This is a genomic window from Mesorhizobium sp. WSM4813 (assembly GCF_055811555.1).
In genome coordinates, this window is sequence record NZ_JBVVQU010000001.1 from 108,572 (window position 1) to 217,603 (window position 109,032).

Below are 109,032 nucleotides of genomic sequence, written 5' to 3' on the forward strand. Positions count from 1 at the left end.
TCATTCGCCAATCGGCGAAGTGAATACGTGTATTTTCGGACCGTGCTCTCGCTATATTTTTGCTGAACCGCAGCGTGAGTGATCGCCTTATCAATAACGTCCCGGTGTTCGTCGGACAGATGGGGATAGCGGGTAGCACGGGCGCCACTCGCGACAGGAGCCGGATCGGCTCGGCGCGGCTGGGCCACGTGCTGCTCAAAACTCACTTGCCGGGCCTGGCCCGCATCCGGCAAGGGGCCATGGCGGAAAGAGAGCATCGCCTCTGGGACGCGTTGAGTCCCATGGGAGAAGCCTTTGGGGACGGCGAATGAAACGTTTATAGAGTCCTCGATCGCAGCGGGGGGCTTCTCAGACCTTGCGGAGGGCGCGGCCTCCGCATGCGGCCTTCCGATGTGTTCGGACCTTGTCCCTTGAACGGGTACCCCCTCCAATGGCATCAGCGGCTGCTGAATGGCGGCGGCTTGCGGCGTATTTAGGGCCCTCTGCCTCTCCGCTGGCCGCAGCAGCGCTGTGGAATGTTCATTGTTGATGATGACCCGCTCGGGTGGCAGGTGGTTGCCCTGGTCAAGCGCATCCGGCGAGGGCCGGATCTGCTGTTGGCTGGCAGCTAACGTTGGCGGGGCGGCGGCCTCAATGTGCCCAGAGCCGGCCGCTGCGAAAGCGTCGGCCACGAAGCTGTTGTGGTCACCCGGTCCAGCGGGCATCCCTGGGTCGCTGAAAAAAGACGAGGCGGCTTGATCATCCTGCCGTCCCTGAAGCACTTCGCGGAATCCCTGTTCCAGTCGCAGCCGCTCCTCTCGACTGGTTGGCGACTCATCAGCTTGATCGAACAGCCTCCGGGTCTCGGCAAGGTACTGCTCAGCGCCCACTTGCCGGGCCTGGACCGCTGGCCCCTCTTCCAAGCCGGCGTCCTGCACCTGCGACAAAGCTGCTACCCGGGATGGGTTACTATTTCGCGGGTTCATACTAGCCTCACATCAAACTGTATCGTCAAAGTTCTGCGCCAATCCGCGCAGCTGCTCATCGGGTTGAGATTCTGCCAAAAGCCCCTCGTCTGCTTCCATCAAGGGTGCCGGCTCCGGGATGGCGCCTGTCTGGCTTTCGAAGATGCGTTTAAGGATGCGGTCCGAAAAATATCGCACCTTCCTCAATTGCAATGGTGGCAGGCCTTTGATGAGAACAATCTCGTAGTCTTCATCGAGCAGCCGAACCTGTTCGGGACGCAACAGCGGTGCACCTTGATGCGAAATCTGAATGTTCCAATCGAACGTTCGGAAATGGCAAGGCCGTGAACGGAATTCGGGGAGAAGGCGTCACTTACCATGGCCGAGACCTCAACGGCCGGAGCGATCTCTGCTCCTGGAGGCAGCCATTAGATCCTCGCGGGCGTGATTGTAGGCGTGGCTTATGGACTGCCCGACTTGACCACCCCGCCGCAGCTGTTCATAAGAGATTTGTGCACCTGTCGCACGGACTTCAGCCGCAAGACCTGCTATGTGGCCGTCCAGATTCACATTCCGTTCCTCTGCTGCATGCTGCGGCGGAGGCATGTGCGGCAAGATATCTTGCATGCCGGGAACTGCGTGAGCTTGGGCCTGTTGATTTGCGTCGAACTGGTGATACGCCGCCAATTCCGGCGGCTCGACAGGAGGCCGGGGCAGCGAGTCCAGTTGGTTGGCGGCCACCAGAACTGATCCCACTGCGTCTTGGTGCGTGCGCGAGGAAGGATCCATTCCGTAGGCTTCCTGAATCATCAGTGATGCGATTTCCCTTTGTTGGCCTTCAGGAATACGGGACAATGCGTTGCGTACACTATCGGCGAACTCGGGTGAGATCACCTGTACTTCTGCATATTTCTCCCACGATACGGGTGCGTTTTGCTTGCGGCGCAAATCGTTGGCAGTCTGTTCATTTGCGTCCGGATGCACGAACGGAATCAACCCCTCAACACGGTTTTTCAGGAATTCGGCGGTGCTTTTGTCCATCGACCAATGACCTTCCTTGACCGGCACTCCGCTCCATGCGCTGTCTTTCAACCGAACAGCGGGACCGTTGGCCCAGGCATCCATAACCACGGTCGACCTCGCGTCGCGGCTTCCGCGCCGCAGTTCGTTCCAAATGTGACCCGTCTTGACTGGGATCTCATCACCTTGGTCGGTTATCTCTTTCATTGACACGGAAGCACTAGAGGTCATACTCCGCTCGTCGGCCGCCATGTGTGGGGCGTGGACGATAGCGGAAAGGGGAGCGGTCTGATTGCAGCACGCCGCTCCCATGACGACGGCCACTGCAACCTTAATGTTGTCGTCTGCTCCCCTCATTGCAACCGACGATCCGATGCTGTTGTGGCCGTGAGAGGGAATGTCGTCCACCTTAACGTTTCCCCGGCCATGCTTGAGCAGCAGGCGAACGTCGTGAACTGTTTGCCCCGCTGTCGCGAGTCTTATCGGGCTGGTGACGTCGTCACCGACGACACACGCTCCCATATGATAGGCGGCCTGCTGGATCTGATGTGGCTCCAGAGGCGCATCTCCGCCCCGTCGCAACCTGTCGGCAGGCGTGCCCAGGGAGACCCTCAGCGCTGCCGTGGATTCTCGCGGCGACTCTTCCGCATGTCGAGTCGATCCGGAGGATTTGGAGATGCAAATTCCCATAGCCGTTCACCTGTAGTGGAGTTTCCGATCGCCGAGGGACGGGATACGCGAGACGGGCGCTTAACCGTCAGTGTCATCTGGATGAGCTTCCATCAAGGGTGGCGGCTCCGGGAGGGCGCCTGTCTGGCTTTCGAAGATGCGTTTAAGGATGCGGTCCGAAAAATATCGCACCTTCCTCAATTGCAATGGTGGCAGGCCTTTGATGAGAATAATCTCGTAGTCTTCATCGAGCAGCCGAACCTGTTCGGGACGCAACAGCGGTGCACCTTGATGCGAATTCTGAATGTTCCAATCGAACGTTCGCGCCTGGCTGTAGGAAATCGACTTGGCTTCAAACGTGTATTCACCGATGGCTTTGGAAATGTAGGTTGGGGTCTCGTCATCGGCAGTGGCCATGAACACTTGCAGGCCGGTATTGCTCAGAAAATTCTGCTTGCCAGCCTCTCCATAAGCCCCCGTCAGTGCCGAAAGGCTTTGGATGATGAGCATGAAACGCCCCTTGTAGCCCGCGATAGTCGTAATTGCGGTCTCGATCGCCTCCAGCTTACCCAAGTGCTTGAACTCGTCGAGCAGAAAGAGAACCTCGTTCTTTTCATCTTGGCGGGGCAGCGACCGCTGTAGAATTGAAACGATTTGCTGAAAGAACAGGCGTATCAAAGGCGCGATCACCTCAAGGTCGTTCGGACCGACGCACAGATAGATGCACGTTCTGCGACGGCGAAGATCATAGACCGAAAAGTCCGAGCGACTTGTAGCTGCCTTTACAGCCGGATCCGCCCACAGATTGAGCCCGCCATCGCCGAGGACGGACGTGTAGGAGGTCAGGATTTTTGTATCGTTCCCCGCCATGTCGTCGAAGATGCGTTGTGCCTCTTTGTTCCGGGTCTCCATGGCGAGTTGCGCGAAGAGCTTGAACTTCTCCCCCGGCTGGGCGAAGAGGTCATAGACGGCGCCGATTGTTGGCGTGCCCCGCTCGATGCAGGCAAGGATGCCCGCGACAAAGATATCTCGCGCGCCGCTGACGAAACCTTCCGCGCCCTCCCCCTTGGCCGTGATCAGGTTTGCGGCCAAGCGGCGGGCTTCGGTGAATTGCAGCTGTGGAGGCAGCGCTATAAGATCCAACAGCGGATTGTAGCAGTTGGTGCGCCGCTCCGAATCCAGCGGCGCGAATTTGAACACGTTGTCGCCTGCGGCTTTGCGCGCCCTCGAGGTAAGCTCAAAGAGCTCCCCCTTCACGTCGAGAGCTATCACCGAGCCTTTGAATGTAAGGAGCGTTGGAATGACTATGCCGACGCCCTTGCCAGCACGGGTTGGTGCAACGATGAGGCTGTGAGGCTGCTCGCCATTGGTCAGGTAGTAGCCAGGCCAGAAAGGGCCACTCGTCTTCCCAAAAATCGGACCTGTCACGCCACGGTATCGGCGTAGATAACCCGTGCGTCGCATTTCATCCACTCGCGCCCAGCGCGCCGTCCCGTGATGTTCAAGTTTACGCCGTAATACGATCTGCTGAATCAGCAAGACGAGCGCGGACGTTGCGAGCACGATAGCTACGCCCTGATAGAAGACGGGGGTCGCGAAACCCCGATAGAAGGGCGTCTCGAACCAAAAGGCACGGACGTCAAACGTCATCAAAGCCTCGCCGCTACCCCCATGGCGGAACGTTGCGTACAGACTTGCCGCGCAGAAGCCCAAGGTGAGTGAGCACGCGATGCTAATGGCTATGCTGGGGGGCGTCGTTTTTGTTGAAGGCATTGTTCCATTGCCGGATTAGCGTAGCTAATGCTGCGCTTGCTTCAGACGCCGGAGCGACGTCGCGCGATGTCGCCGCTCGACAGATCGATGCCGGAGCGGGTGGTGCGATGCTTGCACGCACCACCCGGCAGACGTGGTCTTTAAAAGTTACACCAAGCAGGTACATCAACGGCCAGCGAATTGGAGATGGCACGGCCGTGACGGAATTCGGGGAGAAAGCGTCACTGTACCATGGCCGAGACCTCAACGGCCGGAGCGATCTCTGCTTCTGGAGGCAGCCATTAGATCCTCGCGAGCGTGATTGTAGGCGTGGCTTATGGACTGCCCGACTTGACCACCCCGCCGCAGCTGTTCAAAGGAGGTTTGCGGGCCTACTGTATCACGGACTGAAGCCGCAATAGCTGCTATGTGGCCGTCCAAATTCGCACTCCGTTCCTCTGCTGCATGCTGCGGCGGAGGCATGTTCTGCAACAGGCCATGCAGGTCGGGAAGTGAGTAAGCTTGCGCTTGTTGATTTGCGTCTAACTGGTGATACGCGGTGACAATAGCATTTTGGGCGGTCGCCTTGACCATGTGGTGCTGATGAGGATCAGCAGCCAATTCAATGGCCTGCTCAAAAATACGAGATTTATTTTGGTCATTAAACTTACTGAAGTTTTGCGCCACAAACATAACCCCTATAGCTTGCTCCATTGGGTCCATGTTGCCAATGCGATTAACAAGAGCAGTCTGCTTCTGGGGCCCTAGAAAATGGCCTACATTACTAGCCGCTCTGACTTGGAGCAATGCTACATCATCCGAGTTGAACCCCAATCCGGCTGTCAATTTCTCGGCCAGATCGATGGCTGATCGTCCGAGCTGATTGGCCCGCCGTTCAAATGTCGCGAGGTCAGTTTCTGGCCCGGGTTGAGTGCCCCGAACGGCTGTTCGCTCGTGCGTCCCGAGGGCTTTGAAGCCCCCAAGATTTCGCGCTGTGTCGCGCGGGTTAGCGGTTACTAGCCGTTCTGCAACATCGCTCAATGGCCCCTCTGGAACGTCACGGAGGGTACTGCGTTTCCCCACGCCTTGGGATGAACTTGCAGCTGCGCGTGCCCGTTCATTATCGCGATCCATTCCTCGGCCTCCAAAGTCGTTTCTCTACCCCATGAGGTTACCACCGAAGCTTGATCTGCTAAACCAATATGGTGTTACAGTTGTAGTCTCGCAGAGGGTTCCCAGCTCTGTGGGTCTGCCAAGAGCCCGTCTGAGCCAAAGAAAATACGATGAGGCTGGCACCAAATGCGATGAGTGGGGTTCTGCCTGATGGCATGAATGGCACGCCGGACGCCGACTCTTTCGCCCACTCCTTCCGGTCCTTGCAAGAGCCCGACATGATGTCCCCCCGCAGCAGCTTCTCGTTTGAGCGCAGGTTTGCATGCTCGAGGGTTTCGATGACGACCATCGCCCACTGCAACTGATCAGCCGCGGCCGAGCTGTCCTGCTTCCTTGGCAAGGAAATCAGTCGCGACCTGATGGGCAATTTGCGCAGCGCCGCGCTAATAGCATCGCCGTGCATGATAGCACCAAGGCATTCCTGCTGCAGGTCGTGGCAATCTCCCGACCCAACCGGCGCCAGGCGAGGAGCAAAGGCCCGACCGGGAAAAATCGCTCGCGCGGGCGGGCAGCACGGCATCGCGCAATGCCGCCCGTCTCGCAGGCCTAATATCGTTAGAGGCCGATCCTACAAAGCGGCATTTCACCCCCTAGGCTACCCCGATGCGGGAGAGCAAGATAGACGGTAAGCGTGTTTTCACGTGGGAAAGCCTGAGACCCGGCTGTACACGGTTCCAACATTTAATTCGACCACGACCATGGGAACAGGGAGCCGATCTACAGCCAGACCCAAGGCACAGTGACCGAAATCTACCACGATCACTGCAACATCGAGGTGATCGTTGGATCATCAGGCACGGTTGAGGAAACCAACTAGATGGGAGCATCGAGAGCTGCGACGGGTATGCAAGGCTGCTTAGCTACTAGCATCAGTTTGCTACTTTGAAGGATCCTCTCACAACGAAGGCATCGTAGAGCCGGCCAGAGTTGCCTCTCGCCTGAAGCCGAGGCGCCTCAAACCATTGTTGCTGTGCAGGTCTTTGCCGCCCTGTGCAATTTGGGAGACGACGCATCGATTAATGAAGCGGATCAGCTTGCTTCTGCTGAGCACATTTCGGGGCTCGGACCTGGGTCCCTCAAGAAGAGAGTGGTTCGATCCGGCACTGACCCTAGGGCGGGGGGGCTTGTTTGAGCCGGTGCCGGACCGAACCGTCTCAGGCAACGCCGGCTATGTCGTGGGACATTGAGGCAACTCCGTGGCCAAACCGCGGCGGTAATGTGTCGCAGAATCACCGATTCCAACACGCGCTTCGCAAACGTGACTAGACATTTCGGCCGCGCAGCGCTGCTGGGTTTGGCGGGAGCTCTGCATGTGGGCGGCCAGTCTTGGCTGTGAGAATAATGCCGCCCCATAACGGTGGTCGGATGCATGAACGGAAAAACTCGCAATGTTGATTCCGCGGGGCGGAAGGACTCACAACAGAGGACATGTGTATCAGGAGATTTGGATCCGAAGCAGAAGTCATGCGCTTCAATCTTGCGGACTTCTACAAAACGCCCGGCGATTTTCATGATCTGGCAAGGCCGTTCCGTTTGTCATCGATGCCGGAATGGCGGAACGGCCCGAGTCGGGAATATCCAGGCGAGACGAGCCGGCCGGGTGTGGGGTCGGGCTATGGGCCGTTCGGGGAGACGGCATGAGCGGCAGCTTTTCGCGGCGCCAGTTCATCGCAGCGGCGGCTGGCGCGGGGATCGCGGTCAAGATCGGTTTTCTGGGTCGGCCCGCATCGGCTGCGCTCATTGCCAATTCGCCCGGCCGTTCGCCAAACTGGATCGGACCGGACGGTCGGCCGCGTTTTCGGATGGACGCCGTGGCCAAGGTCACCGGGGATGAGAGCTTTACCCGCGATTTTCGTGCGCGTGACATAGCGGGCTGGCCGCAGGAACAGAGCCACGCCTTCCTGATCCGCGTCACCCGGGCCGACGCCCCGTTCGACGGGCTGGACCTCTCAGTGCTGGGCGAAGATCTCAAGCCCAACCGCCGGCGAAGACCTTGTCCGCGATGGTCTTGCGCCGCCGGAAACGACGACTCCCGGCTTCTATGGCGACATGTTCCTGGTGCCGACGGGACGCATTCCGCGCCTGCTCGGTCAGCCGGTCGCGCTCTTGATCTACAACGATTTCGCGCGGTTCGACGCGGCCAAGCGGCTGGTCCGTTCCGCCAAGGGCATCGTGCGCTGGGGGACGGCCGCCGGCTACGACACGCCACCGCATTACGGCGCCAGCCGGTTCGTGCGCATCGGCGGCGCGGCATCGGATGAAACCGCTCCGCTCGAAGGCACCGCCATCTACGGAAGTTTCGAGCGCGATCGGGTCGTCTGGCCGAAGCCGGATCAGAGCGGCGATGCCGCGGCCCGCGCCCTGTGGGCGGCGGGCGAGATCGAGCGTGAGATCACGGCAACCGGCGACGACGCATTGGTCCTGAAGCGCAGCTATTTCTCGCAGTCGACCGATGCCTGCGCGATGGAAGCCGACAATGGTAATGCCTGGTTCGAGCCGGGCAGTTCGACCCTGCACGCACTCATCGCGACCCAATCGCCTTATGAGGTGGCGATCTCCACGTTGGAAGTGCTGAAATCGCGGTTCGCGGTGAAGGCGCTCGACCTTTCGATCGGTTACACGGTCGGATACGGTAGCAAGGATCATTCCATCTTCCCCTACTACGCTATCCTGGCAGGCCTCTATGGCGACGGGCGCCCGGTGCGTCTTGCCAGCGACCGCTTCGAGCAGTTCCAGATGGGGTTGAAGCGCCATGCCTTCTGGATGGAGAATACGCTTGTCGTGGATCGCTCCACGCACGCCTTCCGCATCATGAAAGGCACCTATCGGACGGATGCCGGAGGACGGCGCAATTTTTCGCCCGACGTTGGCAAATTCGGGGCCAGCGCGGCACAAAGCATCTATTATCTGCCGAAGAGCGATTTCTCGGTCGAGGTCCGCGCTTCGCGCGCTGTCGATGCTGGCTCGACGCGCGGGTACGGAACGCTGCAGACCATGGCCGCGACCGAGATGATGGTCGATGAAGCGGCCGAACTGCTCGGCATCGATCCGATCGAGCTTCGCCTCAAGAACGCGTTCAAGACCGGCATGAAGAACTCGCAGGGCGCCATTGCCGGCGAGGCGCTAAGGACCGAGGAGATCCTGGAGCGGGCCCGTGCCCATCCGTTGTGGAGGGATCGCGCTCCGAACAAAGCGGCGTTCGATACCGCCAATCCGGGTAAGTGCTATGGCATCGGTTTCGCGCAGGTGCAGAAGGATTACGGCACCGGAGCCGAGGCAGCGGTGACCACTCTGTCGCTCGATCCGTCCGGCCGGCTCACCATGCGCCAGAACGGCAATGATATCGGCACGGGCCTGACCACCTCGCAGGCGGTGATGGTCGCGGACATCATCGGCCGGGTGCCGGACGACTGCGCCTTCGGGATCGTCGACTGGCCCGAGATGCCTCTCGTCTCGACCGAGGAGCCCTAGACATGGACGCTGACCCCCGTGACCAGGCCGAGCCTGTGCGCCGCCGCCGCGAGTTGTTCCAGTGCGAGCGGCTCCATTCCTCCAGCCGACAATTTGCCATGTGCGATTCGCACGTCCGCCATGTCGATAGCGAGCGGCCCCGCCCGCCCGCCGCCCGGTCCACTCGACCAGAGCGCGACCGCAGCCGGCCAGAGCCACAGGCGCAGCAGCGCGCGCGCCGCCGTCCGCGTGGCGTGGCCGACGAAATAGGCACAGTTTGAGGCGCTCACCGGTGAAATAAACGAGGGCGTTCAACCGCTTGCAATGGACCGAGGCGGTGTTCGATGTGCCGAACGTCGGCGCCGTCCGCTTGCCGGTCGACGCGCTTTCGGTCTGCTATGGCCAGAGCGCGCCAGCTGGTTTGAAGGCGCTGATGACCTCCGGCGGCTTCCATTTTCTCGACCGGCGCCAGGTCTTCTATCCGCCGGTACGGCGCCTGAAGGCTGCCGGCACCTGTTATACGGGCATGGCCACGATCGCCGAGGTGGCCATGGACACCGCCTCAGGCGACGTGAAGCTCCTGTCGCATTATTCCATCCTCGAATGCGGCACTCAAATCGTGCCGGAACTCGTCTCGGGTCAGCTTAGGCGGCCTGGCGATGGGCGTCGGCCACGCTTTGCTCGAGGAATTGCCGCTCTATGAGGACGGTCCCGGCGACGGGACGTGGAACTGGAACCGGTATCGCCTGCCGCATGCCAGGGATTGTCGCGGTCTGGACGCAGACATCGGAGGTGTTGGCGCCGCTTTCCGATGTCGACCCACCAAAGGGAATGGCCGAGGTCGTGATGATCGCCATCGTTCCGGCGATCGTCAATGCCGTCAACCATGCCATCGGCAAGCGTTTTTATCAGACGCCGATCACGCCAGAGAAGATTTTGGAGGCGCTGCCGTGACCGTTGCCACGCGACCACTTTCGATGACCGTCAACAATCGGAAGGTCGGGCCGTTCGACGTACCTGACGATCTCATGATGATCGACTTCCTGCACGAATATCTCAACCTTACGGGCTCGCGGCTTGGCTGCGGCCAAGGCATCTGCCACGCCTGCGCGATCATTCTCGATGGGCGAGAAGGAAGTTCCCGCGAGATCCGCAGCTGCATCACCGGAGCGCATTTCTTCGAGGGCAAGTCCGTCCGCACCATCGAAGCGCATGCCGAACGCGACGCGAATGGCGATGTCGTTCGGCTCTCCGCGATTCAGCAGGCCTTCGTCGAACGTTTTTCGTTCCAGTGCGGCTATTGCACGCCAGGCTTTGTCAGCGGTGCAACCGTGCTGGTTGAGCGTCTCAAAGAGAAGCCGGTCCACAGGGCCGATGTCGAACGCACGATCGAGCAGGCGCTTGCGCCGCACATTTGTCGTTGCACTGGTTATGTCCGTTATTATGAGGCGGTCCGTCACGTGATCCTGAGCACGCCCGGCCTGGTACAGAGCTGAGGTCCGGCGATGAGGCGTTCCTGGATATTTGGCCTGCGGCACGCATCAGGTCGACGTGCAGCCAATACGGGCGGTCTGTTTTCGGAACCCGGGCCTGTCCCCTTTGCTTGCCGCGATACGGTCAAATAGTTCTCGTCCGTGCCTGCGCTTGCGCGGCACGCCTCGCAAGAATATGCGGCTTGCGTCCCAATGTTGCCGAAGCGGTCCAGAAGAGCGTCTCTTTCTTGGCCCCGTTTCAAATCGAAGAACGGTTCACCGCTCATTTTCTGCTTTCGAGATCGCCGCATGGACCCAAGCTGGCACTTTCGCCTTGAGGGCGACTACGCGAGTCCATTCCTCGGGTGTCAGTCTGTTCTTGAGCAACTTCGCGTAGTGGACACCGTTAGCTCGGCCAAGGTGCGCGATTGCCCGGATGGCTTCGCCCGACTGTTCTTTGGCAGGCTCGTGATCCAGGCGGGCGCGTGCTTGAGGCGTATTGTGCGGCGGCCAAGTTTCAGCTTCTTCGACTTTCCGGTCGTGAGAAAGACTGTTTGAACCGGAACTTGTGTCGTCAGGCCGAGCCGGTTCGCCGCCGTAGCACCGGTATTGACGACCTTCTCCCCTGACAAGGAAGCGTACGACTTCACGACGGCTTCCGCTTCCGGCAGCACATATCCATACGGCGTCTTCCTGGAGGGCGTGTACATTCCTCTGTAGACGCGCGCCAGTTCGCCCTTTTTGGCAAGTCTGCTGAGAGCTTGATCGGCTGCCGCACGGTTTCCAGAGCCAGCGAATTCCTTTGAAGTGAGCAAAGCACCTTCCTTTGCTCTTTTCGTACGCATTTGAATCGCCCGTGTGACCCCTTCCATGGCATTAGCTCCTGTCAGAGAGAAGATTCGAGTTCTGACCGAAATGTCTCTTATCGTATTGATCGGAAAGAACAGTTCAAGATCGGCTATGGCCAAATCTCGACGCTATATCCCATCCAAATTATGACGCGGCCTGCCTGTCCATAACCGGAAGTCTGCATTGAGCTTTTGGAACGGGATCAGGGCAGCTGCCGCAGGTCTTGGAGCCGTCCTGCGTGGACGAATGAGGCATCCCGGGTCAGGCGACTGCCGAAGATGGCTGGATCATTGCCGCCTTCGCCCGGAACTTCAGGCCCGACGAGGTTGCCGATGATCGGCAGCTCCATGTCGGGGCCGCGGCTCAAGGTTTTTTGGGGATCAAATCGCGATCATCTTACGGCCGCACCAAGTCGAAATCGGCCAATTCAGAATCCGAACTTCAGCGTCGGATCCACAGTTCCCCTTGTTTTCCTGAAGGTCTCGGGCGCAGTTGTCTTCCAGAGCCACATTGGCCAACGCAAATTCGACGAGCTCGGTATCAGACGTCAATCCGGTTCGAGCTTTGGCCTTCTTGACTAGATCAGCACTCACCCGCCCCGCAATCCTGCCGTCCTTCTCAGCGCGCAGGCCGGATTCTTCCGCCCTCTGCAGGACGGCGTTAATACTGCCAAGCGACGCATCTGCAATTTCTCAGCCAGTTTGGGAAGGGTCCTCGTCCGCTTGCCCTTGGATCCTTGGCGCGCGCCCGTACAGCTGTCTTCATCATCGGGGTTTCCGCAAATTCCGTTTAACAAAAATCGATTTTAGACACATAGCAGGCAAGGTGTTTTTTCAAAGACCCCAAAATAGAAGGCGGTTGTTGTCAGCCCGGAGTTGCGTTGCTGAAGCTCTCCAAAGGGAGGGATGCCACGGCTGCAACCGACCCGATGGCGGAGTCTGCGCGGAGCACCAGGTCGTAGGCGCTCCCGGGCCAAGCTCGCAGCGGTGAGTTTTCACCTCGTCCGAGCGGCCCGGCAGCGCCAAGTTGGCACGATTCGGGAGTTGCCAGCATCGGGCCAATTCGAAGGCCGGTGAGGCCTTGACCCTCGCCAGCACCCGACATACTTTCTATAAGCAATTTGCGTAGGGAACGCGTGTGCAGCCCGATGATATCGAACTCATTGTGGACGCTGAAATTTCGGAGGACCCATGCCTCCTCTTTGATGTCGTCACGCCCGATGGCGTGCTTCAGCTATTGGGGGACGTGGAGATGGGCAGCAACCATCTTGTTGTCCGTGACCTCCATATTGGGGGCGATGCCCAGGTCCAATGGGGTTGGTCAAAATTGCGCAAGCTCGGTCGAGTGATCGCGGAGAAGCTTAATGTCGACTACATCGAAGTTCATGGAGCGGTTCGGACAACGGGTGCGAACCCGGGACGTCGTCCAGGTATCGTCAGGCTCTCCCGTCCGGCTGAGCCTCAGCTTTTTACACGGCGCGAATACTCCTGAGGCTGCTCGGGTTCTCGTCAGGAGACAGCTGCCGCTGAGGACGGCCCATGCGGTCCTCACGGAGATGGTCGATCAGGGCAAGGCGTTCGTGACTGTTCCTTGCGTCGACGACCTGCGGGCACTGAAGGACGAACTCTCGTCCGCCGGAGTGATCGCGAAGGTTCATGCGCCGCGGCCGATAAGCGTTCGCGAAGTTCGGGATAGCACTAAGCTGTCCCAGGAGGCGTTCTCCGTGAGGTATGGCCTCGATCTGGCAACGCTTCGAAACTGGGAGCAAGGTCGCTCGGAACCGGATGCAGCGGCGAATACTCTGCTTTGGACCATCGCCCGGAATCCGGAGGCAGTCGAAAAATCGCTCGACATGGAGGACGAAGTGGCGGCGCCGTCTCCCTAGTAGTCTAAGTCTTGGGGAGAGGCCGTCGGAACGGCCACTCCATCGCGCGGCTACTCGGCATGCCAATGAACTCTAACCCGACCGCGCTTTGCTCCCATCGTGGGCATATCCCAATCAGATCCGCAAACTGCAGCACGACCTGTCGAGACGCACGGAGCACGCCCTGGAGGCGGGCCTGCGCCTTCGCGCGAAGACGGCCAAGCATCTCCAGTCCCTTAGCCAGCACCGGAATATCTCGTCACCGCTACGGCCCGGAACTGGCCGCCACCGCCTCCTAGATAAACCGGCTCACCGCCACCCTTGAAGAGATGGCGGCAAAGGTCACTGCATTGATCGCGCGGCCCGCGAGATTGCAGCAGGCAGATCCAGCTGCCTCTTGGGAGGTTCACGGCCGGGATTCAGCGGCCTCCTCGTCTGCTGCGACAGCTAGTCCGATGACATGATGCACCAGGAACACGTCGACGAGGTACGCAGCCTCGTCCCGGGAAATAGGCAACATGTCTGCCGTGATTTCATTATCGATAGGACTCGGCGTCCCATAGGGTGCGAGTCAGCTTCTCGTTGGCCGGCTCAATCCGCTCAATGACCCTTTCGAACGCGGCGTTGGCGGCCTCGATAAGCAAGTTACGGTCGGCCCCGGCGATTGGCAGGGACGCAATAACGGCATGGGAATCCATGACGAACGTTTCCTTCTGGAGTGGCGGTCTCTTGCCTCAGCATTTTCGGTCGCCATGCCGACGCTGATTCTTGCTGGGGTGGCTCGTCGAAGCGCCAGGCGCCACCTTGTGCTCACATGCGCAGCCGCAGGATACGCGAGAATTCGGCAGATGCAATCAAAGGTGACAAGCACGGCAGCGCCAGGGACAGAACAGGGTCGGCATAGTGGGCGAAAGGCGGTCTGCGGTTCCCGCACGAAGCGGTCTGGAACCAAGCCTGATCCCCGGAGCCGCCGTCGCGCGTCCCGTCAAGCGACAGGCGCGCGCACTCCGCAAGGGCTTGAGCGGAGCGTCCCTTGAGGACGAGCACGGCTGCGCGAGGGACAGAGCGCGTCGGAGGCGGACCGGGTTCCGGCGGCCTGATCCTAGGTGAGTCCAGAGCGTCTTCTTTGGTCGGCCGCTCGGGCGAAACGCCGTTCCGGGGGATGGCAACCTGGCCCCACCGATTTCGAAAGCAAGGAGCTAAGAGGATTAAGCCTTCCGATTTCGGCACGCGTTGTCTAGTCGGCGGATAGATGAGTGTTGTGAGGTCTGCTACAATCGAAAAGTAGAGTAGAGGGGGGCGACAATGGTTGAAGTGTTCCGCGGAAGGAGCGGTAAACTCGAACACGAAGGGGCCGCGCTCGGTAGAGTCCATGCGCAGGCAAATCACCGCAAGGCGTTGGGGTACTGGCTCGGGTTCTTGAAGGGCGTGATGGCCAGCGAGCGGGTCGAGCGGGCGGAGATGCCGCCACTCAGGGTCGAAGCAGAGCAGTTCCTGTCCCTTCTTCACGACGATGATGCTGCCGAGCTCATCCGCGATCTGGATATTTGGGGTAACGCGCCCGAAGAGATCTACGCGGTCCTTGAAACAATAATCGGCATACGCTCAGCGGAGTTTGTCGCCGCTGACGACAAGGACGAAGTCAACGAGTTCTACGGATTCTGTGCCGGTATCGCCTGCGACAACTCCATCACGCCAGCAGAGGTCGAAAAACTGCTGTCCAGGTTGGACTCGAGTGTGGTCCTGCGCAGAGAGAGCCGCGTGGCATCTCTCGGAGAAACTGCCAGAAGGTCTTTTGCTGACGGTCGCATAACCGCCGAGGAGGCAGAAGACATATGCGGGTGGATTGCCCGTCTTGTCGGCGACAGCGCGACAGACACGGGGCTGCCTACCTTCGGCAATGTGGGTGTCATCGACGGCGCCTTGGAGGATGCAAGCCAGTTCGTGATTCCGAGCCGGATGTTCGTCCTCACGGGAAAATTCGCCATCGGCCCGCGAAAGGTAATCGCTGCGATGATTTGCGAACGCGGCGGTGATTGGAAGGACACCGTCTGCGGCCAGACCGACTACCTCATCGTCGCGGCCGAAGCGTCTCGGGACTGGAAGCACAGCCACGAAGGCACGAAGATCATAAGGGCAATGGAGCTTCGCGAAAAGGGAGGTCGGCCGGATCTGGTTCTTGAACCGATGCTGGCCAAAGCGTTGGGTTTCTGACTGCCTCCATCCGGCAAAGGGAAACCCTATTGTCTTGGAGGTGCGGCTTCAGAGCCTAGTCGTCGGAAGCGCGGAGTCTGAACACCTGAGCCTTAGTGAATCCTGATACGGGTCGCTTTTCAAGGCGGGTAGCGGCGGCACCTGGCGCCATCAACCCGCAAAGGATCGGCTGCGAGCATGCCGCCGCTGCGGCTGCGCCTGCGCCGTGATTGCAGCGCTCAGCCCGACACGTCGGGCGGCTGTCAGCGGGGACAGTCCTCCGCTCGGAACAGGAGCCGGATCGATGCCCCTCAACGAAGGCCACGCGGTTGTTTAAACAACATATAACCCATTGAAGTTACTGCCGACTGTTTTCTGGCCACGACCCTGAGGCGTCAAAAAATTGCGCTTTCTATTTTAGGGAAAATCGCCGAAAAAATATGTTTGAGGTTTCGTCAACTATCGGGACCGGTGGACGATTTTGCACCTGGCGGCCGCCCGGCGGCCTGCTCGACGCTCGTCAAAAAATACCGTCGCACAACCATGCATCCTAGACCGATGCCATCCAACCGCAAGGGAGCACCGCCCGGACTGCTCGCGCCTTGATCAACCCCTGCGTTCTGGTTATATTACTGGAAATATGTCGGAGGCAACTATGGGCAGCTCGCAAAAACGCGCCATTCAAAACTATCGATCTCGCCTCAGCGAGCGCGGCTTGGCGCGCTTCGAAGTGCTTGGCCGCGATGCCGATCGCGACCTTATTCGATCTTTGGCTCGCCGCCTGGCCGAAGATGGGCCGGATGCCTCTAGCCTGCGCGCTGCTGTCAGCCGGACCATCGCGGGCGAGCCACCCAAGCCTGGCGGGATCCTCGCCGCATTGCGTCGTTCGCCGCTGGTGGGAGCCGACCTCGATCTTTCCCGCTCGCATGAAGAGGGACGGAAGATCGACCTGTGACACGGTACCTCCTCGATACCAACATCATCAGCAATGTCGTCAAATCGCAGCCGTCGGAATCGCTCCTGGCATGGATGTCGAGACAGCGTGACGAGGATTTGTTTATCGCTTCGCTGACCGTTGCGGAAATTCTTCGCGGGGTTCTGGAGAAGCCGCGCGGGAAAAAACGCGACGCACTCGACAGGTGGTTCTCTGGGCCTGAGGGGCCGCAGGCGCTGTTTGCAGGCCGCATCCTCTCGTTCGACGACAAGGCCGGGCTGATCTGGGCGCGGCTGATGGCAGGAGGAAAAGCGGCCGGCAAGCCGCGCAGCGGGCTCGATATGATCATCGCCGCTGTCGCCGGAGCGAACAAGTGCGTGCTGGTAACGGATAACGAAAAAGACTTTGCCGGGCTCGAGGTCGTCAATCCGATACGCGGAGCGGTCTGATGCGGCGGGTCAAGGAATGCTCGGGAGGGCAAGATGGCTGAAACTCAGATAGAGTGGACAGACTCCACTTGGAACCCGGTCGCAGGATGCTCGATCGTTACGGCAGGCTGCACCCATTGTTATGCAATGGAGATGGCCAAACGCCTTGAGACCATGGGCATCGCGAAATATGCGGGGCTTACCCGTAAAACGGGAAAGCGCACGGTGTGGAATGGCGTGGTGCGGGAAGACCGCGAGGCGCTGGCCTTTCCCTACGGATGGAAGAAACCGCGAAAAATCTTTGTAAATTCGATGAGCGACCTCTTTCACGAGGGTGTCAGCGACGAGTTCATCCTCAAGGTCTGGAAGGTCATGCGCGAGACCCCGCGCCACAACTATCAAATTCTTACTAAGCGTCCCGAGCGAATGGCAGCCCTTGTCGCCTCGGCGATGGGCGACATCCTGCCCAATGTCTGGCTGGGCACGAGCATTGAAAACGCGGACGTCGTGAGCCGAGTCGACTATCTCCGCCAGGCACCCGCGACCATTCGCTTCATCTCCTTTGAGCCTCTGATTGGATCGGTTGGCACCGTCGATCTCCGTGACATCCATTGGGCAATCGTAGGCGGTGAAAGCGGCAAATTCGCTCGACCGATCAGGGAAGAATGGATCGATGAAATTTACGGCCAATGCCTGACGGCCGGTACCGCCTTCTTCTTCAAGCAGTGGGGAACCTGGGGCAAGGACAATAAAAAGCGTTCAAAGAAAGCCAACGGGCGTGAGTATCGGGGCCAGACTTGGGACGAGATGCCGACTACCCCGCAGGACGCGGTAGCAATGTAGAATAACATCCGGCGGGGGGAAGTTTAGGTGGTCGAAAAACGATATGAATGGGTCGACGGAGCAAAGCTGGAGGAACACTCTCGCCGCAAACATAAAATATTGCGGGAATATGTCTTCGACTACCTGACGGTTCGCTGCAGGCTGCCTCAGCAGGAGCGATTTCGCCTTGCTATCGTCGACGGTTTCGCTGGCGGCGGGCGCTACCAGTGCGACTCACCTGGATCGCCGTTGATTTTCATCGAGGAACTGCAACGAGCCGTCGAGGCGGTGAACACGCAGCGCGTCGTCCAAGGGCTTGGGGCTGTCGAAGTCGAATGCCTCCTCGTATTCAACGACGCCAGCCGCGACGTCATCGAACTTTTGAAGACACACGTCGCACCCATGCAAGCGGGGGCAAGCCAAGCCTGCCCAAAATTGCATTTACGCGTCGAGTATCTGAACGAGTTCTTCGAAGTCGCCTATCCCAATATCAAGCGCCTACTGGAGCAAGGCCGGTATCGGAGCGTCATCTTCAATCTCGATCAGTGCGGGCATAGTCACGTCGAGCGAAACACCATTCTCGACATCATGCACTCCTATCCCGCGGCTGAGATCTTCTACACCTTCGTCATTAGCTCCCTGCTGGCCTTCCTTCAGAAGGACCAGCCGGAGCGACTTCGCGCCCAACTGGATCATCTCGGCTTGACGAGCAATGACATCCAAGCGCTGGATGCCCTGATGAGTCAGAAGGATTGGCTCGGCACGGCCGAGAAAATCGTCTTTGATGCTTTCCGGTTGTGTGCACCCTATGTCAGCCCATTCTCGATCAACAACCCCGGAGGATGGCGGTATTGGCTGATCCACTTCGCCAATGCTTATCGGGCTAGGCAGGTCTACAACAATGTCCTCCACGACAACGCCAGCTTACAGGCACATTTCGGTCGGTCTGGCCTTAACATGTTGTCCTATGATCCAAAGCATCATGAAGGCATGCTCTATCTCTTCGATATCAGCGGTCGAGCTTCGGCGAAGAATCAGCTTCTCGGGGATATTCCACGCCTGATCACGAAATCCGGGGACGCCATGTCCGTCATGGACTTCTATGAGAGCATCTACAACATCACACCTGCACATGCGGACGATGTGCACGCGGCGATCATAGAGAATCCGGACCTTGAGGTCATAACCCCCGCTGGAGGTGAGCGGAGGAAGGCCAATACAATTGGCGTCGATGACGTGATCAAGATCAAGAAGCAGATCAGCTTCTTCCCAATGTTCTTGAACGCCGGGACAAAGGGCGGTGCCAAAGGATGACCGCGCGGCGTCGGGACCCGGAATGGCGCGAGTTCGAATGCCTAGTCGCGCGGATTGAGGCCGACGCCGGACCTCAGGGCCTGGTCGTTACGTCGCCGGATCGTCTTCGCTGCAAACTCACCGGTCGGATGAGAGAAGTGGATGCAAGCATTCGTGCTCGGGTCGGCAGCACCGAAATGCTTGTTACAATCGAATGTCGACGCTGGCGAAAGACCCAGGACGTAACTTGGATCGAGCAGCTAGCCACAAAGAAGTCTTCGATTGGCGCGGATCGAACCATTGCCGTCAGTGTATCTGGCTTTTCCCCAGAGGCTCAGATTGTCGCGTCTCATGCGGGCATCTCGCTGCGGAAACTTTCGGAAATTACGGTTGCGGAAATCAACTCGATCTTGCGACTGGACTTTGTGCTCTTTTGGCATCGGGCCTGTGCCATTGCACAGGTCGGCATCCGGAGATTTCGTTCGCTCGATTGGAAAGTTCCCAGTCCCCAGGACGTCGATTTCATTTTACCGGAGGATACTGACCCGCTCGCACCGATCTTTCGCAACACTGAGTCCGATACAACTTGGTCTCTAAACGATCTGTGGCACCAAATTCAAGAGGCCGCAGATCCGTTTGACGGCATTCATAAGGCGCAACCGCCTGCGTTCCGGACGGGATGCTTTCCTTATCCTGGCTCAGTCACCCTCACAACCACCAACGGCCCCTGCGTGCTCGGTGACGTCCTCCTCACCGTCGCACTTTGGACAGAGGCCGAGCAGATCACTCTCGATGAGGGGCACAAGGTCGAATACGCATCCGACGAGATGGCCGCGATCCAGCGCGTCGAATTCGCCTCGCGCCGGCGAAAAACGAACGATTGGCGCATCTCCCTCCAGATCCCAAAAGACTCCGAGGACACCGCCGATCTGCGAATGGGAGGCGATCGGTCTGAAGCCGAGAAATAGCGACACACATTGCATTTTGAAAAACGTCTACCGGTTTGTGCCCCCGCCCGGCCCTACGTATGCGCAGCAATCGGACAATCTGCTGTGAGAATCCTGGCCAGGGGCGTGCATTCCAGGGAGGGATCTCAATGAGTATCGCCCAGACAGTTCGACCGGTTCATTTGCGACCGGCCCATCGTCTCGGGTCGTAGCGGCTCTCGCTACGGCCGCCGCGAGCGATACTGGCCTGAACGTTGGATCCGATACGCGCTCTGGAGCAGAGAAGTGAGCTCGATCGGACTTGGGACGTGCTGATGGGGCGTATATCCACTCAGCGCGACCGCCTTGTCCGCTCCCCACAATCCGACAGTGGAAATCAAGCTGCTCATTGGCCCAAGCTCGCTGCTGAGGCTGCCTGGGGCATAAGGAATGCAGCTACATCTCTAATGACGTTCCCAAGATCACCCGGATCGTGAGCGACTTCTCCAACAAACGCGCGCCACTGTCGCTGCTTTTGCGCATCCTCGGCAAAGGCCGACGTCAGCGCATCGGGCAGGTCTTGAAGTATCGCCGTTCCGCGCCGCGCGAAGGTGGCGGCGATCGCTCGTGGCAACCTGTCGTCGTCGAAGGTGAAGGACCGGCTAAGAATCCAGATGTCGTAGAAGTCCTTCATCCTGCTATTCGCCCGCCCCAGCGCCACCATCGCCTGAAATTTCTCGGCAATGACGGTTTCCCGCGCATAAGCCCGCAGCCGGGGCATGGGAAAGTCGAGCATGGAAGGATACTCCAGCTCTTCGGCACCAGGCTCCAGCGCATCGCCAAAGCCGATGTCGATCGTCAGGCTGACCCGGGCGCCGCTGATCGAGGCCGTCGTCCGCAGCCTGAGCCCACCATACTCCAGCTCCTCGCGAATGCGGTCGACCCGGAGTGCGTCAGCGTCGAACTCGACGCCATCGCTAGCGTCCTGCGCCAGGACCTCCCGAAACGTCGCCAGCATCGGCTCCGCGCTCGGATCGCCAAAACCCAGCAGGTCAAGGTCGCGGGTGCCGCGGTGCGGATCATCGAACCAGCTCATCATCAGCATCGCGCCCTTCAGCACGAAGCGGTCGGCGTGGGGTGACTGGCTAAGCCGGAAAAGCAGCCGCTCGAGGGCGAAGCGGGTCAGAACCAGATCGAGGGTCTGGCCACTTACCTTGGCGAGTTGCAGCAGACGTGCGCGCACCGAGGCGCCGATGTTCTTGATCTCTTTAGCCATTGGCCGTCAGCGCCTCGATATACGGCCGGATGACCGTGGCGACACCGCCACGCTCAGCCTGCCTGGCAATTTCGCCGGGCGTGGCCTTGCGCTGGCGAAGCGCTTCCTGGAGGCCCTCGATCGCCACCGACAGGCCGATCTTGTTGCGATATCGAAAACAGTCCGCGATTGTTTTGACAACCCCAAAGACTTTTACGGTCACGCCCTCGACAACATGAGTTTCGACGCTGTCGTTGAGCAGACTTTCGGTAAAACGCACGATGCGGATGGGTGTGCCGTTGGGTTTGGGAGCCCAGTCCTTCTGGCCGATGGCCAGCCATACCTGTCTCGGAAGCTGATCCGTCAGCTGGTGGAATGCCAGGGCTGACACAAGGCAGACAACGCCTTTGGGTACGCGCTTGGCAGCCTCGGCTAGGCTATGATTAGCGTCGAGCGGCGCATCGGAGAGCTGGTAGAGGCCGCGTGCGAGCCGGAGCACCTCCCCATCCCGTTCCATGCGACTCATCGTGGCCGCTGTTACGCCGGCGTTGCGCAGCTCCGCGAGACGCGCGATTCCGCGCACTGTCAGAAGTGCGTGGGCGATTTGGCGCTGGGGAGCTGGCTCTGGCATTGATACGAAATCTCGCAACTAAGGGGTTACAGTCCGAGGATTTGTATCACTTGTTGAGAATCAATGGAAGCCAATCGTCAGCCGCATTGAGCCTTGCGCCGCAGCCATACTTTGAGCTCGCCGTGGACGGCGGCGCCTTCGAGCAGGATATCGGTTTCCTTGGGATGTGGTCCATCGGGATAGAGATCGGAGCCATGGACAAGATGGATTTCATCCCCGTCGATGCTGAGCGTCCCATCGCGCGGCGACCGGCGCATGAAGGCCTCGGCCGTACGCCGCATCTTCGCAAGCCGGCATTACCGCGCAGCCGCCGTTGTGCTGGGGCGCATCCGGTATGCACGTGTCGCAACAGATCCTTCAAAGAAAATCGCGGACTTTTAGCACTCTAAACCGCTGAGAATATGTACGTTGAGCCTATCATTTGGGCTGCGGGTCGAGACCGTGACGTATCGGAAACGATCTGCGATGCGGTCGGGCGTATTGACCTCGTCGGACGGCAAGATTGCCTCTGAAAGAGTGGGAGGACGCCAAATGGAGGAAGTCAATACAAGGAGTGCCGGCCGATGATGACACTGGTCAGGCGCCTAAAGGCCGCGGCTCATCTTGATCGACTTCGAATCCTGGGACTTTGTGCGCATGCGGACCTGACCGTCTGCGAGCTAGCAGAAGTTCTGAGTCTGTCTCAGGAGCACGCGGTCGCACACGTGCGCCAGCTCGCCAGAGCCGGCTTTCTTCTCGGCAACGAACATCGCCCCTGGCCTTCGTACCACCTCGAAGCAGGAGGCTCGGACGGCGGCTTGGTTCAATTGTTGGTTGATCTCCTGCCCCACGGCGATGGCCATCACAGACAAGACCTACAGCGCCTGGAGGCGATACAGGGCGCGCGGTCCAAGGTGGCCGCCTGCTTGTCCTGAAACTTAGTCCCAATGGAGCGCGAAGCTGATATGAACAATTCGACTGGCGGCGCCATCGCGGAGCTTGACACTTGCGAGTGGCCTCACCTGGCTGTCGCAGATTCTCGCGTTCACGAGCTGCTTTTAAGACAGGAGCGCCAGGAGCGGACGACCCTCAAACTTATCGCCTCCGAGAACTTCGCGTCCTCGGCGGTGCTGGAAGCGACCGGGTCTATTTTCACCAACAAGTATGCCGAGGGATATCCCGGCGCGCGCTACTACGCCGGAAACGAGATTGTCGATGAGCTTGAGAACCTCGCCATCGAGCGATTGAAGGCGCTATTCGGCTGTGAACACGCCAACGTGCAGCCTTATTCCGGCTCGCCGGCCAATCAGGCTGTCTGTCGAGCGCTGTTGTGTCCGGGAGACAAGATGATGGGCTTGACCCTCCCCGGCGGCGGGCATCTGACGCACGGTTGGGCCGTCAACTTCTCTGGCACTGACTATCAGCGAGTTCCGTACGGGCTGCACGAAAAGACGCAGCAGATTGACCATGACCGCTTGCGCGAGACGGCCAAGCGGGAAGGACCGAAGCTCATTTGGGTCGGCGGAACTGCTTATCCGCGTATCTTTGATTATGAGACAATGGCCGAAATTGCTTCGGAGGTGAACTCCTATCTGGTGGCCGACATCGCCCACATCAGCGGCCTCGTTGTCGCAGGAGTGCATCCGAATCCTGTTGGCCATTGCGATGTGGTCACCAGCACCTCTCACAAATCGATCCGCGGCCCCCGCGGTGGCTTCATCTTGTCAAGGAATGAAGACCGCTATCAGGCGCTCTATCATTCCAAGAGCAAACACAATCTGGCCAAACGGATAGACCGTGCCGTGTTCCCTCTCCTCCAGGGCGGACCGCATATGAATACGATTGCCGCGCTAGCTGTCGCTCTGCACGAAGCAGGGAATCCGTCCTTCCGCGTGTACGGTCAGCAAATCGTCAACAACGCCAAGGCTCTGGCCCAGGCGCTTCTGGAGCGAGGCTATGAACTCGTCACCGGGGGCACTGACAATCACATGCTGATCCTTGATCTTCGGCACCGGCCGCTGTCCGGGAAAGCCTATGCCGAGCGCTTGTCGCAAGCAGGGATCATTACGAATTTCAACATGGTGCCGGGGGACCCGCGCCATCCCGCGCTCACCAGCGGCATTCGGTTAGGCACGCCAGCAGTGACGTCTGTGGGCATGCGCGAGGCGGAAATGCTGCAGATTGCCGCTTTCATCGACCTGGTTTGCCGCCAGCCCGATGATTCGGACGTGCATGCCCGCGTCCGCAGAGACGTTGCCGACTTCTGCGCTGCGTTCGACGTGCCTGGCATCTCCGACAGGTAAGACAGCCAGATCAAGTGTCACACCTAATTCCAACGTTTGAAGCGAGGACATTCCATGACCAGAAAATTCGTGTTCTCTTCCGAATCCGTCGGCGCGGGACATCCCGACAAGATGGCCGACAATATCTCAGATGGCGTCCTCGATGCGATCCTTCGCAAGGATCCCAAGGCTCGCGTTGCTTGTGAAGCGTTGGTGAAATCAGGGATGGTCGTTCTGGCTGGCGAGATCACCAGCCACGCGCAGATCGACTACAGCCAAGTTGCCCGCGATATCATTTTGGACATTGGATATGACGACGATGCGATCGGCTTTGACGGCCGGCGTTGCGCCGTGATCTTGGCCTTGACCGAGCAGTCGCCCGACATCAGCCAGGGCGTCGACGAGGGACGAGGGCAAGATCTCGAGCATGGAGCGGGGGATCAGGGCCTCATGTTCGGGTACGCGTGCAACGAGACCGAAACATTGATGCCGTTGCCAATCCAACTTGCTCACGATTTGACAAGAAAACAGGCAGAGGTGCGCCAAACCGGACGCCTTGGCTGGCTTCGCCCGGACGTTAAATCTCAAGTATCCGTCCGTTATGAGGGTTTGCGCCCGGTAGCACTTGATACCATAGTCCTGTCAACGCAGCACGACGAAGAGGTCTCACAAGCCACGGTCCGCGAAGGCGTCATTGAGGAGATCATAAGGCCGGTCTTGCCCCACGACTTGGATACGACCGGGATAAGGTTCCTGGTCAATCCAACAGGCCGGTTCGTGGTCGGTGGGCCGCGCGGCGATTGCGGGCTTACCGGCCGCAAGATCATCGTCGATTCCTACGGCGGTATGGGGCGTCACGGCGGCGGTGCCTTTTCGGGCAAGGACCCGTCCAAGGTTGATCGGTCGGCCGCCTATGCGGCGCGGTACGTTGCAAAAAACGTCGTTGCCAGCGGACTGGCGCAGGTGTGCGAGGTTCAGCTTGCTTACGCGATTGGTGTGGCCGCGCCGGTCTCTATCCTCGTCAATACATTCGGAACCGCAAAGATTGATGAAAAAAGGATCGAGCGCGCCGTCCTTGAGCTTTTCGATCTCCGGCCGAAAGGCATCATCAAGGCGCTTGATCTCTTACGGCCGATTTACCGCAAGACCGCGACATACGGACACTTCGGCCGCGAAGAGCCGGAGTTCACCTGGGAAAAGACGGACAGAGCTGACGACCTGTTGCGTGAGGCAGGACCGGCAGCTGCGTGATGCGCGGGTATTGGATGCGTCGGCATGGGGCGACCCATTCCACACTCGCCAAAAACACGCCGGCCCCGGCGTGGCGAGAAGCCGGCTCGGGTTTTTGGCGGAGACATTGATGCCGACCTATGACGTGCTTTGTATCGGTAATGCCATTGTCGACATCATCGCCCAGTGCGACGAGGCATTTTTGGAGAGGAACGGCATCATCAAGGGCGCGATGAACCTGATCGACACGAGGCGCGCCGAGCTGCTCTACAGCCGCATGGGTCCGGCGATCGAAGCTTCCGGCGGCAGCGCCGGCAACACGGCGGCGGGCGTCGCCAGTTTCGGCGGCCGCGCCGCCTTCTTCGGCAAGGTCTCGAACGACACGCTCGGCGAAATCTACGCCCATGACATGCACGCGCAAGGCGTCGCCTTCGACACCAGGCCGCTCAATGGCGAACCGCCGACGGCGCGCTCGATGATCTTCGTCACGCCGGACGGCGAGCGCTCGATGAACACCTATCTCGGCGCTTGCGTCGAACTCGGTCCGGAGGATGTCGAGGCGGACAAGGCGTCAGGCGCCGCCGTCACCTATTTCGAGGGCTATCTGTGGGACCCGCCGCGCGCCAAGGAAGCAATTCGGCAGACGGCGAAGCTGGCGCACGCGGCAGGCCGCGAGGTCTCGATGACGCTGTCGGATTCGTTCTCCGTCGACCGCTACCGTGACGAATTCCTTGAGCTGATGCGCTCGGGAACGGTCGACATCGTCTTTGCCAACAGCCACGAGATCAAGTCGCTCTACGAGACGTCGTTGTTCGACGAGGCACTGGCGCAGATCCGCACGGATTGCAGGATCGCCGCCGTGACCTGTTCTGAAAAAGGCTCCGTTATCGTGCGCGGCGACGAGACCGTCACCATCAATGCGACCAAAATCCGCGAGCTGGTCGACACCACCGGCGCCGGCGACCTCTATGCCGCCGGCTTCCTCTACGGCTACACGCAAGGGCGCAGCCTGAAGCATTGCGGCGACCTCGGCTCGCTGGCGGCCGGGCTGGTCATCCAGCAGATCGGGCCAAGGCCGCGGCAGAATTTGCGCCGCGAGGCTGAGCAGGCGGGGCTGTTGTAAGGCAGCATTTCGGCCACGTATTGCCCACCTTCCGTTGTGCAGGCTGTCCAGACAAGCGCGTGTAAATCGAACGTACCAGTCCGAGAAGGAAGCCGGTTTTCTCCAAATTTCAATTTTGCAGGCTTAGGAACGTTGTCGCACTTCGGGCCAGTACTGCCGCCCGATCATCAATGGCCAACACGCGCCATTTTTGACGAAGGTCGTTTTGAGCCGGGATCGTACAATTGACAGATGCCCGAGCGACCAGGCACAGCCTGCGCAAACCGGAGAGTGGCGCAAATGGCTCAGCTCTACCCGCGACCTGCGACTTGGGAACACGGCAGGTGAACGGTTCACATAAGCACATAAATATGTCTTTATACGGCGACAACAAAGGGAGCTACTGCGATTGTCGGCGCGGAGCGTATTTGCCAAGCGCTCGAGAATCCAGGCTGACACGCTCGGCCTGCCGCCGTTCCCGACGACGACGATCGGGTCCTTCCCGCAGACGCCCGAGGTGCGCAGGGCGCGCTCCGCTCATGCGAAGGGCCGGCTGAGCTATGTCGATTACCAGGCCTTCTTGAAGAAAGAGACCGAGGCGGCGGTCCGCTGGCAGGAAGAGATCGGGCTGGACGTGCTGGTACATGGCGATTTCGAACGAAACGACATGGTCCAGCATTTCGGCGAGCAGCTGTCCGGCCTCGCCTTCACCCAGCATGGCTGGGTGCAAAGTTTCGGCTCCCGGCTGGTGCGCCCTCCCCTCATCTTCGGCGACGTATCGCGGCCCAATCCGATGACGGTTCTCTGGTGGCAATTTGCCCAGTCGCTGACGAAAAAGCCGGTGAAGGGCATGCTCACAGGCCCAGTGACGATTCTTAACTGGCTTTTGTTCGCGACGACGTACCCCGCGCCGCCTGCCGCCAGATCGCACTCGCCATCCGCGATGAAGTGGCCGACCTGGAAAGAGCTGGCGCAAGGGTGATCCAGATCGATGAGGCCGCGTTTCGCGAAGGCTTGCCCCTGCGGAAGTCCGATTGGAAACATTATCTCGGCTGGGCAGTCGAAAGCTTCCGTCTCGCTTCAACGGGGGTAGAGGACGCGACCCAAATTCACACCCACATGTGCTATTCGGAGTTCAATGAGATCATCGACTCGATCGCTGAACTGGACGCGGACGTAATCTCGATAGAGACGTCGCGCTCCAAAATGGAACTGCTAGACGCCTTCACCAAGTCCAAATATCCGAACGAAATCGGTCCTGGCGTCTACGACATTCACTCACCACGTTTCCCGGAGATCGGCGAGATATTGCATCTCGCCCAACTTGCCCGCGAGCGTCTGTCGGACGGCCAATTGTGGGTGAATCCGGACTGCGGCCTCAAAACAAGGAAATGGGAGGAGGTCCGCGCTGCCCTCATCAACATGGTCGCTGCAGCACGCGCGCTGCGGGAGAAAGTGCAGGCGCAGGCCGCTGGGCCACTGTGACCGGCAAACATGTGACCAGCGGGCTTCGCGGATTGAATTCAAAGCAGAAGGAACGCCATCGAAAAGCCGCGCACTGCTCGAAGACGCGTGCGAGGCCCCACCCTTGTCGTCCAGCCGAAGGTCCGCTCGACGACTCAGCGGCGGGCAGGATCTGGAAGCGCTTCTGGTCGTCCGAAGGACGGATGATTTCGCCACGAAATGAAAGGAAGACGGCTTTGTCCATGAGCTGCAGCTCTCACAGGCGCCAGCGGCCAACAGACATTTCACCGAGGGGCAACGCTTGAGGATGCCGCCTGAGCACCGGCACCATCGAGATAGCGGCCGATCCAGTCGAGTCCGTTACAGCCGGACTCGTCGCTTCGATGACGTAGCTTCGGTTGCACAATGGATGTCCCGGTCGCGGCCCGACGTACGAACCCGGGCCTCAGCGCCAACCTAAGGAGACCGACGCACCTTGGGTTGGCCCCTACTGTCGGGTTTGTCGAGTTAGCGACACGGCGATGTTCGGCCCGGCGTGTCGCCGCGCTTTCAGTGAAGCCATTGATAACGTGCAGAACAGTTTTTCTGAGGCGCTTCCTACCCAGTTGGCACGACTCTTGATGTTCTAGTGGTGGCGGCATACGCGTCCGACCGGCATCGCTGATTCATGCTCTTATTCAGCACTAGAAGGGGCCAACAATGACGACCGATATCTCGGCCTATGGTGTTACCGAATTAACTCCTGAAGAAACAACTTTAACGTCTGGGGGATTTGTACTCCCATTGATAATTGCGCCAATTGCAAGTATACTCCTTTTGGCAGGAGGAATCGCGGCGTCAATATGCATCATTATACGTGGTATAAAGAACGGTTGGCATCCCGCTCAGTGATGTTTTCAGCTTAATACGAATTAACACAGACATCGCACACAGGTCGACACCGAGCCTCCTCTCAGCGTTTTATACTCTTCAAACAGCCTGCTACACCGCCGGGCGCATCCTCTCCCGACGATCAGGATGATCGTTGGTCATTATTGGCTGTTGGCAGGTTTGCCGCGTCTGCGACGCGGTGAGTCCGGCCCGGCGTGCCGCCGCGCTCTCAATTAAGCCGCCGAAACAAAAAAGCATAAGCGCTGTTCCTGAGCTTCCTGTGCAGTTGGCACGACTCTTGATCTTGTCGTTGTACGGCGGCACACGCCGCCGAGCGTGCATTACTGATTCATCGTATTATTTTGAGCTCTGGGAAAGGAGAAAACAAATGAAGGCGGAAATGTCAGCTTATGGTGTGACCGAATTGGCTCCCGAAGAAGCATCTGCAATTTCGGGAGGGATGTTTTGGGCAATAGCTTTCGCGATTTTGGGGACGTTCGGCCTTGCAGCTGTAAGCATAGGGGCAAAAGTCGCCGACCCAAATCACTGATTCACCCTTACATTTCAAGCTCTAAGAGAGGAGAAAAAATGAAGACCAATATGCAAGCCTATGGTGTGACCGAGTTAACGCGCGAAGAAGCATGTGCAACGTCCGGAGGGTGGTTCTGGCTGGCGTCGGCAGTATTTGGCGGAGTTGCTGCGATAGCACTGGGTATAGCAGCCGTGATAACATATATTAAGCACCATTAAGAAGATCCATAATATTCGCGCCGCCTGGGGTTGACCTCGGTCACCTCGAGGCAGATGTCGCCTGGTTTGTCGTATGCGTGATGTACGGCCGACGCACTCTCAGTTGGGTTTGGAATACGCTACAGAACGCCTTTTTGGCCTCTATTCTCGTAGTCGGCATGGGTATTGCCGTCTTTAGGCGCGGGGGGAGTGCTGCCGATCGGCAGAAGATCGCCGACATTCATCATTGAATGTTTTTGAAAAGGAAAACAATGGATATCGACATATCAGTATACGGCTTGACCGAGTTAACCCGAGAAGCGGGATCATCAACTTCCGGTGGTTTTTGGTTCATAGCCTCAGTTTCTGCTGTAGGATTCGTTGGTGTAGTACGCGCCGAAGACATGGTGGATAATTGGCAACATCATAGATCAACATCATTGTGACCAGCGAGACCGTGATCAACATCTCACTCATTTCTGAATTCGCCAACTGCACTTCAGAGAGCATCCTTTCTCGAGGATCAGGTAGATCTTTGATCATCTACAATATTATTTTGCTCTCTGTGGCTGCGGCGCTGGTCTCTCTGCCTTTCATCACAGTAACGGTATCATTCCTAAGTGCCGGTATTATTCGACCCACCGTCGAGAAGACGCCCCTGGTGGCGCCGGTCTCCGGACGCATCTCCCGCATCCTTGCCGCCGAAAACGATCTGGTTGCTCAGGGGCAAGAGATCCTCGCCCTCGATGATGGGGTGGTTGAGGAAAAGCTCAGGGCGCTTAAAGGCGATATTCGCGCGAAGAGCGATTTTGCCAGTGACCTAGAAACCCTGATCTCCTCCGGCACGCAAGCCAAGGACCCGATCCACCTCTTGACCGAGTCAGCCACGGCCGAGCGCGCCCATTTCCTCAACCTGCTGCGGGAGAACCAGTATGCTCGCGGTAATGCGGCTGCGGAACTCGAGCGTGCTAAACGACTGCTCTCCGCTGCTGTAGCACCGGCAAAGGCCGTTGAAGAAAAAGCCTTCGCACTTCAGAACGTTGAGATCCAGGGCGAGATCCTCGCCCGGCGCAAATTCGCCGAATGGAACCAGCAGCTATTCGACGTTAACCTGCGCCTTGAGGAACTCACGGCCGCCTTGCATCAGCTTGAGAGCGAACGGGACCTGACCCGCATTCGAGCACCCGTATCGGGCGCTCTCGAGCAATTCTCGGGCCTCAATTCCAGCAGCTACGTCCAGGCCGGGCAAACCGTCGCTTGGGTTTCGCCGGATGGTGAACTGGTGGCGGAAATCTTCGTTTCCCCCAATGACATCGGCTTTGTGCGCCCCGGCCAGTCGGTGCGTCTCCAAGTGGATGCCTTCAACTACAATCAATGGGGTGTCATTGACGCGACGGTGCTCGACGTGGCGCACGACTTCACCCTGCACGACGGGACCCCGGCCTTCAAGGTCCGCTGCGCGCTCTCTCGCCGCCATCTCGCCCTCAAGCACGGGGTCATCGGTAACCTGAAGAAGGGCATGACCGTCCGGGCTCGCTTCCTCCTGGGCGACCGCACTGTCCTGGAACTCCTGTACAGCGAGGTCGACGATTGGCTCAATCCGCTCCTGGCGAGCCACTGATCCTTCATTTTCCAAACAATCAGCGAGCTGCCATGTCGAGCAAGGTCATCAAGTTCAAGCAGCGCGACATCACGGATTGCGGGGCCGCCAGCCTTGCATCTGTCGCGGCCTTCTATGGCTACAAGCTGCCATTGTCGCGTATCCGCCAGTATGCCTCGACCGGCCGCTCCGGCACGACTGTGCTGGGCCTCATAGAAGCGGCTCGGAAGCTGGGCTTCGTTGCCAAGGGGGTAAAGGGTGGCTTCGACAGCCTATACAAGATCCCCAAGCCCGCCATCGCGCACGTAATCGTCAACGAGGTCCTGCATCACTTCGTCGTAATCCAGGCGATCAATGCCAGGTGGGTCATCGTCATGGACCCAGCCTATGGTGAAATCCGCAAGCTGGCGCACGAGGAATTCAAAAAGCAATGGACTGGCGCCCTGGTGCTCCTGGTTCCGGCAGACACCTTCAAGCGCCGCGACGAGACCAGCTCACCCCTAGGTCGTTTCGTACGTCTGCTTGCGCCACACAAGGCGGCGATGGCGCAGGCTCTCGCGGGGGCCCTGGTGACGACGATCCTCGGCCTCTCGACGGCCATTTACGTCCAGAAGATCGTCGATCATGTGATTACAGCGGGCAACCGAAATCTGCTCAACCTGATGAGCGTCGCCATGCTGCTGATCTTGGTTGTACAGGTCGTAATCAATCTCCTCAGAAACCTGCTCGTCCTGCAAACGGGACAGAAAATCGACGTTCACCTAATCCTTGGCTATTACAATCACATCCTAAGCCTGCCTCAGAAGTTCTTCGACACGATGCGCATGGGCGAAATCATTTCCCGCATGAACGACGCGGTGAAGATCAGGAGCTTCCTGAACGACGTCTCGATCAACATGTTCGTCGACGTGCTAATGATACTGTTCTCGTTAGGGCTGATGTTCATCTACTCGTGGAAGATCGCGTTGGTCGTGGCGGCCTCCATCCCGTTGTACCTCTCCGTCTATTGGACCATCAACCGGCTGCACAGGAATCGACAGCGCGCCATGATGGAGAACGCTGCCGAACTTGAAACGCAACTGGTGGAGTCACTCGGAGCTGTCTCCACGATCAAGATCTCCGGCATGGAGAGCTTCGCGAACTTTAAGGTGGAGACCCGCTTCATCAAGATGCTGCATTCCGTCTACAGCTCCGGCCTGATCTCGATCTTTGGAGACAGTAGCTCGACTTTCCTCGCAACTCTATTCACCATCGTGCTGCTGTGGTTCGGAACGACGCTTGCCCTCGATCAAACCATCACGCCCGGCGAATTACTGTCCTGCTACACCTTGCTGGGCTATGTCACCCGGCCGGTTGCCAGTCTGATCCAGACCAACCGGATCGTTCAGGATGCTTTTATCGCGGCGGATCGCCTGTTCGAGATCTTCGACCTGGAGCCGGAAAGCGGTGGCGGCATCAATGCCAACAAATCCGACATTGGCGACATCCACCTGGAGAAGGTCACGTTCCGCCATGGTAGCCAGCTCGAGCTTTTCCAGGATCTTAGCGTCACCTTCCGTCGGGGGGAAATGACAGCGGTGGTGGGGGAAAGCGGCTCGGGCAAGAGCACCCTTGCAGCGCTGCTGCAGAATGTCTACCCGCTTGAGGGTGGACACATACGGATAGGCCGCTATGCCCTCCAGGACCTGTCGACCGTATCCCTGCGCAAGGTTGTGGCTGCGGTGCCGCAATCGGTCGACGTGTTCTCGGGCTCGGTGATCGACAACATCGCCCTTGGCGAGTTCGAGCCAGACGTCGAAAAGATCCTCCAAATCTGCGATCAAACAGGGCTGCGGGAGGTGATCGAGCGCTGGCCCGGTGGCTTCCAGGCCTATCTAGGCGAAAGCGGCGTACGCCTCTCCGGGGGCGAGAAGCAGCGCCTTGCGTTGGCTCGGGCTCTGTATCGGGATCCGGAGATCCTGATCCTCGACGAAGCAACCTCCTCTCTCGACTCGGTCGCCGAGGCGTTTGTCCTGCGAGTGGTTGAGGATCTGCGTCGGGCCGGCAAAACCATCGTCATCATCTCTCATCGACTCAGCACCATCCGTTGCGCCGACAAAATAGTGGTCTTGGACAAGGGGCGGGTTGTTGCGGAGGGAAGGCATGCTGATTTGGTGGCAACTGAAGGCGCTTACGCTCGCTTGTGGCGAGTGCAAACCGAAACCAGCTAACAGCTTCAGGTGAGGACATTGCAGAATCCCACGACCAAGCATGGCTTCGCGCTGGTGGGCTCATCAGAACGCCATCGGAGCCGTCGGGAGCGCTGAACCGCCCGTCGGTCGAGCGGTCAAAGAAGATCGGCTCCCGCTAGGCTGTGTAGAAGCGGTGAACCTCCTGCCCTGCCGGTAGCTTCACCAGCTGGGGAAGGCGCCTGCCAGGTCTGCGGGAGGAAGTGGCCCGCTCACGCTCCCTGCTCAGGATGCCGGCAAGCACGGTGGCGATATGGCGGTCCGTGCGGTCGAGCGGTTGGTCGCACCACCCTACGTGTAAGGAGATTCTGATGTCGAACATGATGAAGGCGCTGGTCAAGGCCAAGGCGGAACCCGGCATCTGGATGGAAGAAGTGCCGGTGCCGGAAATCGGCCCGAACGACGTTCTGATCAAGATCAAGAAGACCGCGATCTGCGGTACCGACGTCCATATCTACAATTGGGACCAGTGGGCGCAGAAGACCGTGCCGGTGCCGATGGTGACCGGCCACGAATTCGTCGGCACTGTCGCCGACTTCGGCGCGGCGGTCACCGAGTACAAGATCGGCCAGCGTGTTTCGGGCGAAGGCCACATCGTCTGCGGCCACTGCCGCAATTGCCGGGCGGGCAGGGGGCATCTGTGCCGCAACACGCTCGGCGTCGGCGTCAACCGGCCGGGCGCCTTCGGTGAATATCTGGCGATCCCGCAGCACAACGTCGTGCCGATCCCCGACGATGTGCCCGACGAGATCGCCGCAATCTTCGATCCGCTGGGCAATGCGGTCCACACCGCACTGTCCTTTGATCTGGTCGGCGAGGACGTGCTGGTCACCGGCGCCGGGCCGATCGGCATCATGGCTGCGCTCGTCGCTCAATGCGTCGGCGCGCGAAAGGTGGTCATCACCGACATCAATCCAGTGCGGCTGGCGCTGGCGAAAAAACTCGGCGTCCAGCATGTGGTCGACGCGTCGAAGGAAAAGCTGCGCGATATCATGCCGGCGCTCGGCATGACCGAAGGTTTTGACGTCGGCCTCGAAATGTCGGGTGCGGCACCCGCCTTCCGCGACATGATCGACACCATGAACAATGGCGGCAAGATCGCCATTCTGGGCATCGCGCCGACCGGCTTCGAGATCGACTGGAACAAGGTCATCTTCAAGATGCTGCATCTCAAGGGCATCTATGGCCGCGAAATGTTCGAGACCTGGTACAAGATGATCGCCCTGGTGCAGGGTCCCCTCGATGTCAGTGGGTTGATCATGCACCGGATCGGAATTGATGATTTTCAAGTAGGCTTCGACGCGATGCGCAGCGGCAGCTCGGGCAAGGTGGTGATGGACTGGCAGGGCGACTGGTCGATGTGACTTTGCGGAGGTGCTGACGGGAACGCCACCCTGGCTGCCGTCGATCTCCCCGCGAGGGGCATCGCTGGTGCAAGGCAGTGGCTCCTGCAACCAACGTGCGACGCTCATTCGTGCCGCGACGTATCACGGCCCAATCGGACGGCTGCGCTTGTGGCCATTCTCCCAGATCGGTCAAGGAATGCTCATTGGCCCCCGACGCGACCGCCTTGTTTTCCCAATGCCTAGGATCGAGGTCGAGGTGTTGTGGGCGTTTCAGTTGGCAAGATGGGATATGTGATCTCCGGTCGCTTTCCGGTCAGCGAATGAAGGAAGGCAACCAGCTGATCGATTTCGATTTGCGTTAGCTGTTCGCCAAGCTGGGTGGTACCCATGATAGCGACGGCCTCTCTCAGGTCCCAGACCTTGCCCGAATGAAAGTATGGCGCGGTGATTGCTACGTTGCGCAGCGACGGCACGCGGAAAACATAGGAATCCTCGGGTACATTGGTGACGGCAAATCGTCCCTTGTCGTTCTCCGGCAGAATGTCGGCGCTAGGCCTCTCAACGACGCCGAATGGATAATAGCCTTCCCCACCAATATTGACACCGGAATGGCAGGACGAGCAGCCCTTTTCGATAAAAAGGGCCAGGCCCTGTTTCTCTTTGGGACCGAGGGCGGTCTCATCGCCATTGAGGAAGGCGTCGAAGGGGGCCGGCGTGACCAGTGTCGCCTCGTAGTCTGCGAGTGCATTGACTAGGTTGTCGAGGGTGATGGGATTGGCCTCATCCGGGAAAGCTGAATGGAACAACTCCACATATTGCGGCATCGATTTGAACGTCTCGACCACTCGATGCGGTGTGTTGGCCATTTCGACACCGGCCTGTATCGGCCCTTTGGCCTGAGCTTTCAGGTCTTCGGCGCGACCGTCCCAAAACTGTGATTTGTTGAAGACAGAGTTAAACACCGTCGGCGCGTTGCGCTGCCCCTTCTGCCAACCATGGCCAATCGAAGTTTCACGATTGTCGTCGCCCCCAGTGGCCAGGTTGTGGCACGAGTTGCAGGAGAAAACGCCTGAGGACGAGAGGCGTGGATCGAAGAACAGTGCATTGCCGAGGGCAATCTTCTCGGGCGTGCTCGGGTTGTTGGCGAGCGCCGGCGTGAATGGCAAGGGCTTGAAGGTGGCCAGTGCCGTTTCTCTGAGGTCTGGCGGAATGGACTGCGCAGCAAAAGCTGTGGCTGCCACAAGCGCGACAGCCACCGCAGGGAATAGAATTTTCATAAATGGAGTCCTTACGATGTGCACGGAAACCATTCTCCACATGCGGCTTGCGAACGCCCTGCGCTAGATCAGCGGATCGAGGGAATCGTGCCTGCCGACCAAGCCAATCGAGCGGCGGCAACAGTAACTGCGGTGTATCCATCGCCCGACGGCGGATTCCATTGGTGGGCGCGCGCAACCGCTGTTTGTTCGCCTGAGGTTTGGTCGGTTCCGTGGCCTGTCGCCACATGCTGCCGCAACGCCAACCTGTTTCATACGCGCAGGGTTTTCTGCCCCCAGCGAGTGCACGGCTCATGGTGCTTTACAAGCTTTCTGCGTCTTCCTTTTGCAATTCAAACGGACGAGATCGGAACGGAAAGGCGGATACTGGCGCAGTTAGGGGACAGCGACTACCAGGCAGATCAGTGTCACGACCGCGTGATGTGGTGCTATAGACCTCAATCTTGGACGAGCAACGAACAATCCTGTCGTGACATTTGTTGCTTTCACCGGAAATCACCACTAGAAGCGACGCTCCGCAGACCAATCCACCGGAGAGTTTTATGCCAGAAGAAGACTTCAAAAACATCGACAACCTCATCCAGCTTACCGCCGATGTTGTCTCAGCCTATGTTTCCAACAATCCCGTTCCGGTGGGGGACCTATCTGCCCTGATCGGCCAAGTGCACGAAGCTTTGAAGGGCACGGCGGCCGGTCGCGTCCCGGCACAAGAGCCGACGGTGTTGACGCCGGCGGTCCCGATCAGAAAATCGGTGACGCCGGACTATATTATCTCCCTTGAGGACGGCAAGAAATTCAAATCGCTAAAGCGTCATCTGTCGACCCATTACGGGCTGAGCCCTAATGAATATCGCGCCAAATGGGGTCTGCCGGCGGACTATCCCATGGTCGCGCCGAACTACGCGGCTGCGCGCTCTGCCCTGGCCAAGACAATGGGACTCGGCCGCAAACCGAAAGAGCCTGAAGTCTCGGCGCCGGAGAAGCGGTCCAGAAAGAAGGTACCAGCGTGACTTCCTCATCCAGACCCGCTGTGGGGCTGGCGACTCGATCGGCATGATGTGAGCGAAACATCGAAAGGCGGGATCAAATCCCGCCTTTTCCTTGCACGGTGTGATTACACGGCGCGAAGCGGAATGGAACTGACATAGCGCAGAGACACAGGATACCGCAGCGGTAAAAGGACCAACTTTTCAGCTTGGGACGGAAACCGTTGCAGACCTCTATCGTGAAAGAATATCGCGAGGCTCTCCTGCCTTGGTACACCATCTATCCGACTGTAGCGGAGTTCACCGCCAGCGTCGGGGCCGAAAGCTATGAGGTATGGCTAAGAGGTCTGCCAGCTGACGATTCGGTGTCGCTCTATCTCCACATTCCGTTCTGCCAATCGATCTGCTGGTTTTGCGGCTTCCCGACCACGATTGCCCGCAATCAGGGGCCGATCCTCAACTATCTGGACGTTCTGCGCAACGAGATCCGTTTGGTTTCGGAGAAAGTGCAGCAGGGGCTCGTCGTGAATGACGTGCATTTCGGCGGTGGAACCCCGACCCTGATCGGGGCAGCCGAGTTCCTGGACACCATAGAATTCCTGCGCCGCCGCTTCGCGTTCAGGGAGCCCGCTACGATCGCCGTCGAAATTGATCCGCGCACCTTCACGGCCGAGATCGCCGAAGCGTTGGGAGCAGCGAACGTGAGCCGCGCGAGCCTCGGGGTGCAGAGCTTTGACCCGATCGTCCAAAAAGCGATCAACCGGGTCCAGAGCGAGGCGCAGACGGCCGCTGCCGTCGAAGAGCTGCGCCGCCATGGCGTAAGCGGCATCAACTTCGATCTCATTTTCGGTCTCCCGAACCAGACGGTAGAGTCCTGCGTCCAGACTGCGGCGGCGACTGTCGCCATGCGTCCCAACCGGCTCGCGATGTTCGGCTACTCCCACATTCCATCGGTGATAAGGAATCAGCGCCTGATCGAGAAGACTGCGCTGCCGGACAGCGTCGCCCGCGCCGAACAGGCTGCCGCCGTGGCAGAGACACTGGTTGCGGCCGGCTACCGTGCGATCGGCCTCGATCATTTCGCCTTGCCGGACGACGAACTTACGCTGGCGCAGACCAGCGGTCGGCTACGGCGTAACTCGCTGGGTTACTCGGCCGACACCTGCAAAACTGTGATTGGTTTCGGCGCGTCGGCTATAGGGCGGGTCGGCGAGGGTTACGTCCAGAACGAGGTGACACGTGAGTCCTACAGCCGGCACATAGCAGCTGGCTGTCTGGCGACTTCAAAAGGCTACCGGCTGACAGACGAAGACCGCGTGCGAGCCGCAATCATCGAGCGGCTGATGTGCGATTTGCAGGCCGATGTGCCGGCAATTGGTGCGGCCTATGGATTCGATCCAACTCGCCTTCTCGATTCGGCTGCTGATCGCTTGGTGAAGCTGGCCGAGGATGGGATCGTGGACATCGAAACCGGTTTCATCCGGGTGCGGCATGAGCATCGTTTCGTAATTCGCGCTGTTGCTGCCGCATTCGATGCTTTTGTCGACCGGGTTGTCCCATAAGCATAGCCAAGCAGCGTGAGGGGAGCCAACGCGATAAGCTCGTGCCAAACGGCACGCTCGTAAAACTGCCGCAGGCCCCGGTCACGGCACCCCTTGGCGGATTGAAGTGTTTGACCTTCCGAATGGAGGAGTGTGCGGCCGATAACGCATTACAACCTTACAACGGTGACTGGTTTTGCGAGATGTCCGGCCGATCGACATCTGTGCCCATGAGTACCACCGTTTCGCAGGCAAGAAACTGGGCGGGAACGACAAGTCGTCGGCGCGATGATCTCGTCCATGGCGCGCGGTATTACGTGTACATCGCATCAGGTTCGATGCGGCAGCCCCTTGTTCGTCAGTGATGAGGATCAACAGTTTGGGTTATGGACGGAAACTAGTTGGCCATAGCTAATAGCGACGTGGGTACGATCCGAGAATTCTCAGGCCACCAATCTCCGCCAACGCGGCCAGCGCCGGGTGCGTCAAAACGTGGCCTGCGACATCGATGACATAGTGATGGGTGTCCAGCCGCTCGCACGTCGGACGCTGATAGACATTGAGAACGGCTAAATCGTCCTTCGAGAACCTGTTCAGGACACAACTGAAATTTTGTTCTGAAGCGCGGAGGTGAAGTGTCGTCCGGTGAAATCCTGAAGGCGCTGGGGTCCTGCGCCCGAGCACCCACCACCGCGTAACGTTATGCAGCCCTTCTTCAATTCCTGTTCGCAATATCTGCAGATCGTACAGCTTGGCACCAAGCGCAGGACCGAATGCCGCTACTGAGGGAGACTTTTGCTCAGCCACGAATGATGTCGCTCCCCTACGGCTCTCTCGCTCGACGTTGGGCATGTTCTCGTCGAGCCACCCGGCCACCTCCTGCAGGGCCACGGGGTGGCCCACCACCTTAGTGATCATCGAGAAACTCGCATCCTTACTGGCCATGAGACTGTAGCTCAGGACTTTCGGGTACTCAGCGATGATCCTGGGAGATGTCAGGCGCATGACTTGGTCGAGGTAGGGAGTGGTTCCGACCAGAGAGGTCGTGGCTGGGACGCATGCAACGTCTGGCTTGATGGGTCCAGGTCCCCTCAGGGCCAATGTAGCCTGCCCTCTTGATTCCGGAGGTGTCGATGGCTGGAGGCTGGCTGAATTGCTCGTTCATTCCCCGGCACGCTCGATCGAGAATGCGATAAGCATCTGCTGCAGAAAGTAAGAGGGCTGTGACCCGCCCCTCTTCGCTTGCAACATCTTGTGGCAGTAGAACTTAGCAGCTTGGTACAATCCGCTGCCCCAGTCGGCGGGGATCCGTGTTCTTGCCCGCTCCTAGGCGCGGTCAGTGGCACTTCTGCCCGGCTCTTGCCGGGCAGAAGCAGAAAAAGGTCAGCCAGCTTTGCTGAGACTGCCAGCGGATGATTTGCCAGTACGGCGGTCCTGTTCGACCTCGTAGTTGATCTTCTGGCCCTCATTAAGGGTCGAGAGGCCCGCTCGTTCGACAGCGGAAATGTGGACGAAAACGTCCTGACCTCCGTTGTCAGGCTGGATAAAACCGAATCCCTTGGTGCTGTTGAACCACTTCACCGTTCCAGTCGCCATAGCGTATTCCTTTGTAACAATTCAATGTAGGCAGGCCATAAGCCAGGTCCGCTTCATATCCGAGACTTTAGGGCAGCAAAAGCTAAAATAGCAAAAGCCCGGTCAAATCGCTAAAGCGGCTCGCAAGCTCCATCATGACCGCCTGTCGCGGACAGCGTCTCCCGCGCTGGCGCTCCGAATGGCAAACACAAGTTCTGAAACGCTCCGGTAAATTCCAGAACCGCGTCTATCGCTGGTTTGGAGTCCTGTTAGGGACCTGCGATCGGCCGATGTGAGCAAGAGTACGCGGACGACCAGCAACTACGGGCGCGCTGACGCCACCATCTTCGCCGCTGTCCTAAGGGTAGTTCACGTAGCCACCTCTTTAAGCGGCAAGCGCCCCCCATTCGGCGGTGTCAGACGTCGGACAATGTCGGAAGGTACGCAACAGAGAGTCCGTTGAATCGCATCGCCGAAACGGCTTTCTCATCTGGCACGGTTCCTGCGGGGTCATGCAAAACACGCAGGAGAGTCGTCCCATGATCCCCACCCAGAAAAATGCCGCCCCACCTTTCGCCGACCTACTCAAAACTGACATCCAAGCCGGGCCTGGCAGCATTGTGAGGGCTCGTCTGGACCGGCGCTGCCCACCGATCCACCTTCTCCCAGTGGGGGCGACAGGGACGCAGCACCTTCAAATTGAGGGACAACTCACTTCCGTGCGAACTTTGTCCATCGCCCGGTCACCACAACCGAAGCCACCGTCTGCTTGGCTGCGGGGCGCACTTTTTGCGACCGCGCTGGCATTTCTGACGACCGCGCCGTCTCCGGCGGCCGCCTATGACATAGCAAATTTCCTGCTCGACAACGGCATGGAGGTGGTCGTCATACCCGATCACCGCGCGCCCATCGTCACCCATATGCTGTGGTACAAGGTCGGCAGTGCCGACGAGCCTCCGGGCAAATCCGGCATCGCGCATTTCTTCGAGCATCTGATGTTCAAAGGGACGGCCAATCACGGCGCCGGCGAGCTGGACCGCGCGGTGGCGGAGATCGGGGGCTCGCTAAACGCCTTCACCTCTTACGATTATACTGCCTTCTACGAAAGAGTGGCGCCCTCGGCAGTGGAGCAGATGATGAGCTTCGAGGCTGATCGCATGCGCAATCTCACCCTCACGGATGACGTCATCAACACCGAGCGTGACGTGGTCCGCGAGGAGCGTCGCTTGAGGGTCGACAACAGTCCGGAGGCGCTTCTCGATGAGGAGGTCGTCACGACCCTCTGGCAGAGCCAACCCTACCGGATCCCGGTGATCGGCTGGATGCACGAGATCGAGAAGCTGGACCGCAACGACGCCGTGGCTTTTTATGACAAGCACTGGCCGAACAACACCGTGCTGGTGGTGGCAGGCGACGTCGAGCCCGAGGCCGTGAAGGCGCTGGCCGAGAAGACCTATGGCAAGGTCCCGCGTGGACCAGATCTGCCGCCACGCGAACGCCCGTCTGAGCCGGTGCAGAACACCAGGCGCACATTGACGCTAAGGGATGGCCGCGTTTCGGTCCCCATCTTTTCCAGATATTGGGTGGTGCCGTCCTATCGCACCGCCGAGCCCGGCGAAGCCGAGGCGCTGGACCTGCTGGCACAGATTCTCGCCGGGGGCAACCGCAGCCGGCTGTACCAGGAGCTCGTTGTGAAGCAAGGCATAGCCGCAGCGGCCGACGCTGATTTCGAGGGCACCATGCTGGATGCTGGCAAGTTCAGCATCCGCGGCTGGCCGCGCGGCAAGGCGAAGCTTGCGGATGTCGAGGCCGCAGTCGACGCCGAGATAGCGCGCATCGCCAGGAACGGCATCACCAGCGACGAACTGGAGAAGACGAAAAACCGCTATATCCGCTCGTTCATCTTCGCCCATGACGAGCAGGCCTCCGTCGCTGGCATGTATGGCGCCACGCTTGCCACAGGCGGCAATGTGAAAGACGTCGAGGAATGGCCGGACCGCATCCGCAAGGTCACGGCCGATCAGGTTAAGGCCGTTGCCGCCCGCTACCTCGTGTCCGACCATTCGACCACCGGCTATCTCCTACCCAAGGAAAATTGATATGATGACGAACCAATTCCGCAGGGCCATTCCAGAGGCATTGCCCTCTCCTTTTGGACAAGGCTGGCGCCTCGCCTCCTGGCTGGCTGTCCTTTGCCTTGCTATTTTCTTCCTCACCCTGCCAGCGTGTACCGCCCGTGCTGCGGCGAACATCCAGGAGGTGAAATCTGAAAAGGGGATCACCGCCTGGCTGGTGGAAGACCATAAGCTGCCGATCGTCACGCTCCAGTTCGTGTTTGACGGCGGCACCAGCCAGGACCCGGCCGGTAAGGAGGGGCTTGCCAATTTGATGACCGGCTTGTTCGACGAGGGCGCAGGCGATCACGGCGGCGACACCTTTCAGGTGCGGCTCGATGATGCCGGCGCTGAGATGAGCTTCCACGCGCGGCCTGACGGCATCTATGGCTCGGTGCGCATGCTTTCCCAGCGCCAGGACGCCGCTTTCGATCTCATCAGGCTAGCGTTGAACAGGCCCCGCTTCGATCAGGAACCCTTTGACCGAATCCGCGCTCAGCTTCTCTCCGGCATTATTGCCAACGAGCGCGAACCTCACGCGATCGGCAGGGATGCATGGCGGCGCAGGCTCTACGGCGCGCATCCGTATTCGAGGCCGCCCGAGGGCACCAAGGAAAGCCTGGCCCGCATAACGCCCGCCGATCTAAGCGCCTTCCACAAGGCCGCTTTCGCCCGCGAGGGGCTGCACGTGGCGGTTGTCGGCGACATCGATGCCAAAACTCTGAGTGCAAGGCTCGACCAGTTGTTCGGCGATTTGCCTCAGAAGCAGGCGCTCGCCCAGGTACCTGATGTCACCCCGAAGCTCGGCCAGTGTACGTTGGTCGCATACGCCCTGCCCCAGACTTCGCTCCAGCTGGCTTTTCCCGGCGTCGGACGCAGCGACCCGGAATTCTATGCCGCGCAGCTGATAAACGATATACTCGGAGGCTCGCCATTCACCTCACGTCTGTTCCAGGAAGTGCGGGAAAAGCGTGGCCTGGCCTACGGTGTGTCCTCTAGTTTGCAAGGCCACCAGCATTCCAACACGCTTGTCGTGACCACGTCGACGCGCGCCGACAGGGCGGCGGAGACGCTCGACCTGATTAGACAAGTAATCAAGGAGCTGGTGGACACCGGGCCAACAGCGGCCGAGCTCGAAGCGAGCAAAAAGCATCTGATCGGGGCCTATGCTATGAGCAATCTTGGTTCCTCCAGGGCGATTTCAGCCACGCTTCTCAGGCTGCAGCTCGACAAGCGCGGCATAGACTACATCCAGCACCGCCCTGCCCTCATCGAGCAGGTGACGCTCGAAGAAGTCAGGGCGGCGGCGAAGAAACTGCTTTCGGTCGAGCCCGCCATTATGGGCGTTGGCCCGCGGCTAGCTGGTGTCCCGTGACAGCGAATAATCTCGCGCTCTAGGAATAGTTGCTGAAGGACTCCGCCCACATACGTTTGGCTGATTCGACTATGGTGCGGCAGAATGCACGCCTTGATTTCTGCCTGCTCGCCCTCGTAGACCAGGTTCTCGCCCGGCGGTCCGATTGCCGAGCCGGAGAACGCCCGACCTTCCGAGAAAGCATTCTAACTTTCACGTATATGAAACACGCGAAAGTTAGATTCTCTTGAATTTTGGAGCTCACTATGCTACTTTCCCGTATTTCAGATACGAGAAAGTTAGAAATGGCCCTTCACCTCGTCGGGGAAAACATCGATAAAACCCGCAGCCACTATCAGGCTGAAACGGGCAAGCTCGTCCAGCTAATGCGCGGCATCTATGTCGATGCCGGGGAGGATATCGAGGCCACGATACTCAAACACGCCGTCCGCATCGCCAAATACCTGTATCCCAACGCTTACCTCTCGGCGGCGAGCGCTGTCCTTCTCGGCCCGACCCGCGATGGCCGTCTGTTCCTGAGCGGGCGACGAATACAGCGCACGCGCTTGCGCTCGCTGGAAATCATTCAGAACGCAGCTCCCGACCACCCATCAGTCGCTCAAGCGAATGTCGATGATGGCATGGGAGAATTCCGGATCGACGTCTCCTCGATGCGCCAGCGCTTCCTCGAAGCTTTCCGCCTGCGCAGCGAACACGCGGCATCCATCGATGAGACGATGCGCGAGACAATCGCGAACCGCCTCATAGAAGAATACGGCAGCGCCCAGGGCGCTGCCGACGCGACATGGGCGCTTGCCCGCGAAAACCAGTGGTATCGCGAAGGCGAGCACGCCGAGCGCTTCCTCCTGCGCCGTCCAGTGACCGCAGAGCCTGCGCGCAATGAAGCCGCGTTCGATCTGATCGTAGCGTGGCACGGCGCTCCGCTCGGCAATCTCACACATGATGGTTTTGAGTGGCGCTGGACTCCAGACGATCAGGATGGCCCGCCACTTGTTCGCCAGACCACGCCGGGCAAGCTCCCTCCTTTCATCCTCTCGCTGCTGCCTGAAGGCTGGCTTGAGTCGGTGTTGAATGACCGCGACGAGCGCGCGACGCTGCGCTCGGGCAAACGCTACATGTCCAACATCACCATCGTCGAGCGTGCGAGCGATCTCTCCGCCCTGCCGCCCGACGTCCTGCTAACCCGGCTCAATGGCTTCACTAGAAATTCTATCTTCACTGGCCAGTATGCAGGGCCGGGTCGTGGCGATCTGGAGCAGAGCTTCGAGCGCAATCTGGCGGAGATTTTCGAGCGTACCGATACGCCGCGTTTATCAGGCGTTCAGATCAAAGCGCCGATGTTCCTCGATAACGACGGTACTCTCTCCCCCAGTACCGGCAAACCATTCACCCATATCCTCAAGCCTGCCGGTACAGGTGGATTTGAACCCCTGCCGGTTATCGAATGGCAGTCGCTCGCTTTGGGCAGCGCGGCCGGTTTCAAGACGCCCGCGACGGCGCTCGTCCCCATGCCTGACGGGATGCCTCCGGCGCTCCTCGTCGAGCGGTTCGACATCAGAACGAGCCTTGACGACAAGCACCTTTTGGCGCTTGAGGATTTTTGCTCAGTGCTCGGTGTGCCCACGGAAGCAAAATACGACGGCACAATGGAGCGAATCGCGCGGGCACTAAGACCGCTATCGACCTCCCCCGAAGACGACGTCCTGCTTGTCCTCAAGCGATCCTTATTCGCCTGGCTGATCGCCGATGGCGACATGCACCTGAAGAACATATCACTGCTGAAAATCGCAGAGCCCGGCAGCGCGCAGTTCAGCTCAGTCCGCATGGCTCCGCTCTACGACGCGGTCACGACTCGCGTGTTTCCACATCTCGAAAAAGACCGGATGGCCCTCAAGCTGAACGGCAAAGACGATCGTCTGCGGCGCGCCGACTTCAAGGCTTTCGCGAGCACGGCTGGCATCAAGGCAGCCGATGCGGATAGCAGCATCGACGATCTCGTTGCAGCCCTCTCACGCGCTCTCAACCACCTCGAATTGCCGCCGCCTCTATCAGACGGCTCTCAAGGCGCGAAGATGGCGGAGCAAATGCGCGCGATTGTCCACGAACGCATCGATGGGTTTGCGTAGATGATTGATCTAACTGATATGCCCGTTTCCACGGACCGCACTTCCCAGCCGTGAGGCGAGACCGCCCGGACAAAGCTTGGCAAGGCTCAAGTTCAGGCTAATGATAGATGCCCAGTGGTGGGGGCCCTACCCGCCGCCCCCCTCATTGCGGCGGTGAGTGGGTGGAAGACATGGCTCTGCTTTCAAACACGAACGCGAAAGCGCTAAGCCATGGTGCCGGCGACTTTCGCAAAAGACAGGGAAAGACGACTAAATTAGTGCCTTAACAATCGGAAAAGCACGATCCCAAGGTTGGCCAGTATCGCGCCCAAACCACACCCGGGAGCCGATGCTTACTGACGCTGACCCATAAAAACACTTAGGATGCCACATCAAGGTCAAGCCTTTTTCATCTTGTATCCGCCCGGTTATTCCGGGTAACTCTGTCACTGTTCCGTAGCCATAAGGCGTTGTCCCATAGCAAAGCGCCTCGCATAACTGAACCAGTTGCTCAGCCGTCGGACGTTTGGTTACGTCCTTATGCAAGCACTGCAAAACAATATCGTATAGCTGACCACCAAGGGTCTTGAACTGCGGGGCATTGAGGAGGCTAGGTTTTTTCGGAGGACTCGCTTCTACAATTTTTGGAATCGACTTCAGGCCTGTGCCGAAAGGGAGCTCGCCGGACATGAGCTCATAGATTATGGCAGCGATCGCCCACACATCTGAGGACTTCTTCGCAACCCTAAAATCGTTGATAGCCTCCGGCGACATATAAGGTATCGCGCCCAGGACGGTCTTAGATGACGTTGCACCGCCGACTTCCGCCCACTGCCCGATTTCGTCTTCTGCCATTTTGGCAATACCAAAATCGGTAATCTTCACGTCGTGAAACAGCGTCCCACCGACAACCATAATGTTACTCGGCTTCAAATCTCGATGGACAACATCAGCCGCATGCGAAGCTGCCAGACCTTTAGCAAGTTGATGAAAAATTCGGGCACAGGTTGAGGGAGGTAAATATGGTAGCTTGCCAGCCATTACAGCGAACAAGTCTGTATCAGGTACTAATTCCTCAACGAGGTAGGGCCTTTCGTCCTCTTCAAAATAATCAAGTGTCTTGGCCACGTTCTGATGATTGACCCGCGCACTTACGACCGCCGACTGCTTAAATCTCTTGGCTCCTGCATCATCCTTGGGGGTCTTCAACGCCACATTGCGTTCAAACAAAACGTCGAAAGCAACATATACGTGCTGCATACCTCCTGCGCCAATCCAGTCCTTGGGAATATAGCGTCCCGCAAGTGGAGGCATGCCTGTTGAAATTGGGCCTTTCAATTCATAACCTCCGGGTGAGATATATCCGCAGTAATCGACGTGCGTCCGCGTGATGCCGGATCGCCAAGAACGATAACTGACGAGCCTTGAAATATGTAACCCGCGATTACCTGCCTATTATTATGTCTAACATGACCTGACACATTCGTAACAACAAAGTCCAATCCATTGTAGCTAATTGTAACAGCGTCCGAACCAGAACTTAGTTTGACCTGCTTCTTATTGGTGTCCACTACGTGATCGGTGCCGGCATATGTTAGAAGCATGCGGTGTTTGCCAAAAAGCAGCTGTTTTCCTATTGCTAATTTCAGCGCTGCGGCTGAGGGCCTAGCAGACGGGTCGCAACTTAGACAACGGTTAAGCAACGCGGTTATCCCGGCAGATAATTTTAGAGGAATTGCGTCGAAATTTGTTGGCAAGGCCGGAACTGACGGCGGTATCTGACCAAGCTCCAGCGGAAGAGTACCTCCGTTTAGCATCCAAAGCGCCGTTGCGCCAAATGCGAAAACGTCGACTGCGGTCGTAAAATTGTGATTTCCATCCTTATCGGGAGTAAATATCTCCGGGGCAGTGTAAAATTGAGTGTAATATAACTGCTTCGTTTTGGCATTCTTCTGAATTTTAGCCAAACCAAAATCGAATATCTTAAGCACTCCAGACTTATCAATCTTCATATTGTCTGGCTTTATGTCACGACGCACTCGCCCTGCAACATGGATGTCTTGAATCCCGGCAACAACTGAATACAGACACCCCAGAGATTTTGCCTCATCTGACGATGTGGGCAGGGGTTTTAATTCAGTGCCTTCGACGAATTCCTCTACGAATCCTACAATCTCTAACCCGTCTCTTAAAACGTCCAATACCTGCACAACGTACTTGGACCTTATGTCCGCCAGCGCTGATAGCTCATCCATTAAGCGGTGCTTTTCGATTCCGGCCTTGAGCGACTTAACTACTACCTTGCGTTGAAGATTTTCATCGCGACAGACCAGCGTGTCTGACATCCCGCCACCTGACAAAATCTGCAAAACCACGGCGTACCGGCTTGGAAGCTTAATCATGATTCTTCGTTATCCTGGCTTCCGAACTCAATATGCAGTTGTGGTTTAGCTACTACTTCCTCCACGTTCTCTTTAACAGGGTTCCTACCAGTTTTTTTGTTTGTCCTCTGACGGACACGCGCCGGCTTCTTCGGCTTTGCGGTTGTAACGTCTGGCTTAGGTTCCTTGGGCGATTCTGGCGCCGCCGGCTGAGGCGCTTGAGGGCCGTCTAACCACATTTCAAGTTTGTCACTGAGCCCCCATAATGTAAGCTCAACCCCTTCGTTGAACTTGGGGGTCCAGCTCACATCAGAACCCATTATCGAAACTGCTGTCGAGTTGTCTTCTACGCCAATAGCTTCTGCTACATAGACGACCTTGCGGACCAGTTCCGCCGGACTGCGGGACCGCTTGGCTATTCCGTCAAGCGTCTTCCTTCCGATGCTATGTGCGCCGTCGGAAGTCAGGAGATAAGTCGGTTCCATGCCCTTCGCCAGACGGAAAATATGTGGCTCGATGGTTGGCCCAATGCCGACAAATTGGAGCAATCGATTATCAAGTATGTCTTCGTCAGCGCCTCTAGGGGGGCTCAACTGCCCCCCAATTGTATCATCTCGGGTGATCAAACTGAGCCCTTCAAAAGTGCTGCATTCATAGAGGCGGCTATCCCCCACATGAACTGCCCATGCTTCTTTCATACCAGTCGCAACGATGGCTGTGAGAGTAGTTCCGCCACTGCCCCGGAAGCGACGATAAACCTCCTCGTTTGCAGCGGAGACCGCCTCATATAACATTTCTCCGATAGGGAGCCTTGAGCTGGTAGTGAATTGGCCGATGAAGCTACTAGCGGCACAGGAGGCCGCCTCCCCTCCCGCAGCCATCCCGCCCATTCCATCGCAAACAAGTGCGATAAGAAATTTTTTACCAGATGGCAGAGCGAGGGCAGCTACCGCTGCGCGATCTTGATTGTCTTCGCGCACCGGTCCTTTCAGGGTACCTAGCGCCAATCCGGCACTCGCTTGAGTGCTTCGTCCGGGAAGCTCTCGAGAAAGGAAGAACTCTATGCGCTTAATAAGTTCTGTTCTCACAAGTGCTCCAATTGGCGCGGGATGCTGTTCCTAGTAGCCCACAATTACGGGTTTCTACAACTGTTGGCATGCGCGGCTCGACTCAGTCGTCTTCGAGGCAAGGGATATCCTACCGGAGTGCATCATCAAGTCCCTCACTTTCTCGGTCCAATCTCCGGCTATCATTTATAGTCCAACAGACTCTTGGCAGCTGGAGCGAGCCGCCGTATCGTCCATTCGCGTGACCTGCCACTGAAGTGTCGTCGAGTGGCGATTAAAGCCTTGGCCGTTTCTGTTACGCCTCTTGGCGCGGGTTGAGCAACCGTCGAGGCGCGGAGCCTTCCATCAGCACAGCGTCGGAGCCGGTTGCGGTGATGAACTCGGCATAGGCTGTCGGGTCTGGTAGCCGGGAGAGGAATGGGGCCTTGCGGTGTTGAACAACACGACGAGAGAACGCCCACGGGACCGAGGAACGCCAGTTTCTTTATCCATGGCGTCCCTGGGCCGGGCGTTGTGTTCACGTTTATGAGGTGATCGAGAAGGCTGACCGGGAGGTTTTCCGCTGCAGTCTCTCTGGCCACGCCTCCGATCGGTGGCTGGAGGTGCCGGCCTGGATGTTGATCGCGCGGTCTGCGCCGCGTAGCGGTTGGCGTCTTGGTGACACTGCTGCAGGACGCGCCGGCCAATCTGTCAGGAATTCTGTGCGCGAGGCCGATTTCGTCATTGGCTGACGAACCTCTCGCCGAAGACGACGGCGAACTGGGTCTTGGCCTCGAACCACTCGCGCGGCGGTCGTTTCCATTCCTCGGCCGCATGGTTCAGCACCAGATATAGCAGCTTCATGGCCGCATCGTCATTCGGGAAGTGTCCCCGGGTGCGGACGGCGCGGCGCAGTTTGGAGTTCAGCGCCTCGATCGCGTTCGTAACCGTATGATCATGACGGTGCCATCCGATCCCCGCTGGAGATGAGCGATTTTCGGCGTATGGTGCGACCATCCGGGACAGGGGCACCGGGAGCACGCCAAGTGCGGGCAGGCCGATGTATTCGATGAGCTGCGAGCTCGCGTTAGTAGCTGGCCGCCCCTGCGACCTGCCCGGTTGCGCCGAGAGCGCGGATCCGTAGGTGTCGCGTCGCCCGCCAGCTCCCGACTGTTTGAGGAGAGGGAGCCGATGAGACGTGTGATTGGAATGGATATCCACCGCACCTTTGCGGAGGTGGTGGTTTGGGAAGACGGCCGGCTGCGCCATCACGGACGGGTCGACATGACCCGCTCGGGACTGGAAGGGTTTGGCCGCAGTTTGCGACGGACGGATGAGGTTGTCGTCGAGGCTACGGGCAACGCGGTGGTGCGGGTTCTGTCGCCCTATGTCGGCCGGGTGATTGTCGCCAACCCGATGCAGGTGAAGGCGATCGCCCATGCCAGGATCAAGACCGACAAGATCGATGCCGGGGTTCTGGCGCAGCTCCATGCCAGCGGTTTTCTGCCGGAGGTCTGGGTTCCCGATGAGCGGACTGACATCGCACGCGAGTGAAGAACGAGGTGCATGGCATCCTGCAGGCGCACCTCGTGCCGAAGTGCCCGCATGCCGATCTGTTCAACCGTCGGGGTCGCGCCTGGCTCGAGCGGCAGGTGCTTCCCGACGACGAGCGGACCGCTATCGCCCGCCACATCCGCGAGATCGATCGCCTGGCCGAGGATCTGGCTGACCTCGATCGCGACATCGCCCGGGAAGCGGTTGATGATGTGCAAGTCCGGCGGCTTCAGATGATCACCGGCGTCAATGCCATCGTCGCGAGCGGTATCATCGCCGCTGTCGCGACATCCGGCGGTTCCGCGAGCCGCAGAGGCTGGTGAGCTACTTCGGCCTCAATCCGCGTGTGCGCCAATCCGGTCTTGGCTTGGCGCAATATGGCCGGATCAGCAAACATGGGCGTTCCCATGCCGCGCCTGGTGACATCAACCATTTGTGACAGTGTAGCCTCGGGCCTAAACCTCTAGTGACATAGCATGAGCCGGATTGGCAATGCCCGCGTCATTGCGCCACCTAATTTGAAGTTCTGAACGCGAATACATCTGCGATGGGATGCCCGGCAGGAGACTGAGCTCGCTGCCGGGCCGGGTACGCCTTGGGAGGTGGCGTAACTCAGCGACTTCGTGGCGGTGGGAACCACTCAGTCCGCGTGTTTTGCTGAATAGCGTGCATGTACCGTGCCAGGTCAAAAAGCGCTTAAAAACACCCGAGAGTCAGGTTCCTGTACCTTGCGTACCCGACATTGTCGGCTATCGGACAATACGAACGTGCCTCTTGGCATCGACGATGCCTCAACCAGAGCGCCCTCGAAGGCCGTTCGCTGCCATGTCGAGCGGCCAATCGGTGGTGACGGGTTTTAGCTCCGAACTGTTCGCCGGCTGACGCACAGGGCGGACTGTCACTTTTTAAAGAAGGAAATCTCTGTACCCTCCATTCATGAGGGCGCGGCCACGCGAGACGGCGCGGCGAATGCGGTCGCGCAGATGATCGCGAGGATCCCTCCAATCGGCATGGACGCGCCGTTGACCAACCAGCGCTTCGGCGAGCTCACGATGTGACGCCCCAGCAAGTGAGCCGTCGAGCGCACGAAGAACGAAGGTCAAGCGCGGACCGCGTCTTTCCGGCGGAAACAAGCGGGCGGGCAGGTGTTGACCCAGACTTAGAGAACTGAGGCACTCGAGCGCCCTCAGACGGGGCTTCGAAAGCATCGCTGGCCAGATCGCCTCGGTGCGGAGGCAAACAGGGCGCAAGATATCCGCGCCAGAGACGGCGAGCTGGAGCGTATGTTCCGCATTGCGAAGAAGAACATGCTGGCCCTTCTCGGGCGCCAGCAGGACCGTCGCACGACATGGCAACGCCGAGAGCTCGAACGGCAATGTCGCCGAGGATGCGGACAGCTGTTCTGCAATGACCGGCAGCACATGGACGCACCAGAGCGGAGACCAGAATACGAGCGAATTTCGCCCATAAGACTCGGCGAAACAGAACACCCCAGCGCGACAGGTCACCGGCCGACGCGACCACGTCGAGAAAGGGTTGGTGAGACAAAGTATTGGCCTGCTGACGCGTTGCGACCAGATCACGCTGGAATGCTGGATTGCGGCGTAAGAACTCCCAAGCCCATTCCCGTGGCGTCAGACCAGTGGTGTAATCGTATGATCTTTCATCGCGCCAATCAGCCTCATCCACGCCTGTCACGAGAACTGTAGGCACGACTGTGCTCCCCTGCCCGCCCCCACGGACGTCGAAACATCGTGCCACTTGGCAAAGCACAGGCCCCGAAGGCACCGGACCTCCATGGCGCCATTTCGTAGAAGCGTGTGCCATTGGCGCTGTCGAGGGCAGAAGTCGCGCGCAAGTAGCCACCAGGCCGTTGAACCCGCGCAGCGACAGCCAGCGCGCCCTGAGCACGCCAAGGTAATCGACGTGATAGCGGTGATCGGCTCCTGCGTCGCGTTCCAGACGTTCCTTGCAGGCGCATTAGCGTGGCGGTGGATTGCACACTGATTGTGGGTAGGTTGTCGTAGCGCGAGCGCTATAAGCTCAGTCATCGTCGATCTCCTGGGGGAATTTTCCGCCATTGGAGGCCAAGTTTCAGGGTATGGCAGCCTGTATAGGTGTACAGGTTGAGCCGACTGTGCAGTGGGCCCGCAAAACGAACCGGCAAGGCGCGCAATTGCTTTGGGGTGGTGCTCACGCCGGGGTTTTGCGAGCGGCATGGAGATGGAGCGGCCGGGGGCCACTTGCGCCTGCTGCAGCCGTTTTCCAGGCAGACTTGTCCCACGCTGCCTTTGGTGCGGGCGCACAACTCGCAGCGTCAGCCAAAGACCGCCGATCGTTGGCCGTCTCACCGAGATAGGATGCCGAGCCGGAGCTTCCCTGTTCCTGACCCTCTACCTTGCATATTGAACGACGATCGCCCCAGCTGAATGTAGCTCGCGACCCATGTGTTCGTTCGAACGCAGCTTGCTGGCGCGATCGGCAGACTTAAAAAATGCAATCAAGGGGACGGTTCAGGCCAAGTTTGCTGGCAATGTTGGATAACCATCAGCTCGGCCAAGCGGCGCCCCATCCCTTCCTCGGATCGCCGATTTTTGACTGGTGGCGGTGTCTAGATCCCTAGGCACAGGGCGCTTGGTCGCTCACGGCGTCCGTTGCCTCATGATGTCTGCCATTGAATCCCTGTGCGAGAAGCGTTCCGGAGCGAAGATGTCGGGGGCCGGCCAACCAAGTTCATTGTGAGCTTCCCTGCTTGAGTCCTGCGCGGCGTCACCGAACTCCCGCAGGAGGTCGATCGGGTGATTGCGCGGTGCACTCGTTGTCGGATTCTCGACGATGTCGGACATCTGACACAGCGCTGTCAGAGCTGTCACATTGTTCCGAAACGATTTTCCCAGTTGGCACGACGGTTGCAGTCCTATGCGCAAAAGCACTGCGACGCCGCACCGACTGAAAAGAACCAACCTGATGATCACAGTTTTCCCACATGCGGGCGCCCCCGCAAGCACTCAGCGTACCCGAGCAGATGGAAGCCATTGCGCTTTCATTCCTCTGGTTGTCCGGGCATGACCGAATTCGATTTCCGTCCAACGCTGGATGCACCCGACGATGACCCCCATCTTTGGCTCGAAGATGTAGAAGGCGAACGGGCACTTGCGTGGACCGCCAGCCAGTCGGCAAAGACCCTGAAGCACTTCGCGGGAATGCAGTTCGAGCGCGACCGGGCGGCGCTGCCAGCCATTTTCGACCGTCCCGACAGAATTCCCCTGGTCACGCGCCGCGGTCAGTACCTCTACAATTTCTGGCGAGATGCCGGAAATCCGCGCGGACTGTGGCGCCGGATCACCCTTGCCGTCTACATGCAGGCGGATCCCCAATGGGAGCTACTGCTCGATCTGGATGCCCTCGCGGCTAGCGACGGAGAGGACTGGATCTGGGGCGGCGCGTCGATCGAGCCGGAGACGCGCGAAAGAGCCGTCTTGCGCCTGTCGCGCGGCGGCAGCGACGCGGTCGTGCATCGCGAATTCGACCTGAGCTCTCTGAGCTTTGTCGCCGACGGTTTCAATCTCCCCGAGGCCAAGGGTGACATTGATTGGCTCGACCCCAACACGCTTCTGCTTTCCAGTGCGCTTGGTCATGGCATGGCCACCCGCTCCGGTTACGCGCGCACCGTGCGACTGTGGAAGCGTGGCGCGGATCCCCTCACCGCGCCGGTAATCTTCGAGACCGGTTCCGAAACCCTGGGTGTGTCTGGCCATCTGGACCGTACCGCCGAGAGCGAGCGCGTGTGGTTCATCGAGCAGCTGGCCTGCTTCGAGAAGATAGTCCGCATTGGCGATGAAAGCGGGCCGAAGATTGAGATCGACCTTCCTAAGGACGCCTGGTGGGGTAACTTCGGCGATTGGCTGGCGGTAAAGCCGCGCACAGCATGGACGGTTGCCGGGACGACTTATCACGCCGACGCGCTGATCGGCATCTCGCTTTCCTCTTTCCTGGCCGGCGAACGCCGTTTCAGTACCCTGTTTGAACCGGACGAGAGGCGCTGTCTGCAGTCATTCTTCTGGAATGACGGGAAGCTCATTATCGCCTACCTGGCGAACCTCGTTCCGAGATTCGAGGTGTTCACGCCGGGCCCGCAAGAATGGACGCGCCGAGCCCTGGACACCGTTCCCGTGCAAGGGACTGTTCACCTCTGGTCACTCGATGCCGCAGACCACGAGACCAATGGGGAGGTTCTGGTCGGGGCTCATGATCCAATCACCCCGCCGCAGCTTTTCCTATTCGATCTCAATGCCGCGCCGCCTGTCAGCGCTTCAGTAATCCTGAAGCGCAGCCCGGAGAATTTCGACGCATCCGGCCTGGTGGTCACGCGCCACGAGGCAGTATCGATCGATGGTGAGATGATTCCCTATACACAGGTCGGTCCGGCGGATGGGAACGGGGATGCCCCGGTTCATCTCAGCGCCTATGGCGGGTTCGGCATATCGCTCCTGCCCTCCTACAACTCCTCGCTCGGCAAGCTGTGGCTCGAGCGCGGCGGCACGTGTGTGGTGGCGAACATCCGCGGGGGCGGCGAGTTCGGCACCCGGTGGCACGATGCCGGGCGGAGGGAGGGCAAGCGTCTCGCCCATGACGATTTCGCCGCCGTTGCCGCCGACCTCGTGCGAAGGGGCATTACGCTGCCGAGGCGGATTGCCGCCGAGGGCGGCTCAAATGGCGGCCTGCTGATCGCCAACATGCTTACCCGCTATCCTGAGCATTTCGGCGCGCTGTTCTGCACGGTTCCGCTTATCGATATGCGCCGCTACACCAAGCTCCTGGCGGGCGCGAGCTGGATCGACGAATATGGCGATCCCGACAAGGCTGACGATTGGGCTTTCCTGAAGGAAGTCTCCGCCTATCACGCCGCGACGCCCGGACAGCCCTATCCGCCTATCCTGCTCGCGACCACGAAGCGGGACGACCGCGTCCATCCGGGCCACGCGCGCAAGATGGCGGCAAAGCTGCAGGCCCTTGGCTATCCCGCGTACTTCTACGAGCCCGGCGCGGGCGGCCACGGCTACGGCAAGGACAATCGGGAGCGCGCTGCATTCATCAGTCTTGGCATCCACTTCCTTCGCAGCGCGATCGGCTGGCACGCCGATAGCTTTCATAGACGACCGGGAGCTCGAGAAAGGCGGGCGTCGAATGAGTGAGTAGAGGTCGAGGACTGCGACAAGGTGCAAATAATGCGAGCACGGTTTGCGCAAATGCGCGCCCCGCACGCTGTCGATATCAATCAATACTGCAGGACTATTGCAGTCTACCATTTCTGAAGAGCAAGGAGAAATATCATGGCAACAAATCGAGTGAAGGTGGCGCGGGGAGTAACAGCGGCCGTCGTCTTGATGCTGCTGGCACAGCCGGCTATCGCGACTCCAAAAGCCCCCTGCGCCTCTCCGCCTCCCCCTCCGCCTCCCCCTTACCCGTGCCCGTCTACGACACCAATCTAAGAGCCAAGCTCTGGGCAGTTCCGCCTGCGCCGCCTCGGGGACATATTCGGGCTACGTTAATACGATGCCTATCCCGCTTACTTCTACGGACCAGCTCAGGCGGGCACAGCTACGCCAAGGACAATCCGAGCGGGCCGCATTCATTGCCTTGGGCGACAATTTCCTTGGCAGCGCGATCGGCTCGCACGCCGATAGCGTTCATTGGCGACCGGCAGGTCAACAAGGGCGAACTTCGACGAAGTGAGTACAGGCCTAACAATGGGCGCAGAATTTGCAAATAATGCGCGCCAGTATTCTGTAGATAGCAATCAACACAGCAGGACTATTCACAGTGAAGTCTAACGAGCAAGGAAACAACATTATGGCAACAAAGCGAATGAACGTGTTGCGGGGACTCACAGCGGCCGTCGTCCTGTTGCTGGTAGGACAGCAGGCGGCCGCGGCAGACCTTGCAGAACCGTGCGACCCGGATGAGGGTGCCTTGTTCAGGGAATGGCCAAGCCCTTGGCAGATCCGCCTGCGCGCGTTGGGGGTTATCACTGAGGATTCGGGCTACGTTAGCGCGGTGCCCGGCTCCGGTCTTTCCTATTCGAACACCGTAACGCCGGAACTCGATATTTCGTATTTCTTCACGGACAATGTCGCAGCCGAGCTTATCCTCGGCACCACCTATGCCAACATCACAGGCCAAGGCTCGATCGGCGGGCTGGGGAATATCGGCAAGGTTTGGCTGCTGCCGCCCACGCTGACATTGCAGTACCACTTTACCGATTTCGGCGCCTTCAAGCCCTATGTCGGCGCCGGCGTGAACTATACGATCTTCTATCATCAGCAAGCCGGCAGCGCCGATGATCTCAAGGTCAAGAACACGTTCGGCACCGCGCTGCAGGTCGGGTTCGACTACATGGTCGACCAGCACTGGGGCGTCAACTTCGACGTGAAGAAGCTTTTCCTGAAGCCAGACTTCGACGTCACCGTGGCCGGCAACAAGCAGACGGGGAAGGCGGAGCTCGACCCCTGGCTGATTGGCGCAGGCGTCACGTACCATTTCTGACGCCGGCGAAGTCGGCTTACGCGCAGCCCGAGTCGAATGAAGGGCGCCTCGTGCGCCCTTTGCCGTCGGCCCGACGGTCCACTTTTGTCAACCGACATACACCCAAGGTCATGTGACTTGGGGTTGTCCGAGCTGTCGGATATGCGACGTTAATGTCGTTCACCCGACACAGCCAGTCCGATCGATTGCCGTGATCTAAAAGGATCTCCTTTGGCGCGCATATTGCATCGTTCATCCGGACACGGATCAACGGACTGACGACAGCCATGCAGAGAATGTCCATAGCCAACGCTTTGTGCCGGGCCCAATTCCGGCCCTTCCAGGTGCAGAAAAAGGAAGGGAGTGTGATTGCAAGCGTCATCGGGCTTTGAATTTCCATCATTGTGGACATGGAAAATACCCTGCTGGCTCGGCGCCAACTCTTCAGTCTGCTTCACCCGGCCAGTTCCTGGACATCCGCGTAGGGCGCACGGGTCATGGTGACTGCCGTCTCGGCTGCACCCCGCGTGCTGACTCCTTCGAGCAACGCTCAACGCTGCTGCACACCGGCGATGAAAAGCCAGATCCAACAATGCGTCTCCCGAAAACCGAAGAGGTGAACAGATATGGTCAAGATCGGCGCTTCGGCTCTCTCGTCATTAGTTCAAGGGGCATCGGGATCGGCAACCGCTGGGGCGCTGGCCAACGGTTCAAACGGTGCACATCCACCGCTGGTGCTGAGCGATTGGGAGCGGGCACTTACGATCAACGATCGCTTTAGCGGACTCATTGCCAATGTCCCCGAAATGCCTTTTTGGCTGACTGGGGGTGAAGCCTTCGTCTACCGCCGGACTAGCCACGGCGAGCGCCAGTTCATGCGGGTCGATGCTGCCACGGGTTTGAAACGGGCCGCCTTCGACCAGGCCCGTCTGGCGGCGGCGCTAAATGAAGCGAGCCATAAGAGCTATCAGGCCGGCGATCTTCCCTTCGAGCGTTTCGAACTGACCGAGGATGGTCGCAGGCTCGACTTCCTGATTAAGCAGGTCCGGTGGAGCTGCGACGTTGCAAGCTATGTTTGCACCAGCACAAACTTGGATGTGGACGCGCCGGACTTTCAGCTCCGCCACGACTACACCCCCCCGGCTAAGAATAACCCCGACAAGAGGAGCGTCTCGCCCGACGGCAAATGGATCGTCTATATAAGGAACCACAATGTCTTGCTGCGCAGCAAGGATGGATTGCAGAATGTTGCGCTGAGCCGGGATGGATCCGAAAACAATGGCTACGTCTTTTCGACACTGAGCTGGTCGCCGGACTCGCGCCATCTCGCGGCCTACCGCGTTCGCCCCGGCTACAAGCGGGAGGTCCCCTACCTCAATTCGTCGACGGACCGGTTGCAGCGCGAATATTCGGCAAGGGTCTATCCCAAGCCGGGCGATGTCCTTCCGCTGCCCCAGCCGGTCCTGTTCGACATTGCCAGCCAGCGCCAGATCGCGATCGACGACGCCCTGTTCTCCAACCCCTTCGAACTTTCCCCTCTCCGGTGGTGGGCGGACGGTCGCGGCTTCACTTTCGAATATAACCAGCGCGGGCATCAGCTCTATCGGCTGGTCGAGGTAAACGCCGCCACGGGCCGCGCACGCTCGCTGATCGATGAGACCAGCACGACCTTCGTTGATTACCGGCCGCTGGTGATGAACCAGCGCCGTACCGGCAAAATCTTTCGTTACGATGTCGACGACGGGAAGGAGATCATCTGGGCGTCCGAGCGCGATGGGCACGAGCACCTGTATCTGTTCGACGGCCGGACCGGCGCGCTCAAGAACCAGATTACCAGCGGTGAGTGGGTCGTGCGGGGGGTCAACCATGTCGATCCGGTCAAGCGCCAGATCTGGTTCGAGGCGAGCGGGATGCACCCGGGGGAAGACCCTTATTTCGTCCATGCGTACCGCATCGGCTTCGACGGTGAGGGGCTGACTGAGCTCACGCCCGAGCCGGCCAACCACCATGTCGAGTTCTCTCCCGACGGCCGCTACTATGTCGATCTCTGGTCACGCATCGATCTGCCGCCCCGCATGATGCTCTACCGCGCCAGCGACGATGTCAAACTCATGCAGGTGGAGACCGCCGACATGTCCGAGCTCGTCGCCGCAGGCTGGCAGCCGCCACTCAGTTTCCACGCCAAGGGGCGCGACGGCACGACTGATATCTGGGGCGTGATCCACCTGCCCGCCAATTTCGATCCGAAGAAGAAGTACCCGGTGGTGGAGAATATCTATGCCGGGCCCCAGGGCTCGTTCGTCCCAAAATCCTTCTCAGGGCGGACAGAGCCGCTCACGCAGCTGGGCTTCGTCGTTGTGCAGATCGATGGCATGGGTACCAACAAGCGCTCGCGCGCCTTTCATGACGTTGCCTGGAAAAATCTGAAGGACGCAGGCTTTCCCGATCGCATTCTATGGCACAAGGCGGCCGCCGCGAGGTATCCGTGGTACGATATCTCCAATGTCGGCATTTTCGGCTGGTCCGCAGGCGGCCAGAACGCGGTGAGCGCGCTGCTCTTCCATCCCGAATTCTATAAGGTCGCGGTCGCCAACAGCGGCTGCTACGACAACCGGATAGACAAGATCTGGTGGAACGAACAGTGGATGGGGTGGCCAGTCGGCATTGAATATTCCCAATCCTCCGCCATCGACAATGCTTACAGGCTGCGGGGCAAGCTGATGATCGTCGTCGGCGAAATGGACCGCAATGTCGACCCGTCCTCCTCGCTGCAGCTTGCCGACCGACTCATCAAGGCGGGAAAAGATTTCGACATGGTCTATGTGCCTGGTGCCGATCACAACGCGCCAGGCATCTACACTGAGCGCAAACTCCTGGACTTCTTCGTTCGCAACATTCTCGATCAGACCCCACCCGACTGGAACGCTGAACGAACCGAGCTGCAAAAGAGCAAATCGTCACGATGATGGCTTCGGCTGCTTCTGCCTGTGGCAATCCTCGCGCCCGTTTTGTTGGCTGTAATCGAGGCGGCGAGCGAGCGGAGAACCGCTCCCACGAGGGCCTGCGCCGATTCCTGCGCCACGGGCCTTCGCAAGACGGAAACAGGAACGATTCCGACGCTCGACGGCCGCAAAGCGGGAATTAAGGACATGGCGCCCCGCCTCTGCCTGCCTCTTCGATGACGGCACGCTTCTATCTTGCATGCTTCGTTTTGCCTCCGCTCGCCAATCGCGGCTTTCCCCGGAAGCGGGACGGAAGCGGGGCGGGCGGCGAGTTGCGACCGGAAGGGCCGCCGTCCAGGCGGACCGCATCCGAAGGACCGGAATGAAGAGAAGGACCCGAAGCGAGAGCGAAGGGTTGCGGTTCGACTCAGAGCCTCGTGGGTGGCGATGATATCTTTCACGCTTGGGCCGAGCGGGACGCTCCGGCCGACCTTGGGGATGGCTCGTATCTCTTGAATCATCTTTTCAGCGAGTCAGAATGTGGATGCGTCTTCGGTCAGTCCGCTGGCCGGCGGTCAGCGCATCATTTCGGTGACTAACCTCGACGAGGCGACGAGGCGGGCCGCCGGACGCACATCACCTCAAGTCAGCGACCCACACGCGACGCATGGCCAAAACCCAACCTCGCCCTGATCCGGAATGCTTGCCGCCGGGGCCTTGGCGATCTGCCGAGCCCTAGATGACCGGCACGAGTATAGGCGAGCCCTTGCCTATCGGGGGCGCTCGGCTTGATGCTCTCAGCCGAGCCGAACCCTACCGCGGCGCAGATACTCGGTAGTCGGCCCTGAACAACGGCTAAGGCGTTGATGTTGTTGATATTGCGAACCCGGGAAGACGAGTGGAAGCATCCGATTTCGCCGTTTTCGGCTGGAGTGCTTGCAGGCACCAGGCAAGCCAAAGCGCGAGAACCGTGAGGATCAGGCGCAGATTTTGGCCGCGGCGACGAGCAGCGCATTGATCGCATCGCCAGCATGACCGAGGAGAGCGTACCGTCGATCGACTACCGGGCTCGCACTGGTGATTGCCCATTCGTCCCGATTGAACAACCGGCGGATTTTCAGCTCTTCCTTGTTCTTTTGTAGGTCCCGGGCGAGCACCTCCAGACGCTGCTGATAACGACGAACGTTGCCGCGAATGGCCGCTATCGCGTTGCCCCGCAAGACCGCTTAGGAGACAGGCCGCGCGATCGGTTGACACGATGCCCAAGCGGCGTCGCGGATATCGGGCTTGCGCAGGTTCAGACACCGTCGACCAGGGGCGGACGTGGCTATATCCGCGTTGCGCCTCGGCAAGCATCCCGGCGCGGCGCAGGGCTGGCGAAGGCGATGAGTTGGCGTCGGGATTTCGCGTGCGGTGCGCGCCGGAAAAGCCGCAAAGGTGCAGCCGGCATCGCCCGAGAGAGGTGCCAGGCGGCGGCACTCGAATTGCCTCCGCCTGGCTTGGCTGGTTCATTCGGCCATGAACAGCGGCTGAACTCTGGCCCATTGATCGGCGGTGCGGAAGCCGCCTTGGGTCGTGTAGCTTCCGGCGGGGAATTTCATCCAGCGCGGCAGCCATGCGTCGACTCCCTGCTGTTCTCGCCGAACAGGTAGTCGCGGATGGTTGTCTTTTGCGTCTTCACCTTCTCGAAACATTGCCGTGGGCGACTTACTTGCCGCCGACATCGGCGAGTATCGGATTGGCGATTTCCTTGTCGCACAACAGGTCGAAGAGGGCGTCGTCGGCTTGCCAGCAAGCGGCCATATCGACATTCAGGTGATTGCCAGGCGCCTCGATGACGGCGCTGCCGGCTTCGACCGTCTCGGCGATGACGATGGCGAGAACGCGCAGGACATCGTCGTCGGACAGCGTCAACAGCCGGGCGAAGACGCGCGCTGTGGCAAAGGCATCACCGTTGCCGCCGGCGACCGCGCCATCCTCCTCCGGTTGCCCCAGCAGCGCCAAAACCTCGCGCCGCCTTCGCAGAATACGGCTTCGGCCTTGCAGGCTGCGAGGCTTGCCGCCACCGCTTCATTGGCGGTGCGCTACGGCATCGCGGCGAACCTGCCACAGGCCCGAACCTGTGATGGCATGCGCCACCATCAGGCGCAGCGCGACACCCGGATGGTCAAGCATGGCGGTACGCACGGCACCGTGGCGATGCAGATCGACATAGTTCTGTATCGGCCCGGTGAGTTCCGGTCGCGACGGCTTTGGGGGGGGTTCTTCGTGCTCGCCGCCCTCGCCTTGCGCGCGGGCGGGGCGGGCATCCTTGCGCACAGCCAGCCCTCGTGGCACTCGACGCGCCGCGATGCGAGACTGATATGAAGACCTTGCCGCCCTTTTTCTTCGGCGTCTTTTCGTGGTCCCAAGACTGGAAAAACTGCCACGATTCCAGCACGGCCACGTGAGCCAGCCGGCTTCCAGATAGGCGTCGCGCTTGGCAGCGATCGCCTCGTTCTGCTTTTGCCAGAACAGGTCGGCGTCGGCGAAATAGCTGTCCTCGCCGAACAGGTCGCAGACGATCAGGCCCGGATAATCCTCGACGGCAAACAGCGCCGCCTTGGTGGAAATCGACTGGCCGCCGAACAGCCATTGTTTCAACTGGTCGCCGCGCGGCGCGTATTGCTTCGGATCGGCATAAAGCGCCAGCCAATCCTTCTGCTGCGCCTTGGAGGCCATGGTCAGATTGCGCGCCGGCTCGGCGTCGATTTCCTCGCGCCGATAGGCCCCGCGGATTTTCGGCAAGAGGTCGCCGAGCGCCAGAATGCGTTTGATCAAAAGCTCGGTGATGCCGAAAGTGGCGGCGATGTCGGCAACGCTGCAGCCCTCCTTGATCGGCCGCGAAAACGTCTCCCGCTGCGACACCTCGTCGAGATCGAGCCGGGCGAAGTTTTCGATCACCAGGCCTCGAGCGCATCGGCGTCGTCGCCGTCTTCCATGATGGCGCAGGGCAAGGCATCGCCCTCGCCGGCGCTCGTCGGCGAGCGACTTCGCGGCGAGATAGCGCGCCGTCCGGCGACGATCTCGACGCTTTCCGGCGAGCCGTTGGGCCGCGCCAGGAGCGGCACGAGGACGCCGCGCGCGCGGACGGACGGCAGAATGTCGGACAGGTCGGGCGCGCGTTTTCCGTGGCGCATGTTGAGGCCGGAAATATTCAGTCGGTCGAGCGGAATATGGGCAAGCTTCCTGTCTTTCTCCTTCGTTTGGGGTGCGATTGTCCCCGCCGGGGAGACCGAAGGCCGATGCGGCGGGGACGGGTTTGCGCCTAGCGGCGCTCTGGCTCCGCCGCGTCTGGCGGAAGCTCGGAATGGGATTTGGCAAGTGCTTCCGCTGCCTGCCGCAGAAGCCGCTCGACTTCGGTGATCTGGCCGGCGCTGCGCGCGGCCTCCGCATAAACGGACAGCGGAAAACGCGCTATGAAATAAAGGTCGCGCTCGATGCCCAGTCCGAGCGGACCCTTGATGGATTCGAGTTCGGCAAGGCTGACGCTGCCGAGTTCAGGGAAGCCGAAGCCGAGGTCGCAAAGGCCGAACATTGTGTCGCCGTCGGCGTCGAGTTCGGTGAGAAGCCAGGTTGCTGGCCCGGTCGGATCGAACAGTTTTACCACCGGGACATGGTCGGTCTCGATGGCAGTTGCGCCATTGGCGAGCAGCTGGGCGCGCAGTTCGTCGGTGATCAGGATGGTGGGAAAACTCCTCTCAAATCAGGTCGAGTTGATTTCTGTCGGCTTTCATTGAGCAGCCCGGTATCGAGCGGCTTCTGCGCCGCGCGCGGGCGCGTCGGCCAAGAGGGCAAGGCGGTCGCGCGTGGTGAACCGGCCGGATACGGGACTGAGCGTCTGCTCGCCTTGCGGCGTCGGTTCGGTCTGCAGGGTGTCGGGATCGCGCGCGCTCATGCCGCGATCTCGCCTTGTTGCGCGCCTTCGGCCTCGGCGTTAAAGCCGAGCAGGAAATCGGCGGCTTTGGAGGCAAGGCTGGCGGCGCGGAAGATGGCGCGATTGTCCTCGCGCAGAACCGTCAGCCATGAGCCGATGTAATCGGAATGGCGCACGGTCGGCTCGATACCGAGACTGCTGCAGATGAAGGCTGCGGCCATCTCGGCGACCAATTCCTCGCGCGCATAGGTTCTGGAGCCGAATGAGCCTGACAGGTCGCGCGCGAGTCGCGTCAGGTGGCCGGTCCAGTGGCCAAGCTCGTGAAAGCAGGTCCGGTAGTAGTCGATCTGGTGGAAGAAAGCCGGCTGGGGCGGCACCTGGATGGTGTCGCTGCCGGGCATCTAGAAAGCGCGATCGCCACCGATACGGAAATCCGCACCGCTTCTGCGAATGAGTTGCTCGGCCTGCGGGACGATTTCGCGCGCCGGCAACGGCTCGGCGGCGGCATGGAGATCGTCGGGAAGATTGTCGCACTGCGCGACATTGAAGACGGTAAAGCGCTTCAAGAAAGGCACGGCCTGCGGTTCGTCGCCATCGGCCTTGGCGCGTTCCTTTTCGTCCTTGGGAATAAAGCGGTCAGCGTGAACGATGGTCGTGCCGCGCTCGCCCTTCCTGACATTGCCGCCAAGGGCAAGCGCCTGCCGGATTGAGCCAGTTCTGGCTCGGGTATGAGCGCTCGATGACGGCGCCCCACAGGATCAGGATATTGATGCCGGAATAGCGGCGCTGGGTGGCTGCGTTCCTGGGCAGGCCAAGGGCTGCCTTTGCCCTGCCCCAAGGCTTGACCCATGGCACGGTGCCGCGCTCCAGTTCGGCAACGATGCGGTCTGTGATCTCCTAATAGAGGTTGGCGCCTGAGCGCCCGCCCTTTCCCGCGCCAGCCTCGCGGCTGCCGGAACGCTTGTCGTTTGCACGCATTCCTTTCGTCCTCCGCTAACCACTCGCCGCGCCTTTCCCCGGAAGCGGGGTGGGCGGCGAGACGCGACCGGAAAGGCCTGCCGTCGGAGGCGGACCGCATCCGAAGGACCGGAACGCAAGAGGAGGACCCGAAGCGAAGCGAAGGGTTGCGGGATGCCGCGGCGGGCCTAGAGGGGAGTGCCGCCCACCCCGCGCCGCCGGGAAAGGCCAACAGACAAACCGCGCCGGCCGACAGGCCGGCGGCCATCAGCAGCCGACAGGCTGCCCGCGCCAGGGGGCGAAGCCGGATGGCCGAGACCGCCTGAGCCTGCCGAAGAAAAAGCGGCTCGGTTCACGAGCACCCGGCACGCGCCGTCAGGCGCGCGGGCGCGTCAAGCTTAGGCCAAATTGGGTTCTTCCGCATATTTGGGGCAGGGACTACTTTTTTCGGGTGTCCCTTTGTCCGGTTGGGTCAAGCGGCTGCCAGAAGTAGCCTCCGGAGGAGTGGATAGGCGGCGCGCCAGTAATCTGGCGCTTGGTCGTCTTGAGGTGGTTGATCTCGCCTTCGACCGGGCTCGTGCTCCAGGACTGGTGATTGGCGCCCGGACAGCCTCAATGTCACGGCTGAGACCTGCCGCAAGGGTAGCCAGTTCGCTGTTCATGGCATCGTCTACCCATTGACCCAGGCCTGCATCGTCATCGCCACGTATTATCGCGGCAAAGCGGCGGGCCAGGTCAGCCGCGATTGAAAGTTCCGGAGCATGTTCATGCAGATGGTGGAGGAACTGCTCGATCTGCTCAGCCGACGTTGCGTGCTTCGCTGCTTGATCACATCGAAAGAATCGGGCCATTTCCTCGCTGCCGTGAATGTTCGGTGGGTACCGATCGTCCGATAAAAGTTGAACGCGGGTTCTGAGTGCGGCTCGACGTTGTTCTGGAAGCCGACGATTGAAGGCTATCAGCTCACAGCTGTCGCAATGGGCCTATTCGATGGCCCATCCGGTTTGCAGCTCTAATACCATTTGCCGGGGACAAGGGTGACTGCTGCAGATCAGAGACGATGTACCGCGGAACGACAGCTCGGCGAAAGAACTCCGTTCATATCGCGCCCACAGATTTCTGCGCCGTTGCGGACATCGATTCGGCGTTCCGGTCGAGTTCGTTCGATCAGAACCGGGTCTTGATGCCGACCATCACCGTCGCCGCGGCAAAATCGCCGCCAACCCAGTCGTCGTCGCCGCCAGTCTCTGCGCCGGTCGGAATGTCATAGTAGTTGGAGTCGCCGCGAGCGGTGAACACCTTTTCGTAGGAACCGGAGACGAAGAAGCTGGTCCGCTCGTTGTACTGGTAGCCGACGCTGCCGCCGACCATCAGAACCGGCGCCGATTCGAAATCATCCTCGAAGCGCAGGTCACGCATCCAGTGATGATCGGTATCGCCGGCCGAGAAGGTCATGCCGCCCTTCAGCGCAAAGCCGAAGTTCCAGCGATCCTGGACATAGGTCGCATCGATGCCGGCGAAGGCGACCGGCAATTTCTGCTGGTAGCTGATGACCTTTGCGCCTCCTGGGTAGTCGCCAACCGAATCCCGGAAGCCGGCATCGCTGGAGACGTAGGAGCCGCCATAGGCAGTCCACTTGACCGAGGTGTACTTGAAGCCACCGTTGACGTTGATCAGCAGCTGGTCGCTGACCTGGAAGTCGTGGCCGAGCGCGACGGTCGCCGAATAGAAGTGATCAAGATCGGTCTCGGAAAAGCGCGAACGGTCGCTCCACTCGTTCCAGCCATCATTGGTCGAGAATCCCCACTTCCAGTCATAGTCTTCCATGTAGCTGTCGCCGCTGAAGGCGATCTGGCCGGAAAGCTTGGCGGTCCAGCCGGCCTCGCTGCGCGCCGTCATCTCGGCTGAAATGACCGGAGAGGTGCTTTCCCAGATAAGGTGGCTCCGCTTGGAGCCGCGGCCGGGAGCCCGATAGACTAGCTCGTTGGCCTCGATGTCGATGACGCCGACGCCGCCGATGAAAGAGAAATTGGGATTGTAGGGCGCCGGTTCGCTCACCACCGCGGCACTGGCCATCGCCGGCCAGGCAGCGAGCAACGCTGCCGCTCCACCAAAGACTTTCGCATACATTTTCATAAAACTACCCTCATAGGAATGATCCGGCATTCGGCTATACGTAGCGTAACCGGGTGCAAGTCAGGTGCGGTCGTCTATGCAGCGCCCCTGTGGGTTGGCAAAATTGCCGCCCTCGGCTCTGTTCCTCAACACTCAAGGAAACGCCGTTAGCGTGACCCGATTGACGGCGGTTTTTGCCGATGCGTTCCGGGCGGCCGGCGTGACGGGAACCTTGCATTATCTGAGGCACACATTTGCGATGACGATGCTGGTACGATTGCAGCGGCAGGCAGCGACCACGCCGGACCTCAATCCGCTGAGATCGTGCAGGTTGCTTTGAGCAGTCCACAGCAGACACTCTGAGTCTAGATTATCCGACAGAGCCGAGGGCCGACTTCCTCGAACCCGTTCCGCAGATAGAAATCGAGCGTGCGCTTCCATTTTGGTTGCCCGGGCGCTCCAACCTCAAGTCGCTTCCAGCCACGAGCACGGCTTTCCTGCGAGGCGACCTCAAGCAGATGAGGGGCAATCCCTTTGGAGCGCATGTCGGGTCGAACATACAGCTCCGAAATGTAGCCGAACTTGCCTCCTGCATAGATCGCCGTGCATTCATTCAGCACCATGATGCCGACCGGCTCGTCATCTGCACTTGCGATCACAGCGACCCCGCCAGCGTCGGCAAGCACCGTCTCCGCGCTTTGTCTGACGACGTCGGGCGTGGGCGCTTTCCCGCCAGTGAGTTCATCGAGTAGCGCGTGAATGAAACGGGCGACCGTCTCTGCGTCCGTTGCGTTGGCGCTGCGAGTAGATATGGAAGGCATATTCTCTCCTGGTAGTGGTCAAAATTCCGATTCCTGCTGCCATCCGCGCAGGTCCGACTCACTTTTAGATGTAATGTTTGGCTAATGAACAGCATTTTTTCATTAAATTATGCTAAAAGACTGCAAAACAAATATTACAAGTATGCAGGATTCCGGATGACTTGAGACATTTTCACATCAAAGGAACCGGGTTACTTCGTTGTCGATGAGAATTTGAGAGCAGTGGCCGTCGACTTGACTCGTGAGTCCAATCGTCTCCTTGGGTCGGCTTGGCCACCAAGGTGGGCATCATCGGACAAATGAACTCCAGCCGGCCAGCACCGGAACTCACTCGTTTATGCACAGAATCGAGTCTAGGCCCGTCCCATCTGGTGGCTAGTGGAACGGATTGTGATCGTTTACTAAATTAGCAATTCTGCACGAAACGGCTTATTGTTGGTCCCAGCCGGCGGACACGACCACACCCCGCCGGTTAGGCCCGCCGGTCGGTTGCCTACCCCGCAGCGGCTGTCGGGCCGTCCCCATCACAGTTCGGACAATCAACGTGAGCCGAGATAGAACCAACAACCCCGCAACCGGGATCAAGGGCAAGCGCCACGGGCCGCCTGTGAACGACGAAGCAGAGCATTTCGAGTCTGCCCTGTCTGTGGCCTCACGTTCGACAAGCGAAACCGTGGCGAGGTGCTGCATCATTATCTCCCCGAACATGAGCCGTTGAAGCTCGATGGATAAATGGCCCGTCTTTCCCATATAGGGCCATGACACCTCCTACTCGGGCGAGAGATACATCTCCGCCTCCTTAGCGGCAGCCACGAAAGCCTAGCGACGACATGAGGGTCAATCCGATCGCCCTCCATCGCTAACAGGCAAAGCGTCCACGCCTTGTGCCAGCGAGGTCCTCTCCGGGTCCACCTCTTGAGCTGCTCAAGGGCTGCCCTCGCATTGTTGCAGCCATGCCTGCCGCCGTCCGATCAATCTTCACGAACACCCGAGGGACAAACCAAAGGGTTGTCATGAAGGGTAACTAGAGTGGGTCGGAATATTTGGTAGAAATTTCTGAGCGGGCCGCGATCGGGTAGGGCTGCGCGGGCATCCAGGAGACCTAACCAAAGTGGCGTAATACCTCCTCCTCCTCGGCAGCAGCCAGGAATGCCTTACGGGCCTCCTCAGCTTCCATCTTGTCGGCAATCACGGCAATGCAAACGCGCAGCGCGAGGTTCCTCTTGGGGCCACGCTTAGTGCAGTTCAGGAGTTCCTCAACTGCTGCCTCAGCAGTGTCGACGCTGCGCGTCTGATCGGGAGGCTCAGTTCTCACGCTGACCGAGGGGCTGAAAAAATGCGGCACGTTGCTGGGAACTAGGGCAGCCGCGGTCTCCTCAGCCCATTCTTGCTCTCGCCGCTCAAGCTCCTCCTGAAGCTCCACCGCTAAAGCAGCAAGCTTCGGCGGCAAAGGTCGGTCGTCCAACAGGCTTAGCTGCTTGCGCAACTTCCGACGATTATCTTCCGAACTGATCAATTCTCGGAAGGAACGATTATCCCTATCTCGGGTGGCCATAACGGTTCGCCTTAAGCTTTTTACGCAACTCATTTGGTTGCTGAAGGTTCCCGGAGGCGGCCGGATGAGTTGTCACAGCATTATTCGTTAAGGTCGAAGGCTACTGCGCGTCCAAACGCCGGAGCGGTCGCCACGATAACGTCGACCAGGGCCGTGTTACTGATTTCGAGGTCAGGGCCATCTTGGCGAACCGCAGCTATAACGGCCTTGACGGAGACTGCGCCACCGTGCGGGACCTTCTGGATGGCCTCGTGCACAAGCTCCACGGCTATGCGCTCGCAGTCCGTCTCGATGTCCACCTGAGGCCTCCCTGGACATAAACCCAAGCACCCATTTGTTGGCACGCCGCTTGTAAAAATCAACAACCAATTTCGTACAATGGGACCGCGAACAACTGTGGCAAGGACAACCGGCTCGCGCTAGATTGAACGGCTACTACCCGCCCTTATCGGATGCCACCGACAGGCCGAGGGCAGTAGCTGCTTCTATAGGCGCAGCGTGCCGAATATGGTCGATGTCGCCTTGATCGAAATGCTGTCCCCACGGTCAGCCCTGTTGAGGATTGCGATTATTGCGTGCTCTTCAATTGGACCAATCCCTTTGCACACTCATCCAACTCTCCGAACAGCTCTTGTGGCATTTCTGCACAAGAGATGCCGAAGGGACGAACTTCCCCTCCAACCAACTGTTTCATCCGGAAACAAAAAAACCCGCCGCACAGGAGAGCGACGGGTCGACCAAGCGACCACCGAGCGCGGGGTGGGTCGGGATTTGCCCGGTGCGCGGATCGTGAAAAAATCATACGCGGCCGGGTGCGTCGCGTCTACCAACCGGCAGTTGGCCTTTTCGGCACGGCGGACTTAATGTGGCGCTTTGCCCCTATAGGGTTTCGCGGTCGCCCATACCTTCCGGGAATTGAGCGCTTGAGAGCGAGCAACGTGCTTCCGCCTAATCCGCCTCTGGGCACCATCACCTTGCTGAGGTGTTGATGCAGCTGAAAAACCAGCAAAATTAAATGCTTAGGCTACCCGAGTGCTACGCACAGGTGTTACACATGGTCCTAGCTATGAGCCGTCCAACAAAGCATCGCAAGACCGGCGTTTGCTGGTTCCGAAAGCGGGTTCCAGCCGACATTGCCGTGTTGACCGGCCGCTGAGAAGTCAACAAGACGCTGGGAACTAAGGAAATACGCAGAGGTGCTTGCGGAGTTTGAACGCGAGTGGGCGCAGCTTCGGCTCGGAAATCGCTCGGTCAATGGAACCAGCTTGGGTCGCCCTGCTGCTGCCGGTGTAGATGCGCTCACACCGCGCCTCATCACGGACCGGGAGGCGCACCGTTTTGCCAAGGCCGTGCACGACGAATGGCTTGCAAAATTCTACGACAATCCGAGTGAACAGCTCCACTGGCACACCGAGCTGTACGAGGGCATGTGGAAAAATATCCGTTGCCATCAACCGATCCAGTTGCTGGAGTGGAAGGCATCGCTGATCCCATCCCGGGGACAATGCCAATCGAGAATGTCTTTTGGAAATCGATGAGGGATTGATGCATCGGCAGGGCTAAGGGTATCCTAGCCGACAACGGCTACAGTGACGATCCGTGGAGCATCCACAAAACTGCACTTGCAGTGAGGTCCGCTCTGCAGCGAGCTAGTCTAACGCTGCAAAGGCTTGAACGCGGGGAGTTTGAGCCAAGCGCGGAGCCCAGGTGGCTTCATGGTTCGGCAACTACTCAGCCAGCCGTCAGTCGCTCGCCGAAGACCGCGGCTTACGGCGAAATCAATCGCCCATGATGACAACCAGGCACCCGAGGACCACCGCCGCCAAACTGTCCGGGACTTAGCGAAACGCCTGTCCGCGACTTAGCGGAATCCCTGTCCGGCTTTTACGAATACGCATACCGGTCACCTTCCGCCCTTCCATCGCTTAGAGGGTGCGGCATTCACCCCGGATTCGGTGATCCTCGGTTCGCCGGGGTGGCTGGTCTCGCACGAAGGGGGCGAGCATGCCCGGTTACGCACGATCGTGGCGCCGGTCTTCAAAAACCGCAGGGTGAAGCTGCTCGCAGCAGGTCGAGGCGATCGCCGCGCAGTTGTTCGAGACGCTGGCGACCCAGCCCCAGCCCGCCGACCTGCGGCGCCACCTCTCCTTTCCGCTTCCGGCCATGGTCATCAGCGCGCTGATGAGCGAAGGCGCAAGCACGCTGAGCGAAGCCGAGCGGGAACAACTACCGGGATTCCCGGCGGACCGTGACGACCTGGCCCGACTTTACACCTTTGAGCCCGGCGACCTCGATCTGATCCGGCGTTGCCGAGAGGACCGCAATCGCCTCGGCCGGCACTCCTCCGACTTGAACGTGACAGTCGATGCGTCGGATTGTCCCATCGCAATTTCTGACATCCCAGCGTCCCTCGCGAGCGCTCGCAATTCGGCTGGAGGTGCCAGACAGAAAGTTCGAAAAGCTTCCAAGAACCCCAGTTAAGCTTCTTTTCTTATCATTTCTACAACACTTAGCAGACATGAGAAACTTCCAAGTTTTGCACGTAGGCGGATGATCCACGTGGCACTCAGCCTGTAGATTATCCGCACTCTATCTAACGAGTGGGACCCTGGGCTCAAAACTCCCGGTCGGTGTATACCCAAGGGCCTGCTTCCTCGATCCGAAGCGCCGCATTGGCGACGGTCTCGTCGTCGGCATCGGGATAGTTCTCGCGAATCCATTCCTCCGCATCGATGTTCCAAGCCTCCACGAGATCGCCGGCATAGTGCTGGTGGTCCAGCGCTAGCCCGAGGTTCTCTTGGCTGCGGAAATCAGCGACGATTCCGTTTGCTAATGGAATGTCCATATCAGGCCTCTTGGTGAGTCGGGATCGATGATCCTACGGGCGGGAGTGCCAACCACGCAAGCAAATCTCATCGAGTCATGAATATGTGTTCTCGCGTGTGTAGTTTCAGAAAGGGAGCGGCAGGGCTTGAACCCAGTGCATTGCCGCAGCAGCTGCACCTTGAAGTAGCTCATACAGCTGGCCAGCGTATGCAATAACGACAGCACCGACCGCACCCGGTATCAGACCTTGAATCCCAGCATCGACGGTTGCATTAACACGGTCCACTAACCAGCCTCCAATGGTCCCTGCTACGCGCCGGAGCACGGTGCTGCTTGCGTGAACAGCTTCAATTGCAGGCTCAGGTGCCTGAGCTTGATGGCGAAGTTCCCCGATAGCGCGCTGAATTTCATCCAAGTCGCCTCTGGTAACAGGAAGGTCATCGATCGGACTTGGCGGATTGTTGTGGCCGATCATCCCCCGATCGCGTTGGCCGGCTCTGATCAGGTCTTCAAGTCTATCTAGGCGCTGAAGCATTTCCTGTCGAAGTTGTTCGACCGTCAGCGCGTCATCGTCCTCTACATCTTCAGGTGGGATGATGTCCGGCAGGGGATCGTTGATGCTATAGATTCCGTCGTTCTCTTCGTATGGCGCGTCATTCCCGATGTCGGTCGGAGCCCAGTCATACAAGCCGTCCTTTTCAATTTCCTCTACGGCTTTCTGCATCGTGTCGAAGTCGACAACCTCGGAAAACGTGTCCTGAATCTCTTCATCCGCGTTGTAAGGGCCACCCCAAATCCATTGGTAACCGCCCTCTGCACTTTCGTAGGGAGTCTTCTCGGCCGGATCTTCGAAGTGCTCCTGAAACCACGTAACCATAAGCTCGACCTTGGCAGCCCGAGAGAGCCTACGAAATCTAGACTTCGTGAACTCTTCCTCGCCGATTGAAATGAACGGTTTACGTGCCATGCCTCTCCTCGCCCTTGGCCTATATGCCAGTTTCTAGCCGCAAATGAACAGCCGCCGGGGTGGAGACGGCTCACAGCCAGCCAGTTTCGGATATGATTCAGTATCACTATCATCTTTCCGATCTTGATCGCCGAAACCCGCTCCCGACCATCGGGAGAAGCATCGGCGGTCACACGCCACCGATCCGCGGAGCGCGTTCCGGGAGATCGGATGTAGGGCCAAGCTGGGGAAGGATTCGAACGGCACTTCTGGAGACCGTTGTGGCGGCATCGACGCTGTGCCATTTGCAGCGGGCCAATTCTCGCCCTATGGCTCCGTTTACCTCTGGCTGCAATCACGATCACCGCGACGGCGAAGCCGAGCGGCCGCAGCTGGCTGGCATCCTCTTGTGTTTTGATGGTGGAAGGTCCGGCGCCAGACCGGGAAAGCCACCGCGGAAAGAGCGGGGTTGGCTTGCTCCTGGCGGATGCCGGCAGGGGTGTTCTGCCCAATAGCGATGCGCAGATGGCCGAAATTCATGACCGGCGCCCTAGATCTCAATCGCTGCGCAGAATGCGTGCTTCGAGCGCGGCTGCCACGAAAGCTCGTCGAGCGGCTGGTGGATGGGTCTTACCGCGTAACACCTGCAGACAGGTGTCCATCGCTATTCTGCGTTTATTGGTCTCATGATGCAGATCCCGGAGCAAGATAGCGGCTGCGTCGTTGACGTCCAACACGATCCGCTCCGAGCTCCGGCGGCTAACCTGAACAATGACTGGCCTCTCAAATCTGATCTAGCCGGTCATCTCTCCCCTCCTCCACAGCCACTATGAGGCAAACAGCCCCGGGTCGCATTTATTTACTCAGCCGAACCCGACCACTGCATCTGCACCGCCGAACCTGGCCATTGGCGACCAAGCGATCGCCATGAGCTGCGTCTGGCCATGGTCAGGGTTGCGTGCGATCTGCGGTTTTGTAGTCGGTGGTGAGGAACTGCTTCTCATTCGCGTGCTCTAGCTGAAACCTGGACATACTGCACTCTTTGACGCGCCTCGCGCCAGTCTCAAACACGTCGTCGAAGTCTACACCTGCACTTTTCCACTGCCCGATCTGCAGGCGGCGATCCACTGCATCGCGGAGGTTGGATCTTCCAATATGGCGACCCGCTTCGCAAAGCCGAAAAAGGCATTGCGCGCCGTGCTTACCGGCTTGCGCCCATCGTATGCATCGTAGCATGCCCTGAGGGCGGCTTCGTGGATCAGGTCTCTGCGATCTTCCGGCCATTCATTGAGAAAATCGATTGCATCCGCAAGGCCGGCAATCTCTTGGATGATGTGCGTAGCGCGCTTCACGAAAAGGGGGCTGCTGAAAGCCTCAGCGTTCATTCGTTCCTCCAACCTTCCAAATAGCCGATTTGCGGGAAGAGGCGCCGCACCGACGCGGCGACCATGGCACAGTGTGTTGTCAGGGCGATGACGGTTCAAGAAGAAGATCCGCGGCTGCGGCCGGGTGTGTAGCGATCCGCCAGCAGATCGTGCAATGGCTTGGTTGCTATCAAACGCGGTCGTCACTATTAAGCTATGAATTGATTCTGCACCGCCTAATCTAAGCCCGCAGGAGCGTTTTCATGACCGAAGAAGCTGAGACGAAAGCTGACAACCTCATCGAACTCCGCCCATGTCGTCTCAGCCTATGTTTCGAATAATCCGGTTCCCGTCGGTGATCTGCCTGGGCTTATCGGCCAGATCCACATCGCATTGAAAGGCACTACTGGTGGTACCGCACCAGAAAAGTCGGAAGCTCTCAAGCCTGCCGTACCGATCAGAAAATCGGTTACACCCGATTACATTGTCAGCCTTGACGACGGCAAGAAGTTCAAGTCGCTCAAGCGTCACCTGGCTACCCACTATGGCCTTACGCCCGACGAATATCGCGCGAAATGGGGGCTGCCGGCGGACTATCCCATGGTGGCGCCGAACTACGGTGCGGCGCGCTCGGCATTGGCCAAGACCATGGGTCTGGGCCGCAAGCCGAAGGAACCGGGAGCGCCGGCACTGCCAAGCGTGCCCGCAAGAAAGCCGCAGCCTGACCGCACTTTGTCCGGATCGATCGAGCGGATCCGGCATCATTTCGCACTTGCGATATAAAATTTGTGCATTGCAATATCCGCAGCTATCGGTATGATCATGTTGTCGGCCATCTACTCCTCCCAGATGTGGTGCCGACGCTGAATGGGGCGCACCTCCTCCCGCGTCTCATTCGAAATAGAGCCCGCTGCCACCTCCTCCCGGCAGCGGGCTTTTTCTTTGTCTGAGGCGCGATTTCGGTCCCAGGACCATCGCATTTAAGCGAGGCGAATTCCCCGAACTTCCAGGCCTTTCTTGCCCTGCCCGCATTGAACAAACACCTTCTGACCCTCCACATTGTCATCGATTTGCCCGAACCATCTGCCGCGAGGGCAGCAAATCCAGGGATGCGATTTCGATGACGTTGTTCGCTCAAGCCAAGCACAGCACGAGCGATCGGTCACGCAAGCGACGCACACGTGCGAGAACCCCGCAAGGGTCGATTTCGAGCGCTTCGGCTACGTCAAGGAACTCAATGAAGTCCATGCGACGTTCACCGCCCTCATACTTGGCCACGAAAGACTGCGGGCAGCGAAGCGCTTCGGCAACCTTGGCCTGGGTTAAGCCCTTGTTCTTGCGCGCCGCTATCAGCTGTTCCAGCAGCCGGCGTTGGCGGGCGATCGAAGGATCTCGGCATCAGACGATGCATTAAGTCTATTCCGATCGCGGATCGAGCATCCTTGCCGGCTCAACCTCCAGCACCGTAGCGAGCTTCTCGACCATGTCGATGGTAGCAGCATATACACTGCGCTCAAGAGCGCTGATGTAGGTTCGATCAACACCAGCTTCATGTGCCAGCGCCTCCTGCGAGAGCTTCTTTTTCTCGCGAAGCCTACGCAGATTGCGGGCAAAGACCTCTCGGATTCCCATACGCGAGAGGCCACCCTCTTGTTGAGGATTTCACCACGGAGTATACTCTACAAACTAGGAGCAACTGGCACGAGCATCGACTTTGCCCGAACTACCTGCTGTTAGAGTTCTCGACTTCCCGGATGCGATCTGACGATGACTATCGCTCAAGGTCAGCGCTGTAGGTCACGCAAGCTGCGCCAGGGAGCGAAGCCGAATGGTCTAGACCCATGTCGAAGAAAGCGGGCTCAGTTCACTGGCGCGCCATCAAAATCCATTTCGGCAATCCGGGATGGGCCGGATCGCCTTTGTTACTGCGGCGGCCGAATCAACTCACAAGGATCAACGTCAAGCGCTTTTGCGAGCCGGCCAAGCACACTGACGCTTGCGGAAACCCGAGCACGCTCGATCGAACCAACATAGCGCATGCTGAGCTCTGTGCGGGCAGCCAATTCTTCCTGCGTCAGGTCCTGATCATGGCGCAAACGACGCATGTTGATCGCCATGACCTCCTTGAGGTCCATGGCAAGATAGGGACCAGAACCGGAACTATCGTTCTAGGAACGATCGTTCCTATTCGATATGATTAGCCCAACGAGGAGATGTCTTGCCCTATCCGATGACGACAAACCCGAACCGCAGGAGGTCGCGATGAAACCTAAAGTTCAAGACGAAGTCCCGTGGTCGGACCGTCTGACCGCTTACGACAACGAGCACTTCACGATCTATATGAGGCTCCTGGACGCGTCCGCCGACGATGCCAGCGAAGACGAGATGGCGCAGCTCGTCCTCGGCATCGATCCGATGCGAGAACCTGAGCGCGCCCGAATGGCGGTTCGCAGCCATCTCGATCGGGCAAACTGGATGGTTACGACTGGATACAAAGAACTGTTCGCGCGCTGACCGGCCCCAGGTGAGCTATTCCAATTACTTTCAGGCGAGGAACTCCAGATAGCCACGATCCATGAGCATGTGACCGCGCCGGACAGCACGGGGAATGCGATCGCGAAGGTGGTTGCGCGGATCCGTCCAGTCGTCGACCTGGACGCGTTGCCGGCCCAACAGGGCCCTTGCGATTTGACGGTGCGATGCACCGCCTAGCGAGCCGTCAAGCGCCTGGATGACAAAGCGCAGACGGCTGGCGCGGGCCTCGGGCGGAAACAGCCTGTCGGGAAGTTGTCCGGTCGCGTGAAGAGCATTGAGGCATTCGAAGCATTCAACTGCTGTTCAACCGATCGGCGGGCCAGATCGCGTCGACGGAAAGCCGAACGGGGCGCAAAACGTCCGCGCCCTGCACAACCAGTTGTAAATCCGGTGAGCATTTCGCAGCATGATATGCCGGCGACCGTCCGCCGTGATCACGAGTGCCGCCCGACATGGCAAGGCAACGAGATCAAACGAAAGCGTTTCGGGCGACAGTGCCTTTTCCGCAATGACCGGCAGAACATGAGGGCATTGGCGGAAGCACCAGAACACAAACGCATCATGCCTCAACGAGCTTGCGAACAGGAGCCCCCACCGCGTCAGATCGGCCGACGATCTCACCACTTCTATGCCGAAGCGCCTTTCTGCAAATTCTGCGTGCTCAAGCGCGTGCCTCAAGTCACGCTGGAAGGCCGGATTGCGCCGCACGAATTCCCAGGCCCAGCCGCGTTGCGTCAGGTGCCGCGTATAGCGATAGGATTTCTCATCCTGCCAGTCCGGCCCGTCGGCGTCATTATCTATCATAACCATGTCAGGCGCCCGTGCAGAGTACAGGCGCCCACAGCACGGGACCGCCAAGATCGCCATTGTGGCGGACCGCAGCAAGGCTCGCCTCTGAGACATCCAAAAAGCCGGCAACGGCGCGCGTGGTGCCGATTGTCTGGGGCTTACCTATCCGGACCAGCGGCCATCCGGCGCGACGCAGGATTCGCTCCTTGCCCAAATCCGTAACCGTGACGAAATGGGTGAGTTGCCGTGACAAACCGAACTCGATCATGCCAGCGAGAAGTTCATACAACAGCTATACTCCCACTGCCCTTCGGTGCAGACGGTGGGAGATCAAGGGCGAAACGGCTGCTTCCCAGACACTCGGTTCCTCGGGTGCCGCTCTCCCTTCCAATAGCCTCGAAAAGACATCTCGCAGCATCGTCGGCCCCGTCGAGGGCAGAAGGCGTACGCCGCCCCCGACGCGACCGGCGGAATCGCGCAACACGAGATAGTGCGGTTCCAGGGAATCGAATGAATCGATCTCGAAGCCGCCGGTGGTGCGCACGTTCCAGTCGAGCCGTTCCTTGAAGACGCGGTAGCGCACGCGGTGCATTTCGTGAACTTCGTCGGCAAAGGCGCCGTACCAGCCGGGCGCAATAAGTTCAATCATGATGGTCTCCTCGCAGGTATGACCCTGCCATTGGAGGCGAACCTTCATGCCGCGATTGCCTGTGCAATTGCACAGGTGGATCAAAGAGGGATTCTGTTCCTCAGAAAATTGATGATCGAGAGGAGGCCAGCAGCATCACCGCCTGATTTTTGGTGCGCACGCCGAGCTTCTTCTTGACATTGTCCAGATGGAAAGCGGCCGTGCGCTCCTTGATCCCCAAGATGCAGCCGATCTCCCAGGCGGACTTGCCCTTCGCCGTCCATTGCAGGCATTCGTACTCACGGGGCGTCAGCAAAACGCCGTCCACCGCCAGACCACCCGAAAGCTTGCGGCGAACGCCAATGTGAAAGCACGTCGCCATAATCTCGAGCGTCTGTTCATATTGCTCGGCGATGCGCAGGAAAGTCGGATCAAGCCTGTCTGCCGCGAAGGTCATCGCAGCGACACCACCGCGGCGATCGAGAAGTGGAATCGTCAGTCCGCAGCAGATGCCGAATTCGGCAGCCTCATCGAAAAGCTGTTGCTGTCGCTTTGAAATGCCGGCATAGCCGAAATCCGGTCCCCACCGGAAGGGAAATCCGCTGTATCTTGCCCATCCTATGACCGGGTCGATCCTTTCATATTGGTGGCGCAAGTAGTGCGACGTCCAGCTGGAATGATAGTTCGATATCAGCCTCGGCTTTGTGACGCCATCAGGCACCAGAGACAGGTAGGCGAATGCGCGAATGTCGAAGGCGCCGACCGCGTTAGCCAGTGCGTCACGCAAATCGACCTGATCGACGCTCAAAGACAATTGTTCCAGCAAAGTTTTGAAGACGAGCTGCATTTTCTCCTGCGGCTGTTTTCAATTAAACCTGGGACTTTCTGCTTCTTGGCAGCTACGGCGAGAAGACTCGCCTCCGAGATAAGACGCTGGAGAAATTCACCGCGATGATTGCTCCCCCGACTTTCGATCATGTGAAGGGAGATGTGTGCGACCTCGACGCCGGCTGCCGTAAGCCGCGCGTCGGAAGCTGCGATGGTGGGCGGTTGGCATGGCGTAATAAAAATATCGAAGCTCGATGTGCTATCCGGATATGCAGATCTCGGACTCTCGATTGCGGGCGCGCCACAATCACCCTGATCCAGCGGGTCAAAAAAGGCGCCCTGCCGGCGGGGAGGTACACCGGCAGGGCGCGCCGCACAAACGCCCTGGTCGTTGGGCAACAGGACAGCGGCGGCAGAACTGATTTGGTTATCGCTTGCGATCGAAGTTATCCGAAGCATGCTTAGAATCTGACGGCTTGTAGTTTAGCAGTTTCGGTCGGCTCGGCGCGAAATGCGCTGTCAACCCGTCTTCAACATCGGGACACCAATGAGCGACGAGCCCTAACGACAGCCTGACGTCAAAGCGTCTGGCCTGAGGGAAAGTTCATCCAAGGGACCACTACATTGGTTACCCGGGACGGCGTCGACCTCCGGCTCGTTCCCGTCGGCGTTCGCATGTTCATATCGCACCCTCGGCCTTCAACGCGCGATAGGTTGTCTCGACAGATTTAGCAGTTGCGTCGACGATTATGTCGATCTCCTTTCGGGTGATGATCAAAGGCGGGGCAAAGCCGAGGATATCGCCATGCGGCATGGCGCGGCCGATGACACCGTTCTCGAACAGAGCAGCGGCGGCGCGAACGCCGACCTGCAGATCGGATTCAAACGGTATCCTCTGTTTTGGATCTCGCATCAGCTCTACGGCGGAAAGGATTCCGACACCACGAACCTCGCCGACGATGGGATGTCCCGCCAGTTCGGCATTCATGCGGGCATGCCAATACGGTCCGACGTCGCGGACATGCTCCAGGATATTTTTTTCCTTTAGGAGTCGAATATTGGCGAGTGCGGCCGCAGCGCAAAGTGTGTGACCCGAGTATGTCCAGCCATGGCCGAGGGCGCCGTGCTTCTCTGTTCCTTGTTCCAAGACCGACCAGACGCGGTCGCCAATGATTGACCCGGAGATGGGCAGGTAGGCGGAACTCAAACCTTTGGCGATGGTCACGAAGTCCGGCCGCATGCCATAGAGGTGGGAACCGAATTTCTCACCGGTTCGTCCAAACCCGCAGACCACTTCGTCGGCGATGAGGAGGATATCGTACTTGTCGAGCACGCCTTGGATAGCGGTCCAGTATCCTTTTGGGGGTGGAACGATACCGCCTGTCCCAAGCACCGGCTCTCCGATAAAAGCTGCGACGGTCTCCGGGCTTTCAGCGAGGATAAGGGCTTCAAGTTCATCCGCGCAGCGTTTCGAGAACGCTTGCTCACTTTCGCCGTCATGCGCCTGGCGATAGTGGTGCGGCGTGGTGGTATGGCGTACCAAGTCCAGCGGCAGGTCGAAGAAATTATGGAAGAAGGCAAGGCCTGTCAGGCTCCCGGTGACCAGCCCAGACCCATGATAGCCGCGATGACGCGAGATGATCTTCTTCTTTTCAGGGCGGCCGAGGATGTTGTTGTAGTACCAGACCAGTTTGATATTGGTCTCGTTGGCATCGGAACCGGACAGGCCGAAAAAGACCCTTCGCATGTTTTGACCAAAATATTCGACGACGGCCTCTGCCAAGAGGGCGACTGGCTCCGTACCCTGACTTGCATAGACATGGGCAAACGGCAATTCGTGCGCCTGCCTGGCAATGGCCTCGGCAATTTCCGTGCAGCCATACCCCATATTGACGCAGTAGAGCCCACCGAAACCGTCGAGGCTCTTTCGGCCTTCGGTATCCCAGATGTACACGCCTTCCGCACCGGCCATAATCCGGTTTGGCGTCTCGCCTCGGCTGTGCTTGGCCAGATGCGTTGACGGATGAAAGACGAAGCTTCGATCCTTTTCTCTGAGTTGCTCGGTTCCCAGATTGCTCAAGCGCATGGTCCCTCTCCTCGCCATAGTTGGCGGAGGCACTTGGCCAGCCGCCTGTTTAGCAAATAGCATACTTGAAACGTCTCTCGAGTTTCTCGGGAATGCAGGTTATTCGCCGCGGAATTCGCGGGATCGACCCCCGATTGCCGTGAAAACTAAGGCGCTACCTTCGCCTTTGCCGATAGGGTTGAATTGGTCTCACTGATTCTGCGACGACAGGGCGAGTCCTGGAAACATGAACAGCTTACGACGCGCATGCGCCCAGCATAGCGCCGATTTTAGCGGTCGCGGTCCCCTGGAGGAGCGGGTTGTTGCCGCTATATGCAACGGTTTGCAGGATGCCGTTAAAGGAAGAATTGCGCTCGGGACGCTGTTCCCGCCGGTCGCGCGAGGTACGATAGAGCGCCGCCGGCGATGTTCCGCCGAACGGCCGGTTATCCCTGACATGGGTTCTGATGGTCCGGATCGGTTTTGCTCTTCGCCCAGGTGGTGGCGCAGGTGATCAGGGGCAAGCACATTCGCCTCGATTAGCGCATGCACCGGGTTCTGTGCCGCGGCACAGGCTTCAACCCGGTCGGCCGGCGCCGAGAGGCTGAGGTCGTGCCCCCGCGCATTGCGATCGCTTTGCAGCGGCTGGTGCTCGGCAAACTTCTTAAAAGGATAATAGCCAGCAGCTTCGGCCCGGCAAAGACGCGGTGAGAGCGCCTCGCTATCGACATCTTGATTCGCAGCCGACCAGCGCCGCCAAGTTCGGTCGTCACTGTGTTGCTCTTCTTGCGATCGCATTTTCGTGGTTGCTGCGCAGGGCGGGTTGCGCAGTCCGAGCGGCGGCTCGCGCGACGCGGGCGAACCGACAGAACTCTTTGCGCCGCCCGGAAAAGCTACCTCCATCAATGCTGGCCGATCGTGCAGTCTTGAAACGCTGGCTCCAGCCTCAAACGTCACTGCGACCAGCCGCTCCTTTTCTCTCGAAACCAGCGCCCTCGTCCGACCTGATCACTCGATCTGATGTTTCGAGCAGGGATCCTCCTAGTGGCCTAGTGGTTGGAGTCATGACCTGCAGCCTTCAGCCAAACTCAGCAAATCGGACGTTCTCCGTGGATTATTATCAGCGGCTCGGCAAACTCGGAACACGCCGGCAGACGCTGCTAAGGTTAGTCGCGCCAGCGGATTGCGAGGATCTTCAGGTTAAGGACCTTAGGTAGGGCGATCATAATCCAAGATCCCGGTAGGTGCTTTCGCCATAGCTCCTGGCGCCATCGGCACGCTGAGCGTTTGAAAGCCGATGAAATTCGTTAGGCCAATGGGCAAGCGCGTGCTTGATAGCCTTCATCTTGAACGGCACGTGCACAACGCATTTGTCCCTGATGATGGGCGGACAGATCGCATCTTGTTGTCGCGAACCGTTGAGGTTTGCTGCGATTATCGGAAGAGCTAGATCAAGTGCCAATTCCATTTCCCAGCGCACGAAGCGATAAAGGTTTTTCGTTTTCTCACCGATCAAGACAAGTACCTGGCTCGATCCATTCATTCTGTTGCGAAGATTGCGTTTAACATAGTCTTCGTCCTGTGCTCGGCTCGTCATATTGTCCAGATCGTGAGCGTTCGCGAATTCAAAACTCACATTCTCGCTGGCATTCCACCCTTTCATAAAGCGGTATGCCCAAGCGTCTTCATCGCCATCAAATATTACATAGGTCGGATCGCTGTATGCCATTGTTGTCTCTTAGTTGTTTTGACGAGCAACCCACTGGGTATGCTCCCTTGAGAAAGCCAGTTCGGCCTCGTTCACCGCCGCGGAGAATGCCTCATCAGAGTTGGCGTCCGTAATAAGGTCGGCAGTCAATCCGATCTCGTGAGCTGTCAACGTGTAAGCCGATGCCAATTCGTTAAATTTCTTGATCTGGGTCCACCCGATAAGCGAGGCGGCGATAACGATTAGCGGCTCTGTCGGCCAGCCTGGCACCGCTGGGTCAGCGATGCGTACTACGATGAACGAGAACCCCAGAGCGTAAGCAATGACACCAAGGCCCATCCAAATTTTCGCGGATCTCTTGTTCGAGCGCGCTTTCTTCTCGTACCACTTACGTTGATCGCAAATTCGTTTCTGCAGATATAGCTCTTTTCGTGCTTTTAGCTGCGAGTCCCTTATCGACATCATCTCGTCTGTTGTTTGTGGGGATGCTGAATCCTTGCCGCTCAACGCGCTGCCAAGGTGACGATTGCTGTCAAGGATACCTTCCATGAGCTTGCGAAAATCAGCTCTAGCGTCGGCCGCACGCACGTCATCGAACGGCTGTGCTCGCATAGCAAAGCGCCAGGTCAATGTCTTTACTGACTCGGCCAAAGCTCTAGCTTGATACCAGACCTGCTCGGGCTTTGTGACCGACCGGAAGATGAGGATTCCCATTGAGCAAAGAAACACCGCCGCATACACACCGAAATAGGCTTTTGATGGCGAGAAATCCAAAGAGAGAACAGACGCGAAAAAAAGAAGAATGTACTCTGCCCGGATCAGGCGAAGAAATGTCGCCTGCTGCTCGTTAGATGCCACGTCAGCGCTATTATAAAGTCCAGGATATTTCATTTTTTAGAGCACGCCATTCTATTTTATGGCAGCAAATTCTTTAAGCCAGGATTTGGCAAACGTAACGTTTGCAGTCGAGCTTATAGAGCCTAGTCTTGAGCTAGACGCGGTCCCTCTGTTTATAAACAGGACTGCAGGTCCGGTCCCATCGATGTAGGGGTATAAGCCCAAAAATTCTTGCCCAGAGAAAATTTCCGAAGAATTTTTTGCCACGGGGAGAACTGCTACCGCGGTCCGAAAGCCATCGAAAAAGCCAAGCTCCCAAGGCATCCATCTGGATCCTGGAGAATTGTTCGAATGCACATAGATTAGCGTCTTGACTGCCTCATACGGGTCCGCAGCAACTCGGCAGTGGCCGAGGAGACCTTTGTGCGGTCCAGTTGTGAATCTTCGATCCAATCTACGTAAGCAGTGAACCCAAGCTCCTCAAAAATTCGCTTAACACCAAGAATGATCTCTGCGTCCTTGAAAGAATGTGACAGAAAAACGTCGAATGACGATCTGGCTGTAGCTGCGGCCATCTCTTCCTTTAGAACGATCGATGCGGCTCTATGTCCTCGAGTGGCATTCGCAACTTTTTTCAGCTCTGCCTCGGTCAGTAGCACTATTCAAATCCCCCATGTTCTGTTCGCAACCTATGAACTAGACGCCCATTCGATTAAGCGACCCATTGTCTCGTGAAAACTGGCCTTCGGGAAACCGCAATGCTCTCCAGCCGGTAGCGCAACCTCCACCTTCTCGAAGACCACGTCCCCTGGCAGCGTGACCGGGCTTGTCACCCACCTACGCGACCGCGGCTCAGCGATGCTCCTCGCTCAGAAGGCTGCGGAGACCAGCAATGTCAAACAGGACAGACGATCTCCTAATCTTGATCAGCAACGAACTTAGGACTTAAAAAGGCGATGGAGCGATCTCCGACGAGGGCCGGTTTGCTCGCCAAGGCCGAGCGGGCCAGCTTGCAATCCCGCTACCCGTCGGCTTGCCAACGCTGCCCCCCTACACGGGCGCTGACCGCGACTAAGCTCAATCGTCACTGACCGCCATTCCAGGGCAAAGGTTCCCCCCTTGAGGTAGCTGTAGAGGCACTTTTCGGCACTCCGCATCTCAGATATGGACGCCTCCTCCACCAGGCACGATCCGGTTGGCTTCTCGCCGCAACCGTGCTTGGCCAAGTGCGTCCGATGGCTGCTTCGATCCGTCTCCTGGAATCGATCGGTTCCAGATTGCTCAAGCGCATAGTCCTTCCTCGCCATCAACTTGCGGATAGCGCTCGGCCACCTTTCCAGCAATTAGTATACCGCAAATGTCCCTTGGGTTTCGTCGGAATGGACGCTTTTTGCCGACGAATCTACGGGAGCCGAGCCAAACGCCGTGGAAACTAAAGCTTTTCGGGTTTTACCGTTGCCTCAGGGCGGACAAGGGTATTGGTGAATTGGACTTCACTGGTTTCGTAACGACAAGGCTATAGTATTGATCGATCCCTAAGCCTGCCTGCAGCAGTCCCTCCATGAAATCCTGATAGGCGGCCATAGAACGAGACGCGACCCGCATCAGATAATCGACGCGGCCCCCAATTGCCCAGCAGTCCAGGATTTCCGGAATCTCTTGGATTGCAGTTTCGAAGTGTCGTTGGTCCTCAAGACGATGGCGATCCAGCACAACCTCCACCAATACAAAGATCATGCCACCGATGAGAGCAGGACTCAGTCGCGCGTAGAATCCCTCAATAATCCCTGCGGCCTTGAGTGCTCGGAGCCGCTCCGAACAGGCCGACGCCGAAAGATGAACTCGTTTTGCAAGCTCACTTTTTGAAATCCGACCGTCTGCCTGAATTTCGGAGAGAATCCGGACGTCCCAACTGTCGAGTTGCACGGGATCCGGTTTCGACTTCATAACCTGTTGCTCTCAAGCAGCGATCGACACCGCGTTGTGTGCCGATCAATTCTATCACCAATTGAAACGACCGATGTAGTAGTAGAAGGCCGTTCTCGGCCCGAGATGTGCCAGAATCGGGTACGAAAATCAGCTGAGCGAGAGCGATCCGCTGAGAAAAGATGCAGAAGTGTTTTGGCTATCGGCCCAACGCCTAACGGAGCAATGGTGCAGCTGGAGTGGATAGTCGGCGGCGTCGGGGATGTCCTGATAAATAGATAACCCATTTCTTGAATCTCCGCTGCCGTACTTAATAGAGTGCCGCGACAGCAATTCGAGCCTCGATCGCGTGGACGACACACTCTATGCAGTATTCACTGGCACATTCAGCTTCGGGGTGAATTGAAGACCTTGCTCGTCCGGCTCGCCGAGGCGCAGGGCACCGCAAATGCCGCTCGTCCTACGACTCGCCCAACAATTTTGCGCTGGAGTCTGGCCGAAATCATCCAACCGGGAAGACTCAAACGCCGATGTTGCGTGCGATGCTGTCGGCCGCCATACGCTTACGCCACTCAACAGGCCCGGAATTGTGAATGGAGTTTCCCTCAACATCGACGGCCATGATAACAGGCATGTCCTGCACATCGAATTCATAGATGGCTTCCATGCCCAGCTCTTGAAAGGCAACGACCCGCGCCGCCTTAATCGATTTTGAAATCAGGTACGCAGCGCCACCCACTGCAGCAAGATATGGAGTTTTGTGTCTTACGATCGACGCGATGGCGGCCGGTCCCCTCTCCGCTTTGCCCACCATCGCGAAAAGGCCGGTTTCGGCGAGCACCTTGTCCGTAAAGTCGTCCAAGCGGCTGGAGGTTGTTGGACCAGCGGGTCCAACAACCTCATTCCTCACTGCCCTGACAGGACCGACGTAGTAGATCACGCGTCCCCCCAGATCGACTGGAAGCGGCTTGCCGGCATCGATCAGTTCGACCATTCGCTTGTGGGCTGCGTCACGGCCCGTCAGCATCTTTCCGGATAAAAGGAGGGTCTGCCCGCAGCGCCACGATGCTGTCTCTTCCTTCGTCAGCGTATCAAGATTAATCCTTCGTACGCCGGCTGGCCTCAATTCTTCCGTTCCAACCTCGGGCCATTCGCTCAGATCGGGAGGATCAAGCCTAATGGGTCCAGAGCCATCCAAGGTAAACTTCAGGTGCCGGTTGGCGGCGCATTGCGGGATGAGCGCCACAGGCTTGGACGCCGCATGAGTAGGATAGGTCGCAACCTTGACGTCAACGACCGTCGTCAGACCACCAAGGCCTTGGGCGCCGATACCAAGCGCGTTGATCCGCTCATAAAGGTCAATCCGCAGTCCCTCCTCTGCGCTTGACGCCCCCCTGGCGATCAGTTCCGCCATATCGATGGGGTCGTTCATGGCTTCCTTGGCCAGCAGCATCGCCTTTTCAGCGCTACCACCGATGCCAACGGAGATCAGGCCGGGCGGACACCACCCACTGCCGAGGGTCGAAACGGTATCGACTACCCAGTCGGAAACAGACCCGCTGGGGTTCAAGGTGGTAAAGCGTGCCTTGTTCTCCGATCCGCCGCCTTTTGCGGCAATGGTAATCTCAATCTGGTTACCCTGCACAAGGTCAACGTGGACGACTGCCGGCGTGTTATCGCGGGTGTTGACCCGTCCGGCGAGAGGATCGGCAACGATCGACGCCCGAAGCGGATTGTCCGGATCGAGATATGCCCGACGGACGCCCTCATTCACGAGGTCTGCGAAACTGCCCGCTGAGTTGATGCGGACGTCCATGCCGACCTTGGCGAAGACCACCACTAGGCCGGTGTCCTGGCACATCGGCCGCCGCCCGAAGGCCGCCATGCGGGAGTTCAGCAGAATTTGGCCGATTGCGTTCTTTGCCGACGGACTCTGTTCGCGCGCGTAGGCCTGCGTAAGAGACCGGATGTAATCTGGAGGATGGTAGTACGAGATGTACTGAAGTGCGTCGGCAACGCTCCTTGTGATGTCCTTGCCGGCGATGGTCCGTCTTCTATTTCCCACCGGATTCATCCAAATGAGCTGAGGCCGTTGACCATTTTGAGGATTTGGAAGCTTCGGACCCCCTGCTCGCCGCCTTCATATCCGTAACCACTCTGCTTGACACCCCCATAAGGGGCGTCCGCGGAAACCCCTTTCAGGTAATTCACACTGACAGCGCCCGCCGAAAGACTGTTGGTCAGCTTTCGTTGTGTATCGGCAGCTTCCGTGAAGAAGTAAGCGGCCAAGCCATACTCAGTGGCGTTGGCTTCCTCGATGGCCTCTTCGAGCGTGTCGAACGGCGCGACCGTGAGGATCGGTCCGAACGGCTCTTCATGAAGCACTCTGGCATCCTTTGGCACGCCCGTCAGGATGGTTGGCGGCCAGTAAAAGCCCGGTCGGTCGAGGCGAGCGCCACCTATCTCGATGCGGGCGCCGCGTTCGGCCGCATCCTTGGTCAGGCGCTGCATGGCTTCGATTCGCCGCGCGTTCGCCATCGGACCCATGTCCGTTGCAGGGTCGTCTGGTGGCCCGATCTTGATCTTGCGAGCCGCATCCGTCATCCGGGACAGGAATTCCTCACAGCGGGACCGGGCAACCAGAATCCTGCTGGGAGCATTGCAGCTCTGCCCCGCGCACTCGAATTTGTATTCCGAAATAGCCGGTATCGCCCTTGCGAGGTCCGCGTCCTCGCACAAAATAACCGGGGAGTGTCCACCGAGTTCAAGGATGCAGCGCTGCAAATTGTTCGCCGCGAGCGTGGCCAGCTGTTTTCCAACGGCGGTTGAGCCCGTGAAAGTCAACACCTTCACGATTGGCGAACTGAGCAGATGCCGCGATATATGAACCGGAACACCGAAGACCAGACTGACCACGCCGTCGGGGATGCCTGCTTGGCGCAATGACTCAACGATATGGACCGCAACGCTCGGGGTCTCTTCAGCCCCTTTGAGGATCACCGGGCAGCCTGCCGCAAGCGCGGGGGCGAGCTTGCGGGCGATGAGAACGGCTGGATAGTTCCACGGCGTAAAGGCAGCAACGACACCGAGCGGCTCCGGGACGACCATCCGGTTCGGCCCCATCGGAATCGGGGCCGACAGCTCTTCGGCATGCCTGCCGTTCCATTCCAGAGTTTCGACCGCGCGCGCGTATTCCCCTCTCGCTTCGGCAATCGTCTTTCCCTGTTCGGCCGACAGGTCCCTTGCTGCTGCGTCAACCTTCGCTGCCAGGATCCTAGCGGCTCCCATGAGGATTTCACCGCGCTCTTTCGCAGGACGTGCGGACCACGCTCTGCGGCTGCGCTCGGCCGAAGCGAGGGCCTCATCCAAATCCGACGGCGTCGCCGAAGCCACCGAGGCAAATACCTTCTCAGTCGCCGGGTTAACCACCGGCAAAGTGGCTCTGCTACCGCCGGCTCGCCATTTGCCGTTGATAAAGAGCTGGTGGCTCCTAGCGTCGGACATCGCGCGCTCCACTTTTGTTTTCATGCCATACGAGCGCTGTTCGATGTCGAAACCGCTGAACTCGCTTGAGCCAGTTTCATAGCGATGGTCGCGGCGGGTCAAATATCGATTAGTGCCGAATTCCATCTGGAATCCAGATTGATCTGATTTTGATAGCGGCAAGCGGTCATGCTCCAGCTTTGTAGCTTGAAGTGTTGTCAGGTCGGCTCAGCAGCCACCGCAGCCCAGCCGCGGCTCTCAATTAATTCTCTGGCCACCTTGGGGATGAGCTTACGCACCGCGGAAACGGCTGCAGAACGCTCATCTTTCGGATTCACAGCAAGCACGACGGAGCGGGTAATCACCGGATCGACAATCTTGACGGTCCGCACCAGCCCTTGAGAGGCTTCTTTCTGAACCGCGGACGGGGCGAGAATAGAATGGGCCTTTCCCTCTATCACCATGTTGATAATCGTTGAGAGCGAGTCCACTTCAAACTTGACGTCCAGCGCGCAACCGTGTTGTGCGACGACGTCAGCGACTGAACGTCTGACGTTATTGTTGCGCATGGGGACCGCCAGCGGGAATGCATGCAGGTCAGCCAGAGATATTGCATCTTCGAAGGGTGGCTCACTGGGCGGAACCACCAGACAAAGGTTTTCGCGGGCTAGCACCGTCATTCGCCCTACACTGTCCGCGGTGCGGTAGAGAACCGCCAGATTGAAGCGTCCAGCAGCCATCCACTCCTCTAGCGGTCCAGTCATACCCTCGACCATCTTGAGGGACACCTTGGGCAGTTCGTTTCTTACCGACTCAAGCAGCGGGCCGCTTAAGACTCGAGCAGCTCCAGACGGAATGCCAATAGTCACCTCCCCAGCCGGGGAAGCCGCCGTGGTGGTCAACTCCACCTCAGTAAGGCGAATTTCCCTGAGAATCGCCCGCGCCCGATCGAGGAGTTTGGCTCCTGACGCCGTGACGCTCACGCCGGTCCTATCGCGTATTAGCAGCTGAGTGCCGAAACCCTCCTCCAGTTGACGCACATGTAGGCTCAGCGCACTCTGAGCGACATTAAGAAAGCCAGCGGCTTTCGTGAAACTGCCTGCTTCGACCACGCCGACGAAATATCTTAACTGCCTAATTTCCACGGCTACTCTTCCGAGGGCGGACTGAAATTGATGTAATCTATCTCGAAATGCGATGGCGCGATAGCAATAATTGTGCCACGCTGTAGCAAATCAAGGCCGAGCAAGTGGGCCACCTTGGTAAGGGTCGTTCCGTCTGGTCTCTGAAACAGCCGCTGAGGACCCAAACGCCCCACCCGCCTGCAGGACCCGTGGCTATAATTTCTCGCGCTCTTCGGATAACCGGGACATCGACCATCTTGCCGTTCAAGGCGAAAGCAGCTCTGCCCTGCGCCGCGGCTTCTTTTTCCGCAAGGAGCACACGACGGGCCCACTCACTTCCCAAAGGACAAAGCCGAGCCGCCGCGCCTGCGCCGCGGTTTCACGAAGTTTATGCGTGTCGGAAAACTCGCCTATGCTTCCTATGAAGCCCAGTGGGAGTAAGCCGGCGGCACGCGCTGCAAACAGAACAGAAAGGTTCGGTGTCAACGGAAGGTCGAACTCCGGCGAGCCGCCAACAGCCGCACTGAAGTCTTCAGGACCGAGCGCCATTGCGACCATCCTGGGATGCGCCGCTGCAATGGCGGCGAGCCTTTGCAGGGCGCCTGGGGTTTCGATCTGGGCAACGAACCGGATGCGTCCCGGTGGCAGATTTCTTTCATGTTCAAGTTCCGAAACCACATCCGCGATCTCTGATACCCACTCTGCCGACTCCGTCTTCGGAAGAACAAGCGCGTCAACACCCGCCATCACGGCGCGCATCGAGATCGGCTGCCAAGGCGCGCAAACCAAGATTCATGCGAACTAGAACATGTGTGCCCTTGCGGCCTACCTTTGCCACCGATGCAGAAAGTTGGCGCCGTGACTCACCCTTCTGATCCTGAGGAACCGAGTCCTCGAGGTCGAGTATGACGCCATCTGCACCGCGCTCATGGGCCGTGTCCACAAAGCGCGGAACGTGAGCGGGAACGAAAAGCAGGGATCTCCAGCGGGGTAGAGACACCGCGCTTTCAACAGCCGGAACGGGGTCCCCGGATCATGGAGTCGCCTCTGCGGTCGATTTTAGCGAGCGCGTGGCAGTGAGCTTGTTGGGGGGGCCAACGCGCTGGGGTGATCCGAAGTATGCATGCTCTCGGTAGCTCGCGAGCGCACTCACCTTGTTCGACATGACGTGCGCTCACGCTGACGCGCCGCTCCAACTTGGTTCTCCTTACCTTACAAGTGAGAACGGCACGCGCCTTGCCGGCAATTGCGCCACATCCGGAGCTTGATTTGAACGATGTCTCGGGGCGCTGCGTCCGTCGGGCTTTGCTGCGCCGGCGACCTCAGCAGCGCATCGGTTTCCGGTTACACGCAGACGCGACAAATCCCGGGCAGGACACGCTCGGCTAATAATTGAAGAAGCCTACCGGTGTAGCGTCGGAAGGGGCGTTTTCCCTCCGCTGCCAGCGAAGTCGTCGAAAGCCTTGCCATAGAGAGTATAGCTCGTCTCATCATTCACCGGCTTAAATCCATGCCGACGATAGAAGCGATACCCGCCTTGGTTCCCATGATCGACGGTCAGGCGGAAATAGCGATAACCATTATCGTGAGCAAACCGGGCGACGTGGCGCAGCAGCTTTTCACCAATCCCATGGTTGCGGAATTCCTCGTGAACGAACAGGTCCTGAATGTACAGACCAGGTTTTCCCATCCAGGTAGAAAACACTGGGAAGTAGAGGCAGATTGCCGCGATCCTATCGTCGCACTCGGCCAACATCACAGTAAAGTCGCGCCGGGGCCCGAAGCCGGCGGTTTCGATATCTTCGCGGGTGCTTTTAAAACGCCCAGGAAAGCCGAGCGAATCAGCGAGCAGGCGTAGCGCCAATACGATCTCTTCGGAGTCCTCGCATTCGGCTACCCGAAATGACACTCCAGATGTCATGATTTGATCCTCTCTGCTCCGATCGCTAGTAGGTGCTTGAGATGCCGATTGTGCTCAGGAACCGAACTCAAGCAGCGCTGCGGCCCCCATCCCCCAGCCAACGCACATGCTGACCACGGCATATCGCGCACCTCGTCGACGGCCTTCTAGCAGCGCATGGCCAACAAGGCGCGCTCCGCTCATCCCGTAAGGATGACCGATCGAGATGGCGCCACCATTGACGTTCAACTTATCCGGATCCAGTCCAAGTCGGTCGCGGCAATAGACCACTTGCGCGGCAAAAGCCTCGTTGATCTCAAAAAATCCTATGTCGTCGACCGAAAGGCCGTGGCGCTTGAGCAGGGGCGGAATGGCGAGCGCGGGCCCGATCCCCATTTCCTCAGGAGCGCAACCGACCGTCAGCATGCCGCGGAAGACACCAAGCGGGCTGATGTTTCGCGAGGCCGCTTCGGAGGCCGACATCAGGACGCACGTCGAGGCGCCGTCGGAAAGCTGAGAGGAATTGCCCGCGGTGGCGGTCGAGCCCTCGCCCATGACGGGCGAGAGCTCCGCCAAGCCTTCCCGAGTGGTGTCAGGACGGTTGCATTCGTCGCGCACCAGTATGACGGAGACGATATTTTCTTCGCCGGTTTCTCGGTTCTTCAGAAGCTGTTTAGCTTCGACTGGAATTATTTCATCGGAGAAACGTCCCGCTTCCTGCGCCGCCGCGGTGCGCATCTGGCTGATCAGCGCATATTCATCCTGCGCCGCGCGGCTGATGCGATACTTGCGCGCAACCAGATCCGCCGTCGCCAGCATTGGAATGTAGTATCCGTCCCGGATCGTGGAAATGCGATAATTGGTGCCGTTCCAGTCGTCGTTCTGCACCAGTGAGACACTGTCCATGCCGCCAGCCAAGACTACATCACACTCGCCGGACCGGATTTGGTTCGCGGCCGTCGCGATAGCCGCCAGGCCGGATGCGCATTGCCGGTCGATGGTGGCGGCAGGCACACCGTCTGGAAAACCTGCGGCAAAAATGGCGTGCCGCGCAACATTGATGCCGCTGGTGCCTTGGGTCAGTGCGCAGCCGAGCGTGAAATCCTGCACCTCGCCGCCCTCCAGTCCGGCCCGAGTTAAAGCGGCGCGCATGGCATGGGCGGCCAGGACCGGCCCTTGCGTCGCATTGAAAGCGCCGCGATGGGCCTTGCCAATTGGGGTGCGGGCGGTCGAAACGATGACGGCGTCTCGCATAGATTATTCTTCCTCCAGGCCGCACCAGTCGGCAATATATAAGGCGGTCGTTTGGGTCACGCGCCGAACCGACTCCAGATCGACGCGCTCGTTGAAGCCATGGATCGCCTCGGCGCGCGGTCCATAGACCAGCGCGGGCGTGTTAGCGTAGAGGCCGAAGAAGCGGGCATCCGTCGTGGCGGTAATAGCCGCGTGTTGCAGTGGCTTGCCAGCGACAAGACTATGAGCTCGGTCCAACGCAGCCAGCGCTGCGTGCGCGGGCGCACTCTTGTCGTCCTTGAATGAATAGCCTTCGGCCGCGAAGCCGTTATAGACAATTTCTGGTCGGCTCCTGGCTAAGAAGGGATGGTTCCGGGCCGTATCGAAAATGGTCTCTTCGATCATTTGGCGCGCATCATCGAGTTTGTGTCCGGGAAATACCCCCATGCGAGCATCGAAAATGCACCAAGCTGGAACGGAACTGGCCCAATCCCCGCCCTCGATCTTGCCGACGTTGAGATTGAGGGCGTGGCTGTGGTCGACATAGTCGTGATGGCGGCATTCCACCGCATTCATCTGCCGCTCAAGGCGGTGCAGCGCCTCGAACAGCGGGATGGCCGCTTCGATCGCGTTGGCGCCGGAACCGGCATAGGCGACATGAGTCGGCACACCCCTCAGGTGCACTTGAAACCAGATAACGCCGACTTGAGAGGATACGAGCTTTTCGGCAAAAGGCTCGGGGATCAATGCCGCATCGGCGCGGTAGCCGCGTTGCAAGCAGGCGAGCGCGCCGTTTCCTGTACACTCCTCCTCCACAACGGACTGAAAGAACACGTCCGCGGCCGGGCGCAGGCCGAGATGCTTTAACGCCTCAATTGCAAAGAGATTCGAGGCTAATCCGGCTTTCATGTCACCCGCGCCGCGGCCAAACATCCAGTCGCCATCGACGTATGGGTCGAAAGGGGCGCGGTTCCACATATCCAGTGGCCCGGCGGGCACCACGTCGATATGGCCGTTGAGGATCAGGCTGCGGCCGCTACGGGTTCGGCTTCGCAGGCTACCCACCACGTTCACAGCGTTCTCATAATTCCCAGTAGCCGGCGAGAAGCCGGGCAGGTCTGCGATGTCCTTTACGTCGATTTGCCAGCGGTCGACCTCATACCCGCGGTCAGCCAACTCTCCGGCAACAAAATCCTGTGCCGACTGTTCGAGTCCCCGGGTCGACGGATGGCGCACAAGTTCGGTCAGAAAATCCAGTTCTTTGTCGAAGACCGAATCGACGGCATGCAGGATAGTCGTCCTGTCCATCTAAAACCTCGGCAAATCCTGATTTGGAACATGGAATGCCGCGCCGGTGACGGCCTCTAGATCGGCAAGGCTGGTACCATCAGCGATCTCGCGAAGGCATAACCCTTCGGGGACGACGTCGAATACCGCCATGTCGGTGTAGATTCGGTTCACATGACCCTTGGCCGTAAGTGGTAGGGTGCATTGGCTAAGGATCTTCGGATCGCCCTTGCTGTCCGTGTGCATCATGACAACGCCCACCCGACGCGCCTTCTGCGCCAGTTCGATTGCCCCACCCATACCAGGCGAGAATTTGCCGGGTATCTTCCAGTTCGCCAAGTCGCCGTTTGCCGCCACCTGAAAGGCACCGAGGAGGCTCAGGTCTAGCCGCCCTGAGCGCACGATGGCGAAACTCACCGCGCTATCAAAGAACGCCGTGCCGGGAATGGTCGAGACATAGGCGCCGCCCGCGTCAATCAGGTTGCGGTCGGCCTTCTCTGGCGCCGACACTGGGCCAACGCCTGCGATTCCGTTTTCCGAATGCAGACAGACGGGCGTGCTGGGCGAAACGTATTGCAGAACCTCGGTCGGCAGCCCAATTCCCAAATTGACAGTCATGCCGCTTAGAATATCGGCGGCCGCGCGCTTCAACATTCGCTCTTTAGCGTTCGACAACACCGTAAACCTCCGGCAATTCATTGAGTTCAACTACTGCGTCGACAAAGGCTCCGGACAAGTGGATATTCTCGGGCGCGAGGGTGCCGAATGCCACGATTTCCTCGGCCTCGACGATAGTTCTGGACGCGGCCATGGCCATTAGCGGATTGAAATTTCGGGCTACGGCTGAGAAGTAGAGGTTGCCGAAAGCATCGACCTTGTTGGCGTGGACGAGCGCGAAATCAGCCCGCAACGCGATCTCCAAGAGGCCCGCCTTGCCATCTACGGAAACACGCTGCTTGCCCTCCTCAACGGCAGTACCAAGCCCAATGTCGGAGACGAAACCCATCATCCCGGCACCGGCCACGCGGATGCGCTCGGCCAAAATACCCTGCGGGACGAACTCAACCTGGATTGCGGCCTCGTTCATCGCCCGCATCGCCGTTGGGTTGAGCCCGATATGACTGGTCACCAGCTTGGCTACCTGGCCATTTTCCAGGAGCCAGTCGACGCCCATGCCCGCCTCATTGGCGTCGTTCTTGATTATAGTCAGATTGCGGGGCCCCTGTCTGACCAGCTCACGGATCAGACAGAACGGGGTTCCGGGCACACCGAAGCCGCCGAGCATCACGGATGCGCCCTCCCCAATGGCCGAGATAGCCTCGCCGATCGAGCTTCGTTTGTCGGGAAGTGGCATGCAAATCACCCAATTCTGGTTTACCCGCGCACGACTTGGAAAGCGCACGCAGACCGGCTCAGTGCCGTTCCGCTGAGTGCGCTGCCAAAAAGCAATTTGAGGGCACATATTGCGTTTAGAACATAATTCTGCCCAACATTGACTGAGCATGGTCGATAGTGCAAACAAATAATCATAATCATGACCATTGGTGGCATCTATGGCGCGACCGTGTTTGATTCCCGGCCGGAGTGGAATCTCTGCGCACCTTCAGTGGTGGGAGCACGTGGAACCAGGCGGGCAGCGGAGTTCCTGACGCTGTGAGTTGTGCCTGTCGCAATAGCGTCGCTGCCGCCAGACATTGTTATCCATAGCGGCCCCTCCTCACGAGGGCCGATTCCATTATGTTACACTCGTGCGCAGCCGCAACTTCCTGAGGATTGTAGTAAAACGCTTGGCAAAATCCGCATCTCTCCTGCTCTGTTTCGCAATGTCCTCTGAGGATCACCTCTTACTTGGCTCCTGCGCTAGTCCGGGGAGGCAAGCAGCCCCAGACTGTCCCTGTTCGTCAAGGGACGGAAATGGTGTAATCGACCAACGGATTAAGTCGACGGCGTGCTGAAGTATGGTCTCGGTCCGAGTACGGTCGGGTGAAGTAGCGGTGACATGTCCGATGCAGTCTTGCGAATCGCCTTTTCTGACGATGGGCTTCTTGGGCTGAGCATACAATTTGACCTCGGCGACGCCGGGTACGGCAGCAGCCTGAGTGTTGCCGTCGATCCAATCGAGGGTGCCATCGAGGCCAGGAAGTAGGTAGCGCCACGCGGCAGTATGTGAGCGCTTTTTACGCAAATCGCATTTACCACCGGTGGCAAGCTTGATGTGCTCGGTCACGAGATCGACACCGTAAGCCAGATGAACCAGTTGAGGACCGACACCCAGACGAGGATTGACTTCAATGACAACTGGGCCATGCTTCGTCCACCGGAGTTCGATGTTCGCAGGCCCCCAGCCAAGACCGAGAGCTTGCAAACAGCTCAACGACACATCAGCGATACGTTTATGCTCGTCATCGGTCAGCGGGGCTGGAAAGGTGACCTCACGGAAGACGAAATGCGGTAGGCAGTCGAACTCAGCGGTACCAACTCCAATCACCTCATGTCCCATCGTGTCAACGTTATAGTATTGGCCTTGGGCGAATTCTTCGATCAGTATCCTGGGCGAGGGCTGCGATGTGTGTGTCAGGCCACACAGATTAGTCGCATGTTTGGCTAATTCTTCGACCGTGCGGCACAACTGGACACCGCTGCTGCCGATGCCGACTGACGGCTTGACAATTGCCGGCAGGCCGATCTCAACGGCAGCGCTTTCTACATCCGTCGCACTCGCCGCCACGCGATAAGCAGGTATGGGAATGTTGGCCTGCGCGAGGAGCTGACGTTGAATGACTTTATCGCAGCATCGTTCAATCGCTATGGGGTCCGGTCCAGGTAGGCCGAAATACCGGCAGAGCCTACCAACTGTCGCATAGACGGCTTCCCGGGCGCTCGTAATGCCAGCAATGTCATAGGTCGAACGGAGCAGGGAACATTCGCGGATCAGCGCCTCTACATCAGTGGTATCGACCCGGATGGCCTCGGCGCCTTCCGCTGCGACGTAGTCGTATTGAGCTGGGTCAGCCGAAAGGGTGATTGGATGAAAACCAAGCCGATGGGCCGCTTGGACGTATAGCGGACCGTTACTTGCTCCTTCAATCAGGATGATTGCTCTTCTTGTCATCGGCTATTGACCTTTCCCAGCGTGCGATGCCGTAGTATGGGTAATTCGGTATCAGCCTGACCTCAGACGCAGTGCGGAAGAACATGAGTTCTAAAGTTCTTGGGCCAGCGACGATACTACCGCATCTGGTAGTTGACGCATCCGCTCGTGGCTAACGCAACACCTATGCCAACGAGCGCGATGCCGCAAACTGGAGGTTTGCGGGTGACGTCCCAGGAGATCTCTAATCTCGGTTCTCAACTGATCGCAGTTGGCATCGCGGGTCAGGCTCATGGTTCTGGCGAGGTCGTCACTTTGACCTCCTCATCATGAGGTGGATGGGCTCAGTTGACCAATGAGGTGTTCGCGGTTCCCGGATGATGCCGTAAGCGCCCGGGCGCGGTTCGGACCGGATAGCGATCGCGCGCTGGACGCTGAGGATAGGGTCCACGGCGAGGCTTAATGGACACGATCGCGACGCATGCAGTGGCTGGCCAAGTTTCTGGGATGGCGCGCCCGCCGGCGCAAGTCATACACTCTCGAAGACAAGCAGCGGCTGGTTGCCGAGAGCTGTGACTCAGGGGGCGTCGGTGTCGCTGGTGGCGCGGCGGCACGATATCAATGCGAACCTGTTGTTCACCTGGCGCCGGCAGATGCGCACGCCGACGTCGGCGGCTTCGCCGCTGGGAATTGGTCCCCGTCGAAGTTGTCAGCAGCGCATCAGTTAGCTCACCGGCCGCGGCGGCCGGGGCGGTACAGCGCGGCATGATGAGATCGTCCTGGTCGGCGGTGGGCACGTGCGGGTGGACGCCGCGGTCAACGAGGCAGAGTTGCGCCGGGTGCTGTCGCTCTGAAGGCGGTGGCATGATCTCGCTCCGGTCCGAGGCGGGTATATCTTACGACGCAGCGGTGCGATATGCGCAAAGGGATGGGTGGCTTGGCCTGTCCTTCACGCGGCCCGGACCTTTCAAGTGCGCGTCGCCTGTTTCGAGGATCGTGCGGAAGCGGTTGCGGCATGGCGGGGTCGAACTCGGGCGGGTCGCAGGTGCGCATCTCCTGCCACAGCCTTGCCACCCAACTCGTCAGGCAGCGAAGGCCAATCAACGAGGTCGCCGATCTTCTCGGGCACCGCAGCATCAACACAACGGCGCTGTGCTTGAAGGTCGCGGCCTCGCAACTCGCCGAGGTCGTACTCCCTTTTCCGGGAGGCGTCGCATGAACGCCTTTGCCCGTTTCCTCGGCGAGAAGGCCGAGCGTTACATGGTGGATTCCCGAAACTGCGACGAAGGAGGATATCATGCAGGTCGTTCGAATAGGTCTGGATTTAGCGAAGCGTGTTGTCGAGGTTCATGGCGTGCCTCTGCATCGGAGTGCGCAGCGTCAATCCACATTGGATTAGAAATCGTTAACGTGCCAAAGTAGTGATAGGTAATTGAATCAGGCTGATTAATCCGCAGGTGGATAGGCATGCCCGCCGCCCTTGAAGTCGGAGACGGTAAAGCAACCTGCATCGTCTTGCCGGATGGCATCGGGTCCGATCACCGCCTTCCCATGCCCACCGGGAATGTCGAGGATGTACGTCGGCTGGCACAGTCCCGAAATCCGGCCTCTCAGGCCTGCGACCAGAGCCCGGCCTTCCTTGATGGTCAGGCGGAAATGGCCTGTGCCCAGAGCAAGGTCCGGGTGGTGGAGGTAATATGGCTTCACCCTCGTTTCCACGAAGGCGCGCATGAGGGCCGCGAGCGTGTCGGAGTCGTCGTTGACGCCCTTCAGCAGCACAGACTGACTGATCATCAAAATGCCTGAATCGACGAGCCTGGCGCAGGCCGCACGAGCCGAAGGCGTCAACTCGCGCGGATGATTGGCGTGGAGAGCTACATAGGTCGCTTTCCGACTTGTCTTCAGGGCCGCGATCAAAGCCTTGTCGATCCGCTCCGGCTCGACCACCGGGACGCGGGTGTGGAAGCGAACGATCTTCACGTGATCGATGGTAGCCAGCCGCTGCATAATTTCCGTGAGGCGGCGGGGCGAGATCATGAGCGGTTCCCCGCCGGTGAGGATGACCTCCGAAATCTGCAAGTGATCGGCGATATAGCCGAGGGCCCTGTCCATGGCCTCGGGGGACAGGGTGCCAAGCCCCTGCGGACCCACCATCTCCCTGCGGAAGCAGAAGCGGCAATAAACTGGGCAGACATGAATGGCCTTGAGCAGCACCCGGTCGGGATAGCGGTGGACTATGCCTTCAACGGGGCTGTGCGCGAGATCCCCTATTGGATCGTCGCGCTCCTCGGGCGTCGCGATCAGTTCGGCCGCATCCGGCACGAATTGGCGCGCGATGGGGTCGTTCGGATTATACCGGTCGATCAGCGCGGCCATGGCGGGGCTGATCGCTATGGCATAGTGCTGGGCCACAGCCTCGATACCTGCAACGTCTTCAGCCGTGACGAGGCCGGTCTCGACCAGAGCCGCAGGCGTGCGGATGGGACGGGCGCTTGTCGGCTTAACTTGATGGCGCTGTCTTGACATGTTGCTTTCCTTCCTTTTTCGATTGCGCTATCGCTTAGGCGACGACTGGCGGAGCGCAGCTGTCGCCGCAGTTCACCGAAAGCAAATCTCGCGCCAATCTGGTGGATCAGCACAAGAAGTGTTGTTCTTGCTGTTCAGCTCTTTGCCTGCGGAAACGAGAGATGGACACAACACGCGGTGTCGCGGGTCTGACAAAGGCGACGAGAACAGTGTCGGACAGCGTGGTCGTCAGACGCCGAAATTCATCATTGCCTAAACACCGGCTGAGCCTGCCTTCGTGATTGCCCGGTCCACGTGGCGGCGAGCACATCACCCGATGACGCATGTCTCACAACGCAAGCGACGGGTGCAACTCACATGAGTGAGTGATCCGTCAGCATAGTGGGATATTAGGATGAGACCTCCCGCTGGTGTCTGTAACAGAGGTCTGAGGCTCTTGCACTTTTCGAACAGAGGCGGTCGGACGCCTCCTCTCGACCCTGAGCGCCAAACGGGCGGCATTCCGCCAATGGGAAGGCGGCTTCGCCTCATGATCATCGAGCATACCGATCGCGTTCTTGCGGTGATAGCCGGTAACCGCGACAAGCTCATCCAGGATCCGCTGCTGGTCAGCTGACAGCTCGATCGATAACGCTCCGATAATCGCTGCAGCCAATTCCGTCCGAGTTGCCATGCTGATTCGACTTGCCATCCATCGTCCCCGAGCCAGGATGGCAGACGCTGCGCGGGACCACGATGCCTATCGGGAACATTCAGCCTGCGGCATTATCGGGCTAGTTTCCGTCGCCAGCTGACGCGCCGGTGCTGGGATGAGGTGGCCATGGGGAGAACCTGCTGTGGCGGAGTTTGCTCGGCTGCACTCCAGAAGGAAACCCAAATGATCGAAGACAGACTGCTGTCGGGCGAATTGAGAAACTCACCCCGCGTTGCCGACGGAAGCCGCTGATCTCCGTGTTGCTGCCGGCGCTTGAGCAGCATGGCGAGCTTGAGGTGGATGGCGAGCTTCGCGACAAGCTTCTGACGATCAGCGCAGCGGCGATGGATCGGCCTCCTGTCGCAGGGGCGTGTTGTGGCTCGCGGCGGGCAACGCCGCTGTGCCGGAATGAGTTCGGCGTTGCGCCGATCGGTTCCGATCCTGGAACGACGCGCCGGCCCGGTTGTCGAGGTTGACTTCACCATTCCGGCAACGGTGTCCGAAGGTCGTCATGATGATGTTTCCAATGCTATAGAGGATTGGCCTGCCTTTGTAGATCTCAACACCTCTGAGTTGATGCAGCCCATGCACAATATAGGCGTCGGCGCCGGCATTAAAATTGCGTGCAAAGGCCGGGCGTACCAGGCGTCTGCTGAGACTACTAGTTCCTTGGCTCGTGCCCATTGTTGGTGCCTATGCAGAAGCCTGAGAACTGCTTGGCCTGACGCACATTGCGGAGAATACGGGTGACGTCCGCAGGGTCGAGCTGGTAGCTGTAGCCAACCTCGTCGCCCAACTTGAACCTGACTCGGGCAACGGTCACAGGGCATTGAGACCTGGCCTGCCTGGCGCTTCACCGGCCGGGTCGCAGGCACGCGACATCGCTGTGAACGTGGAGGCAAACGATATTAAGGAAACTCTTCCGCGGAAAGTTTTCAGAAGCGTGCAGCGTCAGCCTGCGAGAGGTTTTCGCCATCGCCGGCATAGACGATCTCCGTTTTCTCGCACATTCTCTCGGCGCCGCATTCAACGTGTGATTGTTCAGTAACTTAGAAGGTTGGATTCTATCGCCTTCAAGTCAGGACCGAGTTCCGGAACATTTACGTGACAGGCACCGCCATGTTCGGCTTGCGGGCTCCGCCTGAAGGACCGGGCGTCAAGAATATTCGTTTCGCATAGAAGATGACGTCTGGCTCCGGAGGGTTTCGACGACGGCACCAAATCCGGGAGGGTTTCCCTTGTCCCCGGACGGCTCCACATGACTCCAACGACGGATCGAAGCCACACAGTCAACCGCCGCCACTGGCGTGCCATAATGCCAGCGCAAGCCATGATGACGTTGCCCCCAGTCTATCCGCTTTTGAGTTCGTTTCCGGCGTGGGTTGTGTCCTGCTGGGCGGTGAAGCGACGGGCGCTGGCGCGGAGCCTTTGTGTCATACGGCAACAGCCGATGGCTTTACACGCCCGCCGTCAGCTCCCGAATCCTTCCTTCAGGGTAGCAACAGCTTTCCGCTTGGCCGCGAGCGTCACCATTAATGGGATGGTCCGCCCCGTCCCCCCGCAGCATCTGGGCAGTCACAACAAAGGAGGTTGCAATGTCCCCACGCAATGCGCCACGCCCTGCGGCCCTCCATGGTGTCGATATCGGCAAGAACATCTTCCACGGCGTCGGCTTGGACAGCGACGGCGAGCCCAGCGAGTTCGCTTCCGACGCGATACGTTGATGAAGTTCTTTGAGCGGGCAGCGCCGGCAATCGTCGGGCTGGAATCGTGCACTGGATCGCAATGGATCGCAAGGAGACTCAGGCACTGGGGCACAAGATTCGCCTGATCCCAGCGCAGTTCGTGAAGCTCTACGTCAAGTCGAACAAGATCGAGGCGTCGCTGACCCCGTGCTTGCGACACAGATCGCCAACCGATACCCCGGCCTCGTGTTCCTTCAAACTTCCGATGATCTGCTTCTGGTGCACGCTGCCGCCGGCATGATGGTGTCCGTGGGTCCGATCGGTTCAAAGCTCTTCGGCGTGCTCGGGAACCGGCAACGACAGATCATGCGAACTCGTCCGGATCGCGCCCTGCATCGAGCGCTCGCTATTCCGTGGACAACTCAGCCTAAGCTGCTGACCGATGGAAATCCTGTCCGTCAACCCACATGCGGTAAAGGGTGACTGCCATTCGTCTGGCCGGGCGTCGCACGTAGGGTACCCTGTCGATTGGCAATCTTCATTCCCCAAGCCTTCATGCGACCATCGGGTCGTCGGGTGCAGTATGACGTTGGCCGCCTCGAACGGGGCTGTTGCGACTCACTCTGCGGCTACGGCACCAAATTAGCACCGAATGCAAACATAGGCGGTTGTGATGTGGTGAAAACCGGATCGATATTTAGATATCACCACGTCGTCCGAACTGTCTGTTTGCCCTGCCCGCGCGGGGCCGAAGGAACCGCCAATACTGCGCCGGCGGTTTAGGGTGACTGCATCAAGGTGTATCCGATGATTATCATGGCATTTCCCCTCATTTTCTTGACATGCGATGGCGAATGACCGCAAGCTTCTGCCCGACAACTACTGCTTGGTCCGAAGACGCGCTGCCTCCAGAATCAATTCGTCGAAGGCTGCGGCGTATCGTGGCCGGATATCTCGTCTCAGCCCAACGACGCTAAGCGCCATATCCAGCTCCGGCACGTATCCGACATTGAGTCCCCACCAGCCGCGATGGGAATAGACGGTTAATTCTCCAACGCTATGGATCTGAGGGCCATGTCCATAAACGGAGTCGTTCTGATTTCTTGGAGTCGTCGTCTTGGCGACGGATACCATCACGTGGATCGTTTCCGACCTTTCGAAAATCTCGCCATGAAACAGCGCGCAGAAAAACCTGGCGAGGTCCTTTGGCGTGGAGATCATTCCGCCGCCGCCGAAAAGATCATGTGGAGGGTCTTCGTCGTAGCTGTCCCAACCGCAAGCATATTCATATTGGTGCGCCCGGGTGAGCACGCCTTCGCGCTCCGCTTCGAGCACTTCCCACCAAGTACTTGCAAGCCCTAGGCGATCAAAGCCGACGAGTTCCCGCGTTGCTACCGCCATGGATTTGCCTGTCATCTTCTCAAGGATCGCGCCTAGCAGGAGGTACCCGGTGTCGCTGTACTCAAACGCCTCTCCCGGGCGGAAACGCGGACCGCTCTCCATCGCCATCTTCAGTTGCTCTTCCAAAGTGAAGCAATGTCTTACTTGCCCAGACATCAGCTTTGGCAACATCTGAGCGAAAGCATTTGTGTAGAACACATCACAAAGTCCGCCGGTGTGCGAAAGGAGATGGCGTGCAGTAATCGCCTTCACATCGTAACCGCCATTTTCAAGAATTAAAACGTGGGCGGCAGTCAGATAGGAATCAATTGATTGAACTAGGTCGATTTTTCCCATCTCCCACAGCCGCAAGATAGCGGCGGCAACAAAAGGTTTAGTGACACTTGAAATCCGAATGGGGTGCGTAGGTGTCAACGGCTCGCACCCCGCCCTCTCTGTCACGCCCGCCGCCACTCCGACTTCCAGATCCAGTTTCGGCGCTATTATATACGCGGAGGCTCCAGGCGCCCCATCGGCACCAACGAGATCGGAAACTAGGGTTTGGGCTTTCGCCTGCAGCATCGTACGGGTATCGCCAACGGTACAGCACGCCTCCACGGAGGCGCCTAACTTTGATTGAACGACCGTTGGCTGCTCCGATTGAGCGCCAACGACGCCTGAGGCGCCGCTACGCTCTGCGCCTGCAGAAGCAGCAAGCCATCGGGTCCTGACGGTCATTCTTCCCCCGTTATTTTGCATGAACGGAACAGCGAGGCCCGCAATCGCAGTGATACGTCCGACGAGACAACGCCTCCTGACGGCCTCGACGACGACTAGCGCAGCAAAGGTGAAAAAACGCCGCCTTGTTCGGAAGCTCCGGATTGTAGCCGCGCCGTACCCTTCTCATACGATTCTTAGAATGCTCGCCGTGGGTCGCGCGATGTGAAGCGTCGCGGAACGTGGCGTGCACCGTGGCGACCGCGTAGCCCTCCCGAACCGGGCCGATTTGTCGGGAAGACCCATTGCCCCTGCGTGCTTCGAGCGCCTTGGGGCACTCGTGCCCCGTCGGAATGGCAGTGATCGATGGCCCGTAGCCGGCGAATCCGTTGATAGTGCCCACATCGAAACCACTTCATCAGCTGCCCGCAAGACAACGCCCGATCCATGGCGAACGACGCGCGCCAGTGGCGTCCTGATCATCTCGATGCGTTCGAACATAACGGGCTCCTCGCTGATGATGCTTTATTCGGCTGAGTACTAGCGCACAACGAACCCTTCCTCAAATAGATAGTTTCAATATCGATTATGAATTTGGCGGATGTTCGCCGAGGTCGGCATGTCATCTCTGCCCGACCTGTTTCGTGCACAGCTTAGGTGACCGCAAAGGTATGGACGCGATCTCAAACGTGTGGTTCTTTGATCTCAATTGAATCGGTTATGGAGGTCTATGTTGCTATGAGCCTAGGTAGTGTCCCTCTGAAATCATCCCTCGACGCAACTGTGCTTCAAGCCCACGAGCGCTATGCTGCTAAGCGCCTTAATAGCGCGGCACTGCATCGCCAAGCCGTGTCGGTTCTCCCTGGCGGCAACACCCGAACTGTGCTCGCTTATGGGCCCTTCCCGACCGCCATGGTTCGCGGCGAGGGCTGCCGCCTTTGGGACATCGATGGTAATGCGTACCTGGATCTGTGCGGCGAATATACGGCCGGGCTCTTTGGCCATACTGAGACGCGAATTCACAACGCCCTGCAGCAGGCCATGGCGCGCGGCCTGAGCCTGTCAGCTGTCGGCGAAGCCGAGCAGCGTCTTGCCAGAATTCTGTGCGACCGTTTTAACAGCATTGAAATGATCCGTTTCACGAACAGTGGTACGGAGGCCAATCTTATTGCTCTGAGCGCTGCGCGAGTATCGACGGGCCGCAGCCGCATCATCGCCTTTAGGGGTGGCTACCATGGTAGCGTCCTGTACTTCCCTGTAGCGGGCGCCAGCGCCATCACAGTTCCCTTCCCCGTTACACTGTGTGACTACAACGAAATCGAAGGCACCGTGGCTGCGATAAAGGCCGCAGGCGACGACCTCGCCGCCGTAATCGTTGAGCCGATGCTCGGCAGCGGCGGTTGCATCGCCGGTTCGCCGGAGTTCCTGACAGCTGTCGCAGAGGCGGCACGGGCGACGGGAGCACTTCTAATCTTCGACGAAGTTATGACATCGCGGATGGCAGGCGGAGGGATGCAGCAAAGGCTCGACATACAGCCCGATATCACAACGCTGGGTAAGTATATGGGTGGCGGTATGAGCTTCGGCGCTTTTGGCGGCCGCCGAGAAGTGATGGAGATTTTCGCCGGCTGCGTTTCCCATGCCGGCACGTTCAACAACAATGTGATGACCATGGCGGCCGGCATTGCCGCGATGGGCGAGGTGTTCACCCCCGCCGCGGCCGAGGAACTATTTTCGCTGGGCGAGCATTTGCGCGACAGACTGAACGCGATCTGCCAAACTGCCGGAGCACCGCTTCAATTCACAGGGATTGGATCGCTGGCCACTCTACATTTTCGGCGAGGAGACATCACGTGCCCCTATCCCGCCAGTTCCGTGGAAGAGAGTTTGAAGGAACTATTCTTCTTTGACATGCTCGATGCCGGCGTCTATCTCGCGCGGCGCGGCATGACATCCCTCAGCTTGCCCACAACCATGACAGCTCTCACGGAGTTCACCGATGCGGTCGAGGCCTTCGTTGCCGAGCGAGCATCGCTGATGCATTAAAGCGACCGAAACGGGCAGGGAGCAGAACAAGAGCAACGTGATCACTGAAATCTCTGCTGGAGCTCGCTTGAGGAGGCAGCCTATCGCTAAATCCGCGGCGTTCTGATCAATGGCGATTTCACGCCGGACAGCAAGCTTTGGATCCGTTGGGTCTTTACCGCGTTGTCGCTGAGTCCCATGCCGGTGCGCGCCGCGTTGCGCCGCTTGGTGGCCGAGCGAGCACTAGATGCCACGTCGTCGGGGACGGCTGTGGTGCCGCGCCTGAGCCGCAACGAGTTTTCCAACTGACTGCGATGCGCCTGCGACTGGAGCCGCTGGCACTGACGCTCTCCGCGCCGCATGTTATGCTTCCGCAGCTCCAGCGGCTCGACGCCCTCGTCGAGCAGCATGAGGTGGCTCGCGCCCGCGATGGCGTCCGGCCAGCGGATACCGCTTCCTATTTGAGCTTTATCGCTGGTGCGGTTCGGCCCTGCTGCTCAGCTTCATAAAGAGGCTCTGGCTTCGCCGCAGCCCGATTTTCTGGGAAGCGCGCTGGGCGCTTCTAGCCCGAAGTTTGAATAGTGAAAGTCCGGGAAGTGGTGGATTTGCGCGGCTTCTCGGTGAAAATTGTTTCAATTTGTGTCCATATAGGGGATTCCAAAACGGTCGAACTATAATTCGATTCGGCCATGTTCATCGAAACCATACCCAATCGCCAGTCGCCCGCGGTGTTGCTGCGCGAGAGCTACCGTGACGAGCGCGGCAAGGCACAGAAGCGGACGCTGGCCAATCTGAGCAAGCTGCCGGCCGCGGTGATCGACGGGCTGAAGGCGCTGCTCAAGGGCGGCCAGGTGATCGGCACTGGCGAGGACGGGTTGCGGGTCGAGCGCTCGCTGCCGCACGGGCATGTGGCGGTGGGAGTGGGCATGGTGCGCAAGATCGCGTTCGACCGGCTGCTGTTGAGCACGGCCAAGGATGTCCAATCGCGGCGGCATTGCGACCTGGTGGTCGGGCTGATCGTCGACCGGCTGGTGGCGCCGCGCTCCAGGCTGGGGTTTGTCCGTGCGGTCAATCCCGAGACCGCATGTTCCAGCCTGGGTCAGGTTCTGGGCCTGTGAACGGTGGCCGACTGGCGGCGCAGTACGGGCCGCTGCAGCTGTCGCTGTTCGACGATCGCGACCTGGCCGAGATCGAGAGCTCCAGACTATCCCGGCGAGCGCCTCGTGGTGTGCCGCAACCCGGATCTGGCGGCCGAGAGCGCCCGCAAGCGCAGCGAACTGCTGGAGGCCACCGAGCGCGACCTCGCCACCATCCGGGAGCGGTCCGCCGCGCCCGCAAGCCGCTCAAAGGCGCCGCCGCCATCGGCCAGGCGATCGGCGCCGTGCTCAATCGCCGCAAGGTCGGCAAGCACTTCCAGTGTACCATCACCGACACCGACTTCTCCTTCGCGCGCGATCACGCCGCCATCGAGACCGAGGCGAGGCTCGACGGCATCTATATGATCCGCACCCAGCGTCGAGGCCGAGGCGCTGAGCGCCGCCGAGACCGTCCAGGCCTACAAGGATCACGCCCGGGTCGAACGCGCCTTCCGCTGCCTGAAGACGGTCGATCTGGACATCCGCCCGATCCGCTACTGGGCAGCGCCGCGGGTGCGCGCTCATGTCTTTCTCTGCATGCTGGCCTATCATGTCGAATGGCATCTGCGCCAGCCCTGGCGCGACACCGACCTCGAAGCTGCCCGCGCCGAGCGCGCCTCGCCGGTCGTCAGGACCGAGCCCTCGCAAACCGCCAAACGCAAGAAAGCCACCAAATGCAACCACAACGGCCTGCCCGTCATGGGCTTTGCCGACCTCCTGCGCCATCTTGGCACCTTGGCCGCCAACACCGTGGTTGCCCCCGCTGCAGGGCGAGCACTCCTTCACCCTCTATACCCGAAAAACCCATTCCAGCAGGCTGCCTTCGAACTCCTCGGCTTCGACCCGGCTCGTGTCCAGTAACGCAAAACCATAACCGGCAGAAAACTGCGCCGGATCAACGCCTTGCAGCCTTCGAATATTCAAACTTCGGTCTAGAGCACGTCCCGTGATCGATGAATCGATTGTGATGTGACGACGAGCTTCTCCGGTGATTCAACATCCACCTTGA

General features: G+C 59.0%; 95 protein-coding genes and 14 pseudogenes. 42 read left to right on the forward strand and 67 right to left on the reverse strand.

Annotated elements, in window-relative coordinates; translation table 11 throughout:
* The 5 genes and pseudogenes from AC0L25_RS00540 to AC0L25_RS00560 form a co-directional block, all read right to left on the reverse strand.
* Nucleotides 1-917 (reverse strand): annotated as a pseudogene (locus AC0L25_RS00540) (Ulp1 family isopeptidase); the annotation flags it as partial.
* Nucleotides 918-977: 60 nt separating this feature from the next.
* Nucleotides 978-1,274, reverse strand: a pseudogene (locus AC0L25_RS00545) (type IV secretory system conjugative DNA transfer family protein); the annotation flags it as partial.
* Nucleotides 1,275-1,334: 60 nt separating this feature from the next.
* A complete protein-coding gene (locus AC0L25_RS00550) occupies nucleotides 1,335-2,372 on the reverse strand; it encodes a type III secretion protein (protein WP_473593736.1) in 1,038 nt (345 codons plus the stop codon).
* A gap of 342 nt (nucleotides 2,373-2,714) precedes the next feature.
* Nucleotides 2,715-4,406, reverse strand: a complete 1,692-nt coding sequence (gene virD4, locus AC0L25_RS00555) for a type IV secretion system ATPase VirD4 (protein ID WP_473593737.1) — start codon at nucleotides 4,404-4,406, stop codon at nucleotides 2,715-2,717.
* A 243-nt stretch (nucleotides 4,407-4,649) separates the two neighbouring features.
* The gene (locus AC0L25_RS00560; protein WP_473586327.1) at nucleotides 4,650-5,519 is read right to left on the reverse strand and encodes a hypothetical protein; all 870 of its coding nucleotides are present in this window, start codon (nucleotides 5,517-5,519) and stop codon (nucleotides 4,650-4,652) included.
* 2,088 nt (nucleotides 5,520-7,607) lie between these two features.
* On the opposite strand from AC0L25_RS00560, the gene AC0L25_RS00565 reads away from it, so the two are divergent.
* A complete protein-coding gene (locus AC0L25_RS00565) occupies nucleotides 7,608-9,029 on the forward strand; it encodes a molybdopterin cofactor-binding domain-containing protein (protein ID WP_473593738.1) in 1,422 nt (473 codons plus the stop codon).
* Here the strand turns inward: AC0L25_RS00565 and AC0L25_RS00570 are convergent.
* On the reverse strand, nucleotides 9,026-9,298 hold the full coding sequence (locus tag AC0L25_RS00570; RefSeq protein ID WP_473593739.1) for a hypothetical protein: 273 nt from the start codon (nucleotides 9,296-9,298) through the stop codon (nucleotides 9,026-9,028). The genes AC0L25_RS00565 and AC0L25_RS00570 overlap by 4 nt on opposite strands.
* A gap of 29 nt (nucleotides 9,299-9,327) precedes the next feature.
* On the opposite strand from AC0L25_RS00570, the gene AC0L25_RS00575 reads away from it, so the two are divergent.
* The 3 genes from AC0L25_RS00575 to AC0L25_RS00585 all read left to right on the forward strand — a co-directional run bounded on the left by AC0L25_RS00575 (nucleotide 9,328) and on the right by AC0L25_RS00585 (nucleotide 10,504).
* Nucleotides 9,328-9,711, forward strand: coding sequence for a hypothetical protein (locus AC0L25_RS00575; RefSeq protein WP_473593740.1), 384 nt, complete (start codon nucleotides 9,328-9,330; stop codon nucleotides 9,709-9,711).
* A 92-nt stretch (nucleotides 9,712-9,803) separates the two neighbouring features.
* The gene (locus tag AC0L25_RS00580; RefSeq protein WP_473593741.1) at nucleotides 9,804-9,962 is read left to right on the forward strand and encodes a hypothetical protein; all 159 of its coding nucleotides are present in this window, start codon (nucleotides 9,804-9,806) and stop codon (nucleotides 9,960-9,962) included.
* Nucleotides 9,959-10,504 (forward strand): (2Fe-2S)-binding protein, encoded by a 546-nt coding sequence (locus tag AC0L25_RS00585; RefSeq protein WP_473593742.1) that lies wholly within the window; start codon nucleotides 9,959-9,961, stop codon nucleotides 10,502-10,504. Before AC0L25_RS00580 ends, AC0L25_RS00585 begins: the two co-directional genes overlap by 4 nt.
* A gap of 344 nt (nucleotides 10,505-10,848) precedes the next feature.
* On the opposite strand, the gene AC0L25_RS00590 is transcribed toward AC0L25_RS00585, so the two are convergent.
* Together AC0L25_RS00590 and AC0L25_RS00595 are read right to left on the reverse strand one after the other, a co-directional pair.
* Nucleotides 10,849-11,448: a DUF6088 family protein gene (locus AC0L25_RS00590; RefSeq protein WP_473593743.1), complete on the reverse strand. Its 600-nt coding sequence runs from the start codon at nucleotides 11,446-11,448 to the stop codon at nucleotides 10,849-10,851.
* 83 nt (nucleotides 11,449-11,531) lie between these two features.
* Nucleotides 11,532-11,678, reverse strand: a complete 147-nt coding sequence (locus tag AC0L25_RS00595; protein WP_473593744.1) for a hypothetical protein — start codon at nucleotides 11,676-11,678, stop codon at nucleotides 11,532-11,534.
* 788 nt (nucleotides 11,679-12,466) lie between these two features.
* Between AC0L25_RS00595 and AC0L25_RS00600 the strand changes: the two genes are divergently transcribed.
* Both AC0L25_RS00600 and AC0L25_RS00605 read left to right on the forward strand, forming a co-directional pair.
* Nucleotides 12,467-12,820, forward strand: a complete 354-nt coding sequence (locus AC0L25_RS00600; RefSeq protein ID WP_473593745.1) for a hypothetical protein — start codon at nucleotides 12,467-12,469, stop codon at nucleotides 12,818-12,820.
* 64 nt (nucleotides 12,821-12,884) lie between these two features.
* Nucleotides 12,885-13,214, forward strand: coding sequence for a helix-turn-helix domain-containing protein (locus AC0L25_RS00605; RefSeq protein ID WP_473593747.1), 330 nt, complete (start codon nucleotides 12,885-12,887; stop codon nucleotides 13,212-13,214).
* A 515-nt stretch (nucleotides 13,215-13,729) separates the two neighbouring features.
* On the opposite strand, the gene AC0L25_RS00610 is transcribed toward AC0L25_RS00605, so the two are convergent.
* Nucleotides 13,730-13,891 (reverse strand): hypothetical protein, encoded by a 162-nt coding sequence (locus tag AC0L25_RS00610; RefSeq protein ID WP_473593748.1) that lies wholly within the window; start codon nucleotides 13,889-13,891, stop codon nucleotides 13,730-13,732.
* Nucleotides 13,892-14,498: 607 nt separating this feature from the next.
* Between AC0L25_RS00610 and AC0L25_RS00615 the strand changes: the two genes are divergently transcribed.
* The 6 genes from AC0L25_RS00615 (at nucleotide 14,499) to AC0L25_RS00640 (ending at nucleotide 19,831) form a co-directional block, all read left to right on the forward strand.
* Nucleotides 14,499-15,407, forward strand: a complete 909-nt coding sequence (locus tag AC0L25_RS00615) for a BRCT domain-containing protein (RefSeq protein ID WP_473593749.1) — start codon at nucleotides 14,499-14,501, stop codon at nucleotides 15,405-15,407.
* A gap of 634 nt (nucleotides 15,408-16,041) precedes the next feature.
* Complete coding sequence (locus AC0L25_RS00620; RefSeq protein ID WP_473479578.1) at nucleotides 16,042-16,341, forward strand: hypothetical protein; 300 nt, start codon at nucleotides 16,042-16,044, stop codon at nucleotides 16,339-16,341.
* Complete coding sequence (locus AC0L25_RS00625) at nucleotides 16,338-16,769, forward strand: PIN domain-containing protein (RefSeq protein WP_473593750.1); 432 nt, start codon at nucleotides 16,338-16,340, stop codon at nucleotides 16,767-16,769. The genes AC0L25_RS00620 and AC0L25_RS00625 overlap by 4 nt, the downstream gene beginning before the upstream one ends.
* A 33-nt stretch (nucleotides 16,770-16,802) precedes the next feature.
* Complete coding sequence (locus tag AC0L25_RS00630) at nucleotides 16,803-17,591, forward strand: DUF5131 family protein (protein ID WP_473593751.1); 789 nt, start codon at nucleotides 16,803-16,805, stop codon at nucleotides 17,589-17,591.
* Nucleotides 17,592-17,618: 27 nt separating this feature from the next.
* Nucleotides 17,619-18,884 carry a three-Cys-motif partner protein TcmP gene (locus AC0L25_RS00635; protein ID WP_473593752.1) on the forward strand — a complete coding sequence of 422 codons (1,266 nt, stop codon included), beginning with the start codon at nucleotides 17,619-17,621 and terminating at the stop codon, nucleotides 18,882-18,884.
* Nucleotides 18,881-19,831 (forward strand): restriction endonuclease, encoded by a 951-nt coding sequence (locus tag AC0L25_RS00640; RefSeq protein ID WP_473593753.1) that lies wholly within the window; start codon nucleotides 18,881-18,883, stop codon nucleotides 19,829-19,831. Before AC0L25_RS00635 ends, AC0L25_RS00640 begins: the two co-directional genes overlap by 4 nt.
* Before the next feature lie 364 nt (nucleotides 19,832-20,195).
* Here AC0L25_RS00640 and AC0L25_RS00645 read toward each other — a convergent pair whose 3' ends face one another.
* From AC0L25_RS00645 to AC0L25_RS00655, 3 genes are all read right to left on the reverse strand, one after another.
* Complete coding sequence (locus AC0L25_RS00645) at nucleotides 20,196-21,065, reverse strand: nucleotidyl transferase AbiEii/AbiGii toxin family protein (protein WP_473593754.1); 870 nt, start codon at nucleotides 21,063-21,065, stop codon at nucleotides 20,196-20,198.
* A complete protein-coding gene (locus AC0L25_RS00650; RefSeq protein ID WP_473518269.1) occupies nucleotides 21,058-21,675 on the reverse strand; it encodes a type IV toxin-antitoxin system AbiEi family antitoxin domain-containing protein in 618 nt (205 codons plus the stop codon). The genes AC0L25_RS00645 and AC0L25_RS00650 overlap by 8 nt, the downstream gene beginning before the upstream one ends.
* Before the next feature lie 77 nt (nucleotides 21,676-21,752).
* Nucleotides 21,753-21,956 (reverse strand): hypothetical protein, encoded by a 204-nt coding sequence (locus tag AC0L25_RS00655; RefSeq protein ID WP_473492014.1) that lies wholly within the window; start codon nucleotides 21,954-21,956, stop codon nucleotides 21,753-21,755.
* Between the two features lie 282 nt (nucleotides 21,957-22,238).
* Here AC0L25_RS00655 and AC0L25_RS00660 point away from each other — a divergent pair, with 282 nt between their 5' ends.
* From AC0L25_RS00660 to tdh, 9 genes and pseudogenes are all read left to right on the forward strand, one after another.
* Nucleotides 22,239-22,589, forward strand: coding sequence for an ArsR/SmtB family transcription factor (locus AC0L25_RS00660; protein WP_473593755.1), 351 nt, complete (start codon nucleotides 22,239-22,241; stop codon nucleotides 22,587-22,589).
* Between the two features lie 30 nt (nucleotides 22,590-22,619).
* Complete coding sequence (locus AC0L25_RS00665) at nucleotides 22,620-23,957, forward strand: serine hydroxymethyltransferase (protein ID WP_473593812.1); 1,338 nt, start codon at nucleotides 22,620-22,622, stop codon at nucleotides 23,955-23,957.
* A gap of 54 nt (nucleotides 23,958-24,011) precedes the next feature.
* A complete protein-coding gene (gene metK / locus AC0L25_RS00670) occupies nucleotides 24,012-25,187 on the forward strand; it encodes a methionine adenosyltransferase (protein ID WP_473593756.1) in 1,176 nt (391 codons plus the stop codon).
* A gap of 109 nt (nucleotides 25,188-25,296) precedes the next feature.
* Nucleotides 25,297-26,289: an adenosine kinase gene (locus AC0L25_RS00675; RefSeq protein WP_473593757.1), complete on the forward strand. Its 993-nt coding sequence runs from the start codon at nucleotides 25,297-25,299 to the stop codon at nucleotides 26,287-26,289.
* 397 nt (nucleotides 26,290-26,686) lie between these two features.
* Nucleotides 26,687-27,753 (forward strand): annotated as a pseudogene (gene metE, locus AC0L25_RS00680) (5-methyltetrahydropteroyltriglutamate--homocysteine S-methyltransferase); the annotation flags it as partial.
* 1,003 nt (nucleotides 27,754-28,756) lie between these two features.
* Nucleotides 28,757-29,152: a hypothetical protein gene (locus tag AC0L25_RS00685; RefSeq protein WP_473593758.1), complete on the forward strand. Its 396-nt coding sequence runs from the start codon at nucleotides 28,757-28,759 to the stop codon at nucleotides 29,150-29,152.
* A 714-nt stretch (nucleotides 29,153-29,866) separates the two neighbouring features.
* A complete protein-coding gene (locus AC0L25_RS00690) occupies nucleotides 29,867-30,952 on the forward strand; it encodes an HlyD family secretion protein (RefSeq protein WP_473593759.1) in 1,086 nt (361 codons plus the stop codon).
* Nucleotides 30,953-30,984: 32 nt separating this feature from the next.
* Complete coding sequence (locus AC0L25_RS00695) at nucleotides 30,985-33,141, forward strand: peptidase domain-containing ABC transporter (RefSeq protein ID WP_473593760.1); 2,157 nt, start codon at nucleotides 30,985-30,987, stop codon at nucleotides 33,139-33,141.
* A 329-nt stretch (nucleotides 33,142-33,470) separates the two neighbouring features.
* The gene (gene tdh, locus AC0L25_RS00700) at nucleotides 33,471-34,523 is read left to right on the forward strand and encodes an L-threonine 3-dehydrogenase (protein WP_473593761.1); all 1,053 of its coding nucleotides are present in this window, start codon (nucleotides 33,471-33,473) and stop codon (nucleotides 34,521-34,523) included.
* A gap of 221 nt (nucleotides 34,524-34,744) precedes the next feature.
* Here tdh and AC0L25_RS00705 read toward each other — a convergent pair whose 3' ends face one another.
* Nucleotides 34,745-35,782, reverse strand: a complete 1,038-nt coding sequence (locus AC0L25_RS00705) for a cytochrome-c peroxidase (protein ID WP_473593762.1) — start codon at nucleotides 35,780-35,782, stop codon at nucleotides 34,745-34,747.
* Between the two features lie 542 nt (nucleotides 35,783-36,324).
* Between AC0L25_RS00705 and AC0L25_RS00710 the strand changes: the two genes are divergently transcribed.
* Complete coding sequence (locus tag AC0L25_RS00710; protein ID WP_473593813.1) at nucleotides 36,325-36,792, forward strand: Ros/MucR family transcriptional regulator; 468 nt, start codon at nucleotides 36,325-36,327, stop codon at nucleotides 36,790-36,792.
* A 200-nt stretch (nucleotides 36,793-36,992) separates the two neighbouring features.
* A complete protein-coding gene (gene hemN / locus AC0L25_RS00715) occupies nucleotides 36,993-38,330 on the forward strand; it encodes an oxygen-independent coproporphyrinogen III oxidase (protein ID WP_473593763.1) in 1,338 nt (445 codons plus the stop codon).
* Between the two features lie 390 nt (nucleotides 38,331-38,720).
* On the opposite strand, the gene AC0L25_RS00720 is transcribed toward hemN, so the two are convergent.
* Together AC0L25_RS00720 and AC0L25_RS00725 are read right to left on the reverse strand one after the other, a co-directional pair.
* Nucleotides 38,721-39,410, reverse strand: coding sequence for a prephenate dehydratase domain-containing protein (locus AC0L25_RS00720; protein WP_473593764.1), 690 nt, complete (start codon nucleotides 39,408-39,410; stop codon nucleotides 38,721-38,723).
* A 282-nt stretch (nucleotides 39,411-39,692) separates the two neighbouring features.
* Entirely contained in the window at nucleotides 39,693-39,905 is a 213-nt protein-coding gene (locus tag AC0L25_RS00725) for a cold-shock protein (RefSeq protein ID WP_008874821.1), read from the reverse strand.
* Nucleotides 39,906-40,423: 518 nt separating this feature from the next.
* Here AC0L25_RS00725 and AC0L25_RS00730 point away from each other — a divergent pair.
* The 3 genes from AC0L25_RS00730 (at nucleotide 40,424) to AC0L25_RS00740 (ending at nucleotide 45,499) form a co-directional block, all read left to right on the forward strand.
* A complete protein-coding gene (locus AC0L25_RS00730) occupies nucleotides 40,424-41,983 on the forward strand; it encodes a M16 family metallopeptidase (protein WP_473593765.1) in 1,560 nt (519 codons plus the stop codon).
* A 4-nt stretch (nucleotides 41,984-41,987) separates the two neighbouring features.
* Complete coding sequence (locus AC0L25_RS00735) at nucleotides 41,988-43,373, forward strand: M16 family metallopeptidase (protein WP_473593814.1); 1,386 nt, start codon at nucleotides 41,988-41,990, stop codon at nucleotides 43,371-43,373.
* Between the two features lie 284 nt (nucleotides 43,374-43,657).
* Entirely contained in the window at nucleotides 43,658-45,499 is a 1,842-nt protein-coding gene (locus tag AC0L25_RS00740) for a type II toxin-antitoxin system HipA family toxin (RefSeq protein ID WP_473593766.1), read from the forward strand.
* 249 nt (nucleotides 45,500-45,748) lie between these two features.
* Here AC0L25_RS00740 and AC0L25_RS00745 read toward each other — a convergent pair whose 3' ends face one another.
* The 4 genes from AC0L25_RS00745 to AC0L25_RS00760 form a co-directional block, all read right to left on the reverse strand.
* The gene (locus AC0L25_RS00745; protein WP_473593767.1) at nucleotides 45,749-46,816 is read right to left on the reverse strand and encodes a serine/threonine-protein kinase; all 1,068 of its coding nucleotides are present in this window, start codon (nucleotides 46,814-46,816) and stop codon (nucleotides 45,749-45,751) included.
* Nucleotides 46,813-47,880: a protein kinase domain-containing protein gene (locus tag AC0L25_RS00750; RefSeq protein WP_473593768.1), complete on the reverse strand. Its 1,068-nt coding sequence runs from the start codon at nucleotides 47,878-47,880 to the stop codon at nucleotides 46,813-46,815. The genes AC0L25_RS00745 and AC0L25_RS00750 overlap by 4 nt, the downstream gene beginning before the upstream one ends.
* Complete coding sequence (locus AC0L25_RS00755) at nucleotides 47,877-48,947, reverse strand: hypothetical protein (RefSeq protein WP_473593769.1); 1,071 nt, start codon at nucleotides 48,945-48,947, stop codon at nucleotides 47,877-47,879. The genes AC0L25_RS00750 and AC0L25_RS00755 overlap by 4 nt, the downstream gene beginning before the upstream one ends.
* Before the next feature lie 699 nt (nucleotides 48,948-49,646).
* A complete protein-coding gene (locus AC0L25_RS00760) occupies nucleotides 49,647-50,174 on the reverse strand; it encodes a transposase (RefSeq protein ID WP_473593770.1) in 528 nt (175 codons plus the stop codon).
* Between AC0L25_RS00760 and AC0L25_RS00765 the strand changes: the two are divergent.
* Nucleotides 50,097-50,871 (forward strand): annotated as a pseudogene (locus AC0L25_RS00765) (IS110 family RNA-guided transposase); the annotation flags it as partial. The gene AC0L25_RS00760 and the pseudogene AC0L25_RS00765 overlap by 78 nt on opposite strands.
* A 493-nt stretch (nucleotides 50,872-51,364) precedes the next feature.
* Here AC0L25_RS00765 and AC0L25_RS00770 read toward each other — a convergent pair.
* Entirely contained in the window at nucleotides 51,365-51,880 is a 516-nt protein-coding gene (locus tag AC0L25_RS00770; protein WP_473593771.1) for a DUF2285 domain-containing protein, read from the reverse strand.
* A gap of 115 nt (nucleotides 51,881-51,995) precedes the next feature.
* Nucleotides 51,996-52,286: pseudogene (locus AC0L25_RS00775) on the reverse strand (transcriptional regulator domain-containing protein); the annotation flags it as partial.
* A 1,238-nt stretch (nucleotides 52,287-53,524) separates the two neighbouring features.
* On the opposite strand from AC0L25_RS00775, the gene AC0L25_RS00780 reads away from it, so the two are divergent.
* The 3 genes from AC0L25_RS00780 to AC0L25_RS00790 all read left to right on the forward strand — a co-directional run bounded on the left by AC0L25_RS00780 (nucleotide 53,525) and on the right by AC0L25_RS00790 (nucleotide 59,950).
* On the forward strand, nucleotides 53,525-55,654 hold the full coding sequence (locus AC0L25_RS00780; protein ID WP_473593772.1) for a prolyl oligopeptidase family serine peptidase: 2,130 nt from the start codon (nucleotides 53,525-53,527) through the stop codon (nucleotides 55,652-55,654).
* A 658-nt stretch (nucleotides 55,655-56,312) separates the two neighbouring features.
* A complete protein-coding gene (locus AC0L25_RS00785) occupies nucleotides 56,313-57,005 on the forward strand; it encodes an OmpW/AlkL family protein (protein ID WP_473593773.1) in 693 nt (230 codons plus the stop codon).
* Nucleotides 57,006-57,610: 605 nt separating this feature from the next.
* Nucleotides 57,611-59,950, forward strand: coding sequence for a S9 family peptidase (locus AC0L25_RS00790; protein ID WP_473593774.1), 2,340 nt, complete (start codon nucleotides 57,611-57,613; stop codon nucleotides 59,948-59,950).
* 953 nt (nucleotides 59,951-60,903) lie between these two features.
* On the opposite strand, the gene AC0L25_RS00795 is transcribed toward AC0L25_RS00790, so the two are convergent.
* The 9 genes and pseudogenes from AC0L25_RS00795 to AC0L25_RS00835 form a co-directional block, all read right to left on the reverse strand.
* Entirely contained in the window at nucleotides 60,904-61,146 is a 243-nt protein-coding gene (locus tag AC0L25_RS00795) for a hypothetical protein (protein WP_473593775.1), read from the reverse strand.
* 288 nt (nucleotides 61,147-61,434) lie between these two features.
* Complete coding sequence (locus tag AC0L25_RS00800) at nucleotides 61,435-61,650, reverse strand: hypothetical protein (RefSeq protein ID WP_473593776.1); 216 nt, start codon at nucleotides 61,648-61,650, stop codon at nucleotides 61,435-61,437.
* Nucleotides 61,634-61,930, reverse strand: coding sequence for a hypothetical protein (locus tag AC0L25_RS00805; protein ID WP_473593777.1), 297 nt, complete (start codon nucleotides 61,928-61,930; stop codon nucleotides 61,634-61,636). Before AC0L25_RS00805 ends, AC0L25_RS00800 begins: the two co-directional genes overlap by 17 nt.
* Nucleotides 61,931-61,996: 66 nt before the next feature.
* On the reverse strand, nucleotides 61,997-62,869 hold the full coding sequence (locus tag AC0L25_RS00810) for a hypothetical protein (protein WP_473593778.1): 873 nt from the start codon (nucleotides 62,867-62,869) through the stop codon (nucleotides 61,997-61,999).
* Entirely contained in the window at nucleotides 62,866-63,105 is a 240-nt protein-coding gene (locus tag AC0L25_RS00815) for a hypothetical protein (RefSeq protein WP_473593779.1), read from the reverse strand. The genes AC0L25_RS00810 and AC0L25_RS00815 overlap by 4 nt, the downstream gene beginning before the upstream one ends.
* A 128-nt stretch (nucleotides 63,106-63,233) precedes the next feature.
* Entirely contained in the window at nucleotides 63,234-63,650 is a 417-nt protein-coding gene (locus tag AC0L25_RS00820) for a DUF2958 domain-containing protein (protein ID WP_473593815.1), read from the reverse strand.
* A 48-nt stretch (nucleotides 63,651-63,698) separates the two neighbouring features.
* Nucleotides 63,699-63,863, reverse strand: a complete 165-nt coding sequence (locus AC0L25_RS00825) for a hypothetical protein (protein WP_473593780.1) — start codon at nucleotides 63,861-63,863, stop codon at nucleotides 63,699-63,701.
* Nucleotides 63,860-64,736, reverse strand: a pseudogene (locus tag AC0L25_RS00830) (ArdC family protein). The gene AC0L25_RS00825 and the pseudogene AC0L25_RS00830 overlap by 4 nt, the downstream one beginning before the upstream one ends.
* 1,230 nt (nucleotides 64,737-65,966) lie before the next feature.
* Nucleotides 65,967-66,935: an omptin family outer membrane protease gene (locus AC0L25_RS00835; RefSeq protein WP_473593781.1), complete on the reverse strand. Its 969-nt coding sequence runs from the start codon at nucleotides 66,933-66,935 to the stop codon at nucleotides 65,967-65,969.
* 151 nt (nucleotides 66,936-67,086) lie between these two features.
* Here AC0L25_RS00835 and AC0L25_RS00840 point away from each other — a divergent pair, with 151 nt between their 5' ends.
* Nucleotides 67,087-67,254, forward strand: a complete 168-nt coding sequence (locus AC0L25_RS00840; RefSeq protein WP_473593782.1) for a hypothetical protein — start codon at nucleotides 67,087-67,089, stop codon at nucleotides 67,252-67,254.
* A gap of 25 nt (nucleotides 67,255-67,279) precedes the next feature.
* On the opposite strand, the gene AC0L25_RS00845 is transcribed toward AC0L25_RS00840, so the two are convergent.
* From AC0L25_RS00845 to AC0L25_RS00855, 3 genes are all read right to left on the reverse strand, one after another.
* The gene (locus AC0L25_RS00845; RefSeq protein ID WP_473593783.1) at nucleotides 67,280-67,735 is read right to left on the reverse strand and encodes a GNAT family N-acetyltransferase; all 456 of its coding nucleotides are present in this window, start codon (nucleotides 67,733-67,735) and stop codon (nucleotides 67,280-67,282) included.
* A gap of 1,102 nt (nucleotides 67,736-68,837) precedes the next feature.
* Entirely contained in the window at nucleotides 68,838-69,290 is a 453-nt protein-coding gene (locus AC0L25_RS00850) for a DUF982 domain-containing protein (RefSeq protein ID WP_473593784.1), read from the reverse strand.
* An 80-nt stretch (nucleotides 69,291-69,370) separates the two neighbouring features.
* Nucleotides 69,371-69,589 (reverse strand): hypothetical protein, encoded by a 219-nt coding sequence (locus AC0L25_RS00855; protein WP_473479244.1) that lies wholly within the window; start codon nucleotides 69,587-69,589, stop codon nucleotides 69,371-69,373.
* A gap of 897 nt (nucleotides 69,590-70,486) precedes the next feature.
* Between AC0L25_RS00855 and AC0L25_RS00860 the strand changes: the two genes are divergently transcribed.
* The 3 genes and pseudogenes from AC0L25_RS00860 (at nucleotide 70,487) to AC0L25_RS00870 (ending at nucleotide 71,771) form a co-directional block, all read left to right on the forward strand.
* Nucleotides 70,487-70,828 (forward strand): hypothetical protein, encoded by a 342-nt coding sequence (locus tag AC0L25_RS00860; RefSeq protein WP_473593785.1) that lies wholly within the window; start codon nucleotides 70,487-70,489, stop codon nucleotides 70,826-70,828.
* Between the two features lie 396 nt (nucleotides 70,829-71,224).
* Nucleotides 71,225-71,474, forward strand: a pseudogene (locus tag AC0L25_RS00865) (cytochrome P450); the annotation flags it as partial.
* A complete protein-coding gene (locus AC0L25_RS00870) occupies nucleotides 71,472-71,771 on the forward strand; it encodes a DUF4158 domain-containing protein (protein WP_473593816.1) in 300 nt (99 codons plus the stop codon). The pseudogene AC0L25_RS00865 and the gene AC0L25_RS00870, both read left to right, overlap by 3 nt.
* Nucleotides 71,772-71,904: 133 nt before the next feature.
* Here AC0L25_RS00870 and AC0L25_RS00875 read toward each other — a convergent pair whose 3' ends face one another.
* The 4 genes from AC0L25_RS00875 to AC0L25_RS00890 form a co-directional block, all read right to left on the reverse strand.
* On the reverse strand, nucleotides 71,905-72,135 hold the full coding sequence (locus AC0L25_RS00875) for a hypothetical protein (protein ID WP_473479240.1): 231 nt from the start codon (nucleotides 72,133-72,135) through the stop codon (nucleotides 71,905-71,907).
* 105 nt (nucleotides 72,136-72,240) lie between these two features.
* Nucleotides 72,241-73,083, reverse strand: a complete 843-nt coding sequence (locus AC0L25_RS00880) for a hypothetical protein (protein WP_473593786.1) — start codon at nucleotides 73,081-73,083, stop codon at nucleotides 72,241-72,243.
* A 536-nt stretch (nucleotides 73,084-73,619) separates the two neighbouring features.
* Complete coding sequence (locus AC0L25_RS00885; protein ID WP_473593817.1) at nucleotides 73,620-73,856, reverse strand: DUF982 domain-containing protein; 237 nt, start codon at nucleotides 73,854-73,856, stop codon at nucleotides 73,620-73,622.
* A gap of 288 nt (nucleotides 73,857-74,144) precedes the next feature.
* Nucleotides 74,145-74,447, reverse strand: coding sequence for a DUF982 domain-containing protein (locus AC0L25_RS00890; protein WP_027056410.1), 303 nt, complete (start codon nucleotides 74,445-74,447; stop codon nucleotides 74,145-74,147).
* A 242-nt stretch (nucleotides 74,448-74,689) separates the two neighbouring features.
* Between AC0L25_RS00890 and AC0L25_RS00895 the strand changes: the two are divergent.
* Nucleotides 74,690-75,151 (forward strand): annotated as a pseudogene (locus AC0L25_RS00895) (Ros/MucR family transcriptional regulator).
* Between the two features lie 409 nt (nucleotides 75,152-75,560).
* On the opposite strand, the gene AC0L25_RS00900 reads toward AC0L25_RS00895, so the two are convergent.
* From AC0L25_RS00900 to AC0L25_RS00910, 3 genes are all read right to left on the reverse strand, one after another.
* Entirely contained in the window at nucleotides 75,561-75,809 is a 249-nt protein-coding gene (locus AC0L25_RS00900; protein WP_473593818.1) for a helix-turn-helix domain-containing protein, read from the reverse strand.
* A 33-nt stretch (nucleotides 75,810-75,842) separates the two neighbouring features.
* A complete protein-coding gene (locus AC0L25_RS00905) occupies nucleotides 75,843-76,058 on the reverse strand; it encodes a helix-turn-helix domain-containing protein (protein WP_473525300.1) in 216 nt (71 codons plus the stop codon).
* Between the two features lie 290 nt (nucleotides 76,059-76,348).
* A complete protein-coding gene (locus AC0L25_RS00910) occupies nucleotides 76,349-76,561 on the reverse strand; it encodes a helix-turn-helix domain-containing protein (RefSeq protein ID WP_065012446.1) in 213 nt (70 codons plus the stop codon).
* A gap of 127 nt (nucleotides 76,562-76,688) precedes the next feature.
* Between AC0L25_RS00910 and AC0L25_RS00915 the strand changes: the two genes are divergently transcribed.
* Entirely contained in the window at nucleotides 76,689-76,940 is a 252-nt protein-coding gene (locus tag AC0L25_RS00915) for a DNA -binding domain-containing protein (RefSeq protein WP_065012453.1), read from the forward strand.
* Between the two features lie 30 nt (nucleotides 76,941-76,970).
* On the opposite strand, the pseudogene AC0L25_RS00920 reads toward AC0L25_RS00915, so the two are convergent.
* The 21 genes and pseudogenes from AC0L25_RS00920 to AC0L25_RS01020 form a co-directional block, all read right to left on the reverse strand.
* Nucleotides 76,971-77,219: pseudogene (locus tag AC0L25_RS00920) on the reverse strand (DNA -binding domain-containing protein); the annotation flags it as partial.
* A 45-nt stretch (nucleotides 77,220-77,264) separates the two neighbouring features.
* A complete protein-coding gene (locus tag AC0L25_RS00925; RefSeq protein ID WP_473593787.1) occupies nucleotides 77,265-77,864 on the reverse strand; it encodes a transcriptional regulator domain-containing protein in 600 nt (199 codons plus the stop codon).
* A pseudogene (locus AC0L25_RS00930) lies at nucleotides 77,773-78,447 on the reverse strand (acyl-homoserine-lactone synthase). Before AC0L25_RS00930 ends, AC0L25_RS00925 begins: the two are co-directional and overlap by 92 nt.
* A gap of 52 nt (nucleotides 78,448-78,499) precedes the next feature.
* Nucleotides 78,500-79,225, reverse strand: a complete 726-nt coding sequence (locus AC0L25_RS00935) for a helix-turn-helix transcriptional regulator (protein WP_473593788.1) — start codon at nucleotides 79,223-79,225, stop codon at nucleotides 78,500-78,502.
* A 660-nt stretch (nucleotides 79,226-79,885) separates the two neighbouring features.
* Complete coding sequence (locus AC0L25_RS00940) at nucleotides 79,886-81,292, reverse strand: aminotransferase (RefSeq protein WP_473593789.1); 1,407 nt, start codon at nucleotides 81,290-81,292, stop codon at nucleotides 79,886-79,888.
* 225 nt (nucleotides 81,293-81,517) lie between these two features.
* Nucleotides 81,518-81,745, reverse strand: a pseudogene (locus AC0L25_RS00945) (IS66 family transposase); the annotation flags it as partial.
* Between the two features lie 47 nt (nucleotides 81,746-81,792).
* A pseudogene (locus AC0L25_RS00950) lies at nucleotides 81,793-81,978 on the reverse strand (IS66 family transposase); the annotation flags it as partial.
* A 515-nt stretch (nucleotides 81,979-82,493) separates the two neighbouring features.
* On the reverse strand, nucleotides 82,494-83,000 hold the full coding sequence (locus AC0L25_RS00955) for a TIR domain-containing protein (protein WP_473479216.1): 507 nt from the start codon (nucleotides 82,998-83,000) through the stop codon (nucleotides 82,494-82,496).
* A 9-nt stretch (nucleotides 83,001-83,009) separates the two neighbouring features.
* Nucleotides 83,010-83,870 (reverse strand): DUF4231 domain-containing protein, encoded by an 861-nt coding sequence (locus AC0L25_RS00960; RefSeq protein WP_473593790.1) that lies wholly within the window; start codon nucleotides 83,868-83,870, stop codon nucleotides 83,010-83,012.
* A gap of 1,395 nt (nucleotides 83,871-85,265) precedes the next feature.
* Complete coding sequence (locus AC0L25_RS00965) at nucleotides 85,266-85,763, reverse strand: Lrp/AsnC family transcriptional regulator (protein WP_473479208.1); 498 nt, start codon at nucleotides 85,761-85,763, stop codon at nucleotides 85,266-85,268.
* Nucleotides 85,764-86,262: 499 nt separating this feature from the next.
* Nucleotides 86,263-87,816, reverse strand: a complete 1,554-nt coding sequence (locus tag AC0L25_RS00970) for a fumarate hydratase (RefSeq protein WP_473593791.1) — start codon at nucleotides 87,814-87,816, stop codon at nucleotides 86,263-86,265.
* Nucleotides 87,813-89,246 carry an NAD-dependent succinate-semialdehyde dehydrogenase gene (locus AC0L25_RS00975; RefSeq protein WP_473593819.1) on the reverse strand — a complete coding sequence of 478 codons (1,434 nt, stop codon included), beginning with the start codon at nucleotides 89,244-89,246 and terminating at the stop codon, nucleotides 87,813-87,815. The genes AC0L25_RS00970 and AC0L25_RS00975 overlap by 4 nt, the downstream gene beginning before the upstream one ends.
* Before the next feature lie 197 nt (nucleotides 89,247-89,443).
* Nucleotides 89,444-90,370, reverse strand: a complete 927-nt coding sequence (locus tag AC0L25_RS00980) for a LysR family transcriptional regulator (RefSeq protein ID WP_473593792.1) — start codon at nucleotides 90,368-90,370, stop codon at nucleotides 89,444-89,446.
* A 243-nt stretch (nucleotides 90,371-90,613) separates the two neighbouring features.
* Nucleotides 90,614-91,108 (reverse strand): aldolase/citrate lyase family protein, encoded by a 495-nt coding sequence (locus AC0L25_RS00985; protein WP_473593793.1) that lies wholly within the window; start codon nucleotides 91,106-91,108, stop codon nucleotides 90,614-90,616.
* Nucleotides 91,083-91,349, reverse strand: coding sequence for an aldolase/citrate lyase family protein (locus AC0L25_RS00990; RefSeq protein WP_473593794.1), 267 nt, complete (start codon nucleotides 91,347-91,349; stop codon nucleotides 91,083-91,085). The genes AC0L25_RS00985 and AC0L25_RS00990 overlap by 26 nt, the downstream gene beginning before the upstream one ends.
* 402 nt (nucleotides 91,350-91,751) lie before the next feature.
* The gene (locus AC0L25_RS00995) at nucleotides 91,752-92,270 is read right to left on the reverse strand and encodes a GNAT family N-acetyltransferase (RefSeq protein WP_473593795.1); all 519 of its coding nucleotides are present in this window, start codon (nucleotides 92,268-92,270) and stop codon (nucleotides 91,752-91,754) included.
* 54 nt (nucleotides 92,271-92,324) lie between these two features.
* Nucleotides 92,325-93,503, reverse strand: coding sequence for a thiolase family protein (locus tag AC0L25_RS01000; protein WP_473593796.1), 1,179 nt, complete (start codon nucleotides 93,501-93,503; stop codon nucleotides 92,325-92,327).
* A gap of 3 nt (nucleotides 93,504-93,506) precedes the next feature.
* Nucleotides 93,507-94,790: an ArgE/DapE family deacylase gene (locus AC0L25_RS01005; RefSeq protein WP_473593797.1), complete on the reverse strand. Its 1,284-nt coding sequence runs from the start codon at nucleotides 94,788-94,790 to the stop codon at nucleotides 93,507-93,509.
* On the reverse strand, nucleotides 94,791-95,447 hold the full coding sequence (locus AC0L25_RS01010; protein WP_473593798.1) for a 3-oxoacid CoA-transferase subunit B: 657 nt from the start codon (nucleotides 95,445-95,447) through the stop codon (nucleotides 94,791-94,793).
* The gene (locus tag AC0L25_RS01015) at nucleotides 95,431-96,123 is read right to left on the reverse strand and encodes a CoA transferase subunit A (RefSeq protein ID WP_473593799.1); all 693 of its coding nucleotides are present in this window, start codon (nucleotides 96,121-96,123) and stop codon (nucleotides 95,431-95,433) included. The genes AC0L25_RS01010 and AC0L25_RS01015 overlap by 17 nt, the downstream gene beginning before the upstream one ends.
* 483 nt (nucleotides 96,124-96,606) lie before the next feature.
* Complete coding sequence (locus AC0L25_RS01020; RefSeq protein WP_473593800.1) at nucleotides 96,607-97,881, reverse strand: ATP-grasp domain-containing protein; 1,275 nt, start codon at nucleotides 97,879-97,881, stop codon at nucleotides 96,607-96,609.
* Nucleotides 97,882-98,432: 551 nt separating this feature from the next.
* On the opposite strand from AC0L25_RS01020, the gene AC0L25_RS01025 reads away from it, so the two are divergent.
* Complete coding sequence (locus AC0L25_RS01025; protein WP_473593801.1) at nucleotides 98,433-98,588, forward strand: transposase; 156 nt, start codon at nucleotides 98,433-98,435, stop codon at nucleotides 98,586-98,588.
* A gap of 287 nt (nucleotides 98,589-98,875) precedes the next feature.
* Nucleotides 98,876-99,079, forward strand: a complete 204-nt coding sequence (locus tag AC0L25_RS01030) for a hypothetical protein (RefSeq protein ID WP_473593802.1) — start codon at nucleotides 98,876-98,878, stop codon at nucleotides 99,077-99,079.
* A 227-nt stretch (nucleotides 99,080-99,306) separates the two neighbouring features.
* On the opposite strand, the gene AC0L25_RS01035 is transcribed toward AC0L25_RS01030, so the two are convergent.
* Together AC0L25_RS01035 and AC0L25_RS01040 are read right to left on the reverse strand one after the other, a co-directional pair.
* Nucleotides 99,307-100,386: a lysine-2,3-aminomutase-like protein gene (locus AC0L25_RS01035; RefSeq protein WP_473593803.1), complete on the reverse strand. Its 1,080-nt coding sequence runs from the start codon at nucleotides 100,384-100,386 to the stop codon at nucleotides 99,307-99,309.
* 1,024 nt (nucleotides 100,387-101,410) lie between these two features.
* Nucleotides 101,411-101,764 (reverse strand): CapA family protein, encoded by a 354-nt coding sequence (locus AC0L25_RS01040; protein WP_473593804.1) that lies wholly within the window; start codon nucleotides 101,762-101,764, stop codon nucleotides 101,411-101,413.
* A gap of 911 nt (nucleotides 101,765-102,675) precedes the next feature.
* Between AC0L25_RS01040 and AC0L25_RS01045 the strand changes: the two are divergent.
* Nucleotides 102,676-102,952 (forward strand): annotated as a pseudogene (locus AC0L25_RS01045) (IS110 family transposase); the annotation flags it as partial.
* On the opposite strand, the pseudogene AC0L25_RS01050 reads toward AC0L25_RS01045, so the two are convergent.
* Together AC0L25_RS01050 and AC0L25_RS01055 are read right to left on the reverse strand one after the other, a co-directional pair.
* A pseudogene (locus AC0L25_RS01050) lies at nucleotides 102,952-103,050 on the reverse strand (transposase); the annotation flags it as partial. The pseudogenes AC0L25_RS01045 and AC0L25_RS01050 sit on opposite strands and share 1 nt — an antisense overlap.
* A gap of 594 nt (nucleotides 103,051-103,644) precedes the next feature.
* Complete coding sequence (locus tag AC0L25_RS01055) at nucleotides 103,645-104,727, reverse strand: serine hydrolase domain-containing protein (RefSeq protein ID WP_473593805.1); 1,083 nt, start codon at nucleotides 104,725-104,727, stop codon at nucleotides 103,645-103,647.
* Nucleotides 104,728-105,582: 855 nt separating this feature from the next.
* On the opposite strand from AC0L25_RS01055, the gene AC0L25_RS01060 reads away from it, so the two are divergent.
* Complete coding sequence (locus AC0L25_RS01060; RefSeq protein WP_473593806.1) at nucleotides 105,583-106,908, forward strand: aspartate aminotransferase family protein; 1,326 nt, start codon at nucleotides 105,583-105,585, stop codon at nucleotides 106,906-106,908.
* An 86-nt stretch (nucleotides 106,909-106,994) separates the two neighbouring features.
* On the opposite strand, the gene AC0L25_RS01065 is transcribed toward AC0L25_RS01060, so the two are convergent.
* Entirely contained in the window at nucleotides 106,995-107,297 is a 303-nt protein-coding gene (locus AC0L25_RS01065) for a hypothetical protein (RefSeq protein ID WP_473593807.1), read from the reverse strand.
* A 279-nt stretch (nucleotides 107,298-107,576) separates the two neighbouring features.
* Here AC0L25_RS01065 and AC0L25_RS01070 point away from each other — a divergent pair, with 279 nt between their 5' ends.
* On the forward strand, nucleotides 107,577-108,005 hold the full coding sequence (locus AC0L25_RS01070) for a hypothetical protein (protein ID WP_473593808.1): 429 nt from the start codon (nucleotides 107,577-107,579) through the stop codon (nucleotides 108,003-108,005).
* 86 nt (nucleotides 108,006-108,091) lie between these two features.
* On the opposite strand, the gene AC0L25_RS01075 is transcribed toward AC0L25_RS01070, so the two are convergent.
* Nucleotides 108,092-108,346, reverse strand: a complete 255-nt coding sequence (locus tag AC0L25_RS01075; RefSeq protein ID WP_473593809.1) for a hypothetical protein — start codon at nucleotides 108,344-108,346, stop codon at nucleotides 108,092-108,094.
* A gap of 70 nt (nucleotides 108,347-108,416) precedes the next feature.
* Here AC0L25_RS01075 and AC0L25_RS01080 point away from each other — a divergent pair, with 70 nt between their 5' ends.
* Complete coding sequence (locus AC0L25_RS01080) at nucleotides 108,417-108,884, forward strand: hypothetical protein (RefSeq protein ID WP_473593820.1); 468 nt, start codon at nucleotides 108,417-108,419, stop codon at nucleotides 108,882-108,884.
* Nucleotides 108,885-109,032: the final 148 nt, after the last annotated feature.

Coding starts and splice junctions, on each gene's coding strand:
- virD4 (WP_473593737.1), bottom strand. CDS start 4,406: ATGCCTTCAACAAAAACGACGCCCCCCAGCATAGCCATTAGCATCGCG.
- AC0L25_RS00560 (WP_473586327.1), bottom strand. CDS start 5,519: ATGGATCGCGATAATGAACGGGCACGCGCAGCTGCAAGTTCATCCCAA.
- AC0L25_RS00565 (WP_473593738.1), top strand. CDS start 7,608: ATGTTCCTGGTGCCGACGGGACGCATTCCGCGCCTGCTCGGTCAGCCG.
- AC0L25_RS00595 (WP_473593744.1), bottom strand. CDS start 11,678: ATGGAGCTGCCGATCATCGGCAACCTCGTCGGGCCTGAAGTTCCGGGC.
- AC0L25_RS00605 (WP_473593747.1), top strand. CDS start 12,885: ATGGTCGATCAGGGCAAGGCGTTCGTGACTGTTCCTTGCGTCGACGAC.
- AC0L25_RS00610 (WP_473593748.1), bottom strand. CDS start 13,891: ATGGATTCCCATGCCGTTATTGCGTCCCTGCCAATCGCCGGGGCCGAC.
- AC0L25_RS00615 (WP_473593749.1), top strand. CDS start 14,499: ATGGTTGAAGTGTTCCGCGGAAGGAGCGGTAAACTCGAACACGAAGGG.
- AC0L25_RS00620 (WP_473479578.1), top strand. CDS start 16,042: ATGGGCAGCTCGCAAAAACGCGCCATTCAAAACTATCGATCTCGCCTC.
- AC0L25_RS00630 (WP_473593751.1), top strand. CDS start 16,803: ATGGCTGAAACTCAGATAGAGTGGACAGACTCCACTTGGAACCCGGTC.
- AC0L25_RS00640 (WP_473593753.1), top strand. CDS start 18,881: ATGACCGCGCGGCGTCGGGACCCGGAATGGCGCGAGTTCGAATGCCTA.
- AC0L25_RS00645 (WP_473593754.1), bottom strand. CDS start 21,065: ATGGCTAAAGAGATCAAGAACATCGGCGCCTCGGTGCGCGCACGTCTG.
- AC0L25_RS00650 (WP_473518269.1), bottom strand. CDS start 21,675: ATGCCAGAGCCAGCTCCCCAGCGCCAAATCGCCCACGCACTTCTGACA.
- AC0L25_RS00655 (WP_473492014.1), bottom strand. CDS start 21,956: ATGCGGCGTACGGCCGAGGCCTTCATGCGCCGGTCGCCGCGCGATGGG.
- AC0L25_RS00660 (WP_473593755.1), top strand. CDS start 22,239: ATGATGACACTGGTCAGGCGCCTAAAGGCCGCGGCTCATCTTGATCGA.
- AC0L25_RS00665 (WP_473593812.1), top strand. CDS start 22,620: ATGAACAATTCGACTGGCGGCGCCATCGCGGAGCTTGACACTTGCGAG.
- metK (WP_473593756.1), top strand. CDS start 24,012: ATGACCAGAAAATTCGTGTTCTCTTCCGAATCCGTCGGCGCGGGACAT.
- AC0L25_RS00675 (WP_473593757.1), top strand. CDS start 25,297: ATGCCGACCTATGACGTGCTTTGTATCGGTAATGCCATTGTCGACATC.
- AC0L25_RS00695 (WP_473593760.1), top strand. CDS start 30,985: ATGTCGAGCAAGGTCATCAAGTTCAAGCAGCGCGACATCACGGATTGC.
- tdh (WP_473593761.1), top strand. CDS start 33,471: ATGTCGAACATGATGAAGGCGCTGGTCAAGGCCAAGGCGGAACCCGGC.
- AC0L25_RS00705 (WP_473593762.1), bottom strand. CDS start 35,782: ATGAAAATTCTATTCCCTGCGGTGGCTGTCGCGCTTGTGGCAGCCACA.
- AC0L25_RS00710 (WP_473593813.1), top strand. CDS start 36,325: ATGCCAGAAGAAGACTTCAAAAACATCGACAACCTCATCCAGCTTACC.
- AC0L25_RS00725 (WP_008874821.1), bottom strand. CDS start 39,905: ATGGCGACTGGAACGGTGAAGTGGTTCAACAGCACCAAGGGATTCGGT.
- AC0L25_RS00730 (WP_473593765.1), top strand. CDS start 40,424: ATGATCCCCACCCAGAAAAATGCCGCCCCACCTTTCGCCGACCTACTC.
- AC0L25_RS00735 (WP_473593814.1), top strand. CDS start 41,988: ATGACGAACCAATTCCGCAGGGCCATTCCAGAGGCATTGCCCTCTCCT.
- AC0L25_RS00740 (WP_473593766.1), top strand. CDS start 43,658: ATGGCCCTTCACCTCGTCGGGGAAAACATCGATAAAACCCGCAGCCAC.
- AC0L25_RS00750 (WP_473593768.1), bottom strand. CDS start 47,880: ATGATTAAGCTTCCAAGCCGGTACGCCGTGGTTTTGCAGATTTTGTCA.
- AC0L25_RS00760 (WP_473593770.1), bottom strand. CDS start 50,174: ATGGCGCAGCCGGCCGTCTTCCCAAACCACCACCTCCGCAAAGGTGCG.
- AC0L25_RS00780 (WP_473593772.1), top strand. CDS start 53,525: ATGACCGAATTCGATTTCCGTCCAACGCTGGATGCACCCGACGATGAC.
- AC0L25_RS00785 (WP_473593773.1), top strand. CDS start 56,313: ATGGCAACAAAGCGAATGAACGTGTTGCGGGGACTCACAGCGGCCGTC.
- AC0L25_RS00790 (WP_473593774.1), top strand. CDS start 57,611: ATGGTCAAGATCGGCGCTTCGGCTCTCTCGTCATTAGTTCAAGGGGCA.
- AC0L25_RS00800 (WP_473593776.1), bottom strand. CDS start 61,650: ATGTCGGCGGCAAGTAAGTCGCCCACGGCAATGTTTCGAGAAGGTGAA.
- AC0L25_RS00815 (WP_473593779.1), bottom strand. CDS start 63,105: ATGCGCCACGGAAAACGCGCGCCCGACCTGTCCGACATTCTGCCGTCC.
- AC0L25_RS00825 (WP_473593780.1), bottom strand. CDS start 63,863: ATGAGCGCGCGCGATCCCGACACCCTGCAGACCGAACCGACGCCGCAA.
- AC0L25_RS00835 (WP_473593781.1), bottom strand. CDS start 66,935: ATGAAAATGTATGCGAAAGTCTTTGGTGGAGCGGCAGCGTTGCTCGCT.
- AC0L25_RS00845 (WP_473593783.1), bottom strand. CDS start 67,735: ATGCCTTCCATATCTACTCGCAGCGCCAACGCAACGGACGCAGAGACG.
- AC0L25_RS00850 (WP_473593784.1), bottom strand. CDS start 69,290: ATGGCCACCCGAGATAGGGATAATCGTTCCTTCCGAGAATTGATCAGT.
- AC0L25_RS00870 (WP_473593816.1), top strand. CDS start 71,472: ATGAGCGAAGGCGCAAGCACGCTGAGCGAAGCCGAGCGGGAACAACTA.
- AC0L25_RS00875 (WP_473479240.1), bottom strand. CDS start 72,135: ATGGACATTCCATTAGCAAACGGAATCGTCGCTGATTTCCGCAGCCAA.
- AC0L25_RS00880 (WP_473593786.1), bottom strand. CDS start 73,083: ATGGCACGTAAACCGTTCATTTCAATCGGCGAGGAAGAGTTCACGAAG.
- AC0L25_RS00890 (WP_027056410.1), bottom strand. CDS start 74,447: ATGAACGCTGAGGCTTTCAGCAGCCCCCTTTTCGTGAAGCGCGCTACG.
- AC0L25_RS00905 (WP_473525300.1), bottom strand. CDS start 76,058: ATGGGAATCCGAGAGGTCTTTGCCCGCAATCTGCGTAGGCTTCGCGAG.
- AC0L25_RS00910 (WP_065012446.1), bottom strand. CDS start 76,561: ATGGACCTCAAGGAGGTCATGGCGATCAACATGCGTCGTTTGCGCCAT.
- AC0L25_RS00915 (WP_065012453.1), top strand. CDS start 76,689: ATGAAACCTAAAGTTCAAGACGAAGTCCCGTGGTCGGACCGTCTGACC.
- AC0L25_RS00925 (WP_473593787.1), bottom strand. CDS start 77,864: ATGTCTCAGAGGCGAGCCTTGCTGCGGTCCGCCACAATGGCGATCTTG.
- AC0L25_RS00935 (WP_473593788.1), bottom strand. CDS start 79,225: ATGCAGCTCGTCTTCAAAACTTTGCTGGAACAATTGTCTTTGAGCGTC.
- AC0L25_RS00940 (WP_473593789.1), bottom strand. CDS start 81,292: ATGCGCTTGAGCAATCTGGGAACCGAGCAACTCAGAGAAAAGGATCGA.
- AC0L25_RS00955 (WP_473479216.1), bottom strand. CDS start 83,000: ATGGCATACAGCGATCCGACCTATGTAATATTTGATGGCGATGAAGAC.
- AC0L25_RS00960 (WP_473593790.1), bottom strand. CDS start 83,870: ATGAAATATCCTGGACTTTATAATAGCGCTGACGTGGCATCTAACGAG.
- AC0L25_RS00965 (WP_473479208.1), bottom strand. CDS start 85,763: ATGAAGTCGAAACCGGATCCCGTGCAACTCGACAGTTGGGACGTCCGG.
- AC0L25_RS00970 (WP_473593791.1), bottom strand. CDS start 87,816: ATGAATCCGGTGGGAAATAGAAGACGGACCATCGCCGGCAAGGACATC.
- AC0L25_RS00975 (WP_473593819.1), bottom strand. CDS start 89,246: ATGTCCGACGCTAGGAGCCACCAGCTCTTTATCAACGGCAAATGGCGA.
- AC0L25_RS00985 (WP_473593793.1), bottom strand. CDS start 91,108: ATGCGCGCCGTGATGGCGGGTGTTGACGCGCTTGTTCTTCCGAAGACG.
- AC0L25_RS00995 (WP_473593795.1), bottom strand. CDS start 92,270: ATGACATCTGGAGTGTCATTTCGGGTAGCCGAATGCGAGGACTCCGAA.
- AC0L25_RS01000 (WP_473593796.1), bottom strand. CDS start 93,503: ATGCGAGACGCCGTCATCGTTTCGACCGCCCGCACCCCAATTGGCAAG.
- AC0L25_RS01005 (WP_473593797.1), bottom strand. CDS start 94,790: ATGGACAGGACGACTATCCTGCATGCCGTCGATTCGGTCTTCGACAAA.
- AC0L25_RS01015 (WP_473593799.1), bottom strand. CDS start 96,123: ATGCCACTTCCCGACAAACGAAGCTCGATCGGCGAGGCTATCTCGGCC.
- AC0L25_RS01020 (WP_473593800.1), bottom strand. CDS start 97,881: ATGACAAGAAGAGCAATCATCCTGATTGAAGGAGCAAGTAACGGTCCG.
- AC0L25_RS01030 (WP_473593802.1), top strand. CDS start 98,876: ATGGCGGGGTCGAACTCGGGCGGGTCGCAGGTGCGCATCTCCTGCCAC.
- AC0L25_RS01035 (WP_473593803.1), bottom strand. CDS start 100,386: ATGTCAAGACAGCGCCATCAAGTTAAGCCGACAAGCGCCCGTCCCATC.
- AC0L25_RS01040 (WP_473593804.1), bottom strand. CDS start 101,764: ATGGGCACGAGCCAAGGAACTAGTAGTCTCAGCAGACGCCTGGTACGC.
- AC0L25_RS01055 (WP_473593805.1), bottom strand. CDS start 104,727: ATGCTGCAGGCGAAAGCCCAAACCCTAGTTTCCGATCTCGTTGGTGCC.
- AC0L25_RS01060 (WP_473593806.1), top strand. CDS start 105,583: ATGGAGGTCTATGTTGCTATGAGCCTAGGTAGTGTCCCTCTGAAATCA.
- AC0L25_RS01065 (WP_473593807.1), bottom strand. CDS start 107,297: ATGCTGCTCGACGAGGGCGTCGAGCCGCTGGAGCTGCGGAAGCATAAC.
- AC0L25_RS01070 (WP_473593808.1), top strand. CDS start 107,577: ATGTTCATCGAAACCATACCCAATCGCCAGTCGCCCGCGGTGTTGCTG.